Genomic DNA, 115,343 nt, shown 5'->3' with positions numbered 1-115,343 from the left:
TCGTTTATTTCTCTTTCAACTCAATAATAGTAACAAGCTCCACGTGGAACGTGTGTGGGAATAAATCCACCGGTTGCACTTCTTTTAACGTGTAGCCGAATGGTTCCAACTCCTGAAGGTCCTCCGCAAAGGATTCTGGATTACATGATACATAGACGATACGTTGAGGTTGCGCTCGGCCGATTCGTCTCATTACTTTCCCACCAGCACCTGACCTTGGCGGATCGATTAACAACAATTCAGGCTTGCCAAAGCTCTCCAACATTTGATCGATTCCTTTTCTTGCGTCTTTAGCCAAAAACCGGGTATTTGATAGTCCATTATCTTCAGCATTGCGCTTGGCTGATTCAATTGAACTTTCCACTAGCTCAATCCCAGCCAGCTCCTTGACTCGATCGGCAAATGGAAGGGAGAATGTGCCCACACCACAGAATAAATCAATCATCTTTTCCGTTTTTTTAGGTTGTCCCATTTCAAGCGCTAATTCCACTAGTTTTGCCGCTTGTAACGGATTTGTTTGAAAAAATGTATCAAACCAAAGTCTAAAGCGGTAGCCAGCCATTTCATCATTAATAAAATCTCGTCCCGCTAACACGTGATCCTTTTCAGACTGAGCCCGGTCTGCCCAATCAGTATTTTCAAGCCATAACAAGCTTTTCACATTCGGACAACGTTCTGTAATCCGCGCCACCAAATCATCCGCCGCTTGCTGAAGGGGTCCTTCTGGTGCCTTTGTTGCAAAAAGAGCGAGCATGATTTCTCCCGTTGCAAAAGACTGTCTCACCATCAAGTGCCGCAACAATCCCTCATGGAGATCTTTGTCGTACCCTTCCAATTGATGATCTTTCACCCACTCAGAAACCACCATCGTGGCATCAACCATCGTTTCTCCTGCGATCAAGCAAGTCTCGAGGGGGATAATTTTCCTGAAATTCCCCTGTTCATGTAGACCAAGGTCCCCTTCTGGCGAAAAAGTAAACTCCATTTTATTCCGGTAGTGCCAAGGATCTTCCATTCCAATCGTTTCGCGGACAAGTCCCTTGTCATACCCTTTATGTTCCAGGATCTGTTTCACATGTGCCGTTTTATAGTTCAACTGTCCTGAGTAATTCCAGTGTTGCCAAATACAGCCGCCACACTTTTCAAAATGAGGACAGGGTGGTTCGACTCGTTCCGGGCTAGTAGTGAGAATCTCCTGAGGATTCGTTCGCCATTTCTTCCGGTCCGGGCGATCAACCGTCACTTTCACTGTCTCGCCTGGAAGGGTCTGCGGGACAATCAACCTTAACTTTTTCGGGTTCCCCTCGTCATTCTCACGCCAAGTCGACCCTCGCCCTGACCCTTTATGATCTAAATGCTTTATATCAACAGTCATCGTTTCCCCTTTGATATTTTTCACTAAATGGTCCTCCTTCGTGCTTTGAAATCTTTTAGTCACAAAAATAAATCCTATCCTATTATAAAGGAGGACAGGGAAATAAGAAACCTTTCTTCTATACTTGACAATCGGATAATATAGGCCTCAGGAAAAACTTAAGTTTAAGATGCTACGCACAAAAACAGGAACCTCAAATTTGAGATCCCTGCCTTATCATCTTATTAAAAAAATCTACAGCGATTAGTAATCTATCGCAAGTAGCTTTTCGCCATCTACTTCTACTTCTTCTAACTTGTTGTGGAATTGCTTCAACTGGTCATCGCCCAAACCAATGGTCTTTGTCCCATCCGTACCGGTTACTACCACTTCGCCATAGATCGAGTCGTTCATTTCACCTTCGTGTTTTAACACAAGTGTTTTCTCTTGATTTAACACTGCTGCTTTTGGATTCTTCCAAATAACTATATTATTCGGGAGATAAAGAGCTTCTGGTGAACCCTTCACTAACCCTTGGATAGATTCAATATTGAATGTATCCAAGTTCTTTTCTTCAAATCCTTTTTCCTTGTTGCTTAAATGTAAAATACTCATCGGCTCATCTCCTTATAGCTTGTTATTTGCTTTCCACTCTCTCTTTAACCATTTTAATGGAACTTAAAACATAAGCTGGGAACAAACTATTTAGTCAGCACTTGAGCGCACGACGCGTCATGCTAACTAGGTGCTACGGATACAGCACCTACGCAACATGACCCAACGGATCAGGACGAAAACGGTAGAAAATGTAATAATACAAGTAAAGAAAGACTGTCACCAAAATCATCCTTTTGGCCACAGCCCTACATCTAATTTTATGAACTTTGTTCCTTTCGCACTTGAAGTTCTGCTACTGCCTCATTAAACTCTTTCTCAGTATACTTATAGAAATACATCAATACTAGGCGAATCAAAGAACCTAAGGCTGGTAATAAAGCAATCACAAAAAACAATCCTGTCATCGTTCCTTCTGTTTGAGCTTGATTCGGAACGTAGTTGATCACAGTCAAAATGACCCCAGTTGCACCACCTGCTAACGCAACGGAGAGTTTGCCGGTGAAAGTTTGACCAGAAAAAGTGACGGCTTCGGATCGCTGCCCTGTACGCACTTCTGTGAGTTCGATTGTTTCAGAGAGCATGGCGGAAATAAGTGGCCCTGTCGCCGTATACAAGATCATTGTCACAGTCAAAAAGGCTAAAACTAACATCGTATTGCTGTATCCCGTCATGAAGAAAACTATACGGACCAGGATGTCTGCAATAAGAATCGTCATCAAGATATGTTTCTTGTAAAAATACTTTGTCAGCATCGGGATAAAAAAGAAACCGACGCAGGCTAAAAGACTAATAACACCAAAGGCAGCCATTAAGGAAGCGTTGCCAAGATTGTATGTGAAAAAATAGATATTCAATGTTAACGTAATATTCACAAATACATTGCAGAAAAACGTCGCTAAAATGATAAACATCGGCTTGTTGCCTTTGACTACTTTGATGGCATCTCGTATCCGCACACGTTGTTTGGGAGGTTCTACACGCTCCTTCGTGTTACGAAAACCTACAAACATCAATGGAAGCATGAGTAACGATAGAATGACCACTGCATAGAAAAATCCATCATCCAGACTACCGCCACCTAGAAATTCGGCTAATGGCGTAAAAAGGAGCGTCGGAATTCCGATCCCAACGAAGACCCCTAAATTGGCATACGTGACAAGTTTGGTTCGTTCCTGAGGTTCTTGACTCATCACAGCAGACATCGACCAGAAGGGAACATCCGATACTGTGTAAAATACACCCCACAAAATATAAGTAGCTCCTGCGAAAATCACGCTCGCTGTCGGGCTAAGATTGAGTGGCAGAAAAGCGATAATTGTAATCATAAAGATGAAGAATGGCATGTAAAGCAAATATTGCCGGAACTTACCGTGTTTTGATCGCTTCGTATCCATAATCGATGCCATGAGCGGGTCATTAGCCGCATCAAACGTGCGGGCAATGACGAAAATCATACTCGCTGCAAGAGCTGAGATGCCAAGAATATCCGTGTAGAAATACATTATATAGGTTCCGATGAGCCCGAAACTGATACACTGGCCCATCCCATAACTGAAGTAAGACAGCACCTCCTTATTGCTTATTTTCTTCCTTTCCGGTGCGTCTGTGTTGATCATCGTTGCTCGTTCCTCCATTTTCCCTCTCTCCTTTCCTATCATTCGAAAATAAATCCTCGTGTATGCTTCTGATTCAATAGTTTTTTCACTTCTTCAGGATCAAATTTATATTCGTGATCATGCGTCAGTAACCCATTGACCTCTTGTTGAACATCTGACAGTTGCGTGTAGCAAAAACCGCAAAAATGCTCGTTATCCATCACAGCAGAAATTAACGCAGATATTCGCTCCCAAGCCTCTTCTTTCGATTCAGGACGATCACCATAACCCCAATCTTTCTCTTGATTCAAAGTCTGTTCGGAATAAGCCACTCCTCCAAACTCACTTAAAATGATAGGTTGCCCTTCATATTCATAGCCTTGAGCATAGGTAAATTTATTGCTCGTCACAGAAGGTGCCCCTTCAACAAATTCCTCTTTTAAGTGATAGGCGCTGTGTATTTTTTCCGGCTTCTGGGCATAGTCGTGAATCGTTAAAATGTCCGTTTTCGTCTGTTCCCAACCGTCGTTTCCGATCACAAGTCTTGTAGGATCAAGCGCTTTCGTCATGGAATAGAGAGAATCGACGAAATGCTGTTGCTGCTTGTTCGCATAGATCTCATTCACACCCCAAGACTCATTCATGATCGTGTAAATGATCGTACTAGGATGGTTGTAGTGTTTCTGAATAATCTCTTGCCACTCAGAATATGCTCGGGCCGCAGATCCTCGATGAAACTTATAAAAGCTTGGCATTTCAGCCCAAGTAACCAGCCCTAATTTGTCGCACAAGTATAAAAATCTGTGAGTTCCCACTGTCTGATGTTTTCTTAAGCCATTGAATCCCATTGCCTTGATTTTTTCGATATCATCCAGTTCAGCCGACGGTGACGGAGCAGTCATCAAAGTCTCTTTGTAATAGCCTTGATCCAGTATCAGCTTCTGATAAAATTTTTCGTAATTTAGCAGGATCTCGTTCCCTTTTACTGAAACGGCTCTCATACCAAAATAACTTTCCACTTCATCCTTCACCTTGTCATCTTCCTCTATAGTCAAAACGATGTCATACAGCTCTGGAGACTCAGGCGACCAATAGGCGAGACGAAAATCCGGAGTATCTGAATCAATCGTCAGAATTGTTTTTGTGTAATGAGAGATGTTTTTCACTGTCACCTCTGTAATCAGCGTCCCTTTTAAGTAAACGCTCATAGTTAATGCTAACCGCTTCTGAGTCGTTTCTGGGATATGACAAAACGTCTCCACAACTAACTGGCCCTTATCAATATCCGGAGTCATCTGAATACTCTCAATATAGAGATCGCTTACAAATTCCATCCATAATGACTGCCAAATCCCTGTTGTGCGTGAATACCAACATAAAAAGTTATCCTCTTTCCAAGACTGCTTGCCAATTGGTTGATCCGTCCGGTTAAAATCTTCTACACGAATGGTTATATTCAAGGTTTCTTCGTCGTTCCCTGGCTTATATGAGAGTGAGAACGGAGTGTGGCCCCCTTCATGTTCACCCACTTGAAATCCATTGATCCAAACGACGGTCTTGTAATCTACCGCTTCAAAATGAAGAAGAATCGTTTTATTCTTTTGTCTTTCATCTAAACGAACAACTCGTTCATACCAAACAATGGGAGAGTTCTTGGAGTGGCTAGAATGCATATCACTCTCCTGAACAAACGGGAGATGAATCACGTCTCCTTTTGGAAGGTTTTCATACCAGCGATCGTTCACCCCTTGGTCCTCAGGATCTGTGGCAAACCACCACTCCCCTTGTAGTTCAAGCCAATCGCTTCGCTTGAACTGAGGATTAGGTGCAAGACTTTGTCCAACTTCTTGAAAACTATCAAGCTCTATCATTCAAATCAACCTTTCATTACTTAAATAGTAGTTTAATTACCTCAAAAACGGTAATAATAAATAAAAAAATAAAGCGCATTCATTTGCGTGGTTTTATTGTAACCGTTTTTATAGTAATAAACAAGAGCCTCCACCAAAAATAATTTGATGAAGGCTCTTTTCGTTCGATAGTTCTATATTTAAACATCTAATGTTAAGTGAATCCCCTGCTCGTAATTACCGAATTTATGGCCAAATAAGTTAAATCCGCCTTTATTATCTGCATCCTCTTTTATTCCTATTTTTATTGATATAAAAGGGTGTTTCTCTAGCTCTAACTGGTCAATATTCACTGTGTCAATGATATTATTCCCATCAATAAAGCATCCTTCATGGGTGATCTTCCATCGCTTTAGCATGCCATACTGTGTATAATTCGTATGCCACCATGAAGGTGTTAAAAATCCACGTTCGCCACCAAAATCACTAGGAGAAGTCCATGTTCCCACCTCTATACCATTGATCCAAACCGTGATATCCGATGGCCAATCCAGTTTATGATTTGGTGCCTCTGAACATAACTCAGCAGCAACTTCGATCTCTTTCACTTTTGCTCCATAGGGGATCTTGTTCTGAAACCGATACTCCACAAATCCGTGACGCATGAAAAGAAGTTGAGCCTCTTTCCTTCCTGGTTCATAAAAAGCACGAGGATCATCTTGCATACCTATATAACTTTTTTCTCCAACTAAGCCACAGTTTGGCTGAACATAACAATCGAAATAGTCCCCTATCGGCATATCTATAAAGAACTGTTTATCGTTTATTTCTTTTTCTTTTTCAAAAAGATCAAGAATAATTCGGTCATAATTTTTGGCATTCACTTTTTGTGTGCCACGTCCCGGAACCAATTCCGTTGAGATTAATTGCACATCTTCTAACTTTTTTACATTTGTAGCCGTTGTAGAAAAAGGAAGGTTCAATTTTTCTGCCAATTCATTGACGTTATGGGGCCGGACGCTTAAAATACGCAATATTTCAAGTCGATGCTTGTTGGCGATCGCTTTTAATACTTTTAATGATTCTTCGTCGTATGATACATGCTTAGACTTCAATGTTATCCCTCATCTCCTCATTACTGGGGACGATTTTCATACGTCAACAAAGATAAATTTTGCCTTACATATGAGAACCTGTAGTGTGAATATGTACCCCGAACATTTCTTTCTTGTCCTTGAAGTATACCAATTAACGATTCAATATTCACTTTTTACGAGAAAGCATTTGCCTAGCACCCTTTGATTATCGCTTTACGGACTATTTAAAAAAGTTGAAATCACCGGTCCACATTGTTTAATTTTTAAATAAAAATGCAGGTACACGCTCACTATGTATGATCACGTTTATCATCTATCATCCGATCGATAAAATCCATTGCGCAATTAGAAATGCGGCTATTAGACAAGCTACTCCCAAGCCCCTATAAATATAGAGCGTTTTCTCGCCAATCTCCTCATCATCCTGACCCTTCCGATAAGGCAAGATGAATCCAATAACCCAAGCGGCAATGATTCCAATTGCCAGAATTAGGCCTGTAATAAAGTCCATCTATTTTCCTCCTTTGCCGCGAGTTACCTTCTTTTTTTATGTGTGAGAGATGGTTGTACTCACCCGTACCCCCTATCGACTATAATGAAAACTTGCTCAACATGGATATCAATTAAAGAAGGCTTTCAATTAAAGTAGGGACAAACTTAATCTCGTCTCGGCAAAGTTTGTCCCTCTTCTTATCGTTTCGAGACTAACTTGCTTCGTTAAACAACAAAAAAGCACCTCGTCAGGTGCTTTCCATTTACATCAACTGCATTGTCGTTATACAAGTGTCATCGCCTTCAAATGTAGAAATATCTGATTCTACTGTTTTTCCATCGTGCTCAATTATGACCTGATACGTGTGATCACGAGGCAACCACAAATCGATAAATCCGTTTGGAAGAGATTCCATCGTTTCGTCTACTATAACATTTCCATTATCATCTTCAATGTATACGTCAAACTGTTCACCTGTCAATTCTCCCTGACAACCTGTCAGGTTATGAATGCTTCAAGGGTGAGTTTCATTTTCATAAGGCGCGATTGATACAAAGAAGTCATCTTCAGGAAGGTCATACGTTTGTTCGCTTTCATCTGTGTCTGTGACAATCAGCTGGTGAGATGTGATGGAAGCGACTTGATTCTCGATGTTTCCAACACTATAATCATGAACCAATTCTTTAATATCATTCGTTTCAACTTCTTCAGACGCCGAATTGTCGTCATTCGAAACGAAATTATACGCCACCACAGCCACAATGAGCAGCCCTAAAAACGATAAGATTTTTATTTTCATAAACTGTTCACCACCTTTTACTTTATATTTATTCTTTCGTTTTATAGCGTGTATTTCTTTGGGTCAGAACGAATGTTCACAAATTCTACGAAACATTACTCGTAGAACCACCTGTCTCGTGAAAATGATCTCTACGTGATCTATAGGTACATCCCCTGTCCCTACCCATTATATTAAACTAATATTGTGAAGAAAACATGGAGTGATATTGTCATATCTGTGAACAATATTTCCCAAATTATCATATGGTCTTCATGGGGATCTCGTAAGCCTACCAGCATGGATTTCTACCTCATTTAGTTTTGCGACGACTGTTATAAATATCAGTAAAAATCGGTGCAGCTAATTTTAAGAAGAAAAAGAGAAAAACAAACGCTGCTAAGCCAAACACGGCTACTTGTCCTAAACTTATATCTAAAAAATTCCTTAGAATAAGATTAATAACTAAAATTCCAGTTGCATACAAACCTGCGTTTATGAAAATGACTTTATTAGTAATCGCTCTCATCCTCCCCGCCAATAAAAAGCCAACTACCCTAGTGCTTGGCCGTTTCAATGAAGATAAATGAAAGAAGCGAACTCTATTTTCAGTCCGCTCCTGTCCTCGAGAACTTTGTTTTATTCCTGCGGACCATCTACTTTCCCCGTCTCAACCAATTGCTTTAAGTTATCGAACATAAGACCCCAGCCGTGTTCGGTTTGATCGTGATATTCCTGCACTGATTTATCTATGTCTTCCTTCGTCCATCCCTCTTCGTGTGGAACAAAAATGACATGAGTGAAAACCATTTCACAGCCCTGTTCTAAAGGAATAAAATCTACGGTCATTCGGTCTTCGGAATCACTGAATTGTGGCATTTTCACTGTTAATACAATTTTATTTAATGGCTCCACTTCTATATATTCACCTATAGCTCTGTAATCTGTGCCATCGCGATGATCGACAATTTCCCACGTGCCCCCAACATGAGGTTCATTGTTTGCTACTTGATTTGTCTGCTCCATCGTAAAAAACCATTTCTTCATCTTTTCAGGATTCATCCATGCATCAAATAAGCTATCTGCTGAAGCACTAAATTGGCGAGTCATTGTTAACGTAGTCGTTGAAGTATTCATTCTCATCATTCCTTTACTGCCTAATGCCCTAATTATACCATATTGGAGCTCTAAAAAAGTGCCCGCCCCCAGCACGCTGGAGTCAGGCACCTATTTTTTCTAATAATGGTCTTCCTCAGCAGCTATGGCATCTGCCTTCATTTCATGCACGGTGCCGAATGGGTGCTCTGGCGGTGCGTAAGACAGCTGGTTTTTATAATTAATTACCCTTAAAAACCTACCTTATCATTCCCTAATCAGCAGCCCTCACGTACAAAAACGAGAGACTCAACACTAACAACCATTATTTAACTCTTTTTCTACGCATCCATTTCGTAGCAGCCCACTTATCACCCTTAATAATCGGAGCACCGCCATGCAGAGTTAACTCGTTCAAGTCTTGATTGTTATAGAAATACTCAAAATACACCGCCATCCCTTTTTGAGGGGATACAGAAAAGCCAAGTTCCGGGAAGAAGGTCTCTCCACCTTCTTCAACATCATTTAAATACATCACTAAGGTGCTAATCCTCGGATTATCCACTGAGTGGTTTTTGGATGAAAAAAAATCAAAGTGAGCTTTGTACTCTTGACCTATTTTATAATTTAAAATTAGCAAGTCTTCTCCGTGTTCAAAAGGGATATTCATGATTTGCGAGAGTCTTTTTTCAATTCTCATAACAACCTCATTTTCACTTTCTTCTAAAAACATACTAGTACTTGTTCTGAGGTCATTTTCATTACGTGAACTTCCTACTTTCGAACGCTTCATTCTGTCTTTTGATAAGCTGATCAATTCATCACATTCTTCATCACTTAAGACATTCCCTAACACGACAATCAATGGTTCTTCAACTCGCGCAACGATGTTGATTTCCCTATCTTCCGTTACAATTTTATTTCCAACATGGTGAAAAATCGTTTGTTCTTTACTAGTCATATCTTTAGAATCAACGTTCATCCTCATCAACCTCTTTTTAAATTTTCAGAAAATTTAACCTACAAGCATTTCATCTAATAATTTTTTCGATCACCTTCATTTATATTTCCAGCAAACGTTTGAATAACTCTCTACTCTCTATTCTCTACTCTCTATTCTCTATTCTCTTTCATTTTACACTCGGCCTGTTTATTTTACTACCATTTTATTACTATATTTCTATAAAAAGAAAATTTATCGACGTTGAGTTTCCTACTCTCATCTCTTAACATAGTCAAAACTTTGTTCATATGAGACTGGCGCATCCTCCCTTTATCATGTGACGAATAATGGAAGGAAGGCACGCCAATCACGATTTAACCTTCATATCTAGCTTTCTAGTTCCTTCTATATTAAATAGAGAAAGTATCTAGTGACGAGAGATAAGCCCCAAGTTAAACCTGATTTCCCTAAAGAAACTTCTTCTTCTTGAACATAAGCATGCTCTTTATACGTCCCGTCTTGAGCAACCTTCAGGCTGTGGTGTTTCATATAATCTTCCATATTGTTTGTTAAAGCCTCAGCGAACTCTTCGCTATCCACGACGACCATGACCTCTGTGCTTAAGAACGTACTTCTAGGGTCTACATTAAATGATCCAACAGCACTCACCCTATCATCAAAAACAAACGTTTTTCCGTGAAGTGATTCGGACGGACCTTGAAACTCGTAAATCTCCAACCCTGAATCCACGATGTCTTCCCTGACCCTTGAATACCCTGAATAGGCGAGCACATTTGAAGTGGCAGAAAGAGAATTAGTCAAAATGCTTACTTCTTTAGAGGTCACCTCATCCAAATGTATGTGCTCCATCATATTCTCAGTAGGGATGACATAAGGACTTTGAATAAGCACAGATTTTGAAGCCCCTTCTGCCATACTGGCAAGACCTTTCCATACCAAAGGTTCTTTATTCAGACGATCGATTGGGTTATGAATGAAGCTGACTTTGTTAGCTGGAAATGACTTATCTAACCAATCAACGTCTTGGTTAAACATGTCACTATGTAACTCTTGCAGTTCTTGATGGCGCTCTCGCAGAGTCGCGAGACCTTCTCTTGCCTCCCTATCATTAGGTCCAAAGCGTTCATTCGTCGGATGTTCTGAAAAATCGTGGACCCAAATGTAATCAAAGTAATCTTCCATCTCTTTCAATACGCTGTCATGATTATTTCTCATGTCCGTATCAAGTACCACAAGATCCCTATCATTAGAGGCTCCCTTATATCCTTCTGGCGCAAAATATTTATCGCCAATGTTTCGACCTCCAACCATTGCTCGTTCATTATCCACAATCATTAATTTATCGTGAAGCCTGTTATTCCAAGTCCAAGGACGCAAAGCATCAAATGGTTCATAAAATTTTATCTCGATGTTCGGATGATACGAGAAGGCATACATAATTTCTTTTAAATCACCTCTTAAATGATGGAATATCCCATCCATAAGAAGTCGAACGTCCACTCCTCGGTCAGCTGCATCCACGATTGTCGAGAAAAATATATCACTGGATAGTCCATCGTGCCATGTATAAAAAGACACATCTATAGAGTCACTAGCATTTTCCATAAGGTGAATACGTGCTAAGCCCGATTCATATCGATCTTCAAGTAAGACGATTCTGTCCTTGGAAAGCTCGTCGCTATAAAACTGTTGAGAATCTTCAACTGTATGACTCCCCTTGTTTGGTTCGGCAAACTGAAACAGGAGCACTCCTGAGATGAACGCATAAATAACGTACATGCTAACCAATCCAAACAGAACAAAAGCGATTTTTTTACTTATTTTAACGGCCATCTTCCATCTCCTCTCCGGATATTATCGTGCTGAGTTAATATAAGTGGCCAGGAATTCTTCAGGAAGATGAAGTTTCTCATGATTCATGATGAAATGGGTGTCATTTTCGGTCTCTTTAGCCTTATTTATTTCTTTATGGAGCCTTTCCATCTTCTCATCCAGTCGGCCTGCCGTTTCTGCTGCCTCCTTTAATTCCTGAAGAATCGCAGGGGGCGCTTCGTGGTTATATTTATAATAAATTTTATGTTCAAGACTAGCCCAGAAATCCATAGCAATCGTGCGTATTTGAACTTCAACATACACGTCAAGAACTCTATCAGACATAAAGACAGGAATCTCAAGAATTAAATGAAGACTTTGGTACCCATTAGGCTTTGGGTTCATGATATAATCTTTTCGTTCCACCACTTGAATATCTTTTTGATTCTCTAGCATATAACTTAACTCGTATATATCTGATATAAAAGAGCACGTGATCCGAATACCCGCAATATCGTGAATGGTGTCTCTAATCGCCGGGAGGGTCAGATCAATGCCTTTCCTGTGAACCTTTTTCAAAATGCTTTCCGGTGTCTTTATACGAGACTTCACATGTTCAATCGGATTATAATCATGAATGTAATGAAACTCCTGCTGTAAAATATCTATCTTCGTACTTAATTCATCCAACGCAAACTGGTACGTCATCATAAACCGCGTGAGTTCCTTTTTCACTGCTTTCAGTTTTTTCACGTTTGATGGGGTAAATAAAGTTTCCATTTACTTTTCCTCCTGTTTTTTCTAGGGTTATTCGCGCTTATACTACGATCTGCAAGAACTAGTCGACTTCTTAGGACGCGGGCAAAGATCCGCTTGAACTTCCTGACTTCTAAGCCATTTAACGATCTTCTCGACAGATGTTTTCTCAGAAGAGAAGTTACTCTCCGTGTTATAGAAACGATTCGAAAGTTCTCTATCTTGATCATATGATTGATTGAATCTATTCATCTTGAATGCCACCTCTTCCACTTAGCTTCTCTTCTTCATTTTATAAAAGGTTTATGAACTCATTATGAACTGGAGAAAGGTTTTTTTAATCATCAAAAAAACCATGTTCTTCTCGTGAAGAACATGGTTCACATGTTAATTGAATACTCATCTTTATAGTTGATGAACTCAGCATGCCCCTGCAAGGAGACGCTTAGTTTTCATCTAACGGGATCACTACCGTGAAGGTCGACCCTTTATGATGTTCGCTTGTCACTTGGATATCAAAGTTATGAATGGAAAGAATCTTCTTGACGATCGATAACCCCAGGCCATTTCCTTCGATGGAACTGCTTCTCGCTTTGTCGACCTTGTAAAACCTGTTAAATAAATGAGGAATCTCCTCTTCTGGGATGCCTTTCCCGTTATCTTCGATGCTTACTTCGATGTTTTTACCAATTTCTTTGAGTGTGCATGTCAACGTTTCACCTTGAGGGGAATATTTAATAGCGTTGGCTAACAAATTTACCCACACTTGGTTTAGTAAATCTTCATCTGCCTTCACTTCAACCGAATCCAAGTTCAGCTCTAAACCAAGCTGCTTCTTTTTCCAGAGAGGCTCCGTGGCAAGGACCGCTCGTCTAAATTGTTCATCGAGTCGGTATTTAACGTGCTTAAGGGGATAATGATCCGATTCAAGAGAAGCAAGTTGCAGAAGATTTTCGCTTAACCTTGAAAGCCTTTGTGTTTCTTCATATATGATATCAAGGTATTCTTTTTGGTTTTTTTTAGGAACAACATCGTCCCGAATGGCTTTTGTAAACCCTCTGATAGAGGTAAGAGGTGATTGAAATTCATGAGACACGCTGCTCACAAAATCATCTCTCATTTTATCTATTTGCTCCACTTCCGAAGCCATATGATTAAAACTGCGGATCAATTCGCCCACTTCATCTTGATTATTTTTGTTTTTTAGCCTGATGGAAAAATTCCCCTTTGCCATCTCCTTAGCGGCCGTCGTTAATTTCTTGATCGGGTCAACGACGTAACGTGAGGCCAGAAAAATCAGCAAGCTCCCGCAAATCAGCACAATCAAAAGAGCCATCGAAATGACGTAACGGATCGCTTCTCCTTCTTCTTCATAATCCATATGAACAAATAGTGCATACTGCTCCTGCCCTATTTCAAGGGGGACCCCTCCCACTCTAGCAGCATCCTCATGGAAAACGACTGGCACGTCTGCCTCCGAAGAGATCACCTCTTGAAAAGCACTTCCGTCAACATCAAAAGGACGATCATTTGTGAAAGTCTCCCCTTCTTCATTCACAATCAGAACATCGAAATGAAAATCTTTCAGCGTGTCTATCATCTCATCGACATTTTCCACGTCCGTCATTTCCAAAACGTTTGCCGCTCCTTTAGTAACATTGGTAATTTCCTCTTCAAACAACACTCCGGGCTGAAAGACATTAGAGGTAATCGTATAGGAAACGAATAAGCTAATTAACACGACACCAATAAAAGTCGCAACAATACGTAAATACAGGCTTTTCTTAAGCATCAGGTTTCCTCCAGCCGATATCCTAGGCCTCTAACAGTGGAAATGGTCAGTTCAGGAAACCGAACGAGTTGTTCCCTTAATCGCTTAATATGAACATCTACTGTTCTTTCATCCCCTTCATAGTCGTACCCCCAAATTCTCTCAATCAGCTGAGCACGAGTGAAAATTTTACCAGTAGAGCCCGCAAGCATAAATAATAGTTCACATTCCTTCCGTTTCAATTGTACTGTTTCGGAGGGGGATTCTACCACAAGACGACCTAGATCGATCGAGACATCTCCTACTCTCACAAGGTTTTCCAAGTGATTATGATAGCGTTTTAACAGAGCTTTCACCCTTAAATTTAATTCTACCGGGTCAAACGGCTTGACGAGATAGTCATCGGTGCCCGCATTAAATCCTCTAACTTTGTCCTGTGATTCTCCTTTAGCCGTCACCATAAGAATCGGAATATTTAAAAACGAGCGAATATCTTCCGTTAGCTCAATGCCATCTACACGGGGCATCATCACATCAACAATGGCCAAGTGAATGGTTTCCTTGGTCAAAAGATCCAATGCCTCTTGACCATCTCCAGCTTCGACCACTTTGAACTGGCTATTTTCAAGGTACAGCCTCATCAATTTCCGAATATGTGCGTCATCATCAGCGACTAAAATCGTATTCATTGCGTCCCAGCCTTTCTACTAATTGTAGTAACCTTTGTCTTTTCTAATAGTAGCACCTCTCAACAAAAACGGGAATGATCTCCCTATCTCAGCGTTATTCTACCAGACGACTTGATTTTGATTTCTCATACGTTTTTTCAATTCTTGGCGCGAGCAAAGGTTTTAACAGAAGTCCAGCAACGAGTGTTAACACCCAGAAACCTGTCAAGATGATCATGTTCTGCCAAACAAGCGCAGGAATGACACCACCTATAGCTTCCCTGAGTAAATTAATCGCGTACGTAAAAGGAAGAAACGGATTAATTTGTTGGAAAAACGGCGGTGCCACTTCAATAGGAAATGTACCTCCCCCACCGGAAAGTTGAAGAACAAGCAGAATAATCGCCAGCGCTTTCCCAATATTTCCAAGGATAGAAGCCAGTGTGTAGACCATGGTCATAAATACTATGCCTATGAAGATTGAAAACAAAACAAACAAGAATGGATTATTTGCGTAAACACCTAGAAGTGTCAAATTTCCAATACTTACAATCAGTCCTTGTAGCACGCCTACGATTAGAAAGAGGATCATTCTTCCTAGATAAATAGAACGGAGGGTGAATTCTGGACGGCGATCGACTGAATGGAGATTGGTGCTGATCAAGTTTGACAACAGTAAAGCACCGACCCAAAGGCTTAATGCAGTGTAGAAGGCTGCATTGGCTGATCCGTAGTTCGGGATTGGGAAAAGTTGTTCTTCGACTAAATTGACTGGGTTTGAAAAGAACTCACTTTCCTCATCAAGGTCATTCCGAAGGACAGAAATCAACTCATTCAGACGATCCCTCTCTTCAATGTCACGGATTTGATCTGCCACCTCACCTAGGTTTCCTTCCATGTCTGGCAGTTCATTTCTAGAAAACTTAGCAAGTTCGTCTACTGATTCTTCCACTTGTGGCATGTTTTCTTCTAATAGTTCGGCAAGCATTCGATAGTCTTCTTCCACTTCAGGGAGATCGTCTCGAATGAAATCCCCTGCCTGATAAATCTTCCCTTCAATGACAGGCAGGTCGTTACGAACAAAGCCTCCCGCTGACTCAACGGCATCGATTAGAACAGGAAGACTTTCTTCTATTGTTTCCGTCAGTTCATTGATTCGTTCTTGAATTTCAGGGAGCCTGTTCCTCTGTTCTTCAATACTTTCTTCACCTTGAACCGCTAGCTTTTCAGCATGCTCTAAAGTTTCTTCGATCGACTGTAAAGCTAGATAACTTTCATCGAACGATTCTCCAGCAGCAGTTAATTCGGATCGTAAGTGATCAACGGCTCTTTCAGTTCGTTCAGTCCCTTCATTCGTTAAAAACGAGTAAAGGTCCTCGGCCTTTTGTTCAGCGCTATCAGCACTCATCCTGAGATCTTCAATTTGGCTTTCTCCCGGCATCTCCCCAGCTTCAAGCTTAGTTAACGTCTCGTGAACTTCTATCTGAAAATCTTGAAGTTGCTCGATCATCATGGTTATCTGATCCATGACTTCTAGTAGTTCCTCATTTTCAGAATAGTCATAAATAGAGCTATACAAATCAACCGCATTTTCTAGCACTTCTATATGAGTCGTAAGCTGCTTGTCTAAATCATGAAGAATTTCTTCTGACTTTTCTCCAGCTTCTTCGTCTACCATTGCCAGTGCTTGTTCTGCCGATGCGGCTGTCTGTCCTGCAAAAAGCGCTTGCTGGGCGACTGTATCAATAACCGGTTCAACGGCACCTTCCGCTTCATCTATGAATACAGACAAGGCCTCTGCATATTCTTCCATAGAGTCTGCTCTTTTTTCTACTTCTGGCAATACTTCTTGGGCTTGATTAATCGTTACCTGTGCCTGCTGGGCACCGCTCAACGCTTCATCAAGAAGTTCAGAAATTTCGAAAAACCTATCGTTTATTTGATGCACATCTGCCATAGCATCATCCATGTCTGTGATTTCCTCTTCTAGCTGAAGAACGCCTTGTCCTAGTTGGTTGATTTCTGGGAGGCGCCTCTCAAGCTCAAGGATTTGTTCCGTTCCTTCATCAATCTGCGGACTAAGGTCTCGTAGTTCCAGAAACTGATTCACATGATCGTCAATCGTTCCCCAGTCCTCATCGAGCGCAATCACTTTCTCTGCAAACTCATTGATTTCAGGAAAACGAGATTCAAGGTCATACACGGTTTGTTTTATTTTACGGAAAGTAGGAAGTTCTTCCTCCAGCTGTATTCCGAGCCTGTCGAACTCTTGAAACATCGTTCTGGATGTTTCTTCAATAAATTCATCATTCATTTCTTTAACGATCGCAGATGCGCCCGTAGACGTCATCTTAGGTGCAATAGCATTGATCTTTTCATTAACCTGAAAATGGACTTCGGCAGAAATGGGATCACCAGAAACCACACTTGACAGGTCTTCAGAGAAAGAGTCATCAATATAAACGCTGGCATAATAGTCTCCGTATTTTACCCCTCTTTCCGCTTCCTCCTTTTCAACAAAGGTCCAGCCGAAATTTTCGTTATCTTGGAGATTCTCTGCCAATTCTTTGCCGACGTTGACGAATTCTCCCTCGATATAGGCGCCTTCATCTTCGTTCACTACCGCGACCTGGATTCCTTCCGTATTATCATAAGGGTCCCACGAGGCACTTAGATTGAACCACGCATACAAGGAAGGAAGAATGGCCAGTCCAATAAGAAGTATACCTACGAGAGGCACCCGTTTAATATTCATTACATCCTGCTTAAATATATTCCAAGCTTGTTTCATTCGTTAAATTCCTCCATACAGTACATCTTTTTACCACGCTAGTAGAAGCCTACAGCTACTTCACTTCAACCAACACTGGGACATCCTATCACGGGAATATGAACTGAACATGAACTGGATATCGGTTACTTCTACACAGTTATAAAAAAAGCTCTGACCTCGTATGATAGATGAGATCAGAACTTTCTATGGTTATTGACAGATTTTCAGTTAGTTAGATAAGGTCCTCAAAAACTTGATATAACTTCTTATTTAATGCTTTCTTCGTTTCTCTCCCTGCAAAGATATCTTCAAATGAATGATAGGTTATTTCATTTTTTTCCATGCCTAGCGCCACACCATAAATGTCCTTTTCCATTAGTTCAACGACTTTGTGACCCATTCGACTCGTAAAAATGCGGTCAAATGCTGAAGGGGTTCCTCCTCGTTGGATATGCCCTAGTACAGTCGATCTTGTATCCAGTCCGCTATATTCTTTAATCAGATGAGCAATATTTTCGGCTTTCCCTACACCTTCAGCAACCATCACAATACTGTGTGTTTTCCCACGACTGAAACCACTTCTTAGTTTTTCAGAAGTTTCTTTAATATCCCACGGCAATTCAGGGACTAAGATCGCATCCACGCCACTGGCGATCCCAGCGTGAAGCGCAATATCACCAGAATCTCTTCCCATCACTTCAATAACACTTACACGTTCGTGGCTGCTCATCGTATCTCTCAGGTTTCCAATAGCTTCCATCACTACATTCAACGTCGTATCAAACCCAATTGTATACTCAGTTAGCGGGATATCATTATCGATTGTCCCTGGCAGACCATATGTTTTAATGCCTTGTTCACTAAGCTTAGCTGCTCCACGATAACTCCCGTCGCCGCCAATGACTACGAGGTATTCGATCCCCGCTTCTTTCAAATTATTTACAGCTTTCATTTGTCCTTCTTCAGTTCGAAATTCTTCGGAACGGGCGGATTGCAGAAACGTACCGCCACGATAAAGGATGTCTCCAACATCTTTTGATCCTAGTGTAGTAAAATCTTTTTCTATGAGACCGTTATAGCCTCTTCTAATTCCGACAACCTCAAAGCCACGAGCAAGTCCTGTCCTAACTACAGCACGGATCGCACTATTCATGCCTTGGGAGTCCCCGCCAGACGTTAACACACCAATTTTCTTCATAAAAAACACTCCTCTCTCGCACAATTGAAATTCGATGTATTTCTTCACACTTCATGAAAAGTCATTTCATTCGTTCTTATTATGCAATTCAATTAAGCGAGCTAATCCTTCTTCTATTCCCTTTAATTTTACTTTAACACTATTGAAAAAATACCTATGACCCGTTCCAGAGGTTTTTACTTCATCTCCTATTAACTTCTTACCCTAAAATAGTAAGCCCATGCTCGCAGAATACTTATTAAAAACACGGACATGGCAAGAGGAAAGATCGTTGTATTGAATCGTTCAATTCCTGAAAGGGAAAAATATCCTTGCTCCAAAGCATTTGGAAGCATAAATGAAAAGAAGTTAAAACCGAATAAAACAATGATTGGCGAGAACATCAACGTATAAATTTTTGCTACACTCATGGCTGCTCGTTGCTTGCTCTCAAGATCGTCATTGATCTCAGGTTTTTCCATTTCTTCTGAGTAGGCTTGTCGCCAGATCGACCATTGCTGCCAAGAAGAACCTGAGACATACACTCGCTCCCACCCCGCTTCACTGTGAAATGCGTGAGCGTTTCTGTCCGCTCTCCCTTCAAAAAGGACGCTGTACGCATAGAGATTTTTGTCTGATCTTTCAAACTGAAACTTAACACCTCCTTTATTCACATGGATAAGATGCCATCCGGATTGTTCTTTCTCTTCCAGCCACGTTTCAATTTTGTCCGGAGCATACATCCAGCCAACTTTAAACTTGGTTCGCCTTTCCCCTGATAGAGTTACTGGTTTATCTGTAGAATCCTCCAAAAGTTGCGATTGAGTAACCTCCTCTGATAAACGCCTCGATTCTTTCTTGAGCGCAATGAGAGAATAAATCCCTATGATCGTCACACCCATCTGGACGGCAGCCATGAAATACGTGAGGATCCACATCGGGCTCTCAACGCGGGTCACCGTAAACGAGTCGTTGCTTAAATAGAGAGGAATAAGTAACGAGGCTTGCAGAGAAATAGAGAAAATCATGTACAGGAAATATGCCCACCAGAACATGGAGATTTTGCTGTTTCTTGATTCTAAATTGTCTCGCACAATGGACGTCTTTACTTCATCCTTTTGCTTAGTATTCCCATAAACGGCCCATTTTCTTTTTTTATTCACCACTTCCCACCCGTCTGCCTCAAGCGCTTTAGGTAGAGGATGCTGCTTACTCCGATCAAAGGAGATCGCAAATGTTTCGTGAGGTGACGCTTCCTCACTAAAGGTAAAGCGACTTAATTTAGGTTGAAAATGCGTCAGTGTGTATCCCTTTTTGGACATCTCTCCTACCCAATGCTCCGTGCTTTGAATGTGATAGCTCCAAAACGGTTTCCAAAAATGTGTATAACTCATTTCTTCTCCCCCCGGTGTGCCATAGCATTTGTATACAACTCTTCAAGCCGAGTCATCTCCCGTTGAATAATCTCGTTCCCCAGCTCGGTAATCTCGTAGGTTTTTTTTCGTTCTTCATTAGCATAAACGACGATTAAATGATCTTTTAGCATTTTCGTAATCGTCCCGTACACGGTGCCTGAACCAAGCTTCAACCGGCCTGATGTAATATCCTCAACGTATTTCACGATGCCATAACCGTGCTGCGGTTGTTTAAACAAACTTAATAAAATGTAAAAAGCTGTTTCGGACATGGGCACGTATTTTTTGATCACTTTATCAGTAGGTGCGGTCATATCCTTCCTCCTTTTATATGTCACGCCGTGATATATATCATGGTGTGAGTATATCACGGCGTGACATACTATACAATATTTTTAAATTCTGTAATTTGACACTGTTATAATGAAGATGGATGCTACCCTACATTCTTGTGCATGAAATATCGGATGACTCTAGTCAATACCTGATATTCTATTAGCTACGGGAGGTCATAGAATGAATTTGCTAAAACATATGAATGAGGCGCTAAATTATATAGAGAAAAATCTAACAAATGAGATTGACTATAAAGAAGTTGCTAAACGTGCTTACTGCTCCGAGTATCACTTTAAAAGAATGTTTTCATTTCTCTCTGGGATTGCTCTGTCAGAATACATTCGTCGTAGACGCCTGACCCTTGCTGCTTTCGCATTGGAAAACTCCAATAGGAGAATCATTGATATTGCGGTGACTTATGGATTTCATTCTGCTGATTCTTTTGCACGGGCCTTTCAAAAAGTCCACGGCATTACTCCGTCAGCAGCAAGGAATCATGGCCATCCTCTTAAAGCTTATCCGCCAATGACCTTCCAATTAACGATTGAAGGAGGAAATGAAATGAATTATCGAATAGTTGAAAAAAAATCCTTTCGTATTGCTGGAATGATGAAGAGAGTGCCAATCATTTTTAGTGGAGTCAATCCAGAGATCGAAAAGATGTGGAAAGAATTAGATAGTCAGTCTATAAAGGAACTTAAATCCTTATCTAATGTGGAGCCGAAAGGAATAATAAGTGCCTCCACAAACTTCTCTGAAGAAAGAATGGAAGAAAAAGGAGGGCTAGATCATTTTATTGGAGTAGCAACATCTAGTATGCGTCCGGATCATTTCAACATCCTTGAAGTCCCCGCTACCACTTGGGCTGTCTTTGAAGCAATCGGACCTTTTCCTGAAACCTTGCAAGACGTCTGGGGACGGATTTATTCCGAATGGTTTCCATCCTCTAACTTCGAACAAACAGAGGGACCTGAAATTCTATGGAACGAAGATAAGGACTTTGAATCACCTACATTTAAAAGTGAAATCTGGATCCCTGTAAAACAAAACTCTTACAACACATAAAATGATAAACACCCTATGGATTGTAGTCTCATAGGGTGTTTATCACTTCTTTATCATGAAGGATTAGGATATCTCTCCTGTAAAAATGCGACACTTTGAATAATTAATTTTTTCAAAACATCGATGTTGATATCTTCAACTTTATTAATGTAAACGCAGGCTTTACCTGTGGTATATTTACCAAATTGCTTTAACAGTTCACCTCGGTCCTCATCCCCCGTGGCAAAATACAAACTGATTTTCGCTTTTCTCGGTGAGAAACCAACCAGTGGCGCATCCCCTTCATGTCCCGTTTTATATTTGTAATGATAAGATCCAACACCGATAATACTTGCTCCCCACATCTTAGCCTGATAACCGGTCGTTTCCGTGAAGATATCCAATAATTTATAGGCGTCTTCTCGCTTCTTTGCATGTTCAACTTGTTCAATAAATTCAATCACATCGCCGTCGTTTTCTTTTGTTTTCAGTTCATAAGCCAAGGTGTAACCTCCTTAGAATGTAAGCGTTTGTTCTTTCATTATACTACTTTTGATGCTTATCCACTTAGAATCACTTCCTCTACCCTCTTTACCATCAAATTAAGAACCTCCCTCCTGTAACTCGTAAATCTTAATAGTTCTTAATATTTATCAACCCTTTTTCTTTATTTTTGCAGGTTAAAGTGAATAGATAGGTTGAATTGGAATCCTAAAATTCGCTACCTAATAATAATTAGAATGAGGTTGATCAAGCATGGACATTGTTTTTATAGATCGAAAGACAAACGAAAAGAAAACGGAAGTTGTCGCAGGACACAAGATGATTCAATGGAGCTACGAGACGAGACTAGGTGAGACTTTATTGGAGACAATTATAAAGAAAAAATGGATGAGTCAACTGTATGGAAAACTTCAATCGTTACCTTTCAGCAGGGGTAAAATTGACAATTTTACCAAAGATCTTTCTATTGATATGTCAGAAGCAGGAGAAGAAAAAGTGAAGAACTATCCCCATTTTCAAACCATGGGGACGGTTCTTGCGGTTAGTAGCCTGCCAACCAAACGGACGGCCCTTTGCCTTCATGAGAAGGTAGAATGTTGCGTTTTTTTCAACATAAACACGACAAAGAGTCCTGCCATAAAGGTGCTTGCGGAAGCTAAGATTATTCCTGAACTGAAAACAACATCCATCCCGTTGAAAATCGCAAACAAGGAACCTACGACCAAAGGTGATAAGGTTGTACCCTAGAAACAGTTTAGTTGTCCGAGGTCTCCAAAAACCTTACAATATAGCTAGTCTTGGTTCATGGTTTATGATTCCAAAGCGTTAGATTTTTTGAGAGGCGGAAGAAGTGATGTCGGATCAATTTGAAGATACTATGAAGGTAGACGGAGAGCCCTCATGGTTACATAAATACATAGATTCTCCAGAAGAACAAAAAAAGTTATATAAGAAGACGATGATCATCGTCGTTCTTTCACAAATATTTGGAGGCGCGGGACTAGCCGCAGGTATTACGGTGGGCGCGCTCCTTGCCCGAGATGTGTTAGGAACAGATAGTTTTGCGGGACTTCCTGTGGCGCTCTTCACATTGGGCTCTGCCGGGGCAGCGCTCCTTGTAGGTCGACTCTCCCAGCGTCTCGGTCGACGAGCAGGCCTCGCTACTGGCTTTCTTGCAGGAGGAATTGGCGCAATCGGCGTTGTCTTAGCAGCCATCACGACTAATATCGTCCTTCTATTCGTTGCCCTGTTCGTTTACGGCGCAGGAACGGCGACGAATTTACAAGCTCGGTATGCCGGAACCGATCTGGCAAGTCCTTCTCAGCGAGCAACCTCCATTAGTATCGCCTTGATGGCGACCACGTTTGGAGCAGTAGCCGGACCAAACTTAGTCGGTGTGATGGGCGAATGGGCGGAAGCCATTGGTTTTCCAGCATTATCCGGTCCTTTTATGCTAGCAGCGGCTGCGTACATCCTCGCTGGCTTGGTGATTCTGTTGTTCTTACGACCGGACCCTTTTATCATTGCGAAAGCACTCGCCGCGGTAAAAACTGAGGATACCACCTCTTCAAATCTGGAAGCCTCTCCTCTATCTACAGACAATCGAGGAATTTTCCTAGGTGCTTCAATCATGGTTTTAACGCAAATTGTCATGGTGGCCATTATGACCATGACTCCCGTACACATGGGGCACCACGGGCATGCTTTAAATGCCGTAGGACTAGTGATTAGCATTCACGTTGCAGCCATGTACCTCCCCTCTCTTGTGACGGGAATTCTTGTCGATAAAGTCGGGCGTCTTCCCATGGCCGCCGCGGCAGGCTTCACTTTACTTGCTTCAGGAATTCTTTCAGCAGTGGCACCAACTGATTCGATGCTGATCCTTACGATCGCCCTTGCTTTATTAGGGCTCGGTTGGAACTTTGGTTTGATCAGTGGAACAGCGATCCTTGTCGATTCAACAAATCCAACCAACCGTGCGAAAAAACAAGGATCAGTCGACGTTTTCATAGCATTAGCAGGTGCATCAGGAGGAGCTCTTTCTGGCGTCATCGTCGCTTCTACGAGTTACCCGATGCTCTCCCTTTTAGGTGGCCTCCTAGCACTATCAGTCATTCCACTCATCCTCTGGTTTCGAGCCAGAGGGCGCAATCAAGGGGACGGTTCTCGCGGTTGAAAACACAGGGAAAACACAGGAAAGGTTCTTTCGGTTAAATCGGAAGTTTTATGGAAACTATAAATTTCAAACTAGGTACAGAGACTATCAAACCGATTACTGATCAATGTACGGACTAAGGCTGCCCAAACCGACTACAGATCTGTTCAAACTGGATACAAGCACCTCCAAACTGGATACAGAACAGCTTACGGACTACAAGTCTGCTCAAACCGACTACAGATCTGTTCAAACTGGATACAAACACCTCCAAGCCGGATACAGATCAGCTTAAGGACTACAAGGCTGCTCAAACCGACTACAGATCTGTTCAAACTGGATACAAGCACCTCCAAAACGATTACAGATTAGTTTACGGACTACAAAACTTCTCAAACCGACTACAGAACTGTTCAAATTGGATACTAGCACCTCCAAACTGGATACAGAACGGCTTACGGACTACAAAACTTCTCCAACTAGATTTTTAAAACAGTTTAATCATCCACAGTTCAAAAATCTATAGTAAGCTTAACACCAAAAAAGACCGGAACGTGATGATTGATCACGTTCCGGTCTTTTCGTTTAGCTATTCTTATTTACAGATGCGTCATAAATCGATTCAACCGCTTCTTTTAACGCTGCATTAAATTCTTCATCAGTTTGACTGACACTTAAGTTTTCACTTAAAGCTCTAGAGAAACTTGCGATGAGCCCATCGTTACTTTTTAGTTTTCCGTTTGCTTCGTCTCTGGAATACCCACCAGATAAAGCTACTACTCGAACGACTTGAGGGTGATCGATAAGCTCTTTATAGAGGTTCCCTACCGAAGGAATGGTGAGTTTCAACATCACAAGTTCATTTTCTTTTAATAGATCAAGATGTTTAATGATTTCCTGCTTTAATATTTCTTCCGATTTCTCTTTATCGGTACTATGAATATCCACTTCCGGTTCAATGATTGGTACAAGTCCTGCATTGATAATCTGTTTAGCGACCTCAAACTGCTGATCCACCACTTCTTTAATGCCATCTTTGTTTGCTTCTTGAATCACAGAACGCATTTTTGTTCCAAACATCCCACGCTCGTTCGCTCTATCTAATGTTTCACTGAGATCATCGATCGGTTTCATCTTCTGAACACCATTAGATAGCTCAGCAAGACCTTTATCTACTTTAAGGAACGGCACAATCCCCTTTTCCTCAGATAAATACTCTCCTGTGTATTTGCCATCGATTTCACGATCCATGGTTTGCTCAAATAAAATGGCGCCGAGGATATGCTCTGAATCAAATGCGGGTGCCGAAATGATTCGAGTTCTCATCTTATGGACAAGATCAAACATTTCGACTTCGGTCGTATACTCGTTTTCAGATACACCATACGCAGCAAGTGCCTTTGGGGTACTTCCCCCACTTTGGTCAAGCGCTGCGATAAAACCTTTGTCGTTCCTCATTCTTTCTAAATGTTTTTCCTGCATTCATCTCACTCCTTCAAAGTAGTTAGACTTCATTGCATTCCCTAGAAACAATACAAGACTATTGTAACATTTTGGATGAAAAATGGGTTGTAATTGGGGAAACAAGAAGATTAAACAATGCGTGGAGCGGATAGCACCGGGTGAACTTTGGCTTCATCGGCGGTTCTACTTTTGGGCCAAACACTTTATTTAACTGCAAGAACCGTCCCTCTGGTTAGGTTTGATCTCTTTGATTTCTACTTTACAACATGACGAACTCTTGTCTGCCTTCTTATTCCTCGCTAATAATCGAAAGAATTTCTTCAACATCCTCTCACCTCCCATTAAATAATGTAAAATATGAACCCTGAGATCGTTGACATTGTTAATACTGACAGCACAAAGGTGACGATTAAACTTTTTCTAAAAATAGATTTCAATAGCACCAACTCAGGTAAACTTGCTCCAGCGGAACTGATCATCATCGCCATGACAGGCCCTAACGTCATGCCATTCATTATTAATATTTGTGAAATGGGAATCATGCTCGATAATCGAATATAAAGGGGGATCCCGACGACCGCGGCAATAGGAATTAACCACCAAGCATCCTGACCAAAATGCGCACTGATAAATTCTGCAGGAACAAGACCATGAATGATTGCCCCAATTGCTGCTCCGAGAATTAAGTACGGATAAACCGTCTTCATCAACGTCATCGTTTCTACCCATGCGCCTTTCCATGAAAATCCTTTATCAGATGGGGCGTATCCGCTCATCACTACTCTTTTCACCGATTTTTGAAAACCAAATTTCTCTAGCAACAACCCGATCGTTAACGATAGCGTTGCCGTAATCAAAATATAGAGAATCGTGACTTCCCACCCCATAATCACGGACATAATCGTCAAGATGGTCGGATCGAGAACAGGCGAAGCGAACAAAAAGACCATGACCACCCCGAATCTCACTTGATTTTTCAACAAATTAACTATAATCGGGATGGTCGAACAAGAACAAAATGGTGTGATAAAGGCAAATAACAAGGCAATGAGCCCTCCGAAAACAGGGTGGGATTCCTTAAGTTTCTTCTCCACTTTTTCATAAGGAATGTAATTTCTAAATAAATTGAGGACAAAAGATACACCAATAAACAGAACTGTTAATTGCAAGGCAATCATTATAAAACTTTGGATTGTTTCTACCATGGAATTCACCTCTTATGAAATTTTCACTACAATACATCAAAAAAAGTTGATGTATAAGTTATTCATTTACCCAGCGCAATTACTTCGCTGGGCGAAAAAGACAACATAGCTCTTCCGACAGTAAATGATCGATCACTTCGTTGTTGATACGATAATAATTCCATGTACCTTTCTTCTCTTTCAAGATCGTGTCGGCATCTAATAATATTTTAAGATGATACGACAGTTTAGACTGAGAAAGTTCCAAAGCCTCCGTTAAGTCACACACGCATCTGGGACCTTGCTTACACAAAATGGACAGAAGGTGCAATCTTTTTTGATCTGCTAAAGCCTTAAACCGCTTTTCATAAAACGAAAAATCTGGAGTTTCTTCTACTAAAGGGATCTTCAGTTCCACATCACCATCTCCTATAAATCAATTTTTTTTGATGTATTATCATCATAATACCAAATTTATCTAAATGCAAGTGTAAATCAATTTTTTTTGATTTAGCCGGAGGGACGGTTCTCGCGGTCGACTCAGACTTTTTTGCAAAACAAAACGACCTGAACGTGATTGTAGCTCACGTTCAGGTCGTTTTGTTTTTATATCTTATACTCATGCAAAATTTAAAACTGGACTTAAATCCCACAAGCCACCATTTTATTTTTTTGGAAGTACTTTTGATGATACTCTTCCGCTGGGTAAAACTGTTGCATAGGACGGATTTCAGTCACAATTTTTTTACTTCCCTTACGATTTAACTCAGCCTTTTTATTCATGGCAATCTCAAACTGATAACGATTTTGAAAGAAAATAGTTGATCGATATTGACTTCCAATATCAATCCCTTGACGATTTCGAGTTGTTGGATTGTGACATTCAAAGAACTTGTTAACCAATTCTTCATAAGATATTTTCCATGGGTTATACCAAATTTCGATTACCTCTGCATGACCTGTTAAACCTGTCTTTACTTCTTCATAAGATGGATTCTCAACATGTCCGCCAGAGTAGCCTACCCTTGTCTCTTCAACTCCGCGAATGCTTTCAAAAAATGCTTCCACTCCCCAAAAACAACCTGCTCCAAAAACTACTTTTTCCATGCTAATCGCTCCTTTTTTTGAGCAATAAATCTTCTTCCCATAAGAAAAACCTCTCTAAGTTTCGTTAAGAGAGGTTCTCGTATATGTTATACGATTACTCTCATCTCCCAAGGACTATAGGATCCTTGCAGGAATTGGCACCGTTTAAATCATTAAATGATTTAATGGTTGCTGGGTATCAAAGGGCCTGTCCCTCCACCGCTCTGGATAAGAAGTTTATCACTATTTAATTTAAGTTGTAATTGTCAGTGTAAATGAAATCATTCTAATAATCAAGTTTAAATATTCGAAGTTTACTAATTTCTTTTACTTATTTATCTTAGCCCGCCACATACCACATCTAATGATATGTTATCAAACCACAATCTTAGCTGCTATTTATGTTGAATAAGCCCAATTCCATTTCCCGTAGGATCAACTAAATATGCTAGGAAGAAACCTTCAAACTCCATTTTTTCTCTAACGACCATCGCACCTTCACTGGTAGCTTTAGAAATCGTTTGATCAATGGACTCCACCTCTATTTGTATTCGGGTGCCATGAGGGAAATCTCTTGGTCCTTTACTTATGCCCCCTTTGACCCCTGAAGCCCCGCTATCCTTTAATGAAGTCACAGCCCAATAATCCCATTTCGGTTCAGAAATCTCCCAATCGAAAACTTTCGAGTAAAACGTTGCTGCTTTTTCCGGTTCTTGACTACTTAATTCAAATCCAACGACTTTTCCCAATGTCTATCCCCCCGTTTTTGTAAAAATACTTTTCATAAGTGACCCAATTCAAAATGGTCCTCAACAAGCTGAATCGTTCTAATATCACGATTTTTTTCTTGTACTCTCTTTACTAGACTTTCAACACCATAGATTTCAGTGAACGTATGACTGCCAACCAATAGGTTCACCCCTGCAAATTGAGCGTATTGGATGGTGTATAACGTAGCTTCTCCAGTGATATATGTATCGCAGCCCTCTTCCAGTGCATACTTGATATGGTCTGATGAATGACCTGCTCCAGTTAATACTCCAACCTTTTCAACATCTTTATGACTGTTTCTCCAGGCTCTTATTGGTTCACTTAATTCTTTTTTTATCCGATGAACTAACTCATGAAAAGGTAAACGCGAATCAAATTTCCCAATTCCAGGGGATTCACGACCATTCTTGAACATGGAATAGGTCTCAATATGATCTACTCCTAACACATTCATGAGTGAGGTAGAGGTTCCGAATTCGATATAATCTAATGGACTATGAATCCAAAAATGCCTAATACCGTATCGTTCTAATTTCTCCAAACATTTTTCTTTTAAGCCATAAATGAAATCCCAAGCATCATGATGCGTAATGATTAAATCGACGTCGCTCTCTGCAGCCATCTCAATGACCTCAATGGATAGGTTCGTCGCATATCCAATGGTCGTGATCTTATGGTTCGTCTTGTTGTTAAAGCCATACTCGTCATCAAATTCGGATAACAATTGTTTACCAAATAATTGTGTAATCGTCTGTTCGAATTGTTTAAACTCCATGTTTTCTCCACCTCTGAATCCTATTTGCCTATGTATCTGGGCTATTCCTGTTCATAGTTATTCACGGTGTAATCCCGCTCCTATAATCATATGTTTCATGAGGGAGGTTCAATTGAATTTTATTAATCATCACCGTACGATCATCTAACCACTCTATGTGTGCATGTTCTTCTCTATATTGCCAATATATTTTCTTAGATGATTTATTCTCATGATTATAAACAAGTTCGCCTAAGACAGTATTGGCAACTGTAGCATTTCCATAAGAAACATAGGCATTGACTGTATATGTCCCATCTGGAGAAACGGACTGGGTGATGAGTTCATCTTTAAATCGGCTCCAATCAAAGAACACATAATAAACTCCGTACCCTACCACCCCAACGACCATAATAAAAATAATTAGCTTCTTCTTCATCCTTCACAGCCTTTCTCAGTCAAAAAAAGCACGTGAATATTCAACACCCATTACGTCTGTTTCTTGCCCCTCCAGTATAAAAAAATGGATTAAACGAACCGCACCATGAGTTCATCATCGAAGTATTGACCCTCTATTTTCAACGCTCGTTTATCAACGCCATATGTGGTAAATCCTAAAGAATTGTAAAGTCTTTTTGCTGGCACATTGGTTGATGTGACAGTTAAATTGATTTGTTCAATCCTCTCCAATTCTTTTGCCAGTTGAATAGCTTCTGACATTAGATTTTTTCCAACCCCCGCTTTCTGATGCTCCGAATACACATACATCGCCACTATAGTCGCCCTATGTTTCGTTTTGTTTCTAGTTTCCAAAATCAACGTCACCACACCGATAAGTCTAGTATCTTCAAATGCCCCGAATGTATAAACATGGTCAAAATTCAATCTGGACTCAAATTTTTCTAAAGAATACTCCAGTTCTTCTTCATAACTTGAACTGAACGCTTCAGGATTTGCTTTCAACGCCGCTAGTCGAATTTCTTGGTACATGCTGGCATCTTTTGGATCTAGTAATCTAATTTCCCCCATTTAACCCCCACTTTTCCCGTTTTCTTTTACAGAAAAATCATTTGCTTCTACTTAACCATTTCGGATACATCTATGCGGACGATCACTTCCACACCTCATCCAATTTGTCTGAATAAAAATCGATCGCTTTCTTGTAACTCTTGATTTCACGATTATCGGTCGTATCAGTTAAGCAATTGAGCAAGATCTCCATAGCCGCTTGGTGCTCACTCAAGTTATACAAAGTCATTGAATAAAACACTTGAATGGCTTTGTTACCTGGGAACACCTCCACCGCCTTTTTCAATATATCCTTTGACTTTTCATATTCTCCTAAGGTTCTATATGTACTTCCTAACCCCAACATCGCACCTTCTAAATCTTTTCCCGCCAACCCTAACTTGATTGAACGTTCATAAAACGGGACTGCTTGAGCTTCCTCGCCTAACGTATCAAAACTCCAGGCACACTGGTAATTCATGTAGGGATCGTTTGGAGACTCCTTCACCAAACTAACAAATATTTCGTTAGATGCTTTAAGATTACCTCTTTTCCTTAAATCCATTGCTCTATTAAAAACATCACCCATCGTCTGTCAACTCCAAACCTTACTAAAGAAATAATATTTTCCAATGATGACATTATAATACTTCAACAAAAAGAGCCTTACCTCCTGCTTGAGGTAAAGCAATTCATATCAAGCATAATCATTTAGGTTACCTCCCCCCCCCTTTTTCTCCACTTCTAGTTTAATTTGTTTCGTCAAACGATTTTTCTGTTTACAAACGGGGCAGATCACATAATTATAGATTAATATCTCTTTTTCTTGATTTAGCGGTACCTTTAAAGGACTACTGCATACGGTACAAATCATCACTATCGCGGTATGTTTAGCCCTGGCCATAGGCCTCTTCGCCCTCCTTTCGTTCCTACAGTGTCATAGGCTAGCCGGTCGTTTTATATAGCATAGTCAAGACATTCACCTTTCAAAACTACATTTAAAGACGTTTCATAAAAAAAGCGTGGTATGAATGTCCATACCACGCTTTTTTAAAATTCAATATCGTCCACTCGTTACTTCGCTTCGTACAAGACCCAAATCGAATTCAACTGAAAAGGATGATGTTCAGGAAGCATCGTGGCTTCCTCCTTCGGCACATCAAACCAAACGTATGTCTCTTCCCCTAGACGGTCCTCCAGATCCTCCCTCGCCATCGAAACCGTTTCCCAAAGACCTTCTTGCTCAGCAAAATCACTCCATGGGTAAGCCATATGTAGATAATGTGTTCGCTTTTGGTCATGCTTCACGATGACAACACGATTTTGCGTATGGTTTTCATAGAAAGTCCAACGATCGATCTGCTCATTCTCGAACAACGCTTCTGAAGCCGGAAACGTGTAGTAGCACTGATAAGGAAATACGTTTTTATCCCTTAAATAAACTTTTTCAAGCCATACCTTCTTTCTCTCAAATGAATCCACTTCCTGCCAAACCTTCCTCCTATGTTCAAGTGCTGTGACGTCTTTTGCGATCGCTGCATGTTGAATGACTGTAGAAGTAAGCCCTATTTTTTCAAGAACTCGCCTGGCAGGTTGATTGTGCTCTTCTGTATTAGCCCCAACCCACTGGATCCCCTCAACCTCTGAGGCCTCCTGTCGCACATGAGTCATGAGTTCTGTTGCAAGGGATTTCCCTTGAAAACGTCGGTCGCTTCGCAAACGCCCCAGCATAGCATACCGACCGGCAAAGATCGAATAGCCACCCATGGAAGCGAGCTTGCCATCTACAAATAATCCGTACAACTTGTTGGCTCCTGAAGCAAACCGGTTAAAATAAAGTTTAATATAATCCCCATCTATCCCTGTATCCATCGCTTCAAACAATGGATAATCGTCTGTTGTTAATGGTCTTATCGTTTTGTTCATGATGACATTCCCCTTTTATTTCATCAATTATCTGGTTACGTTCATTATAACGACGATGGATGGAGAATTCACAGGATAGAGCTTTTTGTAACCTTTATTAGAATCGGTATTCACTTGTACCGATTGGACTTTAGGAACGTGTAAACTCCTCGACTGCCACGTTCGTCACTAATCTCCCATGTTGGCGACGTTCAGCCCTCGTTCTCTTCGCGTTCGTCGCTAAACTCGCATGTTGGCGACGTTCAGATCTCATTCTTTCCACATTCGTCGCTAACATCCCATGTTAACGACGTTCAGCCCTCATTCTCTCCACGTGCGTCGCTAACTTCCCATGTTAACGACGTTCAGTTCTCGGCCTCTCCACGTTCGTCGCCAAACTCCCATGTTGGCGACGTTCAGTTCTCGACCTCTCCGCGTTCGTCGCTAATCTCCCATGTTGGCGACTTTCAACTCTCATTCTCTCCACGTCCGTCGCTAACTTCCCCACTTCCTGTCTAACAAAAAAAACTGCAGGCAATAAGCCCGCAGCATTTCCACTCAATCTATTGATCATCCTTACGTATTTCGCATCCATCCTCATCACAAACAACACCACCTGCTTGTTGGCCCTCAGTCATTGGACCTTCCTCATCGATGATTTTTTCAAGCGATTGCACAAATACATCCGTTGGTTGAGCGCCGGTGATGGCGTATTTTCTGTTCACCAGAAAGAATGGCACACTTCGGATGCCAAGTTGCGAGGCTTCCTGTTCATCCGCTCGAACCACATCATTTAAAAGATCGCTATTGAGAAATTCTTCAACCTCTTTACGGTCTAGCCCCACTTCTCCGGCAAGACCGGCCAACGTTTCATGGTCACCAATATGTTTTGATTCTGTGAAAAAAGCTTTTAATAATCGTTCTTCCATTTCGTGCATCAAGCCTTTGTCCTTAGCAAACATTCGTAAACGATGGGCATCAAACGTATTCGTCAAGACCATCGAATCCATCTGAAAATCCAGTCCATCTTGTTTTGCCATCTGAACCATGTTATCCGTCGTAGCTTTAGCCTTCTCTAGACTCATGCCATATTTCTTTGCCAATTTTTCGTGAATACCGTAATTTACATCTCGCTCCACTGTCGGATCTAATTCAAAACTACGATAGACGACTTCAACCGGCTGCTCTATCTTTTGAAGGGCGTCCTCCAGACGCCTTTTGCCAATATAGCAAAATGGTCAAGCAAAATCTGTCCACATTTCAATTACCATACGTATAACCTCCATAGTCAGTATTTACAACTAGTATACCTACGTAAGAGGCGATCAGTCCAACTCATTGCTCACGCTTTCCACGTAAATGTACTGCCAGACTCCATACAGATATTGGGATGCTCTTTAAGCTGTTCCACCAATTTGAACAGGGCGTCGTCCTTTTGTTTCGCTTCGATCATACAATCGATATGCTCAGCGGAACCCTGTGCCTTTTTTACAAAATCCAAAAATAGATCCAAATCCACATAGTCAGCATGACTTTTGAACTCTTCCTTACTTTTAGGGCTTGAAATATGCATTTTCACAGGTAAGAGAGAGTGCGACCACGTTCGAACCACTCGCTCCCAATGATCTTCCCACCTTTCGTCATCATGGTTCGCCAAATGGTGATGCAGATCAAAAACTTGAGGGATATTCAACTTCTCACATATGTATAAGCAATTCTCCAATGTATAAGAGGTATCATCGTTTTCAAGAATCACCATTTGTTGAATTGGCGTTGGGACAAGAGCCCAGTTATCGATGAATCGTTCCAACGATTTTTCTTTATCTTCGTAACGACCACCTAAGTGAAGAACGCAGCGATGCTTTGGAGAAATGTTCATTCGTTGAAGCAGTTGGTAGTGATACTTCAACACATTCAACGACGCTTTTAAGATCTCTATCTTTGATGAATTTAATACGACAAAATGGTCCGGATGAAAATCTAAACGCATGTGTTGGGATTTGGCCAATTCCCCTAACTCAAGAAGATCTTCCTGAAGCGCGTGCAAATAATCCCATCCTATTAAATCCATGTGGGTCGCTAACGGCACTAACCTAGAACTCAATCGAAAAAATTCAATCTCATATGCTTTATTATGCTTCAACAGCCTCAAACAATTTTGAAGATTAGATTTGGCGATTCGTTCAAGCTTTCTAATCGCAGCTTCTTCATCTCCAATTTGTTTAAAACGTTTGTACGTCATCGTCTGAGATGGGGATGCGTTTTGCAAGTGGACACTCATAGCCACATACCCAAGGCGAAACAATGTCATTTGGCATCACCTATTTCACGTTTTCCTTAGTATCCACCGTCCGACTGTAGTTATGTATCCAGTGCCGTTCTAGGAAAAATAGCGAATACCCCATCACCTAAGAAATCATCAACCTATTTTTATTAAAACAACCTCTTAAAAACTCCACGAATAACAGGCTCATCATCTGAAATCCAAACGTCCATCAAGCCTGGCGCAGGAGAAAAATGGATATACTCCTTCTCAGTTTTAATCACAAGATCCGTCATGTACTCATCTTCTTCATTAGATTCACCATAGCCTCGCACGTCCAAAATAGTTCTAGATAATGGTGAGTAGGACGAGGTCAACGTATTGTATTTCTTTCTTTGGTTTTCATAAGGATTTAAGTCAGTCATGTAATTTAAAGGGTCCGGAGTCGTTTGGTGATGGACGAGAAGAGTATCGTTCCCATCCTCCCGCTCGTACCACTCTAGTCGAACATATCCCTCACTGATGATTTTAAAGTTATCTTCTTCACCGGCCACGTCGATCCAGCAAAGAATGGGTTGGTCAATCAGGAGATAAAACTGCTCTTTCTTTCGATCGACGATGATCATTCGTTGGCTATCGATGCTGTTTAAGCTCAACCCTTCAAGTTTTTTGAGTTCTATCCATTCTTGTTTCACCAAATCCTTCCCACTCTAGGAGTTTGTCATTCCCCCAAATTAACTTCCGTCTCCTAATTAATCTTTCTGGACCCATCCGCTTCCGCAGCACCCTCTTTCAAAACACTAGACTTAAACAGATACATATTGATAATCATTGCAACACCCAATGGCAACAAAGTAAAAGAAGATAAAGAGATTTCACCTTGTATAAGGTGGGTTATTACCCGTGTCAACACAAATCCAAAGATAAATATGCAAAAGATGAGATTGATTTTTCCGAATGTCGTCAATTTCTTCATTTCATTCTCCTCACTAACGAGTCATTATAACTTCCTTTATATTACCATTTATCCCTTCTAAAAGGACCATCACTACAAAAAGTTTTTTTGACTAGCTCAACGGTTATATAAAACAGCAAAACGCAAGAACTCTCCAAAGAGGTTCTTGCGTTTCCACTTCTATATATATGATTTTTTCAAAAAAAGCATCACGTCCCACAAAAGGTTCTATAAGGTCCTTCAGACTCTGGTGGCGGTGAGCAGAACTCAGTCTGTTCTGCTGAGTGGGCGTAAGGGTGTGAAAGGACATCCATTAGCTGTTTCATCACTCTGTAATCGCCCCGCTCCACTGCTGCTTCCAATGCTTCTTCCACTCGATGATTACGAGGAATAACCGCCGGATTACTCTCTTTCATTAACTGGTTAGAGCTCTCCGTTGACTTCTCCTGTCTGGCACGTCTCGTCTGCCAACGGGTTTGCCAATGCTCAAATTCGGCAGTTCCAAACAGTACGGTCTCCTCTGCTTTATCAAACGTTAACGCTCGAAACGTATTCGTATAGTCCGCTTCATGTTTTTTCATCAAGCTTAGCAGGTCTTCTATAAGAGACTCATCTTCAGTCTCTTTATCGAATAGACCCAGCTTTGCTCTCATGGCGTCTGCCCAGTAGCTTTGATATAACTGACTAAACTGAGACATTTCCTCCTGAGCCAGTTTGATCGCTTCCTCTTGATCTTCATGAAGCAACGGTAGCAATGTTTCAGCAAATCGTGCTAAATTCCATCCCGCAATATACGGTTGATTCCCATAGGCATAGCGACCTTGGACATCGATAGAACTGAACACCGTTGCCGGATCATACTTGTTCATGAAGGCACAGGGTCCATAGTCAATTGTCTCTCCACTAATTGCCATATTATCGGTGTTCATCACTCCATGAATGAAGCCTACCGACTGCCATTTGGCTATGAGCTTCGCCTGTCGTTTGACGACTTCTTGGAGGAAGTGTTGATACTTGTTTTCCTCTTCAGCGATATTAGAAAAATGTCTGTTTAGGGCATAATCAGCTAAAGTTTTCAGATCCTCAAAACCTGTCCCTCTAGCGGCAAATTCAAATGTCCCCACGCGTAAGTGACTGCTTGCTACTCTTGTGAGAACCGCTCCGGGTTGCTCCGTTTCACGAAATACAGGCTCTCCGGTAGTGACCACTGCCAGGCTTCGGTTTGTAGGAATGCCCAGGGCATGCATCGCTTCACTGATGATGTACTCGCGAAGCATCGGGCCTAGTCCCGCTCGACCATCACCGCCACGAGAATATGGAGTTCTGCCAGATCCTTTGAGTTGAATATCCACTCTCTTATTTTGAGGAGTTATCTGCTCGCCAAACAGCATAGCTCGTCCGTCTCCTAGCATAGTAAAGTTCCCGAATTGGTGACCGGCGTATGCCTGAGCTAGAGGCAAAGCCCCTTCTGGAATCTGGTTTCCTGCAAGGATAGCTACCCCTTCTTCCTTTTGCAGTGCACCCGAGTTTAACCCTAAATCAGTTGCCAGTGAATCATTAAACATGATCAACGTAGGCGAAACCACAGGATTTAAATTCACTTGGGTAAAAAAAGGTTCCGGTAGTTCTGAATAACTGTTATCTAAGTTCCACCCGGTTTCTGTAAGTTCTTTATTATATGACATCGTATCCCCTTTTCTTCTTGTGTCTTCACTTTTGTATATAAGCCAAAAAACGTAAGGAATTCTATAATTAAATCAGTTAACTATTTCCATGTTAACAGAATCCAGCCCTTTTTAGGGTATACTTTCGCCAATTAATTATTCTCTAAGAGACAATAGCACGTTCATAAACCACTTGTTAAAAATAGGTCTAGGTTCACGGATCTCCATTTGAATATAAAGAACTTAATAATCCCCTTTTGAAGGCGTTTACCTTCAAAAGGGGATCCATGTTATTCATTCGCAAAAATCAATCACTTAAAGTTTTAGACTTTCTTAAATTTCTTATCGTTTCTTTATCTTTACTGCCGTTCCGTATGCCAACAGCTCTGAACTTCCTTGCATCACTTCAGAAGTTGTATACCTTACATTAACTATACCATCTGCATTTAATGTTTCTGCATCTTGAACCATTCGCTCAAAGGCTATCTTTCTAGCCTCTGTCAACATTTCCGTATATCCTTTAATTTCCCCTCCGACGATCGTTTTCAACCCTGCCATGATATCTCGACCAACGTGTTTCGATTGTACAACACTTCCTTGAGCGATGCCCAGTACTTGCCATATTTCATATCCTGAAATGTAGTCTGTATTCACGACTATCATCATTTTGTCCCTCATTTCTTCCCTTGTTGTTTTTATTTTATTAAGGGGATTACCAAATTAGACCCACGTATGAGGATGTGTATAAAACTTCTTTGGAGGTTCTTGATTGGGGAACAGTCGTTGTTGTCGGAGGATTTAATTTAATTTAATTCTGCTAAAGCCCTCGCATGCAGTAGCGTGAGGGCTCTAGGTTATTCTTATTTAGCTTCACTCATAATATTTTTAATCAACGATTCAACCGTTTGAATCTTAGCCAACCTTGGACTCTGTCCTCCCCAAAGTGACATAAAGTCCTTGTTATTTTTCGTAGATGAAGTTTTTCTAATAGATTTTGTTAAGTGATTTTGAACTGGAAAATCAGGAAATGACCTTTCATGTTCCTGCATGTCCACAATAAATCTATTTTTTATCCCCCTTGCCCATTTTCCAGAAAAAGCACGAGTGAAAACAATATGATCCTCTTCAGCATGAAGAATCGCCTTTTTATGGATTTTATGGGCTCCACTTTCAATACAAGTTAAGAATGCCGTCCCCATTTGCACACCCTTGGCTCCTAAGCATAAAGAAGCCATTAACCCTCTCCCATCCATAATTCCCCCAGCCGCAATCACGGGAATGCTGACTTCGTCAACAACTTGAGGAATCAGCGACATTAACCCCACTAAACTCTCTTCATGACCATCGATGAAATTCCCACGATGTCCACCAGCCTCACTCCCTTGAACGACCACAAGATCCATTCCGCTGTTTTCGTTTGCTACGGCTTCTCTTACCGTTGTAGCTGTTCCCATGAGAATAATAGAATGTTGTTTTAATTTCATCATCACTTCCTTAGAAGGAATACCAAATGTAAAGGAACAAATAGGAACCTTTTCTTCGATCACAACCTCGATTTGTGCTTGAAAGGTTTCAAAGAATTGTTTAGCTTCAGGAAGTTCCGAGCCATCTTGTTGAATATTCAATTCCTTACGTAAAGGTTCTAGTACCGCATGAGCTGTTTCCATTGCATTTTGTGAGACGCTAAATTCATTCGGAACAAATAGATTGACTCCAAAGTTTGATGTAACTTCCTTTACTTCTCTAATTTGTTCACGCATTTGAATCGGAGTCATGTAACCTGCCCCAATCATTCCTAAGCCGCCATTATTGGAAACAGAAGTCACTAATTCCGTCGTTGTCACTCCCCCCGCCATTGGGGCTTGAATAATAGGATGCTCCATTTGCAGAAGATCTGTTACTTCATTAATGATCAATTAGAACACCTCATTTGCTCGTTTGCTAACTATTGTCGTTTTGTTGAAATGCTTTATAAAAACTGAAAAGTGCCCTCACTCACGTTTCGAAACAATTTTCCACGTCTTTTCCTATCGAAAACCCTTCAAAAAGTCGGCCTCCGTATGGCTCTAAGACCTCTTCACTCAACTGAATCACTTCTGTGAAATGCCACTTCAAATGTCTTTTTCTTAGAAGTTTTTTTCATTTAATCCCCTCTACTTCTTTATCTAAATGATAAAGAAAAGTACTTTAACTACTCTTATTTTAACATATATATCCAATCTAATTATACGATAGTCAGTATTTTTACAATGATTATATATAAATCCCATTGATCCTAGCCTACATTACTAAATGGAAAATCTAAGAGTCTACTTTCTCCATATGCTTATAAAAAATTTTAATCCACCGCCTTGACATACCCCAATAGGTATTTTATAATTCATTTATACCCATTGGGGTATATAAAAACTATTGTTGGAGGTTTAACAATGAATGAAATAGTACACGAAAGAACGTTGGCTTTTGAAAGAGAAGCGAATCAAGAAACAACCGATGATCGAACCTATGCATACGGGTCAGTGGTACCTAAGCTCTTTGTTGTCTTTACTATAGTTGCTGCGATTGGCTGGGCAGTGAGTGTTTTCTTAAGTGGTGTCCATTTCTGGGTCCTACCCTTACCAGCAGCGTTCGATGTCACGGGAACACCTTGGGCAGTCATGACTAGTGATTGGGCGTACGTATTTGGTATCCCATTAGCTTTATTGGGAGCTTTCTATTATCTTACAGTGTTAATATTCGCAGGTATGTGGTATCACTCACGCCATCCTTTAGTGCTCAAAGTTTTAACACCTATGACAGCGATTGGTGTCATGTCTTCAGCTTTCTTTGTTTATCTGCAATTGTTTGTCATTGGAGCGATTTGTCCATTTTGTATGGTCTCAGCTGTAGCTACGACCATTCTCTTTTCTCTAGAACTCATTATGCTTCGCAAGAGTGATTTACCGCCACTTCGAGAACTCCTACGTAATACTCGTACTGCATTAGATAGGAAAGGCTTAACATGGATGTTCCTTATGTTTACGATAGCAGCTCTTGCTGTGCTCAGCTTTTGGATTGTAACGATCATTCCAGCACCTGGGGTATAAAAAAAGCCATATAAAAAGAGTAGCAAATTCAAACGAACTTGCTACTCTTTAAAAACTTATTCTGCTGAAAACTCTTCGACGAGCTCTTTAAATAGATTTAAGGCATTCTCAATGGGCTCAGGACTTGTTAAATCGACACCCGCTTTTTTCAACAATTCAATCGGGTAATCTGAACTTCCACTCTTTAAAAATTCAAGGTAGTTAGCGAGCACCTCTTCGTCCCCACTCATGATCTTGTTGGCAATATCAATGGCCGCTGCAAAGCCCGTGGCATATTGATACACATAAAACGGACGGTAAAAATGGGGAATTCTCGCCCAGCCATACTTCGTTTCTTCCTCTAACAGAAGGGCTTCTCCGTTATATTCTTGAAATAACGCTTCATACAATTCGCTGAACGATTCGGCATTCAGCGGCTCTCCTTGTTCTGCGCGCTCATGAGTCTTCTTCTCGAACTCGGCGAACATCACTTGCGTAAAAAAGGTGCCTTTGAACTGATCGATAAAGTGATTCAATAAATACTTTCTGTAATCTTTATTTTTGGCATTTTTCAATAAATAATTGATTAATAACACTTCATTTACTGTGGAAGCGACCTCAGCGACAAAGATCGTGTACCCGGCCGTGATTTGTGGCTGATGTTTATTTGAGTAATAGCTATGCATGGCATGACCCATTTCATGAGCCAAGGTGAATAAGCTATCCAAATCATCCTGGTGATTCAATAAAACAAAGGGATGCGTTCCATATAGACCTAAATTGTATGCGCCAGAACGTTTCCCTGGGGTTTCGCGAACATCAATATAGCGTGAATCTTTCATTTCTTTCAACACTTGAAGATAATCATTCCCTAAAGGAGATAACGCCTTCATCATTGTTTCATACGCCTCATCATAGGGTATATCTTCTTTCACGCCTGAAACTAAAGGAACAGCGAGATCATATTGTCTTAACTGATCCACAGCTAAGGTTTCTTTTCGTAATTCAGTATACTTGTACATAGAATCAAGATTCGCCCTCGTCGTTTGGATGAGATTTTCATAGACTTCTTTCGGTATTTTCTTCCCGAACAGCGATTTTTCAAGGGCCGATGGGTAATGTCTAAGTTTAGATAGTGTCACGTTCGTTTTAATAGCAGAAGAAAGGGTTGAAGCAATTGAATTCTTAAGCTGCACGTAAGGTTCATAATAGGCTTTGTAAGCTTCTTCTCGCTTCGTGCGATCCTCATCCTCAATTAATTTTGAATACTGTCCACGGGTTAATTCCACTTTCTCTCCATCATCATTGGTAACCTCACCAAACTTAATATCTGCGTTATTGATCATCCCGAAGGTCCGGCTTGGAGAAGATAGAGATTCGCCCAACTGAGACAACAGTTCCTCGTTCTCTTTCGTTAAAACATGGTCTTTGTATCGAAAGGCATCATACAGATCCTTTTTAAAATAGTCTAACCCCGTCTCATCCTGAATAAATCGCTCTAACGTATCCTTTTCCAACCCCAGAAGGAAAGGCGTGAAAAAGGATGTAGCTGAATTTACTTTCACACCAAGCTGATCAGCTTTTTCCAGTAAGGATTGAGCTAGTGTTTCCCTAGTATCCAAATCCCCTTTCAACTTGGCGTAGACATATACATTTTTGAATAGTAATTCAACCTCTTCTTCTTTATGCAAAAAATTGTACAGTGCTTTTCCATCTTTAATATTCCCATTAAAGCTATGGAGTTCTTTCGTCAATTCTTCAACTTTGCGGTAATCCTCTTCCCATTCTTCTATAGAATCGTAAATATCACTTAAATTCCATTTTTCCTTCTCAGGAACGTCGTTTCTCGAGTTATACGTGTTCATCTAATACCCCCCTCAATAATCGTTGTAGTTACACCATACCAAAAAACGGTAATTATGTAGAGCACTTCTCCTTCTATCCTCTATTCCGTAAAAAAGATCAAAAGCCAAGGACTCACACTCAGCTTTCGAACCAAAAACGAGACTATGCAATTTTCTGCTTTCCTTTCGTGAGTCTCTTTCTGTGTAAAATCGCGTTAATCTCTGCCCCGACAACGAGAATGATCCCGATAAGAAAGAACCAAATCATCAAGATGACCACCCCTCCAAGACTTCCATATGTCTCAGAGTAATTCCCAAAATTGTTAATGTAAATCGAGAAACCAAACGAAGTAACAAGCCATGCGACCGTGGCAAACAAAGCACCTGGGATCGCCGTTTTAAACGGAAGCTTGATATTCGGCGCAAAATGATAAAGGGCAGATAAGACTCCAGCAATCACTACTATACTCACTGTCCAACGGAGGACTTGGATTAACATCTCTGTACCCGCCGGAATGTTCACAACAGACTGAACATAATCAATCAGAACGTCGCCGAATATTGGAAGAACTAATGCAATAATTAAAGCAATGATCATTCCAAACGTTAAGGCGATGGAGAGAAGTCGAGCTTTAATAAAAGGCCGTTTATTTCTCACATTATAAGCCAAATCCGAGGCTTGCATAAAAGCATTCATTCCGCTGGAGGCTGACCAAATCGTACCGAGAATCCCAACTGTTAATAATCCGCCTCGTTGCTCTGTCAAAATATCGACAATTTGATCTTCAAAAATCCCCGCAATTTCCTCAGGCATGATGTCACTCATAAACGCCATCGCCTGATCCGGATCGAGATTCAAATATGGTAAAACGGACAGGATCAAGATGAGCATGGGTATTAAAGATAACAAATAATAATAGCCCTGTGCCGCCGCTAGCAAAGGAACATTGTCGTTAGAAAACTCCTTTCCTAACGATTTCACGAAAGAAATCATTTTTTTCATTAAATAAGCCTCCTTTATAGATATTGGTTCGGCGGTCCGGAGTTTGTTTCGTTTTACGCTGTTATGGGACTAACTTGCTTCACTCAGCCAAAGTTTGTCTCGAATCTCGACGTTACGGGACGAACTACCCTCGTTAGTCCAAGGTTTGTCCCGAATCACCCAGATAATGTTATATCCCCTTTTTCTGTCTTAGTTAAGCTTATTACTTTTTCCAGTTAATAATTCTTTTAGTAAAATTTTCTAATTAGGTCAGAAGATTAGCACCTAACTTCTTATTAAGATACCTAGTGCATATCCTTTTACTTGAGATGCTCAAGGCGTTTTTAACTTAATAAATCATTTCCAAGCGCACCACTCTAAGTATCATCCAAAGGAGGCATAAAGGTATGGTTACGTTCAATTTTTTCACAGGGACGGTTACAAATATTAGTGAATTTATGACCGGTCAAAATGGTGAAAATCAAGGTTGTTACTCAATTGTCACCTTGGAGGACGGGCTCGGGGCAGTTGTAAATTTCGTGGTATCACCTACCACTTATTTTGTGGATCAGCAAATAGTTACCGTTGGTGATCGAGTAACTGGCTACCATGACGCCAGTGCCCCTGTACCCTTGATCTATCCGCCGCAATACCGGGCTCTCATCATGGTTAAAGAGATTGCGGCTCAAAATGTAAAAGTAGACTTCTTTAATTCCGAACTGGTGAGCAGTGATGGGGTGTTAAGACTGAATCTAAGCCCAAACACTTCCATCGTATTAACAAATAGTCAACCTTTTTCAAGCTACCCAGGCAATCGCAATCTGATTGTTATTTATGGACCTAGCACCTTTAGTATCCCAGCCCAAACAACTCCTTACGAAATCATCGTCTGGTGTTAAGTCGGTCCATATAAGACACTTAAAATCAGTTACCCCTGTTTAAATGAAAAAAAGCTTAGGACCAAATTCAGTGCCTAAGCTTTTATTTTGAACCGAACCACCAGCCCACTTTTAAAAATCGAACACGTTCTCCAACCTCTTACTCCAATCTATCTAAAACGAAGTCCGGCGCATCCTCTTGATCAAAACCTAAGAAGTAGTAAATGTCTCCTCCTCCGTTAAGAAGGATCACATAATCACCATGATAATAATCTTGACCGATATCTAATAATTGTTCTATTTCACGAGCATCAGAGGTTTCAAAATTATCTTCAAACACCTCTTCCACAGGTTGAGAGGAATACATCATCTCATCCAGTTGCATATAAAAATCTTCTCCGGTAGATTTGACAATCGTCATCGATTCGATATTTTCAGAAGTTAATAGCGCACCAGCATAGTTGTTTTCTGTCAGCCAGGCAAGAGTATTCTCGTAGTCTCTTCTTAGCATAATATACTGATCACTCCTGTTGGATGGGGTATGGAAATAAAGTTCCCCAATCGAACTTTGACTCTGTTCTGCCAGAACCGATGATGGGGCCTTAGCCAAATCTTCTTCAAGAAGGGAAATGATCGTGTCTAGATCATCCTGTCCGGAAATTCTGTTTTCTTCTCCTTGAAATTGACTGTAGATAGACGCGTACGTGATGTCTAACTCATTCAGCTGAAAAACAGGGTCATACGCTCGTTTAAACTCTTCGTTGCTTCTCAAATCCTCTGTAGCTTCAGCTAATACTTTATCATCCACACTATACTCTCTTCTTAACGAACCCCCTTCTTTCAATTCGTAATCAATCGTGACCGTATTCCATTGATAGATGTCACTTCCAGATTCGTCTTTCATTTCCCGATGAACATTGATGACTTGTTCAATAGACTTATCACCTGTAAGCCTTGGTGCTTCTCCTACCTCATCATATCCATAGGAATAAGATTGATAGATTGCCACTGAAGCGATTTCTTCATGATTTGGAATATTGTTTGCATACAGAGTCCCCCCGATGTTCACCGGAATGAGAAGAACAGCAATGACCGCCGTAAAACCTGCAAATCCCTTCCACGGCCACGAGAGCCGAATCGCCTTTTGCAAGATCATCTGCAAGATCGTATAAGCAATAAATGCGCCGAACACATAGCCAAACATTGTCCAAGCTAATCCGCCTTGTAAGCCTTCCGTAAAATAGAGACCGCCTAAAAGCATGGCGAAAAACGTTAAACCATACAGAAAAATAGATCGGACGATTGGATAAACAATGGCTTGATCTGAGGCCTCAGAAGGACGGTTCACGTAAGCTACAAATGAAAGGATGACGAGCCCCGCTGACACCAATGTATAGATGACATACTCTACAACGGTAAATGGCTCCGAATACAATTCTATTAAGCGTATGAAGAAGATCCCTTTCGTTGCTAGCGTCTCTGTGTAAGACGTTAAAGCTAATCCCGTGATAAAATATTGAAGGTTTACAAGTGTTAAGATGATCAGTAAAGCAGGAACAATAATGACTGTATACGTAAGGCCCCCGTGAAGAAGTCCATTCCCTACAAATACCCCGATCGCCATCGTGACGACATAGAGAAACAAAACGATCAAGGTTGAAATTCCAATCCAAGCTAAGACGTCGACAAATGAATAGAAGGGCTGCTCCAAGAAAAATCTCAATATACCTAACGTGACACCTGTTAACAGAAGGGGAGTTATTAGAGCCACTACTCCAGCCCCATACGTATTAGCAAGAATTGTTTCCCTTTTGAACGGAAGGCTATGCATAAAATAGGTGGCCTCTTTTTTTGTTGAAAAATTCAGCAAGACGATCCCTAAAAGAACTGGAAAGATAGCAAAAACCAACAATTGAAACGGAAACGAAAATTCGCTTAACACATTCAGCGAGCTCTCTCCTAAGTAAAACAAATGATCTGGATTGGCACCAAATCGAATCTCTCGAACGAGAATACTCACAGGCAACATGACCATCAGAAGGAGCGTAAGAAGAATGCCGAGCCAAGTGACCGTGCGTAATTGGAGTTTGAATAAGGCCTTATTCCACAATGAGGTTGTTGATTTCATAGCCGGCACCTCCTAATTCGTAAATAAAAATCTCTTCTAATGTCAATGGCAACATGTCAACGACCGCCGGATTGAACCGATTAACATGACTTAAAACCTCATCTTTTTGTCCTTTTACGATTAAAAACACGATGCTACCTTTCACCTCATAATGAAGTGCGTCCATGTCTTTGATTAGTTGACCTTCCTCAGGCGGTTCTTTGAAAGCAATTTGCAATTTATGAACATCCGTCCGAAGTTCATCTAAATCTCTTTCAAACAGTAAAGACCCTTCATGAAGAACACCGACATAATCACAGAAGTCCTCCATTTCGCGAAGGTTATGCGACGAGACGATGAGTGTCAATTCACGATCTGCCACATCTTGCATGATTAAATTTTTCATTTGCTGGCGAATGACAGGGTCGAGACCGTCAAAAGGTTCATCAAGAATCATCACATCGGGCATCACCGATAATCCTAAGATAAACGCTGCCTGACGCTGCATTCCCTTTGACATACGAGTTAATCGCTTGTTCGTATCCATCCGGAAGTGCTTAGCCAGCTGTTCATATCTCTTCTCATTCCAACGTTCGTAAACTCCACGATAGAAGCCGGCCATATCAGAAAGGCTCGCTTGACTAAAGAAATAAGGATGATCTGAGATGAAGAGAATGGTCTGCTTCGTATCAGGAATTTCATAGACAGGCTTGTTATTAATAGTTACTTCACCCTTGTCTGGCTTGTAAACTCCAGCTAAAATCTTTAAAAAAGTTGACTTCCCAGCGCCATTGGAACCAAGCAATCCATAAATAGATCCTTTCCGTACTTGAAGAGACAGATCTTGCACTGCTTGAAGATCTTCAAATCGTTTCGTCACGGCCTCTGTATGAATCATCGTCTCTCCCCCCCTTCGTTATTTTCAAGATTACTTAACCAATCGATGAGTTCTTGTTTTGATCCCCCTAAAAAGATGAACTCTTTGAATTTCTTTTCGATCTCTTCTTGGAGCTCATCCAGTTTATCTTTATTGGCATCTCTTTTCAGAGGAGCAACAAAGCTTCCTTTTCCAGGCAATGTGTAAATAAACCCTTCTCTTTCCAATTCCCGGTAAGACTTTTGAATCGTGTTCGGATTGATCGTTAGTTCCTGGGCAAGACTTCTTACAGAAGGCAGTTGTTCATCTTTTTGAAGCACTTCTCGAATCATCAGTGTCTTTAATTGTTCCATTAACTGCTCGTAAATGGCGACACGGCTCCTAGTATCCAGCTTGAACATCCTCCTACCTCCTCTCTTTCGTCCGTACTAACTGTACTATTCATTATAATACGGATTAACAAAAAATAAAACTAATTTTTTCCAATATAAAAAATTTTTTTTACCTGATGAATGATGTATAGGCTTTTTCTAAGACGTACTATCCAACTAAATCAATTTTTTAAAAATATACGTTCGTTCCTTTCGTATAAAGGGAAGAGTAATCTATAAATTTCTACAAAAGGTGGATGGTAGCATGGTTGAAGCGCAAACGAGAAAAGTAGACAGGGTCGGACGCATCGTCATTCCGAAAGAGATTCGTGAGGCTTTGGACTTTTGTGATCATAAGTTAGAAATGGAAATGCTGCCAAACAACAAAGGCATCAAGTTATTCAAAGGGAAGCAAGGAGCGAAAGGTGGAAAATCTCTGGACGACTTTGGACGGATCGTGGTTCCATCTGAATACCGCGAAGAGTTAAAATGGGACGAAAACAAGGATATCAGCTTTAAACAAGCTGATAGCTTCGTCGTGTTGAACGACAACCTTCGCGTATGTCAATTCTGCGGTAATGATCAACATCTGATTGAGATTGAAACGAATTACCTCTGTGAACTATGTCTAGACTCCGGAAATAAGAAACGAAGTGAACGGTTGATCGCTCCTATTGACAAGCTCATTGACGACTATGTTCATAGATGTAATCAATCCGTATCGAGTCATTCTTTGCATCAAGCGAAGGATTTAGGCGAGAACTTGAAAACTGTTATAGAGTCTATTTATGTCCCGCCTTCTGACAATGGTTTCATTGAGTCCGTAAAAAAAGCGAATAAACAGCTTGAAAAAATGGCTACTCAAAAGATGTTCAAAGATGCTTTTCACACCATGATAAATCAAACTGAAAACACCCAACAAGCTGAAATTTATCACCAAATGACACAATTCGCTGATAAAAAAATCAAGAAACAACATGATAAACTCATAGAAAAAATCCCTAAACTGATTAATGACGATTTTTTAAAGGATTGGAAAGAGTCTAAAGAGGATGCATTAGCCTCTACTATCTCTTCAATAGATCTCACGAAGGAACTAAAAGATGAAGAAACGGTCATTCAAAAGGCAGCGGAAAACTTGGAACAAATCATTTCAGATAAGGATAAGAACTCATTAGCTACAATTGATGCGCAAAAACAGCTTTTAAACGCGGAAAAAAGCTTCGTCTTTACGTATAACTATTTATCTGAAGTAAACATCGATCTAAAAAGCTATGAAAGTCAATTTAACAAATATGAAAAAGAGATCGAAGACTTGAAAAAAGAGATAAACGAAAAATTCCTTGTCAACGAATTCAAAAAGAGGCAGAAAGATTTAAATGGCAAGAAGAAGCACATCAAAGCTGCTAAAAAGCAGTTAAGCAAATAAAACAAAGCACCTGAGAAAGAGCCTAGGCTCTTCACAGGTGCTTCATTTTTATACGCTTTTTTAAATAAGCACTGACTTTCTCACGTCCTCCTAAGTCCTTACAATCAAGCAATCCTAATTCAACTTGTCTTAAATACTCTTCGTCACTCTTATCCTTGATGTAATCTTGGAAAGGGATCGGATAATCTCCTTGTTGATGACTGTTCTCCGCATGATGAGACCATGCTTTCAGCTCTATTTTCGTTCGAACTTGGCATTGATCATATGTACTTTCGATCGTTTTCCTAACTTCCTCTATGGTTGTCCAACGCTTGTCGCTCTCGATGAATATCACTCCTACATTTTGAATCATTGCGCCCTACACACCTATACGATTGAAAAACTTCAACGTTTCATAAATAGGAAAAAACGCAGTGTTCCCGTCGAGGGAATGCTGCGTATTGATGCTATATAAACTTTCACTATTCTTGTTCAATGGAAGCAGGATAAAGATAACTCAAAATATCCCGTCTAGAAATGATGCCAACAACTTTCCCTTCAGAATCTACTACAGGCAGTCTTTTGAATTTCTTTGCCAACAATGTTGTTGCTGCTTGTTCAATCGTATCGTCTTCGTTAATCGTGACCACTTTCGTACTCATAAGATCTTTCACCTTTTCAGCCATGGCACGCTTTAATTCATCTATATACTTATTCGGATTATCTAAATAAATCAAACCTCCAAGTAATTCCAATACGGCAGGTGATCTCACATTGGAGGCCCGCTTGATCAAATCGCTCTCGGTGACAATCCCCACCAGTTGCCCCTTCTCATCGATCACAGGAAGCCCGCTAAATTGATGTTCCATCAGAAGTTTCGCACATGTCTTCACTGAATCATCCAGCGTCACCGACACAACAGAAGTGGTCATGATATCTTTTGCATACATTGAACATAACCTCCCTATGATTTTTTTAAAACTGGAGCCTTCCCCTTTATTATAATCTATTTTCATGAAAAATGCGGTCTTTATAAACCCTTTCATAGAATCCACTAATAAACCCTAATAAAAAGGACAAGTTTTCTCTATTTCTACGTATAGTTAACTAACAAAACAAGAATGGAGGAAAACCATGAAGATCATCACTGCACGAAAAAAACCGTTTCTGTTCCTTTTCATAGGGCTTTTAACCGCTTTAGGACTCTACCTGTTTAACCCTTTAGCTCAAGAAACAATGACAGCAGATGAAAGTGAAAGATTTGTCCTTAACATGGTCACTGGAGAATTTAAATCTGAAACGGAGTCAGGGGAAGAACTTGAATCGTATCGGTGGGATCCCGGGACACTTGTGATTCCTAAAGGAGAGCCAGTCACGCTAAGTATATTCGGTGTGAATGGTAAAGAACATCCATTTATTATTGAAGGAACAGACGTCACCGGTACAGTCAAAAAAGGGGAAGAAACGGTATTACATTTGCAATTCAACGAACCAGGCACGTATCGACTCATCTGTACGACTCACGCAACGATCGAAAATAACGGTCCAATGATTGCTTATTTGGTCGTAAAGTAATTTCCAATAAGGGTCAGAAATTAAGTTACAGACGCATCTGAATTGGTGCTAAGTAGGTGCTACTAGCGTAGCACCTACTTAGCATGACCTTTAAGACGTTAATTCTCTAACAACTCCCGGGTTTTATCTAATATCTCTTCATCTTTCAACCGGAATTTGAACTCCACTCGCCTTGATTTCTCTGCGCTGTAGTTCCCAGATTCATCCTCTCGTCCATCAGTGAACGACTTACCGTTGACAGTTAGTTTATCTTGCAAGGCTGATTGGATATGCTTATAGGGAAAGTCGTCGCTAAGAATATACTCAGCGACGCTGAATGCTCGTTCTTGAGATAAGTTCAAGTTATATAAATAGCCGCCATTTTGATCAGCATGACCTTCGATAATAATTTCTGAAATGTAGTCTTCATAACCTTTTTCGAGAAGAATGTCTAAATAGGCTGGAACGAATTCATCTAAAAATTGAAAAGCTTCGGGTTTCAAGACGGTGTCATCAAAGGCAAACAAAATATCGGTGTTAAAAATAATCGCACCCGTTCGATCATCGACCTCAATCCCAAGGTCTGAGTCACTAAACTCCTCATTTAAATCCTCAACAATATTCACCCTTACACCCATGATTTGATCGAGCGTTCTTTTCATTTCTTCAATCTGGAAAGATTTGATCACCATCATAATAATGAAGATTAACACAAAACAAAGCAAGACGACCGTTAACAAATCTGTAAATGACGGCCAGAAATGTCCTTCTTCTTGCTCTCCTTTGAACAGTCTTTGGTATTTGCTAATCATTGCTAGCAACCTTTACCCGACTTGGTTCCTTAATCATCTCATGTGAAAAAGACTGTAACTGTCGGTTTAGATGTTGAAATTCTTGACTGAGATCTTGCATCGCCTGTTGAGTTAATCGAATATTTTTCTGCTGGTTTTCATCAGTGATGTCGCTAATTTGCTTGAATTCCTTTTTAATGGCACCATTCATATCAACCACGTATTCACCAAGGTTTCTGCTGACTTTATCCAGTTTATCACCTAACGTCCCTTCTAGATTGGAGACATATCTAGCGAGCGTATCTTTAAGTACATCGACACTGCCTTCAACTTGACTTTCTCGTTGTGTAAAGGAATCCGTCATTTGATGAACCGTACGATTAATTTCCCTGATCAACTGATTATTTTTCATGCCCATTTGTTCATAGGACGAGGACGCTTCGTGTACTTGTTTTTCAAAAGCAGCCGAATCCCTCGCATGTGATTTCAAGTGCTGGTTGAATTCTTGATTAAATTGCTTTAACTCTTCAAAACGATCCGAGAGAAGGTGTCTGTATTCATTTTGCGTTCGATTGATTGTCTCCAATGCCTCTGGTAATTGGACAATAGAGCTCCCTAGTTTTTCAAAATCACTAGTTAAGTCCCTTAACGAAGAGTGAATTCCAGCTAGTTTGGAGCTTACATCATCACCAAAGATTCCCTTGAATTGTTTATTGTTCTCCTTCATTAGTTTGACTAATTGATCACTTTGTGCCGTTAATTTTTCAAACTGTCCTTGAGTTGACGCCTGACTTTCGGCTACAGAAGAAATATACTCCTTCCAGTCTTCTACTGACTCTTCAAAATGATTCATTGCTTTCATTTGAGATGTAGCCAGATCTTCTATTTTTTTGTAGGTGTATTGGAACGCTTGCGACATGCGTTCATTTCGTTTGTCCATCTTCTCGAAATAAGAGAACAATTGATCGAAATTGTTATTCAGCTTTGTGACGGAGCCACTGAAACTTTCAGTAACACCTTTGATACTTTTGAAAAGGGAGGTGAAATCTTTTAAATTTTTTGCCAGTCCATCATTAAACTTGCCTAGATCTTCCGCCGACTTTTGTAAGCCTACGGTATATTCCTGAAATCCTTTAAATGCGTTTTCGATGTTTTGAAGCGATTGTTGATTCGTTTCACGAAGTCGATCAATGGATGAGTGGATATTTCGCGATACTTCAATAAGCCGAGCCATGGCATCTGGTTCCGTTTCCTCTAAATGAGCCTCCATTTTTAACATAATATCCGTCAACAAATATTCCGTGTTGGCCAAGCGCAGCAGGATGGTCATGATCAGCGATAAGCCCATACCAGCTATACTAGTGTAGAAAGCTACATCAATTCCCGCAAGGACAGCGGCCACATTCTCGACCAATTGATCGCCACTTGCATTAATACTGCCAAGGGACATGGTCAACCCGATAAATGTTCCTAGCACACCGACTAAGATGAACATAGAAACGGTCATCTGAATCATTTTAATCAGGCTGACGACTGGGACGTTGAAAACGCGCCAACTGGAGAATTTTTGTTGCACAAACGTATCCACTTTCACCGATTCCTCTTGTTGTTTCTGGTCGAAATCCGCTTTAAACGAGCGGAGCGGATCGATATCCAATGAGTCTGATGCATGCAAAAAATGTCTAATTCTTTTTAGTCTTGTAAACAAGAGCATATGAACGACGAAAGCGATGGCAAATGATATGAAAAGTACCATGAAAATGAATTCGATAACCTGATTCGCTAAAATGGATTGTGCCTGCTGCTCACTCATCACTAGTTTCAGAATCCCTTCAATCATGACTCTCCCCCCTATACATAAACGTGATCTCTATTGTTTCTTGAGTCCGGTTTATAGTTATGATTATTCAAATGTGGGACAAATCATGTTTATAAACTTATAACGGTAGTATTCAGATTAGCAGCTTGAAAAAAGGTTCATGTATAAAAATAGCCCTGCTCAGCATGAGCAAGGCTTGAATTTCAAAGGATATTCTCACTTGTTATTCTTCATTTGGAAGATCTTCGTCTTTTTCTTCTTGTTTTTTCGCATCACTTTTTCTTCTTCGTTGGCGATAGCCATACGTTGTTTTCAAGACAGTTTCTTCACTTTCCAACCCTGCGCCAAGAGCGCCAACAATGGTTGCTACTGAAGCAGCCAACCAGGCGAGCAGAACATAATTACCTGCATTTACAGCAGCTACGATCTCCTCTTCCATTAAAGAAGAAGGAACAAGGAGGGTGACTGTCCCTAAAAACAGTACGAACAATATGGTGTAGTAAAACAAGACGCCGGTTAATAAAGTAATCACCGTGGCAATGTTATAACGCCTGACGATAAATCTGGAACCATTCTGAACAGGTTTTTCCCATAAATTATGCGCAACGATAATCCACGTAACCATTGCCGCAATAGAGGTTATCATGAGTGCAACAAATCTCCCAATTTCATATGCATCACTTAGCAACCATAAGCTAGGAAAGATGAGGGCATACGCCCCTGATGCGAACGCTACGGCCAGCACACTTTTAAATGTAGGGAAAATTGTCCAAGGACGGTTAGCAAAAACCATGCCAGAAATTAACCGAATCCCCCCGCTAAATTTAGAGTTAATAAGATATCGAACATCAATATCTTCTGTTTCTTCAGAAAGTGTTTTCCGTGTAATCGGTGAAAGGCGCTCTGTCAGACGGCGGCTTGTCAATTGTCTCGAGCCTTTCTTCTTCACCTCATCGTCCTCACTACTGGCTTTTTTTGTCTTACCTTGCTGTTCTTGTCGGGCTTCGTCAGAACTGCCATGATACATCTCATTGGTGATTTGAACAATGGCTTCCCGAACTCGCTGTTTCATAGGATTAGCCCCTAGTGATGGAAGGGAAATGACGGCTAGGTTCCTCTCTACACTGACATCAGCAACGACTAGAAGTCTTTCTTCAAATATAGGAAGATCGGTCACACAAATGGCATAATCCCATTCTTCCTTCGACATGCTTTTTTCCGTTTTCTCTAATATTTCTTTTGAATCTCCTGCAGCCCCAGTTAATGGATCTGTCACAGATTCAACTTTCCAATAAATTTGATCATCAACAAAATCTGAAAGTAAATCAGGCAGCTCATCAGCGACTTTTGTTACGATCTCTTCAGGAAGTTCAGGTGCAGGAACCAGGCCTAGTGTTCGGGTCTCTTTTTCATCGTCCTTTTGGTGGTCTTCTTCATATTCTTGTCGGGAGTCTACATCGTTTGAACTCATAAGGACCTCCTGTTCCATTTATTTATAAGTTGTAAGGTTTTGTACTAAAAAAAGCCTTCTGACAGTATTATGTACCCAATTTCATGAGCTTCAACCCTGATATTTTTTCAAAATCATTTGAAAGAGGTGTCGTTAATACAGTTATCACGTCCCACTAAGATGTGCCCTTCGTATAAGCCATCCTTTATCAGAATTGTATGGTAAAGTAGGTCTAGTATCGCTTTATCGATAAAAAGATCATTTTAAGAGGTGGTTATATGGATGCTAAAAGGAAGTGGGATGACAAACATACAGATCGCTTGAACCAAGACGAGGGTATGGAAGTAAATGAACGCTTAGCGAACCTGTCGCCATATTTACAAGGAGGTCTAGCAGTGGATCTTGCCTGCGGGCTCGGCGCAAACAGTTTATTTCTTGCTGATCATCATTACGCTGTTAAAGCTTTTGATATTTCCGAGGTTGCAGTGAACCATGTAAACCGACTGGCGTTAAAAGAACATGCGACTGTTCATGCAAATGTATGCGATCTTTCTCAGTGGGGCAATCTCGATCTAAAAGAAAACTCCATAGACTTCTTGGTCACAACCTATTACTTAGACAGAACCATTTTCCCATATGTTAAATCCATTATTAAAGAGGGTGGCTATTTTTTCATGGAGACGTTCTACCTCTCTCGGTCGCATACAAATGAAAACGTGTCTAATCAATACAAGCTCCAGCCTAATGAGTTGCTAACTGAATTTAAGGATTGGCACGTTTTATTTTATGAGGAAAATGAACAGGAAGGTCGCCAAACGATTTTCGCGAAGAAGAATGTGGAGTCAAGATAAATGTCTGCAGAGACTCATTTCAGTGGCAATGAAAACAGATAAATAGATAACCTTATCAACTAGTTTAAATGTAACACGGACACCCCCTGCTACTCCAAGCAAGGGGTGTCCGTGTTTATCTCATCTTGCTATAGATGAGCCATTAAATTTCATAATATACAGGTTATTACTTTAAAGCGAACTCTCTTGACCGAATTGAATCAGCAAGGGATGGTTTGATCGTGACATGGTCTAAATTCAATCCTAATTTCACAGTGGAGTGTGCCAACTCAGGTCTTAACCCGGATAGCGTTGTCGACACACCTATCAGCTTTAATGCATCAATCAAATGCATCAGTTGAGCGGCTACAATTTGATCAATCTTCACTACTCCAGATAAGTCTAACAGCAAATAATTCACACCTAGTTGGGAGCACTGTTCCATTGTATTTTCTAATATAATTTTCGATCTTGAGGAATCAATTTCTCCTACTAATGGAAGTAAGGCAACGTGTTGGCTAAGGGTAATTACGGGAGAGCTTAATTCCATAATCACTTCTTGTTGCGCTTCGATCCTCTTTTTAGAGAAGTTCGTGTGTTCTTCCACAAACCAAACGGTAATTTCTCTGAAAGTTTTATCTACCGTTCGGTACCACTGGATAATTTCCTTTAAAGGATACTCTTCTTTGACCGTTTCCACGTATTCATCGATTAATTTCACATACTGTTGTTGTGTTCTATTGAATTCACGGAGAATAAGGTGCAAAGGCGTGTTTAAATGTTCATCATCCATAGCGATTTCAAGAATCCATTTTTCTAACCCTTGAAAAAATATCGACTCTTCTTGATTAAAGACTTCAAAAAATCTTTTGTGAAACTCGTTATTTTGCCTTTTTAAATTGTTCACAACAGAAGGATCCTGAGAAGAATATATTCCTTTAGGGCCTTTTTTATCTATTGTTTCATACCATTCTTCGGTAATTTGATTCACGTTGCTTATTAAATAATCGTACAATTCTTTGCTTTTATACATGAGTTCCTCCTATGGTCTTGGAAAGAATTCTTCAACATCGTATGAGACTATTTACTTTACTTAACCGTTCGAGCATTCTGCTATATTTGAGTTATATTCATTTCGTTGAAGTCCTATATGAGAAAAGTGTCTTTCCCCTTTACAAACGATTCATTTACTTTTTCTAGTAAAATCACATATACAGTTTACCATAAGCTACCATTCATCGGGAAGTTTTTTGCATTGGTGTATGGCTGCCGCTCTTTCAACCCTCTCTTTAAACAACAACGTTTGAAAGAACAAACATAAAAAAACTCTGAATCTAGATCTCCCTAGATTTAGAGTTTTTTTCATCGATAGTTTTATAAATAAAGTTTTTCCATCACATAGCTTTTTTTTCTTCTCTCTACTTCTATCCAATTCATAAATTCTTCAGTGTTGATTTTTTTTAGATTTTTAATTGCTTTTCCTTTTAAGTTCCTTGTCATTTGTTTATGGAATTGATGCGGGAAGATGGTATCAGCTAAATACAATGGCTTAAATTTTTTGTCCTCTGGAGAATGGCTAAAATACTCATCAAAAAGAAAATCCAATTTCTGAACATGGTCACTTCGACTTGCAAGAGAATGAACGAGAAACCGAAAATCATCTATCGGTAGACCGAAGTAAGCTCGGTCAAAATCGATGACCATCGTCTCCCCTTCACTATTTAAGTAACTATTCCGTGCATTATAGTCACCATGACAAATACTATTTCTTGCTGTCATTGCCTTAATATACTCCTCTACATTACATGTTTTTAGTATCCCTAAACTTGTTTCAGCTTGATTAATCATTTCTCCAAGGTATGCTTTCCGTTCGTCTTTCTTTACTGAAGAATGCCACTTCTTGAGGTCTATGAGCTTGTTATTGTAAACCCTATTAAATTGCTGAAAATTAGGAAACTGTATTTTTTCTTTTATCACTTTTAGTTCCCTAAAGCGGGCTATCCGATGAAAATCAGCTAACGCTTTTGTTCTCTGTTTTGTCGATAACTTTTCATTTGGCTCGACATATTCAGATAAGAAATAATACCCCTTTTTAGATGAGATATACAGCTCACCTTTTTCGGTTCGATAAACAGATGGAGTTCCAAACCCATTATGATGCAAAAGGTGTTGAAGTTCTATTGGAAACTGTTTATGTTTTAGTTTAACCATTTTTAAAACGAAGATTTTACTTGTGTCTTTTTGTTTAATAAACCAAATTTTAATTGCTGTATTCCCAACTTTATCAGCTGGCTTTATTGATAAGATGTTATCCTGAAAGATTCCATACTGTTTTAACACATCTTTGTCAATCATTTCTGCCACCATGTCATGCTCCTTTCTTATGTCTCAGTTACTATTTAAAGGTCCATTTCGCTAAGCTAAAGATCATAAACGTTTGGAGCCGATTAGTTTACGATAGTGATTTAAAATTAAATCCACCACTTCTCTTGAATTCTCTTTCTCTTTTATTAAAAATTCAATGAGTGCTTCTTTCTCATCTGTTGTTATCGTCCACTCTGCAGGTATTCCGTCTACTATATTAAGGATTTTTTCATGAGGCACAGCTTTCATTCTTTCTGCAAATAAATATAATGCTTCTTCACTTTCTAACATGGAGAGAATCCACTTATATACCGGCATCTTCAATCTATATTGAGGAGAGTTCTTTAGTGTCTTACAATTCCAACCATAGCCCCCAGGAAAACATCTACCATGATCGATCATGTAAACATAATCTCCATGTTGCCTATTCTCAAATAAGATATTATTCCGACCTCTATCCGTGTTGTTCACCCATTGGTCAAAAATCATGATTCCCGCAAGTTCTTCTTCTTTATTTAATATTTGTTCAAAAAGCGGTCCCTCTCCCTCAGGGGGGAAACCTATTGAATCTTCAATATATAACGTAGCAAATTGAAGACCTGCATGAAGTGTCTTCCGGGTAGAATTCTTCTCAATAAAATCAGATGATATAAAAACAAGCTTTGAAGGTGGAACTGGTAAACTCAAATGACTAGCTAGTTGCCCTACAACATATTCATTCACCAATTCTTTTTCTCTCTTTTTCTTCTTATTCCCAAATTTCACCACATATTTCTTTCCATCACTACATTCAATGATATGGGCATTATCTCCTCTTAAAGCCGCGATATGCTTTATTGGATAAATATCTTGTTCTTGCATCTATTGTCACCTCTTTCCTTATCCTCCTTTATGTTCACGATCTCCTAAATGACTATCTTTATTACGGTATGTTAATTCTTCTGAACGGCCACGTTATTTGCCCCCTTAACAAACCCATTTCAAATAGATACCTAAATCTACTATGAGTGGTTAAATACCGTTTCTAATAGAATCTTTTAGAATAGATTAACCTTGAGCCACACAATTTGTTTTATTACGGGCTAATCACTGATTTTATAAGAAAGGAGAATACATTTTGAAGAAAACCGTTGCTCATTTTCTTGATGAAGGAATAAAACCTAATCAGGAATTTGTTTACAATCAAATCTCTCAATTAAAAAAATATCGTTCCATCGTTATTGGCCCCTTTCCAAAGAAAGAGAATTTCTATTCTTTTTCCGAATTTTATGACCTGAACAAGATAAAACATTTTCAAGATTTCATCAAAGAACAAAATGTCGTAGCTATTCATGCTCACCACGGTGGGCAAGCACTGAAAATATTACCCCAAATAAAAGCTTTCAAGATTCCATTTATAGTTAGTTTCCGTGGAAGAGATGGCTCGGCACAGGGAAGCGCATATACTCGTAATTTCAACAGATATGAGGAATTGAAACAACTTGGGACAATGTACTTTCCAGTTTGTGATTACATTGCAAATGATATGAAGAAGTTAGGTTTTCCAAAATCCAGGATTCACGTATTATATGGAGGAATAAACTTAGAAAAGTTTCCTTATATTCAACATAAGCTCTCAAAAGATGGAGAAATTCGTATACTTTCTGTAGGGAGATTAGAGATGAAAAAGGGATTTGACACATTAATTAAGGCATTCGCCAAACTTCATAAAAACAATCCAACCACCACCTTACACATTATTGGTGATGGATCGAACAAGAAAAAACTGGAATCCCTTATAAAAAAACAAAAACTAAATCATGTTGTTAAACTTCGTGGTCAAATGAGTGCAGAACAAATTGTCACTGAAATGACCCATGCTCATCTCTTTTGTTTAGCCAGTCAAACAGCCAAAGATGGAGATGTAGAAGGTATTCCAAATGCTTTAAAAGAAGCGATGGCTTGCGGAATTCCTGTGGTTTCAACACAGAATGGCGGGATTCCAGAATTAATAAAACATAAAGAAACGGGATATTTAGCTGAAGAGAAGAACGCTAGTAGTTTAGCAGCAGGATTTCAATTCTACCTCGACAACCCGGATATTTGGCAAGATTACACTAGAAAAGCTCGTCAAACCATCGAGGAAAATTTCGATATAAATAAACAAATTGGTGTGCAAGAACGCCTTTATGACAAACTTTGGAGACACTAGCCTTCTCTTGATCTTCTTTAAAATGTTTCAGAAAATATATAAGGAAGACGATTGGTCATCGTCTTCTTTATCTCTACATAATTTCTACCGAATGATGGAACGATAAAATGAGAAGGAGGATGATTCAATTGAGCAAAAAATCAAAGTCAAAGCGCAACATGCAAAAAAGTCGTGATGCCGTTCAGCCTAGCGGGAATATGGATCGAACAACCATTTCAAAACTTGATCGGGAAAGCTCCGATCAACGTAGGGGATGAAATAAATGAAGGATAATAAGCCTGTTGAAAATTCAGACGAAGCCCGCCAAAAATACTTTATGGATGTAGATCGCATGATTAATGAAGGTTTAGGTGGAGGGACAGTCAGTCCAAGAGAAAATTCAGGAGAAATTGAACAAACTAGGGACTTAGATCGTGAGGAAGCACCTCATGAAGCTGAAAATGATTGAAATGGCATTTTTAAGATCGTAAAAGTGGGTTGTAACTTTCACATTAGTGAGTCTATCGGCAAATTCCGGTGGTCTATCAGCGAGATTTGACCTCCTATCAGCGAAAATCGCGAGTCTATAGGTGAATTTGGACCTACTATTGGCGGAACCTAAGTCGTCAGCCACCCACAAATAAAAGGCCTCAGAATCTTGTTTATCCTGAGGCCTTTCTTCCTATTTAATTCTTGTACATTTAATCAAGTACTCTTATTTCTACAGATCGTCGTCCAAATGCTAACGCATCAGAACGATTTGGCATAAAGATGTCAATCTTGCGTCCCTTGATCGCTCCGCCAGTGTCTCCTGCTAAGAATATTCCATAGCCTTTTACTTCTACACGAGATCCCAATGGAATCACGCTTGGGTCAACGGCAATGACTTTGGAGTTCGGATTTGCTTTCAAGTCTATACCCGTTCTAGTCACTCCAGAACAACCATTACATGAGGCTGTATAAGCTGTTGCCGAGAAAGTTTGCCAGTTACTTTCTTGTGAACTTGAAGACCCTCTGCTTGTTGTTGTATTTCCAGAACTACCTGATGAACTGTTGTTACTCGAGCTGTTTGCGCTTGAGTTAGAACTGTTATTCTGACTTGACTGCTTGGCTTCTTCTTTTGCTTTTTCTTCAGCTTTGCGTGCGGCTTCTTCCTCTGCCTTACGAGCGGCTTCTCTTTCTGCCTTCGCTTGAGCTTCTTCCTCGGCCTGACGAGCAGCTGCTCTTTCTGCCTTCGCTTGCGCTTCTTTTTCTGCTTCACGAGCTGCCTTCTCTTCCGCTTTCTGTTGCTTTTCTAAGTCGGATGCTCTAGCTGCTTCCTCCGCTTCCGCTTCAGCCTGTTCTTTAGCTTCACGAGCTGCTTCTTCGTCAGCTTCTGCTTGGGCATCTTGTTCAGCTTGACGAGCAGACTCTTGTTCTGCTTCAAGGGCCGCTTCTTCCTCGGCCTTTGCTTGAGCTTCTTCCTCGGCCTTTGCTTGAGCTTCTTCCTCGGCTTGACGAGCTGCTTCTTCCTCGGCTTGACGAGCTGCTTCTTCCTCGGCTTGACGAGCTGCTTCTTCCTCGGCTTTTCGCTCTGCTGCAATTCTAGCCTCTTCTTGACGACGAATTTCATCAGCAATTCGTTCACGAATATCTGCCTCTTGGGAAGCTAAATCTTTGTCTTCATCAATCAATTCTGCGATTAACGATTGTTGATCAGCTTCATTATCCTTCACTTCATCTTTTACTTTATTTGTTTCTTCCCGCTGTTGATCTAAATCAGCATTTAATTCCTCAAGTTCTACGACTTGTTCGTCAAGTTCTTGAAGAACCAATTCATGCCTTTCTTGGGCTTTCTCTAACTGTTCTTGATTCAATTGTAACTGTTCAATGAAATCATTATCTGCTTGAGCGATTCTTGAAATCGTCACAACCCTACTGATAAAATCACCAAAATTTTCAGAACCTAAAATGACTTCTATGTAAGAAGCACTTCCGCTACCATTTTTTTGGTAGGAACTAGCACGATCCTTAAGCAATTCGAATCGCTGGTCAATATCTTCTTGTAGTCTCTCTATATCGGACTCCAACTCTACGACCTCTGCTTCATTCTCTGCTATTTCTTCTTCAATGTCAGTGATTAATTTTTCATTTACTGCAATCTTTTCGTTAAGATCTTCTAGTTGATCGTTTAAATCCTCAAGTTCCTGAACCAATTCAACTAACTCCATCTCTGCTTCCGAAAGATTGGATTGAATGAATTCACGTTCTTGCTCTATCTGCTCTTGCTCATCCTCAAGCTCACCTGTAGCAACAACTCCACTCACTGCAAACAAATGTCCTAAGCCAATGATCATTGTTAAGAATATGAATTTTTTAAGCAAATCGTTTCCCCCTAAGAGTTTTTCTGTCTACTTATCTGGCTACAATTTAGCTAAAAATACTTTTTAATCTACTTGTAACACTAGCAGACAATTATAACAGTCATGTAATAGAAATGTTATAGTTGTGTATCAAAACAAATACTTTCTCACATTAGACATATTTTTCAAAAATAGATAAACCCCATGACCAAAGGCTCTCTAAGGATTTCCTACAAAAAAAACCGGCGATACTCTTGTGTATATTTTCCAATTAATGAGGCACACTACCCTTTAAAAGATAAGGGAGTGTAACAGAATGGATATGTTATTTAGGTTCGCTTATAATTTCATCTGGTGCATTGATCATAGAGGCTTCCTATTTGACAAGTTCGTGAAGTGGTACCTTCTCTTCCAAAATAATTATTCATTCTCTCCCTCCTATCATTGTTTCGGAGCAGTCTTTTATCTAGTTTGAAATTGGGTACGGATTATAAATGAACCAACAGGAAATCCCATTTAAAAAAGACCACCTGATCGATCACATTCAGGTGGTCTTCACTATTTATTTAGTGGTCAAAACCATCGTTAGCCCACATTTTTTTACCCGTTTATCTTCTTTTAAAGTAGGGAACTTCTTACAGGTAGTAAGTTTCATATGAATATCATTAAATGAGGTGGCAAGATGAACAGTCAAGCAAACGTCAAGACATTGTATTCTTTTGTAACAGGAATTTTATCAATTATCTTATTTTTTCTCCCTTTAGTGGGCATTTTACTAGCGCTAGCAGGTATAGTCATTGGAGTGATGGGACTAAAAGAAATAAATAAAACAGGCGAGCCAGGTCGCGGCTATGCTTTGACGGGAATGATCTGCGGGACTGTCGGTCTCCTCATTCCGATCAGCTTAGGCATCTTAGCTTACTTCTTTTTCTCAGGAAGCATTTAGAAATTAACGATAAATATAACAAACAGGCTGTCACCAAAAGTATACCTTTTGGTGACAGCCTTAATCTTGTATATATATCTTTTATTTCCTCTTGATTTCTCACCTTTTCTCCCTAGTCCAATGGGTTATGCTACTCCGGTAGACCCAGTCGATAATGAACTGCTTTTCTCCACGAACAAATATCAGATCAGAAATACATACGCCAAAAACGCAGCGAGAGCATTAGGTATTCCTACAAAAGTAAAAAAAGTAGCTGTACCCCATCGTTGGTTCCTCTGTTTCTTAGATTCAGTATGGAAGTTTGCTCTATTTCGGTCACCGCTGTTCAATGCTCCAGAGAAAATACCGGCAAGGATCAAACTGATGACTGCCACTAGCCCTGCAAAAACAAGTAAAATCTCAGGATCTTGCATAATGAGAGCAGCGAAACCTATTGAAGCTAAGATTCCTAACCCAATATATAATGCTTTCATCCTAAAATCATCCTTTCTTTTTTTGTTCCTCCGTTTGACTACCTTTTATTGATTACCATGTAGGATCCATCGTGTCTTAATATGCTGTACCTTTGTATACGAATGATATGGTATTTAGTTTCCTATTTATATCAAATAAAGTCTGTAAGGAAATATAAAAGAATCTATCATATTAAAAAGATCCCTTCAAATCAACTTTTGTGATTTGAAGGGATCTGTCATTACATCGAACTACTATGTTTCAAAGAACATACTTGCAAATGTGAATACTTACCTTTTAACCTTTAATCCCTGACAGCTTAATTCCTTCAATAAAGTATTTCTGGAACATGAAGAAGATAAGTAGGACAGGAAGCAATGCGACAATCGAAGCTGCCATCAATAATGACCACTCTGTTTGGAACATCCCTTGGAACATCGCCAACCCTAACTGAACAGTATATTTTTCCATTGAGTTCAAGTAAATTAATGGTCCTAAGAAGTCATTCCACTTTCCATGGAAAGAGAAGATCGCAACAACAGCCAGAGCAGGCTTCGATAATGGTAACGCAATCTTATAGAAAATCTGAAATGTATTACAACCGTCAATCCGTGCAGCGTCTTCCAGCTCATTCGGAATTCCTAAGAAGAATTGTCGCAGCATGAAGATGAAGAATGCGCTGCCCCCGAAATAAGATGGTACGATTAGTGGAAGAAATGTATCTATCCACCCAATCGAACTGAACATAATAAATACCGGAATCATCGTGACTTCCCCAGGAAGCATCATAGTCGCAAGGACAATAATAAATAACACATTCTTTCCTTTAAACTCAAGTTTTGCGAAGCCATAAGCGACAAGCGCTCCGGTAAAAACTTCGCCAATCATCGATAAACTAGCTATAATTAACGAGTTAGCAAAGAACAAGTGGAAGGGTGCAAAGGTCATCGCTTCCACGTAGTTCCCCCACACAATTGGGTCCGGAATCCACTGTGGTGGAAATTGAAAAATAACCGCTGAATCTTTCAAAGACGTGGACACCATCCAAAAGAAAGGAACTAAAAAGATAAATCCTCCGGCAAAAAGAGCCATGTAGACGAAGACTTTGTTCAAAAAAGTCTTGAGCGCTTTCCTTGATCCTGCTTTATTTTGAGAGGTTGCTTGTTTTTGTGCCATTTATTTCTTCTTCCCTTCGTAATACACCCAAAGAGGTGAAGATTTGATAATAAGTAACGTTATGGCAAGAATAATTATAAAGAACACCCATGCCATGGCCGAAGCATATCCCATTCTCATAAATTGGAAAGCATTTTGCCATAAATAAAGCATATAGAATAAACCAGCGTCCCCTGCACCACCGATAATGTAGGCTTCGGTGAATATTTTCATCGCAGCGATGATCCCCATAATTAAGTTAAAGAGAACAATCGGGGACAATTGTGGCAGTGTGATGTGCCAGAACTTCCTCAGAATACTCGCACCATCAATATCTGCTGATTCGTAAAGTTGTTTCGGTAAATCTTGAAGCGCCGCTAAAAAGATCAGCATCGCATTTCCAAATCCCCAAAGACTCATAATAATATAAGACGGTAAAACGAAATTAGGGTCTCCCAACCAGTTCGGACCATCAATTCCGATTTTAGCCAACGTGCTGTTAATTAAACCAACATCTGTATTAAAAATCCATCTCCATAGCAAGGCTGTAGCAACCCCTGAGACGACCGCCGGTAAGTAAAAAATCGTTCTAAATATCTTCATTCCGCGAACTTTTTGATTTAAAAGCATTGCAGCAAGTAACCCGCCGACCAAATTCAGGGGTACACTAAATAATGCATAAGTAAAGGTCACTTTTAACGATTGCCAAAACTTAGAGTCTTGACTTAACTCAACAAAATTATCGAATCCTACAAAGTTCGGCGATTGGAAGGTATTCCAATCTGTGAAACTAATGTAAAAAGACGCAAATACCGGTCCTACTGTAAATAACAACATGCCTAAAATCCAAGGAGAGATAAAGAGATACCCCTCTAAATTCTTCTTAAGGACTTTTTTTCTGTCACTCATGGCGTACACTCCTTGTCAACTCTGCCTTAACAAGATAATCAAAAGGATCAAAGTCATGGACTTTGATCCTTCTACCATCCATTATTCTTGCTCTAATAAATTTCTTAGTTGTTCTGCTGTATCTTCAGCTAACTCTTGAGGAGAGCCAGTACCTTCGATTAATGGACTTGTTAAATGATCCCATACAATTGTATCAATTTGCTGTTGTTGAGGATGTCCTGAGAATCCTCGGGCAAATTCCATCGATTCTGTCATAGCTTGAGCTGCTGATTCTGTCTTTCTTGGCTCAATGTCTAATACCGTATCCGCAAGTCGGCTGTCTGGAGGTACGATTTTCCAAGTATGAATCGCTTCAGTCATGTCCTTTAGAGCTTGGTAAGTTACATCTGGATCTTCTGTGTCCGCGCTAGCTACCATCGATGCTAACCAGTTAAACGTAACTCTTTCTTCTCCTTTAGGAACAACGGTTGCTTCTACATTCATTCCTTCAACGCGGTCTAAATCATCAGCTGCTCCGCCCATGAACATCCCAATTCGGCCAGCCTTAAACATTTCCGCAAGACCTTGTTGTTCAATTGTATTGGAAGCAGGAATACTTTCATCTTCATTCAAAATACTATTTAGAATTTCAAGGCCTTCAATAGATTCTGGTGAATCAACGAGAACTTCTCCATCTTGCGATACTACATCTCCGCCCATTGACCAGATCCACTGGTGTGTCGGAGGCCATCCGTGAGTCGTAAAGCCCCATTGGTCTGTACGTCCATCGTCATTTAAATCTTTCGTAAGCTCTTTGGCAACATCGCGGAATTGATCCCAATCCCAGCTTTCATCCGGATAGTCAATTCCCGCTTCGTCAAATATATCAACGTTATAATACAAAATGACTGGATTTGAAATCCAAGGTAATCCATATAATTTGTCATCATATGAAGAAACTCGGATCGTATCTTCGTAGTAGTGTTCCAATTCCAAATCTTCATCATTCTCTACATACTCTGTTAAATCTAGTAATACATCCGAATTTGCATATGTGGATACCCACTCTTGCGAGAGATAAAAAATATCTGGCGCATTGTTTCCAGCCACTCGTGTTTGAAGTGCTGTTGGATAGTCATCCGCAATCGTAATTAAGTTGATCTCATATTCATCTGATTTTTCATTAACTCCATCAACTAATTCTTGAAGTTCATTGATTTCTTCCGGTCCGCCCCAAGCTGCAAAATCAATATTTGCTTTCTCGGCGCTTCCCTCATCATTATTTCCACCATTGTTGTTTCCACCGTTGTTGTTCTCAGCGTTATTTCCTGAAGATTCATCGTTACATGCGACCATAACAGCAAGTAATGAAACCATACCTAGCGAACTTACTAATTTTCCTGCTTTCATTGCAGTACCCCCTTGTTTATAATGAAAAGAATGACTTACAGTCCTATGAATTCGAGAGTGCCAATCATGCACTGTCAAACCGCTTCATGACTTTTTAAAAACTTTTTAAAGATAAGTTCCACAAAGTCAGTAACCGCTTTCAAATGCTTGAAGTATATTAACTTCTTCTTTTGTATTAAAAGAAGATAACTTCTCTAGATTTGTAACTCTCTGTAACGTTACGTTCAGTTTAATAAACAATTAACAATTAGTCAACCTAATTTTAAATTATTTTTATAATCTGTAACGTTACTGTATTTTTAATTGCGTTACAATGGTACGATAGAATCGAGCCAATCGAAAGGAGACCTATACCCATGCGTATTTTAGCTCGTTCATTTAAACAATATTTCTATCACCTGTTTAAAATCTTAATAGCCGGTGTCTTATGGCTGATTCTCTCTTTACCGATCGTCACGATCGGACCTGCTACTGCCGGTTACTCTCATTATGTTTTTCAAATCATAAACCGGGAGGACAGTCGTTTGATCCATTTCTTTTCTGGGGTTAAACAATACTTAAAACAAGGTTTTCTTTTAGCGATAATCATCACACTACCTTCATTAATTTTGCTCGCAAACTTCATTTATTTTTTTCAACAGCCGGGGTTCTTAGGAAAAGCTTACGGGATGCTGTGTTTTTATTGCTTTATCGCCTTGATCCTCGTTTCGCAGTATGTTTTTACCGCCTTGGTTCAAACGTCATCAGGGTCATTGAAAGAAACCTTTCAAACTTGCTTGTATATGCTTAAACATAACTTTTGGCAAGGATTGTTCTTATTGTTTCCTTTAACAATGATCACACTGATCTCAATCCCTACACTCATTGCATTTATATTTGTTATGCTCCCAGTACATTTTTTGATTATGCATTATTACCTATTTGGTAAGAAAGTTCTCACTCCATAAAATGTAATTTGTAACATTTTCTTCTTCTTGTAATCATAAAGTAACGTGATTTGTTAACTATTTAAAAAGCTGTCGGTAAGAACCAGTCGACCGACAGCCTTTGCTTATATTGTTTTCATTGTAAAAAGAGAATCGAGAATCCCTTGTAAACTTAACTCCACGCAGGCCATGGATGTATCGGCAACACCATAATACATCTTGACCACATCGCCCTCTACAATCGCCCCACAAGAAAATACAACATTACCGAAAAATCCGTTCACTTCATAGTCCGCTTCTGGCTCTAATAATGGGAATTCTGAACGAGCTATCACTTTGGAAGGATCTTCTAAATCGACTAGGACCGCACCCATGCAATAGCGATGATCTGTTGAAGCGCCATGATATAATTCCAACCAACCTTTATCGGTTTTAATTGGTACAGCTCCACCGCCAATCCGCCCGTCATCCCATTTCCCAGGTCTTAAACCGATTAAATGTTTATGATTGCCCCAATACAGCAAGTTATCTGATTCCGCCAGCCATATTTCCGGAGATCCAACACTTTTAGGAACTGGTCGGTGAAGGGCATAGTATTTCCCGTTGATTTTTTCCGGGAAAATTAGAACATCTTTATTCTCAGGGGCAAAAATCATTCCATGATAGGTAACATTTTGCCAATTTTTTGTTGAGACAAGTGACTCCCCTACTCCTACAGAGGATGCGGCACTGTAATAGATGTAGTACGTGTCACCAATTTGAGTGATCCGTGGGTCCTCAATGCCGTAGGTTTCAAGATCCCGAGATGGATAAATAAACGGATCAGGCTCAATATGGAAATGCCGGCCATCTTTACTGCGAGCTAACCTCAAATAGGAAAGAGAAGTTAAATAAGCAAAGCTGTCCGGTTCTCCGGCATAACGGATTGTCCGGGGATCTGTAAAGTCATATCTCTCATCATCTGCAGATAAACGAATGATTTCCAGCTTGTTTGTTTTTGCATTAAAAATAGGTGCTTTGACAATCGAGGGATCGTCGCTAATTGGACGTTCCGCCACTCTAAGCAGCATGAGAATTTCTCCATTGTATTCAGCTACTCCGGCATTAAACGCACCTATAACTTCAAAATCTTCTCTATGCGGCACCACATCTTCAGGTGTAATAATTGGGTTTTCCTCATATCGGTATGTCTTCATTAATCAAACTCCTCACTGTTCATATTGACTAAACGGATCTTCAATGACGATGTTTTGCGCTTCCGCGTCACTTATGCCTGAATATAATTCTGCCTTTCCATTGCTTTTTCTTACGAGTCCTCCGCTAAATACCACACTAGCTAAGTCCGGTCGCTTCGATTCTCCAGGAAGAAAATCCGCGCGGGTCGCGATAATTTGTAAGTCTGAGAATTGGTGGTTCTCCGGGTTAACCGCAAACACCATAGGATAATAATGACGGTCTCCTGCCTCATCAAAGCAGGCGATATGTCCGAGCACACCCAGCAATCCATTACTCAGCACATGAATTTCATTTGCTCCGCCCCACTCCTCTTTAATAAACTGTCCTTCGAGTAAAGGGGCGTCATTTATGACTTCGACAGTTAACTCACTTAACGAAGCGACTTTTGCAAAACCTATCTCTCCTCTGCCACCTTTTTCTCCTTGCGGGCGAGTGAAGATACCAATTTCTCCGTTAGGAAGCTCAACAATACGCACATCTTTCATGCCATCGGGACCTTTAAAAAACGGAGTTAAAGTAGCAAGTCGATCACCTTTATAAAAAACCGTTCTCCAACCAAGTCCGTCTTTTATCGTTGGATGAGGAAAAATCTCTACTCCTCCTAAGATTCGTTCACCTGCAACCTTTGTTACAAAAGGATCTTGCAGAGAAAAGACTGGTGCCCCTTGACGTGGCTTCCATTCCCCGTTCACTTCAACAAAGAAATGCACTTCAGAATGTTCACTATCTCGGTCTTCCACTCTACCTGCTATTACTTGCTCTCCTTCATCTTCAAAGGGAGCAGTAATGTTATAGACGTCTTTATTTCCGACACCGGAAAACGTGATTTTTTCAGGGTTCTCAGGATTTTTCTTGAATTCCTCCACGAGTACTGAACACGTTTTCACTTCCCCTTTAGTCAGTTTGATCATTGTCTTCATCCATCCTCTCTGAATAAATTAGCACTTCATAAGGTAACACGGTTTCAAGGTTCAATATCTCCCTTATTGGCCGACAGCTGGAAAACACAGGACGGTACCCCTTCATATCAATAGTTGGAAAAGAGTTGCTTCGCCGACTGAAGTTTAATACAACTAACACTGTTTCCGTGCTGCATTCTCGTTCATAAACAAGAAGACTTCCTGATTTTTTTAACGTTTTGTATGTTCCAGTTCTTAACGCCAGGTGTTGATCTCTTAAATTTATAAGTATTTTGTAAAAAGAGAGCAGTGACTTTTCATCCTGCATTTCAGCCGCAACATTCGGTTGACAATCGCGAGAAGACAACGGTAACCAAGGATCTTTCTTTGAGAAACCACCATTTAGGGAATCATCCCACTGCATTGGCGAACGAGATTTATCCCGCCCTTTGTCGTTTGCGTACTTCATTGCTTCTTCCTCTGTTTTACCTGCTTCAAGGGCCATTTCATAGGCTGTTAATCCTTGAACATCGTTCAAATCGGTTAAATGGTCAGCCTCGAAATCAGGCATTCCAATTTCGTCCCCGTAATATATGAATGGAATTCCTTTTGCTGTCAGGATAAGTGAAGCAGCCACTCTCGTTCTTTTTTGACGGTCTTCTTTTGTTTCTCCCGCACTAAACCGGCTGTTGTGCCGGGACATATCATGACTACTGAAAAACAAAGTCGGCAAGTCCTTGATGACGTACCCTTCTTCCATTGCCTGCATTTGTGAGAATATTTTATCTACATCAAACGTTTCCAAACTTCCTAAATTAAAGTTAAATATAGCATCTAATTTTTCAGGTCCAATGTATTTTTTCAGTACATTCAAATCCTCTGATCCTACTTCACCGAGTAAAAACTTCCCCTCATATTGATGAACAAATGTAGAAATTTCTTTGATAATCTGAAAAATCCCTTTTTGATCTTTATCATATTGATGGAGTTGCTCTTCTTTCGCGTCGTCATAAGGATTATCCGGAAATGCAGACTGCACAGTGAGAAAATTAATCACGTCTAAGCGAAATCCGTCTACACCCTTCTTGAGCCAAAATTCCATGACGTCAAACATTGCCCTTTTCACTTTAGGATTGGCCCAGTTCAAGTCTGCCTGTTCTTTCGCAAACGCATGGTAATAATATTGACCTGAGTTCTCATCAAGCTCCCAAGCTGTTCCACCGAAAAATGACTGCCAGTTATTCGGCGGCCCGTCATCTACAGGGTCTTTCCATATATACCAGTCTCTTTTGTCACTCGTGACGTCAGAAGCAGCTTCCTTAAACCATGCGTGTTCCGTCGATGTATGATTCAAAACAAGATCGACGATTACTTTTATTCCCATGTGGTGGGCATCTTCTATAAAACGATCGAAATCTCCCATTGATCCGTAAATTGGATCAATGTTCTCGTAATCCGCAACGTCGTAACCGTTATCAATTTTCGGTGACACATAAAAAGGAGTCAGCCAAATTGCTTTTACTCCTAGCTCCTGCAAATAGCTTAGTTTCGACCGAATGCCGTTGAAATCACCAATTCCATCGTTGTTTCCGTCACAGAAGCTCGGCATATATATTTCGTAAAACAACGCCGTCTGCCACCATTTAGGGGTTCCCATTGACTATCCCTCCCTCTATGCGTATCGTAAAGCACAACTTTATATAAGCCTTATTATCAATCATTACAAAATTTATTTTTACATGATATTAAATGACAATATACCTATAAGTAACTTTACTTGTAATGGTAACGTCATTTTTTTAGTTAGTCAATATGTTTTGAAATCTTTATTTGCCAATGTTTAATCTAAATTGATTTACTTTTTGGAAGGAATATACTATATTATAAATGTAACGTTACAAAAAATAATAACCGTACAGAACTCAAGCAACTCTTTGAGAATCTAGCTATAAAAGGTGTGAAAGTCATGGCTAAAAAAATTACGATGCAAGATATTGCTCGAGAATTAAATATTTCTAAAAATTCCGTGTCTCAGGCGCTTTCCGGAAAACCAGGTGTCAGTGAAGAAACAAGACAACTGATTAAAACCAAAGCAGAAGAATTAGGATATCAGTATTCGATTGCAAAAAAACAAAATCAGGCTAATCACTCAGGAAATATTGCCCTTATCGCTTCAGACCTTGCTTTTTCACTAAATTTCTTTGGGGATATTTATTTAACGATAGAAAAAGAGGTAAACCAAAGAGGCATGAATTTACTGATTCAATCTATTGATGATCATACTAGGGATCATTTGTCATTGCCTTCGTTTGTTCAAGACCGGTCCGTGTCAGGCATCATCATCCTGTCACACATCAGCACCGATTATATCAACCGTATCATTGATACTGGTATTCCTACCGTGTTAATCGACCATCACCATCCACTTAATCCAGCGGATGCCATCTTGATAAATAATCGGTTTGCGGCTTTTAAAGCCGTACATCACTTGATCAATCTAGGACATAAACAGATTGGATTTCTAGGGGATGTTAATCGTTCTCCAAGTTACCAAGAACGATATGAGGGTTTTTTATTAGCGTTAAAGGATAATAACGTAAAATTGAACAATAAGTTTGTTATCACTGAGGTAAAAGAATCTGGTGAAGGGGTTGGACAATCGATTGATAAACTCGATGCCCTACCCACAGCATGGTTTTGCACGAATGACGGTCTAGGTTTTTTTCTTTTAACGAATCTACAATCAAAAGGAATTAATGTACCAGCTGATGTTTCTGTGTGCAGTTTTGATAACGGCCAGTTATCACGGATATCCAACCCAAAGACAACGACAATGAACGTAGACTTGCAATTGTATGGAAAAAAAGCGATAGAGCAGCTGTTCTGGAGAATGGATCATCCAAACGACCCGATCCAAGAGATTCTTATCGACTCCAACTTAATCGTCAGAGAATCTACTACTACAGTTAAGAATGAATAGCTTTAAACTCTAAAAAATGATGTGCTATCTACTGTCCATTTATGAATAATTTAATTAAATATCTTATTTAGAAGTGACTGATCTGAAGATCATAAATAGGGAATATCATAGTCTAGAATTTGATAATAACATCCCTTCGTTCCTTGATGAATTAAACATACGTTTACTAACCAGTGCGGACTTTCCGTGCTGGTTTTTAGTGATTTAAGCTTAATAACTTCTAACTAATGTTATAAGAATTAACCTTTTAGAACCTGTTGATCGAATAAACTAACATCGGTTTTCTCCACTTATTTCTCCTTTTACCATAGTTATACCTATTCTAGGAGCATCTTTAACATTTGCTATGTTGTTAATATCGGGTCAAGAAAGCACTCGCCGAAATTTTAATGTAATAAATCTATACTCATTACATGCTAAGACCGTATTCTATGTAATTGTTTAATATCCAATTAATCACTAAATCGAATCCATCTTGTCTTTCTTTGAAGAATAGTATTCCATCTAACAAATTGAATTCCATTACGTAGCACAAAAACGATAATAGTTCGTCCCCCTTCTTCATAAACATGTAAAGAACCATTCATTCAATAGAAAGGAGGCGTTCATCTTGGAAATTCCTGCAATAATTCTTATGATTGCTTGGCTGATCATTATCGCACGATGTGGATACAAAGCTATACAATTAATCAACAGCGGAAGTAAACTATGGTTGGAAATACTCTTTTATATCTCTGTGGTTATCATTGGGTTATCCTATTTACTTTGACAATTTAAACAAAAGCACCCGAACCAGGGTGCTTTCCTTTAGTTTATCTTATAATTAGAAGGACCGCTTCTACGGTCCACCTCTAACTCTGCTATTCACTTACTCCTCCGTGAGTGATTTTAGTTGTAACGTTAACATCGACAGGAACGTCAGGATATTGCCTTGTCCACTCTTTTTCATCCCAGCCTCTCGTCCTCGTTTTCACCTGAAATCCTAGACCAATTGGATCTACGTTTAATTCTTGGAAGGTTTCGATCATCGTTGATATTTTTTTAGTTAATTCCTCTTCCAGAATTTCATTTATCGCATCGAGTTTCTTTTGATCCAACGTCTCCCCTGAATATTCATTAACATAGCCTTTGGTAAAGAGGTTGATCGTAATCTTCGGAGAGTCAGAATCTTTTTGCAATGAATATTTCGCACGAGTACTTAAGTTCATGATCGTTGCATACTCTTCGTCTTTAAGAGAAATTTCAAACGTCCCTTCCTGGAAGCTTTCAACTAACATCTTAAATATAAACGAATCTTCCCGAGATAAAATGGTACACATTTTATCTTTTTTAAATATGGCTAGACCATCTACTTGCACTTGACCGTCTGACTTTTTTAAGTAAGGAAGGAAAGGGTCCATTCCTTTTTGAAAATAGCGGTATAAAAAAACATGCATATTGCTTTTTGGAAGCTCATGATTCTTAATATTTTGTTCGATCAGTTCGGTTAAATAACGGGAGATCTCTGGTTGGAGGGACAAATTTTGCTCCAAGAGTTCTCTCGTTTGTCCTTCATAAACCGTTAAATATACACGTTGACCTACCGTTGGATCCCGGTAAAACGTGTCAACGGTGTCTATGATTCCATTATTTGCGGTCTCGTGATCAAATAACACCACAGCTAATTTACTGTTCTCAATTAAACGGGGTGATTTACTATCCATTTCGCTTCTAATATCCTTGGCCGTGTGTCCAACGCCTGTGATCGTTTCACTTGTAACGGACTGTTCTCCTGCACTGTGTCCCGAGCCCTGATGATAAACGGGAACACTGATCGTGGCCCTCATATTCTTCTCGTCTATGTAATCAAATCCAGTCGCGTGGATAAGCATGAGTTCGTCAACGATTTTCGTAGGTACGCATGCGGTAGTTAGGAGTAAGAAGATGATCATTAATTTTTTCATGTGGAACGTCCTTTCAACCGGATCGTTTGGATCAACCAAAGGATGGGAAGGTAAACGTATGTTAAATAAAATCCCGTCTCTGAAACAACCGTGTTCAACAAATCTATAGAGGCGCGCGTTTGAAGCATACTGCTCAAGCAAAATACAATGATCAGTAAGACAATTAACGTTTGATGCTGATTGAAAGAGAACAATAATCGAAAGCCCCGACTTGTAGACCATAAACCTAAACAGATATTAGGTAAAACGACGATACTCCAAACAGGAATGGCGATAAATTCAAACCTTTCTAAAAAGGGCATCTCAATAATCTGCCACATGCTAAGTAACGGCCAAATTGTTCGTTGCAATTGATCAGGGCTGAAATAAATAAAGGCTACTAAAGAAACACTTAAATACATGATCATCGTTAAGACGTTTCCACCGACGGCCCATTTCAAAGCTTTTTCTGGTTGTTTAATAAATGGATAATAAATCAAAAGCATTTTCACACCTAAATAACTGAGAACCATTGTTTTAGTTGCCTTTAAAAATTCTATAGGGGTGTGGTCGACAATAGGTAAAAGGTTTCTCATTTCCATGAATTCCAAAGGTCCAAATAAACTTACGTACGTAAGGAATGATAAAATCACACTAATGAAACAAATACCCGTTACTACCCGAAACCCTTTGACAATCGTGTAATACGCCAATGCACAAAACACTAAAGAAAGTGCCCATGTTTCCAATTGAGCAAAAACCCATATTTGAACCACTTCTATATAGGTACGTAACACAACGAGAGAAAGGGATAGAAGGTAAAGTAAGATCAGAAAAGATAAAAATCCACCTAACCATTTTCCATAAACTTTCTTATGTACTTCAATAATATCTCCGTTTCCACGCCTTAAAATGATAAAAATAAGCCAAATAGCTACTGAAGTTAAGAATCCACCAAGAATAACAGCAATCCATCCATCATAATCAACATCGATAGCAACATAACGAGGAAATCCTAACACCCCGACGCCTACTTGCATCGCATTGATAAGGAATAATACTAAAAAAGGGGATATAAGATTACGTTCGGGTATTGGGTTCGTCATCTGTAAATCCCCCTTTTCTAGCTATTCATCAATATCCTTTTTTTTCTCGGCTTCTTCCTTCTTAAATCGTTTTGAACGAGGTGTGCGCATAAGGCTTGGTCTCGTTGATTGCATACTAAAGGGTAGTCGAATGATCGAATCTTTAAAGTCCGCTACTCTTGGAGGAAAGATAGGTTCCAAATAAGGTCTACCAAGAGAAGTTAAACCTATTAAGTGAACAAGTAATACTCCTATACCTATGAAAATACCGATAAGCCCCCACAATTGTGCAACGATTAAAAATGGAAAACGAAGAACACGAATGGTATTACCTATTCTGTATATTGGTGTCGTAAATGATGCTAGGGCTGAAAGAGCGACAATAATTAACAATACATTACTTGTTAAGCCTGCTTCCACAGCCGCCGTCCCGATCACGATTCCCCCTACGATCCCGATCGTTTGACCGACTTTCGTAGGAAGACGAGCGCCTGCTTCACGAAGCAACTCGATCGTTAATTCTAAGAACAATGCCTCGATGATGGGTGGAAAAGGAATAGCTTGCCGTGATTGAATCAGTGTTGACAGAAGATCTTTTGGTATTAACTGCGAGTGATAAGTGAGGACAGCGACATAAATGGCTGTAGCAAAAATTGAAAACGCAACACTTAATAATCTAATTACTCTGACAACAGAAGAAATGTGCCAACTGGAAAAGTAATCATCAAAGGCTGAAAAAAATTCAATAAATGTTGTAGGACCAGTGATTGCAGTAGGAGAACCGTCCACTAATACGGCTACTTTCCCCTCTGATAAAGAGGCTGCCACACGATCAGGACGTTCTGTATCAATCAACTGTGGGAATGGAGACATGGAATTATCCTCAATCATTTGATTAATGTAGGAGCTGTCATCTATGTGATCAAAGTCAATATCAGAAATCCTCTGTTTCATCGTATTTACATTTTCTTCATTAGCAATGTCTTTCAAATAAATAATGGCTACTTTTGCCTTCGATAATGACCCTACCTCCAGTTCAATCATTTTCAACTCTTTTACTGGAAGACGTCTTCGTATTAACTGTATGTTCGTTTGTATATCTTCAATAAAAGCTTGTTTAGGTCCAATAACACTAAATTCAACTTCCGGTACTGTTATATCTCTTATCTTCTCTTCCTTCGCTGGTATCATCAAACACTCATCTGCACCGCTATGGTTTAGTCCTAAATATCCTCTTAAAATATTCTCCTCAATGACCGATCCATCAGTGGTTATCACTGTGTTTATAAACGGAAGTTCCCGTTGAATATCTTCTAAATCTGGTGTAAGTACCTGTCTTAAAGAAGGCAGAATATCTTTTGTAATGACAGATTGATCTGCCAAAGTCGTCATATAAAACAATTGAAAAGGCTGGCCACCAATTTTGACGGGTTGCAAGTGAAAATCATTGGATTCTTGAAATTCTTCCATTAGAGCCGGGAGTGTGATTTTATCTTTATCGCTCATCTTTCTCCCCCACCTTCTTAAAGCTTGTTAAACTATTATCTGATATAAGCCAAGAGTTTATTCGTTTAGCGTGGTGTGAAAAATATTCGCATAGGTTTCTAACTTGTATTGTATTTCCAGTTATTATTCGTTACGATTGTTATAGTCGAATATTAGGAGGTTTTACCGGCGATAAAACTCATAGGCTGGGCTGCGGTTAATCATGGTAACTAAATCCTTTTGGCGTTCAACCCACCTATAAAATCCAATGACTAGGAGTGCTAATCGATGAAAGAAAAAGTCGTTCATGCTGTTCAAGATTTTTACCCCGATGATTTTTCATGGTGTTATGGATGTGGCAGACTAAACAAAGACGGACTTCAGCTTCGAACAGGATGGGATGGCGAACGCACCATAACCATCTACCAACCTCGACCAGAACACACAGCATTACCAGGTTTCGTTTATGGCGGACTACTAGGGTCTTTGATTGATTGTCACGGCACAGGTTCCGCCTCTCTTGCCCTCCACCGTGACAACGCACACGAACTTGGGGATGGCGAAGATCCACCACGATTTGTGACAGCATCTTTACACGTAGATTTTAAGAAGCCCACCCCTCATGGAATCCCTTTAAAAGCCATTGGACACGTTGAATCGATTCACCCAAAGAAATGGAAGATTTATACTGAAGTTTTCGCAGAAGGAGAAATTTGTGCCACAGGAGAAGTAGTCGCAGTGGTCATGCCTAAGAATTTTACGAAGAGATAATAGGTATTCATATGTTTTATCTTCCTCACTACCTAATAAAAGAATGCCCGTTCAACATTTTATTTCCAAGATAGCTATAAATAAAAGCTACCTTTGCTTCGGATAAAAACCGAATCAAAGATAGCTTTTTTACGTCTCACTTTGTGAAAAACAAACTTTTAATTTTCGTCTTGTAAGGTTTTAACGATACCGAAGCACATAAAGATAATGATAAATGAGAGAGGGAATGCGCTAACTACGATCGCCGTTTGAAATGCCTGAAGTCCCCCTGACAGGAGTAAAACGGCCGTAATTGCAACAAAAATGAATCCCCACAATACTTTAATCTGTACGGGCGGATTTAGTTTCCCCCCCGTTGTTTGCATACCTAACACAAATGTGGCAGAATCGGCCGTTGTTACGAAGAAAATCGTAATAATGATGACCGTTAAAGCTGAAACAAGAGCAGTAAAGGGCAACTCTTGAAGAACAAAGAACAGAGCCGTTTCAAGTGATTCCCCTGATACTAGTAACCCTTCATATAATTCTAAATGGATCCCCGTGCCACCTAATATGGCGAACCATAAGAATGTCACAAGACTTGGAGCAAGGATGACCCCTGCAATAAATTCTCGAATCGTTCGTCCTTTTGATACTCGGGCGATAAACATCCCAACAAATGGGGTCCACGATATCCACCACGCCCAGTAGAAAACTGTCCAACCTTGTGTCCAGCCTGCTTCATCTGGATCTACTGGGCTCATACGAAGCCCCATAGGAATAAATGTTTCTACGTAATGAGCGAGACTTGATGTAAACGTGTTAAGTAAAAACAAAGTAGGCCCAGTGATAAATATAAAGATCAAAAATATTGCTGAAATAGAAATGTTAATTGAACTTAAATATTTAATCCCCCGTTGTATACCCGTCGTTGCTGAAGTGACGAAAATAATGGTAATCACGACCATAATTATCAACTGGACAGTAAAGCTGTAAGGAACATCAAATAAATAAACCAACCCCGAATTAATTTGTTGAGAGCCAAGACCAAGAGAAGCTGCTACACCAAATACCGTAGCAAAAACGGCAATCACATCCACTACATGGCCAAGTGGCCCTCTCATCCGATCTCCAAAAACAGGAGAAAGGGTAGTACTTATGAGTCCTGGCGATTTGTAACGGAACTGTTGCAAAGCTAGTGCCAGTGCCACAAGTGCATAAATCGCCCAAGCATGGAAACCCCAATGGAGCCAGGTGTAAGTTACCCCACCTACAGCTGATTCTGCAACGCCCCCCGGTCCAGATGGAGGTACGGAAAAGTGGGCTACCGGCTCAGATACACCATAGAAAAACAGGCCTATTCCAATTCCGGCTGAGAATAGCATAGCAAACCACACCGGTCGACTAAACTCTGGTTTTGAGTCCGGAGTCCCTAATTTGATATTTCCATACTTCCCTAAAGCGAGATAAATCGCGAAGAAAAGCAATAATGATACAAGAATTTGAAAATACCATCCAAAAGTTTCAAACATAAATGATTGCGTTAACTCAAGTCCTGCCTCCATTTGTTCCGGGATTATCACGCCAACCATTACAAACAGTAAGGCTAGAGCCACTGATACCTTTAGAACAATCGTCAAATTTTTCATGGTATTCCACCCTCTCTTTATTTCTAGGTTGCTAAGCATCATCCCAATTCATACTATTGGTTTATTTCGTGATGATTCATGATGGAACCCAAGACAACTTTTCATAAATTGTGCCAATTTTGACCCACACCTATAAACTCTATGATTAGCTAATAGACCCTAGTTTATTTATCTAAGCTTTCATAGGAGTGAGTTATGTAGAGACTATTTGTTTCTTTTGTACTCATGTGATTCGAACCTTCTATCGCTGCAACTCTACACTCTTTTCTCTCCTTCCACCAACCCCATTTTCGACGAAATTTGGCACACTTTCAGTTTGACAATCTCGCTTCTGTCACCATCACGATGGCAATAGAATTTTTAGCTCTTCTCCCAATTTAGCCATTGCTTAGGAGTTAATTATAGATTTGCTCACCTCTGTTGAAAAAACTACTTGTAGTTCTTTTGAATTAACTAATAGTTCGACATTTTTCGATATTATTCCTTCTTTATAGCAATTAAGTTACAAATTGTTTTAAAAATCGACGTTTATCTACTTCTGCTTACTAAACGGTGCACTATGAAAACCACCAACTTTGATTACAAAGTTAACCGTCTGTATCCATCGCTTTTAAATAGTTTATATCAAAACAATAGATTGCTATTATATAAACTAATATATATAATGTTTTTATATTGATAAACATATTGGAGGTTTGTTTATAAAATGAGTAATGAAGAGCGATTTTGGAAAGCATCCATTGATCAAATAACTGACGGCTATTTTTATGACGAAGAGACAGCCGCGTATGAATGTTTAATCTGTCATGAACGATTTGAGAACGGCGAGGTTTTTCAACAAGAAGGTCGATTCTACGAAGCGAAAAAGGCAATAGTTCATCATATTACCGACCAGCATGATTCAATGTTTGAATACCTCTTAAGCATGGACAAAAAGTACACCGGCTTATCCGAACATCAAAAGGAACTACTTGTTTTCTTTAAACAAGGTCTAAACGACAAGGAAATCGTAAAGGAATTTAACGGGGGCAGCCCCTCAACGATCAGAAGTCATCGGTTTAAATTCAAAGAAAAAGAAAAACAGGCTAAAGTTTTTCTCTCAATGATGAACTTATTGAGAGCAGATAAACAAAAGAGTTCGAATGACTTCGTACCGTTTCATAAGGGGGCTAAAATGGTTGATGAACGTTATGCTACTACAGTGAAGGAAAAAGATAAGGTATTAACCACCTATTTCAAACAAGGTCTTGATGGTCCGCTTGACTCGTTCCCTAGTAAAGAAAAACGAAAGATTATTGTGTTACAACACTTAATGAATCGCTTTGAAGGGAACAAGATTTATTCTGAAAAAGAAGTAAATGTCATTCTCAAGTCTGTTCATCCTGATTTTGCCACGATTCGTCGTTATTTAATTGAATATGGGTTTATGGAGCGAAGCAAGGATTGCAATGAGTATTGGGTAAAAAATTGAGGAGGAATGTATTGATAGAAGCGATAAACCGGTAGAAATCGTACTTGAATCATTATGATTCCTAACAAAATTAAAAAGGCTATGGTCTAAATCCGTAAAAAAACCTTTGTTTAGATAAAAGATCCTAAACAAAGGTTTTTTGAGACAACTATTTCAACGAACTTTCCCCAATTGATTCTTATTAAATTTCTTTACATACTCCAAAGTCAATTAATGCTTGTTTTAGGCTACTAACGATTTTAAACGAAGTTAAATCAATTCCTAAAGAGACGATGGTTTGGGCCATTTCCGGACGAAGTCCACTTAAAATTGGGGTAACCCCTAATATTTTCAAGGTCTTCATTAAGTCTGATAACCTGCTCGCAACGTAAGTATCTATGACAGAAACTCCTGAAAGATCTATAAAGATGTGGTCTAATTTGTGATCAATAATTTCATTCACTGTCGTTTCCATTAGTATCATTGACCGTTCTTCATCCAAATGTCCAATTAACGGCAACACGGCAATGCCTTTGGAAATGGGAACAACTGGAGCAGACATCTCTTTAATAAAATCATTTGTTTCCTTGATCTTTTTTTCATGATGTTCAATAAACGCTGCTGAAAAGGCGGTCGTTGCATCATCAATAACATTATTTAATACTAATGAGGCTTTAAAGATCGTCTCATTTAACATCTCGTTTTTGTTTCCCCACTCTTCAATTACTTCCCACATGATCTTCCGGTATTGCTTCACCACTGGCAGAATCTCAGGAAGGTTTCCCCCATGGGAAATGGCGTACAGACCTAACTTATTGGCCCACTCTTCAATCGAGTGCGTCCTAGGAGTGTCCATGAAAACACTTGCAACAAAATCTATAAATTCTGTTCTAATCTGAAACAACTCATCATCCGTTAATTCATGGTGCGAATTCTCCTGTGAACTTTCATTCATCACTGAAGTGATTGAACGAACCATCCATTCTTTATTTCTAAGTAATTCTTCTCCGACTAGGTAAAGCTCTTCCACTATCCTAGGGTTACTTTTATGAAGATATTCCATTTACACTCCATCTCCTACGTGAACAGACTTAATTAATTCTGCAAGTACTTACTTTTAAGGAGTTCACTTACATCAAACTAATTCTCTCTAATATAACACACTTTTAACGAGATATTTTTTACTATTTCTTATTTATCCCATTTATTGTTAATAGACTGAAAAATTAGACAAATAAGTGAAATAACCTTCTTCTCATACCAATGAAAGAAGAAGGTTAAGTCATCTTTTAGACTTATTTTATTTCGCTCAGTATACTTACTAATAATTTGCATCAATCACCAATTTCTTATGCTACATCATTTACTATTACCGATTGACTTCCGTCAGATAAATATCGAAATCTGTTTCCAACTCTAACTCTTCCGGAATACGTAAATAAATAATGGGTTGACTCATGGAAGAGGACGAACTTCTTCCCATAAAACTCTCTCCGTAAAACTGTGAAATAGGAAATTCTCTCTCAAATCCAGCAAAACTTAATTCCGTCTCTAAAGGTTCTTTTATATTGAGACGTCCATCAGAAATCTCTATGTCCATAGGATTTGTTTCATTGGATAAATTCATTTCATCTACTACTACTCTCGGGTAAAAATAGATTGCTTCGATTTCATTATCCAATTCTGGATCTCTTTCAACATAAACTTCAACCGACATATAATCAGACTGAAAACTTATGAATAACTCCTCCCTGTCATAATTGAACGTCCATTTATCTGATCGCTGCTCTGATAACATTTGTTCCACTTCACCATTGCTTAAAGCCTCTTCAAGAGAGCCCTCGATCTTTTCTAGCTCACTATAAGTAAGCCTCTCAATCCCATACGATTCTGTTTGAGACGAAAGAAAGACAGCCAAGGGAACGGACACGATTAATACACCTATATAAACTGCTAACACTAGTTTTGTTCCTTTTACGCCAACAATGATCCCTCTTTTTTTCCATGTTTTATTCAAGAAGAAGATGGCTGCGGTAATCAACAGCAAGATGATCATCATAGGTAACCAAATATACCCCATTAGCGAATCACCTCCATGTTTTTGGTGCTCATCACTGTAATAACATAAACAATGGAAATTGATAAAAGGATCTTCATACTATACAACAGAAATGACGATTCAAAAAAATAGAACTGAACCACCTGAGTAATGGCACCTCCGTCACCGCCATTAACAAACAACAGACCTATAATTGCGACTGGTAGGACAACTTTAAGAGATTTATGAAATTGCCCTATCATGCCTAAGAAGTAACCAATCACGCATAAAAATAAAACATTAAATGTTGTGGCAATAAACCCTATCACCCATTCTATTGGAGCTTGGGCTATGCCGTCAGCTAAAATAAAGCCTGAACCATGATATAGATAAACGATCACTCTCAATAAAAAACTGGACAGGATGGCGGTCAACCCTCCGACCACACTCATCGTCAATAAAAACAAGCCGTTGGCTAAATGACTGCTAAGGCGGTTGGTAACGAAAGAAAAATCATCGTACCTGTATGCTTTCGTAGAAATTAAAATAGCTGAAATAAATCCCCAGATCATCGTAAACATCACGACGATCGTCGCTGAATAATAATTGATGTTCACACTTAAACTTCCCATACCCGTTCCCATACTGCCTACTCCATTTAACGAGAACAGGATCGCTAAACCATGAAGAACAATCATCGTGGTGAACACACCCATATACGACTTTAATTTAAATGAATACTGTTTTTTCACTATATCAGCTAGTTTCACGGTCGCTGAAGACATCATCGATCCCTCCTTTAGAAGTGCTTGTTAAATAGACACAGACGTCACTGGATGAAACCGAAGAAAGCTCTATTCCGCTGCGCTTCATCTCTTCTAATGATTCTGCAGAAAAATCGTTTTCCAACACTACATATAATTGAGAAGGTCCTAGATTTTTGCTAGAAAGGTTGATTCGTCCTCGTGACCATTTCTTTACGAGATCAGCAGGTCCTTTCAACCCTACCGCGTAACTCTTTAGTTCTGACACTGGCATGTGTAAATAAGTCGCACCATCATTAATAAGCAATACATCTTCTAACAAATCTTCAATCTCATTTAAATGATGACTAGAAAGCAAGATCGTTCGCGGATGGGCCAAATAATCTTTCAACAACGCCCGGTAAAAGTCTTTTCGAACCGCTTCATCCATCCCTATTGTCGGTTCGTCAAAGATCGTTAACGGACATCTCGAGGCTAAACCTAGGATCGTATTAAATGTGCTTTTCTTCCCTTTCGATAGCTTATCGTGATGTTGATTAGGGTCAAAAGAGAAATAGTCAAATAATCGTTGAGCTAACGTTTCATCCCATTGCTCATAAAAGCGCGAGGCTTCCTTCAATAATTCAGATAGCGATAAGCTTGTGGGTAACATCATCGTATCGTCTACTAGAATGGACTGGGAGGATACGAATAAATTATCAAATGGATTCTCTGAAAATACACTTACTTCTCCAGAGGTCGGCTTAATAAATCCCGCTAGAATATTTAACATGGTCGTCTTCCCTGCTCCGTTACGTCCAATGATCCCCGTGATTTTATTTTCTTCTATTGAAAAAGACAGCTGTTTCAAGGCGTTCGTTTTACCATAAGATTTCGTAAGGTTATTTACTTCGATTATATTCATGTTCCTTCTTCATCCCCTTTCTGGTTTGCCTGTTCAATCATCTGGATCAGTTCTCGTTCACTTACGTCTAAGTATCTCGCCTCGAGGACTACTTCTTGTACTAGTCTTTTTAGCGTTTGTTCTTTTCGTTTTTTCACAATTTGTTGTTTCGCTTCAGGTGATACGAACATCCCCAACCCCCGTTTTTTAAACAAAATGTCTTCATCAGCTAATATATTCAACCCTTTAGCTGCCGTAGCAGGATTAATGTTAAACATTTCAGCCAGCTGGTACTGAGAATTCACTTTTTCTTCAACGGCAAAATTTCCATTTAGAATTTCCGTTTCAATCCACTCAGCAATTTGTATATAAATAGGTTTTGACCCTTCCGTATTTAAAAACAAGCCCACCCCTCCCTTCACAAGCATAGTGCATTAGTGATGTAATGTACTATTAATTATATGATAAATATGGAAATTTGACAACAAATTTTTGAGGGATTTGAAAATTAAATATTCAAAAGAAAAAACACCGTTCCTATTGGACGGTGTCTCTACATAAAAGGAATTAATTCTTAGAAGCTGATTAAGTCGCTTTCATCTGGTTTCTTAGCAAGTTCCCGAACACACTGGTTTTCTCTTTTGCTAACTGTCCGAATTCTCCTCTTTGAATCACTTCTCCTTCTTCCAATACAATCACCTGATCCGCATGGCGAATCGTTGATAATCTGTGGGCGATGACAATGATCGTCATTTTTCCTTTTAATCTCTCTAATGCTTGCTGAATCTTCTCCTCGTTCTCGGTGTCTAAAGAGCTCGTCGCTTCATCCAAAACAAGGATGGACGGGTTTCTCAAGATGACTCTCGCTAATACGAGTCGTTGGCGTTCTCCACCTGACAATCTAATGCCTCGGTCACCAATGAGTGTATCCAGTCCTTCAGGAAGTTTCCCGACAAACTCTGCTGCTGAAGAAAACACCAAAGCATCCCATATTTGTTGTTCTGTCGCATTCGGCTCTATTAATTGCATGTTCTCACGAATGGTCGCATTAAAAAGAAATGGATCTTGAGGAACATAACTGATCGCTTTCCTTAAAGAAAGGAGATTTCCCCTCGTTAGAGGCGCTCCATCAATAAGAATCTTGCCTTGCTCCGGTTGATTAAGCCCCATGAGTAAATCAATGAGTGTGCTTTTCCCCGCTCCTGATCGCCCGACAATCGCGGTCATTTGATTTGTAGGAATAAAGATGTCGATATCTTTCAAGGCGTAAGTAGGTGTGTCACGATTGTATCGGAAACTGATATTCTCACAAGTAATTCCTTGTCTAACTTGGAGAGCCTCTCGTTTCAATTCATCTCCCCCAGCAAGAATTTCTCTAGAATCTAAACACTCCCCTTGCATCTGCTTCACAGCTTTAAAAGAAGGAATAGTCGACGCAATCATTTCCATAGAACTTTGAATACCCGTTACTTTCGGCCAGAGACGTGAAAAGATAATGATAATTAACATGAGTTGCCCAGCTTGCGCGTTGTATATATTAACAGCAATAAATATAAAGGTGGCAATTAAAACAGCGGAGGCCATTTTATAATATAACTGAGACGTCGTTTTCATCTTCGTGTACTCGATTTGCTCATTCTCCATACTCTGAGTCACTTTCCGATACCATTCCATCCTTGATTGCTCTAACGTATTGCTTTTAATATCTTTAATGCCATTGATTTGATCTGTAATTCCCGCTAAGTAGGATCTTCCTAACGTGAAATTCCGATCGCCAAGGGCCAGTGATCGCTTAAGGAAGCTTCTAGAAAAGAAAATGAGAATGAGCCCGGAAAGTAACACGAACGTCGTAATGCTAGGTGACAGCCAAAAAGCTATCCCAATTTGAATCAATGTAAAAACCAACGACGAAACAAATTGCAAGAAAGAATGCGTTCCTGCACTAGCTCTCGCTATTTCAGAGGTCATAATGTTAATCAGATCAGACTTTCTATTTTTTATAAAAAAATTCCAATCGGCATGTAGAATGGCCGAATACGTTTCCACTCTCATATGACGGAAAAAACCATGCTGAATCTTTGCGTTTTTGATTGCGATAAACTTTTGTAACAAATTTTGACCAATCACGATGACCACATAAATCGCTAACACCACCGGTAAACCAATGGAAGCCGGGATTTCTTGCAGAAATTCAAACAATCCCGCAACTGGAGTACCTCCTGCGTCCAGCTGAACGATTCCTGTCATTGTGATCATCGGAATCAGTAAAAGGATCCCTATGCCTTCAAGCATACTTATACACGCCATGGCGAATAAGTTAACATAAAGCGATTTTCCAGCATAAGCATGAATTTGTTTAAGAAAATAAAAGATATGAGTCATAGTGAACCTCCCTAGGGTAACGCTCTCGTTTTCCTCCAAGCCCACAGAAAAGGACGAAAAGGGAAATATAATAGGTGTAACTGTTTTGGTAGTGGTAAAAGTTCTGCATCTTCAGGATAAGGATACAAAAAACTTAGCGTAAAAAGTGTCTTCTGGTGAAGGGACATTAATGAAAACAGGTGACGTTTATGGTACTTAGCTACGTCTTGAGGTAACGTCTCATCATGCAAGTTGATCATGTTCTCTAAGTAATAAATGGCATGACGAGCAAGCTTCATTGAGCGATTATTCATTAGCTTTCTTTGCTCATGAGCAGTTATATTGGAACCAAAAATTACCTTACTTAATACGAGAGCTTGTCCCCCTATTTGAGCACTATGATATTTCTTTAGTAATGTTCTCGTTTTGCTCCAATTGACTTCTTGTTTAGTCAGTTGATGAATATCATAGAGCCAACGAAGTCGTGACCAACCATGCCGTGCCCCATGTGCTGTTAGAAAGTAAAATAAGTCCTCATTGCCTAAAAGATAAATGGGCTGCTTTGTTAATGTACTTTGACTTCTTCTATTCCACAATTCATTGAAATCAGGCTCTGAACCAGGTCCAGGATGAAGACGCCAATGAATCTCTACTTTAATTCCTGACTTTTGGTGGTGAAAAACTGAATGGTGATGACGCCACTTCCAATCATTTAACACGGACTTGATGTAATCTTTTTCAGCAAACCCCATTTGAATCATTTGATCCTTTGCCCTTGAATAATCGTGAATATCCACCAATAAATCTATGTCATGAGATGTCCTTAAAGAGACATTCCCATACAATGCCTGAGCCACAACGGGTCCTTTTAGAAACAGTAAACGAAGATGATTTGCTGTAAACACTTTGCTGATTTTCTCCATTTCACTCGTCAAAAACAGCATCTGAAATGTATTCTTTTTATGTTCCTTGTCTAAGACGTCCAGTACAAATGAAGGAACATTTGCCCCTGTATCTACAAATTTCAATTTTGTCTTCATTATAGGAAAGACACGATGATGAAAAGATAAGTCCAAAAAATGATTCCAATCGATTCCTTCAGTCAATTTTTCAGACTGACTTATGAGTTCTTTGTCTGTTTCTTTTAATAAGGCAATGATCAATTTCATTTCTTTCGATAAATGATTGATGTTTAAAGAATGAATTTTATCCATAGGATTCTCCTTGACGATTTTCTGGATGAAATGATTTTGCATAACTAGCAATCACCGTGAACTTTTCCATTCCTTCAGATCCTGATACATAATAAGGTCCACTCCTTAACCATGCATGAGCGATCAATTTCCCATTCTCATCTTTACCTGTGCCTAAATAAAGTGTGCTTTCGATCTGACGTTTTTCCAGCATCTTCATGGCAGCAATGGCTTTGACAAGACACTGACTTTCCCATAACGTGTAGCAGCTCATTAAATGAATCGCTGAAGATATTTGTTTAATCGTCTTCACATTCGCTTCCTTCATATCTAACGAAGTTTCTTCCATGGCAGTCCCCAATGATGGAGCCACTTTAGCGAATGGAAATTTCTTCAGCACACGTGCCCATCCTAAATACAAGTAAGCTTCTAGAGCCATCCCTTTCATCTTCCGTGGCATACTCCAAAAAGTGACTATCTTTCGCATGGGCCATCATCCTTTGTCTTCATTTATTCGGTGTGATTTCTATCAAACTTTCATCTCTTAACTTGTCCAAGAAGGTAAGAACTTGGTGTTTACATTGCTCATAGTCAACGTCATATCGATTCAGTAATTCCTCTACAATTAGCTCAATAGAAATGGGCTGATGCAACATATCCCATATTTCTCCGCCCATCACACCTAAGTTATAATACTTACCATTATTAACGCTAAGCATGACCTTTTCCCCGTCCATGTCGCTGACGATATTTCCTTCTTTCTGCGAGATATAGTGGGTTAAATCAACCGCGCTTTGATTTAACATGTCTTCTCCCCCTTTGAAATCGTTGATAGAATCAGTGAGGTTAACTCATTCGCTGTAAAGCGATTAACTGGCCGTTTTAGTTGGTAAACTTTCAATTTGTTAAGTAACTTTACTGATGTTTGGAAATGCCATTTCATTAATCCCGCCTGTTCAAGAAAGAATTGACGGTACGTATGTTGATATAAGGTCGGAAATCTTTGAAGACCCTCTACTATTGTGATCTGAATCTCGTTTTCTTTCGTTGTCGTCAACTCAAATACACCAGCTAAAGGTAGGATTTCATTTGAAAACATAGATTTTACCGGTACAGCATATTTAGTCTCACGATCAATAATAGGTTTAAGGTCACTAGAATCTATTCCAAAAGAATCTAAACTTTCTTGCCAAAGCTTCTGTTGAGGGTAAGCAGGGATAACAAGAGGAATTCCATCTTCAGAAAAGATGACAGGGATGACGTCATCGCTCACCAATTTAAATCCTTTTTGTAAAAAAGCGGAGGCAAGTGTTGACTTTCCAGCACCGGATTCTCCTACTAATACATAAACTTTGCCCTCGATAACGATTGCACTTCCGTGTAATGGAAGAATCTTTCGTTGCATAAGAATTGCTCCCATGCATGTTCCAAGCAGATAGAGGCGAATTTGGTCCTCCTTTGCTCCTGTAAATGGAGAAACCCGAATGTCTTTACCATTTTCAATTAAGAAAATGGCCACATTTGGAATCATCACCATGATTGAATGTTCTTTAATAACAGCCATTTGAGTGGAAAGTGCTTGTTCTTGCCACACTTCATCTAGCTCAGATTTGTGTATTTTTACGTCTATATTTATATTTTCAGTGTTACATTGAACTAGCTCCGGTAATGAATACACACTGGATAGATTTAATCCGAAAGCTTTATAAACTGTTGTCTTTACCGTTTCAATCATCGGCTATGTTCCTTTCTAATAAAGTAACCCTTACACTCACTAAAAGCATAAGGGTTTAAAAATATCAGCTACCTAAGCAACTAGCATTTGACCGACCTTCATGTGTTTCTTGGCCTTGTCCATTTCCATCTCCAACATCAAAACAATCAGCGTTTGCATTTCCAGGACCGTTCATTGTCATACTAATATTTAAAATTTCTAAATCAGGTGTTTCCCACTTTTTTTTCATTTTCTCACCCCCTCTCAGCAGATTTTTCTAGAAAGCGATAAATAATCAAACTACGTGTTAACATTTTAAATTCATCTTCAAAGATTAAATCTGGACGAGGTTGATCATCCATCTTAGAGAGGGCTGTTTTCACTAAATCAATGTTTAACAAATCAGCCATTCTCACGTCATTGGACATCTTGCATAATTCATCTTTAAATCCTCTCCATTGTTTACTCATGCGATGGATGACGTCAGCACCTTGAATACCTCGACTTCGTTGGTTAAGTCTAACTTGATCTGGCAGAATATTTATCGTTGCTCTTCTTATAATGGAGCGCCCTAAACCTTCAGTGACATATTGTTCTTCAGGTAACGATAAGCAAAATTTAATCACCCTTAAATCATTGGATGGATCACGGTCCCACAATGAATATCGTAAAGACATTTTCGTTCCAACGACTCCACTCTTATTCCAAGCAGATAGATCTTTGAAATACTTCTTTCTATATTGTGATAAGTTACCTGAAAAATTACCTGAAATATCAATCCCATAATCGTTTAGTTTGGCAAATACATCAGTTCTTCTCGCCAATGATGTATTAACAAACTTGGGGAAGTGATAATCACTATTCGTTTGCCAGCTAAAGGACTTCATTACTCTTTTGGCGATAAATGGAACAACATCGGACTTTCCGGCCCGAAAATTTATGCAATAAGAATCTAACTCTCGAAATAATTGAACCCACATTAATTTTTTCATTAAAGATTCATAGTAACTGTAGGTTAAATTTAGTGATCCCCAAGAAATAGAATGATTGCCCCTTGCTCCATTTAACAGCATTTTTATTCCTTTTCGATTTGCTTCTTCATTAATTCCTTTTAACCAAAACGTGTTCTCAAAAAATTTATAAGGCATTTCCATGATCCCCAACATGTCGTCAACTTCAGCCAAAGGAGTTTTGCCTTCAAACCTCATATATTCAGGATCAATATTACCTACGTGCGCGATTGTCTTTTTAATTAAAGGACTTTCATCGGGCTGATAGTAACTCGGTGTCCAATCTTTAAAGTCTTCTTCCGGAACATAACTAAATGTGTGCAATGTCTTGCCTTCTTTTAATAGCTCTTTAGCAGCAAAACTAACCACTGTGCCAGAGTCCAATCCCCCGCTCAAATGGGATCCTACCTCCCCATATGTTCTGGTCCTATCAACTACAGCACGTTGAAAAACTTCTCGGAATGCTTCTTCATACTCTTCGTTTGACTTTAATTTCAATTTATCCCGAACGTCAATCGTGATATATCTCGTTAATTTCACTTTTCCATCTAAAACGGTGATCGTATGTGATGGTGGAACTTGTTCAACAGTTTTATAAACGGTCGCTTGCATATCCGCCGCTTCTACCATACTGGGAATGGCTATAAATTGGGCTAGCCAGTCTTCATTTAATTCCTTCTTTATATAAGGCAACGTAAACATAGGAGCAATCGTTGTTGAGAAAACAAATCGGTTGAAGTCATTGAAGTAATACAGTGTACGCGCCCCTGAAAAATCTCTTGCTCCGAATAGTTTCTGTTTACGCTCGTCCCAAATCATGAAGGCAAAATCACCAATAAGATGTTTAACGGATTCTTCTCCCCATTTTTCATAAGCCAGTAATATAAGTCTGGCATCGGTCATCTCTTGTTGATCTATCCGCTTAACCTGCAACATGCTAAACAGTTCTGGACGATTATCAATAATCGCATCCGCTGTAATCACATATTGTTTTTCGTAATCATAATAAGGTAACTGTTCACCAATCTGTTCCGGGGTGATCCATTGATTCAAGCAACCCATAAAAATCGACTCTTTATGCCAAGCATGAACAACATCAGAAGGATAGTGATGCAATGACAACATCATATTTTTGCTCTGAACCGTTGGAACGGGTATTTTGTTAGTATTTAGTATCCCAACGATGGCACTCATGCAATAACCCCCCACAAATTTACATAAAATCAAATATTGTACGTTATATAGAACAAATAAGGTAAAAAAATATGTGTCTAAAAAAATTAATAGCTTTAAAGGCATGAGTCTGTAAAATTCCCTTTAGCTTATTCTTAATAACGAACAACTTCTATAAAATTAATTTACCACTCTTTGAATATAGTGTCAATTAGGTAAGAAAAATATTTTTGACTAGCGTTACTCTGCCTATTTTAATCGTATGTCGAGTTCTCTCTCTAATAAAGACGCGTCACACACGAATAAAAAAATCACAAGATTGTCACCAAATATTAGTACCTGGTGATGATCTTAGTTTTTTTTCTTGGTAAAATAGATTTAATTCAACGAATTGATTGAAAGTTTTAACAGCTTCTTCCTATTCGTGAAAACTTAAAAAGGGTGAGTTAATTGAAGTTACCAGAACTTAAGATTGCACACATGAAATCGAAGTTGCCAATCATTCAAGGAGGAATGGGCGTCCGCATTTCATTAAGTAATTTAGCATCGGCCGTCTCAAATGCAGGGGGAATCGGAATTATTTCCGGTACTGGCATTCCGATTGATGAACTGAAATACCATATTCGTGAAGCAAAAGAAAAAACAAAAGGACTCGGTTATATAGGTGTCAATGTCCTTTATGCCATGACAGATTTCGCTGAAACCATGAAAGCTGCCATGGAAGAAAAGGTAGACTTTATTATTTCAGGAGCGGGAATCTCCAGGGACATGTACAATTGGGGGAAATCGTACAATGTCCCGGTCATTTCCATCGTTTCATCAGCGAAATTAGCAAAAATGTCTCAACGGTTAGGTGCATCAGCTGTTGTTGTTGAAGGAACGGAAGCTGGTGGACACCTAGGAACCGATCGACCATTGTTTGATATCCTTCCGGAAGTAGTCGAAGCTGTGGATATTCCAGTTATTGCTGCAGGGGGGATTATAGATGGTAGAGATGTTCGTAAAGCATTAGAAGCTGGTGCATCAGGTGTTCAGATGGGCACCCGGTTTGTAGCAAGTCAAGAATGCGATGCCCCTCTCTCATTTAAAGAAAAGTACCTAAGCAGTACAGAAACAGTTTTGATTAAATCTGTTGTAGGCCTAGATGGCCGAGCTGTACCCAATCGTTTTACTGATAAAATTAGTAACGACCAAAAATTAAAGATTGACCGTTGTGTTTCATGCTTGAAAAAATGTTCACATCGTTATTGTATTTTAGATTCTTTACTTAAATCTGTAGGGGGTGACGCTGAAGAGGGATTGGTTTTCAGTGGTTCTCGAGTAGGGGAAATCACTGAAATTCTCTCAGTCAAAGAAATTTTTGATCGTATAAAAAAAGAATTTAATGACCTTCCTTCTATCTCTAAAGCTTGATATGAAGGGAAAAAAAACCACTTACCACCTTTACCATCTATCTTTTTAATAATTTTTTTTGGAAAAGGGGTATCTTTCTCAAGAAAATCGTACTATACTAAAGAAAGCTTATTGACGTTCGGATATGACTGAAAGATAAAAGACTTTAGCGAGTGATTTTTCTCTGGAACGATTAAATGAAGAGCTCAACTAGTAATAAATCGTGGGCAAACCCCACAATGGAGGAATTTTTCATGACACAAGGTACAGTAAAATGGTTTAACGCAGAAAAAGGTTTCGGTTTCATCGAAGTTGAAGGACAAGACGACGTATTTGTTCACTTCTCCGCTATCCAAGGCGAAGGTTTCAAATCACTTGAAGAAGGTCAAACAGTAAACTTCGACATCGAAGAAGGACAACGCGGACCTCAAGCTGCTAACGTTCAAAAGTAATAACATTTAAAAGGCCTTTTCATTAGGGCCTTTTTTATATGTCTTTTTTAGGCATCCCTCCCTCCTACACCCTCAGTGAAATAACAACTTCATTTACCTTCCAATTGTTTTATATCCAAAGAATACCTTGAAAATAAAAGTTATCCATATCAACAAAAGCGTTTTATTCCACAATTTTTATATCGGAATACATAATGTTGATTTTTTTATTAATAATATAAATGCAGGTTAAAACTAGAGTGTTTATATACTCTTTTGTAGCCTGATGAATTCAAATATACTTCAGCGGAGGTGAAAATTTTGAATAATCATGAAAAACGCAACGAACGATACAATCAACAGCAACGTAACAGTCAAAATAACGAGTTAGATTTAGAAAACTTGAATACAGAATTCGCTCAAGAAAATGATGCTCAGAACAACAATCAAAAACAAAATAAAAAAAACAACCGTCAAAAAAGAAACAATAAATAATTTGAATCGGTCGTCTCCCCCTACAAGGAGATGACCCATTTTTTCTGTAATGACCACCTCCTTTTCCGTTCAGCGCACCTTACATATTTAGATCCTTTTAGCTATATCGTTGAGAAACCCCTTCATTTAAGCTACGATGAAGTTACTGATTAGGGAGGATGAGGAAAACTATGCTAAGTCCACGTTTGCAATTATTCCATGACACGAAATTAGAAGAGTTAACGTTGCAACAAGCAAGAGAGTACATGGATCGAGGCCTAATATCCGCTAAAGATCTTGTACTTTTGTACATGCACCGCATCGCCACGTTTGATAAAGGGCCCAATGGACTGCATTCCATATTGGAAATCAATCCAGATGCTCTGCAGACTGCAGAAGCGCTCGATCAGGAAAGAAAAGAAACCGGTTATCGCAGTGCCTTACATGGAGTGCCCGTTCTAGTTAAAGATAATTTGGCAACTGCAGATAAAATGCACACCAGTGCAGGTTCAATAGCATTGAAAGATTCTTATGCCACAAAAGATTCCTTCGTAGTTAAACAATTGCGTGAAGCTGGTGCCATAATTCTTGGAAAAACGAACATGACTGAGTGGGCAAACTTCATGTCTGATGAAATGCCAAGTGGGTATAGTTCAAGGGGCGGACAGGTCATGAACCCATACGGCTCCTCATTTGACTGCGGAGGATCTAGCAGTGGTTCCGGTGCAAGTGTAGCAGCGAATTTTGCTATGCTTGCGATCGGAACTGAAACTTCGGGGTCAATCTTAAGCCCCGCCAGTCAAAATTCGCTCGTGGGAGTAAAGCCGACAGTCGGTCTCATTAGCCGCTCAGGGATTGTTCCTATTTCAACGACTCAAGATACTGCTGGCCCTATGGCACGAACTGTCGTCGATGCTGCATTAACGATGAATTCATTGACTGCGTTTGACCCTCTTGATCCAATTACCAATACAAACATACTTAGAGATACTGATTTCACTTCCAATTTAGATACGAATGGATTAGAAGGTGCAAAGGTGGGAATCGTTCGAGAAGGCATTTTCAAGTATATGACCGACGAACAACTTCCTATTGTAGAACAAGCCATCGCTCAACTACGTGATATGGGGGCTCATATCGTTGATGAGGTGACTATTCCATCCATGCAAGCTTCTTGGACGATGGATGTGATGACTTATGAATTCAAAGTCGCATTGAATGCTCACTTGAAAGACTATCATTCAATATCCGCTCCTAAAATGTTGGCTGAAATTATTGAATTTAATCGAAGAAACCCTGACGAAAGGTTGAAATACGGTCAATCCATCTTGGAACAATCGGAACAAACAAGTGGTACTTTAACGGACGCGGCTTACTTAAATGCCTTGACCTTTGACCAGTATAAAGCGAAGGAAGAAGGAATAGATGCTGTATTACAGGAGCATCAATTAGATGCCCTTGTATTCCCGAATAACTTTGGTGCCTCTATTCCTGCAAAAGCAGGCTATCCTTCAGTTACTGTACCAGCAGGCTATACGTCCGCTGGAGAGCCTGTAGGAATAACGTTTACAGGCTCGGCGTTCTCAGAATCCACCTTATTAAAATATGCCTATGCTTTTGAACAAGCTACAAAACAACGTAAAAAGCCTCAACTGTAAAAAGTATTATGATATAGAACCTAACCAAAGGGAATTTCTCTTCGGTTAGGTTCTTCATTTTATTTCTAGTCCCGAAATAATGTGTTACAATTGTAGTGAATTTTCAAACTAGGAGGAATCAACTTATGTCAGAACATCTTATTATATTAAATAAAGACGAAGATACCATTTCCATCGTGAATCTAGAAACGAATAAAGTGGAAAAAACGATTGATACAGACCATAATCCTCATGAAGTGGTCGTCACTAAAGATGGTAAAAAGTCTTATGTAGCTTGCTCTTTAGGAAACAAGTTGAATGTCATCGATAACGATACGTTTGAAATAGTAAAGCGCATCGAACACCCTGATTTCAGTTTCCCTCACGGTGTAGGCTTAACAAAAGACGGAAAAAAACTGTATTTGGCCTCTACATATAGTGAGAAAGTATTTATTATTAACACAGAAACGGATGAGATTGAGAAAGTCATTCCTACTTACCAAAAATACTCTCATATGATCTCTTTTTCTCCTGATGGACAGACCGTCTATATCCCTAATATCGGTAGCAATAATATCACAGTCATGGATGTAAAAACTGAAAAAATTACTAACCACTTCCCTGTTGGTCCCGGACCTGAAGGCGTAGCTGTTCATCCAAACGGACAACATCTTTATGTCGCCAACCAAGATGATGATACTCTCTTTGTCATAGATACTACATCGTATGAAGTTTTATATAAGCGACGTGTTGGAAACGTGCCCGTTCGGCTTGTTTTTTCTCCAGACGGTAAATACGCTCTTATTGCTAACCGACAATCCGGTGATGTCTCAGTCATCGAAACAGAGCAACAAATCAATGGAACCGTTCGACCTTGGGAAATAAAACGACTGCCCGTAGGGGTTTGGGCTGGCGGAATCGTATTTAATCAAGATGGCTCACATGCGTATGTTGCGAATAACAAAACCAATGACCTTTCCGTCATAAAAATGAGTACCCTTAAAGAAGAAAGACGTATTGACGTAGGGATCCATCCAGATGGTATAGCTTACGTTAAACGATAATCTAATCATCTTCCTCATAGAAAAAACGTCCAAACCTGGACGTTTTTTAGGGTATCAGCTTAAATGGGCTAAGCCCAAAGCTTATTTCATTGAAGCGATCATTTATTCAACCTAAACGCTTAGCATAGACAGTGTGTTTTGTTAGATTAATCTAAAAGTGGTCCCATCCCGGTATGATAATATAAATGAAAAAAATGGGCAAAGGAGTTCTGCTACGATGAAGATTTTTATTTCTGCAGATATTGAAGGAGCAACTGGAGTAGCTACTAACCACCAACTAAGAAAAAATGATGAGTACCAACGTTTTCGAAAATTCATGACTGAAGATGTAAATGCTGCCATAGAGGGTGCTTGTGAAGCTGGTGCAACAGATATTCTTGTTGCAGATGGACACGGAAATATGTCTAATATATTTATTGAAGACTTAGACCCAAGAGCAAGATTAATTACTGGAAATAATCGAGTGATGTGTCAGATGGAAGGACTCGATGAAAGTTTTGATGGGGTCTTTTTCATTGGTTACCATGGTCGAGAAGGTGGATCTGAAAGGGCCGTTATTAACCATACCTTAGCAGGAATTTGCGTGTGGGAAATCAAGATTAATGGAAGACCTGTAGGAGAAGCAGAAATGAACGCAGGTGTCGCCGGCCACTTCAATGTCCCCATCCTCATGCTATCTGGAGATGATGCCGTTTCAGAAGAAGTGAAAAAAACACTCCCCGACATGGAAACAGCTATTGTAAAGCGTGGCATAGACCGAATAGCTGCCGATTTATTGCCTCCTGTACGATCTCATGCTCTTATTAAAGAAAAAGCTAAAAAGGCCGTTCATAACCTTGAACGTGTGGTAGTCTATAAAGCGGAGCTCCCCGCCACTTTCGATATTACATTCAAGCGGACCAGCCAAGCGTTCATGACAACCACCATCCCCGGAGTAGAACTGATAGGCCCAAAGACTATTCGCTTTACTAGTGAAGACTATCTTACTGCATATAAACAAATGTGGGCTTGTGTCATCATCGCCATGGCAGCGACCGACGGAGTGCTTGGACAGATCAATGCTTAGACCAATACTACTACCTTTTTACCCCTTTCCAAATCGTCCAACGATCCTGATCATAAATTTCTATGTTATCAGGTACTTCCTTGTCCATAAATAATATCAATTGATCCAGTTCTTTATTCGTTAATTCATGAAGAATCGATCGTCCTTTTCGTGATCGCAAATCTGCCAAAAATGCTTTTTTTGAAAAATAATGATTTTTCGTTTCCCATACTTTTGTTTCTTCAATATGACTAAATACCGCGGCAGCTAATGAAAGTTTTATCGCTTCACTTGAGTACCTTCTCTTTAACTCTATTTCTTTTAGGTGAGGAAAAAGAGTAAAGAAATAGCCTCTCAAGTGAGTGTGGCTTCCTTCTATGAAGCAGTCATCCGGTGTTCGATCTTGCACTATTAATATTCCATCTTTACGCAAAATTCTATAAGTTTCTAGAAAAGCCATGTTTAAATCATCCAAATGATGAATCAACGCCCGTTGAAGCACAAGATCAAATCGATTGTCAGCTAATCCAGTCTTATAAGCACTCCCTAACTGGAAATTCACTGACTCCTCTTCTTTGCAAAATTCTTTTGCTTCACTAAGCATCGACACGGAGTTATCGATCCCTGTAACATGACCGATGCCTATTTTTTTCAATGCCTTAGTATAAATTCCACCGCCGCAACCTATATCTACAGCATCATTAACAAATTTATTTCCCACTAATCGTTGCAACGTGTCAAGCCAACGACCGTCAACTTCTCGATTAGTATATGATTTCCGATTATTCGGGTCATGAAAATCGATCATGATCAACCCCTCACATTCGTGGTCAAAGGCAAGCTGTTCAATCGTTTAACGTCACCTTATCCCTTGTTAGTTTATCCACTCAAGCATTTCCAGTCTATTTCCAAAAGGATCATGGACATATATGCGTTTTGCACCCGGCAAATCTACATCCACTATATAAGGAATCGTGGATTTATTTAAGGTGTGCTTCAGAATCTCTAGATCCTCCACCTCAAAGGCTGGATGAGCCTTTTTTGCCGGTGAAAATGGATCTTCAATCCCTACATGAATTTGTACGATTCCATATTTAAACCAAGCCCCACCTCTTTGTTTCAACGATTCAGGCTTATCCAATTCTTCAAATCCTAACACATTCATGAAAAATTCTCGAGCCTCTTCTTCAGAGTCTTTCGGTGCAGCAAGTTGAACATGATCAATTGCTTTAAACATACGCATACCTCCCTTATTCGTCTCTTCCCCTAAAGTATAAAACGTTTAGTATAATAAGGATAATACATATATATTTCAATTCTTGATAAGTTTTACTTATACACAGGAGGGACATCGATGAAGGTAGAAGATTATAAGCTACTTGCGACAATTCGAAGAGAAGGAACCATTCGAGCTGCAGCGAATACATTACATATTTCTCAGCCTGCTATTAGTCTACGATTGAAACAAATTGAACATCTTTGGGATCAAAAGTTATTTATTCGTAGTTATAAGCGAATGATTCCCACACTAGCTGGTGAAAAAGTCATTGCCTTTGCCGAGAAAACATTGGAAGGAGAAGAGAAGTTAAGAGACGATTTGTCAAGAATCGCAGAGACTATTGGTGGACGCCTATCTCTTGGAGTGTCATCCGTTGTTGGTCAATATTCCATTCCTTCATTATTAGGTAAATATATTGAGAAGTACCCTGATGTGAAGGTGGAATTGGTCACTGGATTGAGCGAAGAGATCGTCCAATCTAAATCGGATTTCCATGTCATAATTGTGCGTGGTGACAAAGCGGGAGCACTGAATCACCAGTTGCTTTTTTCCGATCGATTGTATTTGATCGGCCGGAAATATCTATCTAATTCAAAAGATAGACCACTCATCGAATTCCAAAGCGACCTTAGTCTTCATACCAAGATAGATGAATGGTTTAGTGCCAATCGTGAATGGAGTACAGATCAGAAAATAAAAGTGGACCAAATAGAGACGTGTAAACAGTTAATGATCCATGGCGTTGGCATGGCTGTTTTACCTGAGGTAGCTACTCGTGATTTGAATGAAGCCACCTATACATTTCAATCACTAGAGCTTGATGGGAAACCTCTAACGCGAGATACATGGCTATGCTTTGACGATCCCGCCAAAGAATTACCTCAAGTTCAAGCTTTTTTAGAAATGTTCGATTGAAAAATTAGGGCTTAGAGGAAAAAGCTAAAAAAACACAATTCCCGTCACAGAATTGTGTATCTAGTAAAGGCTCAAATATTAGCGGTTCTTTTCTTCATTACCAGGTAAACCTACTTTACCTCTAATGACATAGTCTTTTTTCACAGACAGGCCTGACTTTGTTTGACTCTCTTCACTTCGAGCCACCGTTGATCGATCTTGTGTTTTCAAATCTTTAAGTAATCGCTTTACATCTTTGAATAAGTCTTTTTTGTTCATTCACTCACCTGACTTTCTAATGTTCTGATGGATGGACGAACGGACAATTATCCTTTCGATTGACTCGGCTCACCTAGATGCTTTTCTAATTGTTTAATTCGATCATGAAGCTGTTCATTTTCTTCTTGGATCTCTTGAATTCTCAATCCTTTTGAAGAATAATGAGGGTCAGTTTCCCACCAATCCATCCCTATTTCTTTCGCTTTATCAACTGAAGCGACTAGTAGGCGGATTTTAATCGTCAACAATTCTACATCAGCGATATTCACTTGAATGTCTCCTGCAATGACTACACCTTTATCAAGTACGGTTTCCAACACATCAACAAGGCTGTTGGAAGCCGTCGATTGTTTGATTGGATCTCTGTTATTCATACTATTCCTCCTTCACAGTTGTGGTACAACACAATAACATTCCTATAACAAATTACCTAAAGGTCCAAGATCAATATTCAGATCTTCATCATCTAGATCGAACACTTCCTTTAGTTCTTCCATTTTTTCTTCCAAGTTCATTAAAGCAACCCCTAATTGTTCTTCCTGTTCATCAGAAAGAGTGCCACCTTCTACACGGCGCATTGCTTGGCGCTCAACAAGCTGTCGAAGCAGCTCCATAACGGTCATAACAAGCTGTGCCAATCCTTCTTCTGCTTTTTCAGGGTCTAAAGCAATTTTTCCTGTGGGTCTGTGAGCTGGCTCCCCACCACCGACTATCATTCCATGTTTAGCATCCATTGTATCTACACTCCCCTCTCTGATTGATTCATTTTCTCTTCTAATTCCATGACGCTAGGCTTTTGCCTTGATTCCATTAATGTTTCCACGGACGTCAACAGAATGCGCAAATCAAGATAAACGAGGTCTATGTCAGCGATCGATATGGTAATATCTCCTCGGAGAACAACTCCTTTATCAAGAACTGCGTCCAGAATATCGAGAAGGGAGACATCTCTATTTTTCATTGTTTCCGTTTGCATGTATGTCACTCCCATCTAGTTTTATTGTTCTGAAGTACCACTGACTGGACTCTTGAAATTGGCAAAGTGATAGGCAGGCCAAGGACCTGTGGATTCAAAACGCAAACCTTCTTTTTCTTCATCTGAGCGGTCTTGGTAGCCTTGAATAATCTGATTGAAAGTTTCTACGTTTTCACCTGATTGAAGAAGGTACACGCAATTCCACGCCATGGCGTCTTCTCTACCTGTTACTTTCTGATCCCAGTTTTTCTTGACTTCCGCATTCTGACTTAACTTTACTAATTGGTCATGAATGCCACTGCATTTCTTTTCGATCTCAACTTGAATTTGATCCTCAATAAACTGATCCAATTTCTTTCGGGCAAAGAATTGTTTTCCTTTTGACATTTCCGAAATCTCTTGTTTTTTTGCTTCAATGTCAGCATTATCTGTTATTACTTTCTCAGAGAATACTTTATGATCTGCGAAGATCTTGAGGTTCCATTCTTCTTTACCCTTTACTTGAGATAAAATTTCCTTCATCTCTTCGTTATATTGCGTGACCATCTCAATCAGTCGATCTTCGTTCTCAAAAATCGTCCCGAATTTCAAAGGAATGATAGTGAACGTATCGTGTAAAGTGTTCATTAGTTCATGATGATGAAAGGCTCGCTGTTGCAACCATTTCATATCCTCGACGTTCCGTTTGAAGTTTTCTTCTGCAAAGTCCTCAGGGCTTACTCTGCATATTACAGCTGTCAATTCATTAGAAGTGAACAATTCTACATGTTTTTCTGGATCGATTCCTTGTATATCACCTAGGTTCTTGGTGGTTGCTTCTTTTTCTGGCAAAAAAGCATAGACATAAATGAGATCATTGTTTTCAAGTTCAGCCACTTCATATTCACTCCTTCAGTTGCAATAGGGCGATGGAGAGCCAGGAATTATCTGTCTTCTTCCAATGACTCTCTTAACTGTTGCTGTTCAATTTCTTTTGCCACTCGGTACCGTATCATTAATTCTTCATATTGATTTTCATAAGCTTCTTCAGAGATTTCTTCCATTTCCATCATCATTTCCAAATGAACCATTTTTTGTTGTATATGATCCACATCATACAATTCTTTATCCACTTCTTCTTTTACTTTTTCACCTACAAAGACAATCGTATCGATGGGCCAAGTAAACAATTTATGGATCATGAGGCGTCATCTGCCTTGATTTTCACATCGATAAAGTTGTAGGCTGGCCATGGACCAGAATATTTAAAGTCAGCCCGATCTTTCCACTCTTCGTGAATCTCATTGACCTTTTTATCAAACTCTTCTTCTTCAGAACGATCTACGAGAAAAGAGGCATTTAAAAGCATTCGTTCACCGATGACTTCGTTGCTTTTAGCTGCGTCAGCTATTTTAGCCAACGGTTGAAACGCTTCGTTTTCAAATTCAAAGTGAATCCCTTTGACAAACTTTTGGGCAGCTTCTCCTACTCGAATTTTATCATAGTAGGTGATATCCTTTTTGCTTCCTTGAATCGACTCTTTCATCTTAGCTAAGTCTTTTTGTTTGCCAGCTTGATTTGTCATCCATTCCTTTTTACCAATAATCTTTAGACCAACTTCAATTTTGTTTTCTATACGTGGAAAAATGTCGTCGAACTTACTATATAAACGCTTCAACAATACTTGAATGTCATCTTTAGATTGTAATACATTCCCGAAGCTCATTGGAATAACCGTGGTCTTGTTCATGAGTCCTGCCACCATATTTTGGTGTGCTTTTAAGTTCTCTCTACTCGGCTCATATATTTGCACTGGAGCGTCCGCCACGACCATCGCTTGATCTTCATACGTAATGGTGTATGGTTTTCGATGTTCGCCCGCTAACTTCACTTTATCTAGTTGTAATTCAGCGTCAGCTTTAACTACAGCAAATAAATACACCCCTAAATCTCCACTCACTATAACCCTCCCCTTTCTTATAAAACTTTTCATTCATTAACTTATTTCTTCTACCCATTCTTCTGCGTCTTTGATTGTTTTGCCATCCAAACATTTCACTACGTGGGAAGCAAGGATATCTTTACAGACGGTTGTAAACTGTTGATTATCTGTGGAAATAGGTATTTCAGACTTTTTACATATTGTGGCGATCATTAATGATGCGCGGAGACTAGGTCCGTTTTTATTTTCTTTCTCACATGCTTTTCTCACTTTGCCTGTGATTTTTAAAATAATGTCGGCTTCTTTCGCTAGAATGTTACAACGATTACGTAGAATTTCACGTTCTGTCTGCGTCTCATTGTTCATTTCTATCGTAATCATTCTATCTATTAAAGCATCTTGCGTGTCAAACACGCCTGCATATTCTTCTGGGTTGGATGTGAAAATGACTCGGAAATCTTTATGAACTTTTAAAAATGATTGCTTTTGCTTCGTTCCGTATAATGGAAGAACCCCTTCTTCTAGCACGGACAAAAATAAATTATTTGTTTCCGGTGATGAACGTGAAAATTCATCATAAATAAGAGTATACCCTTTTTGAATCGCTTCTACTAAACGACCCGGATGCCATTTCTCCTTGACTTCCTCTTGTTTTTTATACACTTGACGAACAAAGTTATCAATTACTTTCTCGCTGGTAAATCCTGCTATACTACCAATCAAATCCTCATTATTCATTTCATGATTGCCATGTAACAGCATCACAGGACGGTCAAACTTACTTGCTAAATGAAGGGCCAAAGCTGTTTTCCCTACGCCTGTTGGTCCAGTTAAGTGAAGAGGATAGCCTGCTTGTAAATAAGGTGTGGTTCTTGAGACAAGCTCTTTAATTCTATCCGTTTCAACGAAATCAGACCGATCCATCGGTTGACGTTTCGTTTGTTTTCTTTGATTAGGAATTTGCTTTTGTTCCGTTTTTTTATTTTCCGAAGTAGAACCTTTTTCAGATCTTTTTCGCATTCTTTCTGCTCTTGTATCCAATGTTTTCTGCGGCCTAGTTCCAGGCGCTTTTTTTCGGGAAGTACGTGCTGGTTTGTTTTTCAACTCTGTCTTTGAACTTCTTTTTTCTTTCGTTTGCTGCTGTAACTTACCTTCTGTACTAGCCAACCACTTTACCTCCCCTCTTCATCTTCACGCTTGACAGATGTTCGTTTTCTTAAACCAATGCGTTCAAAAGAAGTGACTTCAAGGTCATCATTTAATTTAGCAATATATTCACCTATGAGTTGATCACGACCATATCTTTTCATATATTCCTTTTCTTCGATCACTTCAAGCCGTACTTCCCAATATTCATCTTTTTCGTTAACTGAAGTAATTCGGTGAACTGGTCTCACGTGGTTCTCAAAAAAAGAACTAACTGTATCCATAATTTCCTCTAGTTTCATCACATTTCCCGCCTTTTCTTGAAAATAGAAGCGGGCATATGCTCATCACATATGCCGCTTTGAAATTTATTACTAGTTATTATGCGAAATTAAGCTGTTCTTGACCTCTTCCATCATCTGAGGTTTCTAAATCAATTTCCCCTTGTACTTCGTCTCTAAGAAGTCCCACTGCTTCAGCATAACGCAACCATGTGTCCACACTTGCGATAACAACTCGGGCTTCTATTGTAATTAATTCAATACCGACTAAAGATATACGAGCGTATAAATCGATCACAACACCCTTATCTAGAATTCGGTCTACTACTTCCGCTAAACTTGAGGAATCTGTACTTTTTTGAATAGCCATTTCTCATCTCTCCTTTAAGGTTTTTTTATTTGGTCAACACCTTTAATGCTGCTCGCACCTTTGATATCTCCATATCCTTTGACATCAGAATACCCTTTTAAATCACTAGCCTTTTTAATGCCATCATTCTTTGAGTCATTGGAATCATCAGGGTTCGTCAGTTCATTATCTTTTACTTCTTCTTTGGCATTTTCCGCTTGTTCCTTTATCTTACCCTTCGCTTCTTGCGCTCGCTCTTTTCCTTCTTCAGCCTTTTCTTTCAGCTGTTCACCGGCACCTTCAAGATTTTCTTTTATATCATCTTTAGCTTCTCTGACTTTTTCAAAAGTATCATAGAATTTCTTTCCAATCGCCGTGGCTGCGGCTGCGTTTTTTGTTTTAGGCATATCATCCGCAACATCTTCAGCCTCATCTTTCGCTTCGTCCTTCACTTCTTCTTTCACCGCTTTAAAAGACCTTTTCGTTTTTTGACGAATATCTTTATTGGCCATTAAAGCCGCTCCACTAGAAAGAACAGCACCACCGGCTAGCAGAGCTTTCTTAGCAGCATCACCAGTAATCAAGGAATCTTGATCGTTCTCTTCTGACATGGTTCGTTGACACCACCTCTCTTTTCAGAAAATTGAATCTATGGCGTTATTTTACAAGATGGTCTCACCATGGGCATTTCCTTTATTTCATAGATATTAAACAAGCAATCAGAAATTAGAAAACATTACATCATGGTGGCCAACTTTCAATTTAGGAAAAACTCTAATCGGCCGTTACCTTACCTAGAAAAAATCCATCTACGTCGTTTAATTTACCTCGCCACAACACTGATCCTTCTGAGGGAAGAGATTTCCCTGATTCACTAAATAATTTAGCTTCTTCTAAATGTACATAGTTAGCTGAAGGTTCTTCTTCTTCCTCTAAGGCATCCACTGCAGATTGCAATTTATCATTTATTTCTTTTTCTACTTCATCCTCTTGTGAAAATTCTTTAGATAATTTTTCCAAGTAGTCTTTCGCAGCGATGACGGTACCTGTAACAACCGTGCCTTTTACGTTAAGCGTAATGTCAAAACTATAGTTTTTTGTATTAGCTGTTTCAATCAGCAGTTGTAAGACGGTATCTACATCGGTATTCATTGGTTTATCACTCATTTCATCACCTCTTTATAAAAAGCTACACTAATAAATAATCGTAAATAAATTAGGAAGAATTCCCCTCAATGTGTCAAAACGTGAGCTCCCCCCGTTTAAATCGAAGGGGTCTCACGTCGGTCACACTTCCACATAGTTCTCAAAGAATACGCAATAAATTTCAAAAATTAAATCCTAAAGACCTACACTGTTAAAATGAACGTTTATTTAGAACTTTTTGAAGTTGAGCTTCCAGAACTCTTTGTAGTAGTTCCGCGTTTAGTTCCAGTCGTCTTTTTTGTTGTGTTTGATTTAGAAGGGCTCTTTCTACTAGTAGACTTCTGCTTGTCATCTTCAGAAGAATCTTCTTTTTCAGATGAAGACGATTTTGTTTGAACCTTCGTCTTTTTATCGTCTTCCTCCTCCGGTTCTTCACTTTCTGCTGCATCTTCTTCTTCATCTTCAGAAGAATCGTCTTTATCCTTGTCTTCTTCTTTTTCTTCTTTTTCTTCTTTTTGTTCTTCTTGTTCTTCCTTCTTATCATCTTGTTCTTCTTGTTCTTCTTGTTCTTCCTTCTTATCATCTTGTTCTTCTTCTTTGTCTTCATCATCCTCTTTGTCTTCTTCATTTGACTTAGAAGAACCTTCGACAAGTTTGCTAATGCTTTCCTCTATTTTAGTAAGTCTGTCTCCAAGTGCTTTATTTTCTTCTTTTAAATTGTTGTAATTCTCCGATGAACTCTCACCATCTTCATCATCTTCTTCAGTATCATTCTCTTCTTGAGAGTCATTGTTTGAACCTAACCATTTTTCTCTCTTCTCATTCAAAGATTCTGCAGCTAGTTTCGCTTTGTCTTTAGCTGCTTTACCCATTTCTAGTCCTTTACTTTTCCATTGTTCGCCATCAATTCTCTTTACGCTTTCTTTTATCTTATCTCGATTTTCTTGAGATACTGCATAGCCAACAGCCGCTCCAACGATTGATCCTACAACGGCTCGCTGAATAGGTTTAGCCCCTTTATCTTCATTTGTATTTTGTTCGTTACTCTCTTCCAAAGTTGAATCTTTTTCTTCTTTTGCCATGTTACATACCTCCATATATTGTTAATCTTTGTTTTAAAAAGTAATTATTTTGAGTCAGCTAATTTTGTCAGCATTTCCTCAATTTTATCTAAACGTTCATTTAGATTTTTATTTTCTTCTTTTAATTCATCATAATCTTCAGAAGATGATTCTTCATACTCTTCTTCTGTTGGTGCTGCTTCTTCTTCAGCCTCAGACGTAGTTTCTTCATCCTCGTCGTTCTCGTTCAGTCCAATTTTCTCTTCCAATTTTTCGGTTACTTTGTTAGGAATAGGAAGTGGAATTTTGTTCTCTGCTTTTTGAATGTAACTAGATATAGACTTTTTCACACTACCTACTGCTTGTTCTGTCACCATGTCTTGAACTGATTTGGTCAGTTCTGACCCGACCATTTTCATTACTTGTGAAGTAGCCACCGTTCTGAGGACTTTTTTTCCTTTATCAGAACTTGATAGTAATCCTGCCCCTGCACCAAGTGCACTTCCAATGAGGACATAATTTAATGATGATTGTTCATTTTGTTGTTCTTCTTTATTCGCCATGTATAAACATCTCCTTTAGTAATAATCTCAATTACACCATTGTGTATAATTAGCTATACCACAACATGTTTTCTTCAAACCATTACAAAAATGTTACATGGCCTATAAGGCTTTCATTTGTCCTGAATTTCTTATTATCCAGAGTTTTGAAATCGGCAAACGCGAATAAAATCCTATCCTAAAAGACCTTCAAAACAGCGTTCCGATTCCGAGAGCCTTTCATTCTATGGGCATTCTAACCCCTTTATATAGATGAATTAATTACCTTTTTTTTTCACATTTCCATTATCCTTGTTTTAAATACCTTGGGCATTAAAGAAAGCACGTTCGATCGTTTAAATCGCCTCATCTCTCTCCGCAAATGGCAGAATCCCCAAATCATATAAGTATCCCAGTCTTGAACTGTAATCGTTCGTTTTGTAACGAGACCCTTTTCAGACATATAAATCATTTCAATAGGTTGACTCCTCAACTTACACCTTTCAAACATCTTTTCCATAGTAGATCCTCCTAAAAATATGTTAAATTAAAATTATTATACGAACAAATGTTCTTTTTAGCAACTATTGATATTTCCAATGAAACTTTTAAGAGTTTATTTTGCTAACTTTTAAAGGATTTTTGTTTATGAAAGAGAATGAGTTATTTAGAAGAGGAGTGATCTATAATGGGTAATATTGTTCGTTGGGGAATTTTAAGCAGTGCTAATATTGCGAAGAAATCGATGGTCCCGGCCATTCACGAAGCGGATAATGCTGAACTAGTCGCTGTAGCCAGCGAGAGCGGAAAAGGGCAAGCTACAGCAACAGAATGGAATGCTAAAACCTACTATGATTCGTATGAAGAGCTTCTTAAAGACCCACAAGTAGATGCTGTTTATATTCCTTTGCCAAATAGTCTTCATAAGAAATGGGTGATTGAAGCTGCTAAACATCAGAAACACATTTTAGTTGAAAAGCCAGCTGGAATAACTTCTGATGAAATCCTTGAAATGGGCGGTGCTGCAAGGCAAAATTCAGTTTTATTTATGGAAGCGTTTATGTATCAGTTTCATCCACAACATCAATTTGTGAAACAACTGTTACTTGATGGCGCTATTGGAAAGGTGAGAAGAATCCGTTCTTCATTTTCTTTCCCTCTTGATTTAACAAGCGACAATATTAGGTTGAAGCAAAATTTAGGAGGCGGATGTCTCTATGATGTTGGCTGCTATAACGTCCATGTTAGTCGGTTTATTCTTGAAGAAGAACCCTTAAAAGTTTTTTCTTCCGCACGGAAATTAAATAATTCAGGAGTGGACATTTCGGCTACAAGTATTCTCACGTTTGAACATGCAGATGCAGTGATCGATTGCAGCTTTGATGAAGCAAAGGTCAACCGTTATGAAGTGATAGGTTCGAAAGGGACAATAGAAGTACCTTTCGCATTTCGGCCAGACCAGAACCCGAATGAAGGAAAAGGTGAAGTGATTCTAAAAAATATGGACGGAGAAGTGCTTGATCATCAATTTTTTGAAGCAAACCAGTTTACATTACAAGTGCAACATTTTTCCCAATGTATCCTATCCGGGGATGATCCGAAGTATACCCCTGAAAGTACGTATAACAATATGAAAGTCATCGAAGCTCTGTATAAATCTCAAGGGTAAAAAATGGGCAGGCTCTTAAATCGATAAACAATCGGTTTATAAGCTGCCCTTTTAGTTATGGATAGGTTAAAGAAAAGGTTTGTCCATATGGGTTCGTTTGGTTCTGTTTCTATTAGAAGCTTCTATATAGTATTCTAAATACAAAAACAGCTCTGAAGCAAGAGCGCTTCAGAGCCATTGAGATACAAGTATATAGGCGCCTACCAGGAGCCATAGCCATACACCAGGTCATAAACCAGGCAGTTTGAATTTCCTAGAATTTGGTCTAGTGTCGGCTTCTTTAGGGATTCCTCATTCTCCATGGGAACGACAATTTTCTCGAGAATTTTTCATAAGTACCCCTCCTCAACTATCATTATACCCACTAAGGTATAAAACGATCAACTATTGAAGTTATTTGCTAAATGACTTATTCTTTAATTAGTAAATATTTACTGTTTTTAAAGGGGGGATTATATATGGGCAACACCTATTTTTTCACAGGGTATCCTGGTTTTTTGGCGCAAGCACTCATAACTGAAACGTGTTCATCTCACCATCCGATTGATCACATTTATTTGTTAATTCTTCCTGAGATGAAAGAAAAAGCACAAAGACATGTAGCTTCACTGATTGACGAAAAAAAATTACTTCGGCCTGATCAACTAACATTGCTAGAAGGAGATATTACTAAAGCAGACTTAGGTTTGAATCCATCTACCCTACAAACTCTTTATTCGGTGGTCACTCATGTGTTTCATTTAGCAGCTATTTACGATTTATCTGTTCCTCAATCTCTTGCCGAAAAAGTCAATGTGGAAGGGACAAAGCATGTAACAGATTGGGCAAAAAACCTTAAGAGACTTGAGAGGTATGTGTATTTCAGTACCGCTTATGTATCTGGTAAGCGCGAAGGAAAAATCTACGAAGCTGAACTGGAAATGAACCAATCTTTTAAAAACCATTACGAAAAAACAAAGTATGACGCAGAAGTATATGTAAGAAATCATCGAGGGGATCTCCCGACCACCATCATTCGCCCGGGGATCGTCAGAGGTCATTCCCTTACAGGAGCAACGATTAAATTCGACGGCCCTTATTTTATCCTGCGCATCTTTGACCAATTCAAAAAAAGTCCTTGGATTCCCTATTTAGGTCAAGGGAAAGCAGAAGGGAATTTCGTACCTGTAGATTATGTTATTCGTGCCTCTATTTATTTAGCTCACCTTTCAAAGGGACAAGGGAAAACGTATCATTTAACAGATCCAGCTCCCTTTCGAATGTTCGAGGTGTATGAAATGCTCATGAAAGAATATTTGGGACGTCGTCCGAAAGGAAGAATCCCGATGAATTTGGCCGAAAAAAGCATGGCCGTTCCACAATTCCGAAAGTTCACGTCCGTTCAAAGAGAAGCCATGAGCTATTTCACATACATGTCTTCTTACGATTGTCGGCAAGCCTATCGTGATTTAGAAGGGAGCGGTATATCTTGCCCTTCATTTGACCGTACGTTAAAAACGATGGTGGAATATTATAAGGAGCATAAAGATGATTTGGACAAAAGGGTTGAGATTAGATAAATATAGGAAAAAACATATGAGGAAAAACAACTTACAAGTGAACAGTCGTTATGACTGTTCACTTGTTCGCCGAAAAAATTGATGTTCAACCACCTGGTTTCGACCATTTTCTTTAGCTTGGTACAAAGCTATATCTGCTTCATTAATAAAGGTATCAACAGTTTTCGGGCGAGAAAACTCACTCACTCCACAGCTGATTGTCACTCTTTTTACTTTCGGAAATGAAGTGGTCGCTATCGTTTCCCTCATTTTTTCCGCAATTAGTCTTGCCTCGCTTTGACGAGTATTTTCTAATACAATGATGAATTCTTCTCCACCCCACCTACCGATCGTCTGTCCCTTACGAAGTGTAGTTGATAGCTTGATACTTACTTGTTTTAATACATCATCACCCGTAGCATGACCGAATTGATCATTGACCTTTTTGAAATGATCAATGTCGCATAAAATGAGAGATAACGAATGAGTTGAAGGAGTATAGGAATCGATTTGTTTCGTCAACTTATCCATGATATGACGACGATTAAACAGACCCGTTAGGAAATCAGTGTGCGCTAACTGCTCCATTACTTTTGAGTGGACGGCTTTCTCTAAATGGGATTCTCTAACTTGATTTAACACATAATATACCACGATGCATACAAAGTTTGCTCCGAAAATGTGAATAAATAATTGAATAGCTACTGAGGCTTGATCTGTTGTGATGGCATACATCTGTTCCATATAAATTAAGTATGATACTGAGATTGCTAGGACCAGAATGTATTGCGTTGCTGCATACAAAAGTGCCCTTTTCGCTGGTAGAAATAAAAATGGCAAAACAAACAGTAATCGAAGTCAATAAATAAAGTTACCGATGCCCCCATCAAATATGCGGTGTTCAAAGAAAAATGCGTGAAATGTTTTCGCTATAAAATAGATGCAGACTAGCAAAAAGAACTAAACCAGATGTTGATTAGGTCTTTAGAATGATGTTTTCTTTTTATATTACATGGAAATCCCCTGTCTGAACAGGGTTTAATGACAAATACACTCTTATTTCAACAACAGGAGTAAAAAGTACTATCTACAGAAAGAAAACGCTCAGCTTTTAAGCTAAGCGTTTCTATCTACTTATATCTTTTACGAGGTTTTTCAATTTCATTGTTGTGAGAAATACTATGCTCTTGTTGACCATCTTCAGGTAAACTCTCTTTTGGAGTCTTATTGTTATTCATAGACGCATTTCTTTGTGGGTTTCTCTTCTTCATCCCAGGTTCCTCCTTTAAACAAAGTTACCTATAGTTTGAAGAAGAAGTTCCTTAATTATTCTTTACGTTTGACCTGCTTTTCCTCCAAAGCTGCAATTTTCTGCTCCATCTTCTTCAATTTTGTTTCCGTTTGGCCTACTAAAAGTAAGGCGAAGCTTGCGACTAATAAGGCGATCCAGACCATGAATTCCACCTCAGTTTCTCATTTGACTATTATAATTTAAACGGCTGACGTTTGCCGTAGGTTAATGTACGCCAAGCCCACTCCGCAGGACCGAATCGATATTTCTTTACCCAAAGGTTACTCAGCCAAATTTGCAACCCGAAAAGAATAGCTGCGATGATTAACCAATAGACAGGTCCTACCTCAGCAAATAACCCTAATCCGTAATTATAGAAAATCATCGTAGAAACAACTGTCTGAAACAAATAATTACTTAGAGCAAGTCGTCCAACTGCTCGTAACGGATTGAACAATTTTCTCCAGGTCTCGTGACGGGTAAGCAATATAATTGATGTCATGTAGAAAAAGCACAGGGCAGGTCCTCCAATAACCGAACCAACAAAATATGTCATCATGTAGACGGAAACCTCCGCTCCCTGTTCAAAATAGCTGAATACATACAAGCTGTTAAATGGCAGTCCGATCACCAAACTCCAAACACAAACTTTTCGAAAAAAAGGCAGGTGACTGTCTATATTTTTATACAACCCTTTTTTTGCAACATAAACGCCGAATAAAAACATGCCTAAAATGACTGGCATCATAAATAAATAATTCGTGAACATAAATGAATAATCAGCTGCTCTTTGTGTAAAGATCTCAGCGACCGTCCCGGATCCATAGACTGCAATGGACTGTTCCAACATTTGCATACCAAGGGCAGTGGATGCCGGGTCTGCCGGAATCATATCACCCGCAAGAAAGACAAGCAAAGCCATGAAAGAGATAAATGCGGCAGGAATGATAATGAGCAGGAACGCCCAAATGAGAACAGTTTTAGGTTTTCTTTTATAAAATAAAAGAAGAAATAATCCTGTAATGGCGTAAATAATTAAAATATCCCCATACCAAAGCCCAAAGGCATGAATCAAGCCAATGATTAAAAGGAAAAATAACCTTTTAAGAAATAGCTTCCGTGGAGAAGTAACTTTCTCTGTTGCTCGCTCTAAAAAAATGATGAATCCTAGACCAAATAAAAATGAAAACATGGTAAAGAATTTAGATGAAGTGAAGAAATTTATGAGAAATTCCGCAAATACGTGATAACTCTCTGACCACATCATCACGTCAGTCATCATTAAATATACAGCAGGGGAAGCAAAAAACGGCATATTAGCCACTAGAATACCTAGTAACGCAAACCCGCGAATCATATCTAATTCGTGAACACGGTTTTCGGAAGATATTGGCGTTGAATAGATAGTGTTTTTCATCACTCCGACTCCTCTTTTCCATTCATTGTTAAAACAATCATTAATCGTTTGTACTTTTTGTTAGGAACGTTAAATCTTCCTATCTTTGAAAAACACTTTCCTGTCGCACCAACTTCTCATGTAATTCTTCTAGCGTCCCTTCGTCATCAATATGAAATTCAGGTTCCTTTCGATCAATGACACACCCTTTCACGAGAAATGTCTTCATCCCAATTTGTGACGCCGCCATGTCCTCTTGCTTATCGTTACCGACCATGATGCACTCTTTTGGAGTCACGTTCAGTTTGGCACATATGTGTTCATAGTAATGGGTGTGAGGCTTCGTATAGGTACTTTCTTCGTAAACAGTGACCAATTCAAATGGAAGATCCTCAATCTCAGCCCATTTAAGACGATGATAAATCGCTGCTTTAGGAAAAACTGGATTCGTTGCCACCGCTACGCGGAAACCTTGGTTGATCGCTTCTTTAACTACTTTTCTTCCCATAGGTGTCGGTCGGCATAAATAAGAAAAAGTCGGAAAAACCTTTTCATAGAATTCATCCAACGTAGGCCATATATCTTGTCTTTCCAAACCGGACATGGATAAAAATGTCTCCTCGAAGACGTGCTCATTCGTTCGTTCGTGATCAATATTACTCATCATCGCTTTCGTTCCACCCCATAAAGCTTTAATGAATATCTCAGGTTCTATAATATGCGATACTCTTCCTGCTAATTCTTTCATGTAGGTTTCTACAAACGCTTCTGTATCCATCGGTAATAGTGTGCCATCTAAATCAAACAAAATTACTTTCATCATCGTCAACCTATCTCCGTTTCATTGTTTAATAGTTTCGCTAAGTAGTATTCATCGAGTGCTTCTCCGTTCATCATTAGGGATTGTCGTTTCAACCCCTCTACTTCGTATCCCTTCTTCTTATATAAGGCTAAAGCTGCTTCATTATGAACCATGGTCGTTAATTCGAGGCGGGTCACAC

Annotated in this window: 125 protein-coding genes and 1 riboswitch (1 of these 126 only partly in view); of the genes, 26 read left to right on the top strand and 99 right to left on the bottom strand. The window is 39.4% G+C overall.

Features of this window, described 5'->3' with window-relative positions; all coding sequences use genetic code 11:
* Window positions 1-4: 4 nt before the first annotated feature.
* The 19 genes from rlmD to CR194_RS04065 form a co-directional block, all read right to left on the bottom strand.
* The gene (rlmD, locus tag CR194_RS04165; RefSeq protein WP_408640734.1) at window positions 5-1,375 is read right to left on the bottom strand and encodes a 23S rRNA (uracil(1939)-C(5))-methyltransferase RlmD; all 1,371 of its coding nucleotides are present in this window, start codon (window positions 1,373-1,375) and stop codon (window positions 5-7) included.
* A gap of 243 nt (window positions 1,376-1,618) precedes the next feature.
* Window positions 1,619-1,969, bottom strand: coding sequence for a DUF3846 domain-containing protein (locus tag CR194_RS04160; protein ID WP_110608365.1), 351 nt, complete (start codon window positions 1,967-1,969; stop codon window positions 1,619-1,621).
* 260 nt (window positions 1,970-2,229) lie between these two features.
* The gene (locus tag CR194_RS04155; protein WP_110608364.1) at window positions 2,230-3,606 is read right to left on the bottom strand and encodes an MFS transporter; all 1,377 of its coding nucleotides are present in this window, start codon (window positions 3,604-3,606) and stop codon (window positions 2,230-2,232) included.
* Window positions 3,607-3,626: 20 nt separating this feature from the next.
* Window positions 3,627-5,438 (bottom strand): sugar-binding domain-containing protein, encoded by a 1,812-nt coding sequence (locus CR194_RS04150; RefSeq protein WP_110608363.1) that lies wholly within the window; start codon window positions 5,436-5,438, stop codon window positions 3,627-3,629.
* A gap of 179 nt (window positions 5,439-5,617) precedes the next feature.
* The gene (locus CR194_RS04145; RefSeq protein WP_110608362.1) at window positions 5,618-6,532 is read right to left on the bottom strand and encodes an ArsR/SmtB family transcription factor; all 915 of its coding nucleotides are present in this window, start codon (window positions 6,530-6,532) and stop codon (window positions 5,618-5,620) included.
* Between the two features lie 298 nt (window positions 6,533-6,830).
* Window positions 6,831-7,025: a hypothetical protein gene (locus CR194_RS04140; RefSeq protein WP_110608361.1), complete on the bottom strand. Its 195-nt coding sequence runs from the start codon at window positions 7,023-7,025 to the stop codon at window positions 6,831-6,833.
* A 244-nt stretch (window positions 7,026-7,269) separates the two neighbouring features.
* A complete protein-coding gene (locus CR194_RS20385) occupies window positions 7,270-7,806 on the bottom strand; it encodes a CueP family metal-binding protein (protein WP_199228117.1) in 537 nt (178 codons plus the stop codon).
* Between the two features lie 292 nt (window positions 7,807-8,098).
* The gene (locus CR194_RS04125; protein WP_110608358.1) at window positions 8,099-8,314 is read right to left on the bottom strand and encodes a hypothetical protein; all 216 of its coding nucleotides are present in this window, start codon (window positions 8,312-8,314) and stop codon (window positions 8,099-8,101) included.
* Between the two features lie 110 nt (window positions 8,315-8,424).
* Window positions 8,425-8,922, bottom strand: coding sequence for an SRPBCC family protein (locus CR194_RS04120; RefSeq protein WP_233254217.1), 498 nt, complete (start codon window positions 8,920-8,922; stop codon window positions 8,425-8,427).
* A 283-nt stretch (window positions 8,923-9,205) separates the two neighbouring features.
* Window positions 9,206-9,841: a 2OG-Fe(II) oxygenase gene (locus CR194_RS04110; RefSeq protein WP_408640724.1), complete on the bottom strand. Its 636-nt coding sequence runs from the start codon at window positions 9,839-9,841 to the stop codon at window positions 9,206-9,208.
* Window positions 9,842-10,228: 387 nt separating this feature from the next.
* The gene (locus CR194_RS04105; protein ID WP_110608356.1) at window positions 10,229-11,677 is read right to left on the bottom strand and encodes a phospholipase D-like domain-containing protein; all 1,449 of its coding nucleotides are present in this window, start codon (window positions 11,675-11,677) and stop codon (window positions 10,229-10,231) included.
* Window positions 11,678-11,698: 21 nt separating this feature from the next.
* Entirely contained in the window at window positions 11,699-12,436 is a 738-nt protein-coding gene (locus CR194_RS04100) for a GTP pyrophosphokinase (protein WP_110608355.1), read from the bottom strand.
* Window positions 12,437-12,478: 42 nt separating this feature from the next.
* Complete coding sequence (locus tag CR194_RS04095) at window positions 12,479-12,664, bottom strand: hypothetical protein (protein ID WP_110608354.1); 186 nt, start codon at window positions 12,662-12,664, stop codon at window positions 12,479-12,481.
* 193 nt (window positions 12,665-12,857) lie between these two features.
* Window positions 12,858-14,204 carry a sensor histidine kinase gene (locus tag CR194_RS04090; protein WP_110608353.1) on the bottom strand — a complete coding sequence of 449 codons (1,347 nt, stop codon included), beginning with the start codon at window positions 14,202-14,204 and terminating at the stop codon, window positions 12,858-12,860.
* Window positions 14,204-14,872, bottom strand: a complete 669-nt coding sequence (locus CR194_RS04085; protein ID WP_110608352.1) for a response regulator transcription factor — start codon at window positions 14,870-14,872, stop codon at window positions 14,204-14,206. Before CR194_RS04085 ends, CR194_RS04090 begins: the two co-directional genes overlap by 1 nt.
* Before the next feature lie 94 nt (window positions 14,873-14,966).
* The gene (locus CR194_RS04080) at window positions 14,967-17,642 is read right to left on the bottom strand and encodes a YhgE/Pip domain-containing protein (protein ID WP_110608351.1); all 2,676 of its coding nucleotides are present in this window, start codon (window positions 17,640-17,642) and stop codon (window positions 14,967-14,969) included.
* 214 nt (window positions 17,643-17,856) lie between these two features.
* Entirely contained in the window at window positions 17,857-18,831 is a 975-nt protein-coding gene (gene pfkA, locus CR194_RS04075) for a 6-phosphofructokinase (RefSeq protein ID WP_110608350.1), read from the bottom strand.
* 182 nt (window positions 18,832-19,013) lie between these two features.
* Window positions 19,014-20,195: a DUF2812 domain-containing protein gene (locus tag CR194_RS04070; RefSeq protein ID WP_110608349.1), complete on the bottom strand. Its 1,182-nt coding sequence runs from the start codon at window positions 20,193-20,195 to the stop codon at window positions 19,014-19,016.
* Window positions 20,192-20,530 (bottom strand): PadR family transcriptional regulator, encoded by a 339-nt coding sequence (locus CR194_RS04065; protein ID WP_110608348.1) that lies wholly within the window; start codon window positions 20,528-20,530, stop codon window positions 20,192-20,194. The genes CR194_RS04070 and CR194_RS04065 overlap by 4 nt, the downstream gene beginning before the upstream one ends.
* Before the next feature lie 202 nt (window positions 20,531-20,732).
* Here CR194_RS04065 and CR194_RS04060 point away from each other — a divergent pair, with 202 nt between their 5' ends.
* On the top strand, window positions 20,733-21,617 hold the full coding sequence (locus CR194_RS04060) for an AraC family transcriptional regulator (protein WP_110608347.1): 885 nt from the start codon (window positions 20,733-20,735) through the stop codon (window positions 21,615-21,617).
* A gap of 53 nt (window positions 21,618-21,670) precedes the next feature.
* Here CR194_RS04060 and CR194_RS04055 read toward each other — a convergent pair whose 3' ends face one another.
* A complete protein-coding gene (locus CR194_RS04055) occupies window positions 21,671-22,099 on the bottom strand; it encodes a DUF1801 domain-containing protein (protein ID WP_110608346.1) in 429 nt (142 codons plus the stop codon).
* Window positions 22,100-22,352: 253 nt separating this feature from the next.
* Here CR194_RS04055 and CR194_RS04050 point away from each other — a divergent pair, with 253 nt between their 5' ends.
* Together CR194_RS04050 and CR194_RS04045 are read left to right on the top strand one after the other, a co-directional pair.
* A complete protein-coding gene (locus tag CR194_RS04050) occupies window positions 22,353-22,847 on the top strand; it encodes a phosphatidylserine decarboxylase (RefSeq protein ID WP_110608345.1) in 495 nt (164 codons plus the stop codon).
* Between the two features lie 106 nt (window positions 22,848-22,953).
* Window positions 22,954-24,276 carry an MFS transporter gene (locus CR194_RS04045; protein WP_110608344.1) on the top strand — a complete coding sequence of 441 codons (1,323 nt, stop codon included), beginning with the start codon at window positions 22,954-22,956 and terminating at the stop codon, window positions 24,274-24,276.
* A 564-nt stretch (window positions 24,277-24,840) separates the two neighbouring features.
* Here the strand turns inward: CR194_RS04045 and CR194_RS04040 are convergent.
* From CR194_RS04040 to CR194_RS03950, 19 genes are all read right to left on the bottom strand, one after another.
* The gene (locus CR194_RS04040) at window positions 24,841-25,737 is read right to left on the bottom strand and encodes a fructose bisphosphate aldolase (protein ID WP_110608343.1); all 897 of its coding nucleotides are present in this window, start codon (window positions 25,735-25,737) and stop codon (window positions 24,841-24,843) included.
* A gap of 323 nt (window positions 25,738-26,060) precedes the next feature.
* Window positions 26,061-26,924: a permease gene (locus tag CR194_RS04035; protein WP_110608342.1), complete on the bottom strand. Its 864-nt coding sequence runs from the start codon at window positions 26,922-26,924 to the stop codon at window positions 26,061-26,063.
* A gap of 79 nt (window positions 26,925-27,003) precedes the next feature.
* Window positions 27,004-27,321 (bottom strand): ArsR/SmtB family transcription factor, encoded by a 318-nt coding sequence (locus CR194_RS04030; RefSeq protein WP_110608341.1) that lies wholly within the window; start codon window positions 27,319-27,321, stop codon window positions 27,004-27,006.
* Window positions 27,322-27,545: 224 nt separating this feature from the next.
* The gene (gene msrA / locus CR194_RS04025; protein WP_110608340.1) at window positions 27,546-28,010 is read right to left on the bottom strand and encodes a peptide-methionine (S)-S-oxide reductase MsrA; all 465 of its coding nucleotides are present in this window, start codon (window positions 28,008-28,010) and stop codon (window positions 27,546-27,548) included.
* A 97-nt stretch (window positions 28,011-28,107) separates the two neighbouring features.
* Window positions 28,108-28,224: riboswitch (SAM riboswitch) on the bottom strand.
* A gap of 160 nt (window positions 28,225-28,384) precedes the next feature.
* Window positions 28,385-28,738: a VOC family protein gene (locus tag CR194_RS04020; protein ID WP_110608339.1), complete on the bottom strand. Its 354-nt coding sequence runs from the start codon at window positions 28,736-28,738 to the stop codon at window positions 28,385-28,387.
* A 32-nt stretch (window positions 28,739-28,770) separates the two neighbouring features.
* The gene (locus CR194_RS04015) at window positions 28,771-29,535 is read right to left on the bottom strand and encodes a Nif3-like dinuclear metal center hexameric protein (protein WP_110608338.1); all 765 of its coding nucleotides are present in this window, start codon (window positions 29,533-29,535) and stop codon (window positions 28,771-28,773) included.
* Between the two features lie 61 nt (window positions 29,536-29,596).
* Window positions 29,597-29,953, bottom strand: coding sequence for a DUF5412 family protein (locus CR194_RS04010; protein ID WP_110608337.1), 357 nt, complete (start codon window positions 29,951-29,953; stop codon window positions 29,597-29,599).
* 89 nt (window positions 29,954-30,042) lie between these two features.
* Window positions 30,043-30,543 carry a GNAT family N-acetyltransferase gene (locus CR194_RS04005; protein WP_110608336.1) on the bottom strand — a complete coding sequence of 167 codons (501 nt, stop codon included), beginning with the start codon at window positions 30,541-30,543 and terminating at the stop codon, window positions 30,043-30,045.
* An 82-nt stretch (window positions 30,544-30,625) separates the two neighbouring features.
* Complete coding sequence (locus tag CR194_RS04000) at window positions 30,626-31,111, bottom strand: tetratricopeptide repeat protein (protein ID WP_110608335.1); 486 nt, start codon at window positions 31,109-31,111, stop codon at window positions 30,626-30,628.
* A 485-nt stretch (window positions 31,112-31,596) separates the two neighbouring features.
* Window positions 31,597-32,448, bottom strand: a complete 852-nt coding sequence (locus CR194_RS03990; RefSeq protein WP_110608333.1) for a GNAT family N-acetyltransferase — start codon at window positions 32,446-32,448, stop codon at window positions 31,597-31,599.
* A 130-nt stretch (window positions 32,449-32,578) separates the two neighbouring features.
* Complete coding sequence (locus CR194_RS20175) at window positions 32,579-32,725, bottom strand: hypothetical protein (protein WP_158282163.1); 147 nt, start codon at window positions 32,723-32,725, stop codon at window positions 32,579-32,581.
* A gap of 57 nt (window positions 32,726-32,782) precedes the next feature.
* Window positions 32,783-32,989, bottom strand: a complete 207-nt coding sequence (locus CR194_RS03985) for a hypothetical protein (protein WP_110608332.1) — start codon at window positions 32,987-32,989, stop codon at window positions 32,783-32,785.
* Between the two features lies 1 nt (window position 32,990).
* Window positions 32,991-33,653, bottom strand: a complete 663-nt coding sequence (locus tag CR194_RS03980; RefSeq protein WP_269845702.1) for a DsbA family oxidoreductase — start codon at window positions 33,651-33,653, stop codon at window positions 32,991-32,993.
* A 116-nt stretch (window positions 33,654-33,769) separates the two neighbouring features.
* A complete protein-coding gene (gene uvsE, locus CR194_RS03975) occupies window positions 33,770-34,738 on the bottom strand; it encodes a UV DNA damage repair endonuclease UvsE (RefSeq protein ID WP_110608330.1) in 969 nt (322 codons plus the stop codon).
* Between the two features lie 122 nt (window positions 34,739-34,860).
* On the bottom strand, window positions 34,861-35,385 hold the full coding sequence (locus tag CR194_RS03970) for a hypothetical protein (RefSeq protein ID WP_110608329.1): 525 nt from the start codon (window positions 35,383-35,385) through the stop codon (window positions 34,861-34,863).
* A 53-nt stretch (window positions 35,386-35,438) separates the two neighbouring features.
* Window positions 35,439-35,666 carry a hypothetical protein gene (locus CR194_RS03965; protein WP_110608328.1) on the bottom strand — a complete coding sequence of 76 codons (228 nt, stop codon included), beginning with the start codon at window positions 35,664-35,666 and terminating at the stop codon, window positions 35,439-35,441.
* A gap of 188 nt (window positions 35,667-35,854) precedes the next feature.
* On the bottom strand, window positions 35,855-37,330 hold the full coding sequence (locus CR194_RS03960; protein ID WP_110608327.1) for a protein adenylyltransferase SelO: 1,476 nt from the start codon (window positions 37,328-37,330) through the stop codon (window positions 35,855-35,857).
* 321 nt (window positions 37,331-37,651) lie between these two features.
* Window positions 37,652-37,975 (bottom strand): YbjQ family protein, encoded by a 324-nt coding sequence (locus CR194_RS03955; RefSeq protein ID WP_408640722.1) that lies wholly within the window; start codon window positions 37,973-37,975, stop codon window positions 37,652-37,654.
* Window positions 37,976-38,169: 194 nt separating this feature from the next.
* Entirely contained in the window at window positions 38,170-39,225 is a 1,056-nt protein-coding gene (locus tag CR194_RS03950) for an NAD(P)H-dependent flavin oxidoreductase (protein ID WP_110608326.1), read from the bottom strand.
* Window positions 39,226-39,738: 513 nt separating this feature from the next.
* On the opposite strand from CR194_RS03950, the gene CR194_RS03945 reads away from it, so the two are divergent.
* Window positions 39,739-40,395: a vitamin K epoxide reductase family protein gene (locus CR194_RS03945; RefSeq protein WP_110608325.1), complete on the top strand. Its 657-nt coding sequence runs from the start codon at window positions 39,739-39,741 to the stop codon at window positions 40,393-40,395.
* Window positions 40,396-40,451: 56 nt separating this feature from the next.
* Here CR194_RS03945 and pepF read toward each other — a convergent pair whose 3' ends face one another.
* Both pepF and CR194_RS03935 read right to left on the bottom strand, forming a co-directional pair.
* On the bottom strand, window positions 40,452-42,239 hold the full coding sequence (pepF, locus tag CR194_RS03940) for an oligoendopeptidase F (protein WP_110608324.1): 1,788 nt from the start codon (window positions 42,237-42,239) through the stop codon (window positions 40,452-40,454).
* A gap of 142 nt (window positions 42,240-42,381) precedes the next feature.
* Window positions 42,382-43,221 carry a YihY/virulence factor BrkB family protein gene (locus CR194_RS03935; RefSeq protein WP_110608323.1) on the bottom strand — a complete coding sequence of 280 codons (840 nt, stop codon included), beginning with the start codon at window positions 43,219-43,221 and terminating at the stop codon, window positions 42,382-42,384.
* A gap of 386 nt (window positions 43,222-43,607) precedes the next feature.
* On the opposite strand from CR194_RS03935, the gene CR194_RS03930 reads away from it, so the two are divergent.
* Window positions 43,608-44,099 (top strand): hypothetical protein, encoded by a 492-nt coding sequence (locus CR194_RS03930; RefSeq protein ID WP_110608322.1) that lies wholly within the window; start codon window positions 43,608-43,610, stop codon window positions 44,097-44,099.
* Window positions 44,100-44,238: 139 nt separating this feature from the next.
* Here CR194_RS03930 and CR194_RS03925 read toward each other — a convergent pair whose 3' ends face one another.
* From CR194_RS03925 to CR194_RS03915, 3 genes are read right to left on the bottom strand one after another with little or no spacing between them, the layout of a single operon-like run.
* Window positions 44,239-46,206: a DUF6449 domain-containing protein gene (locus CR194_RS03925; protein ID WP_110608321.1), complete on the bottom strand. Its 1,968-nt coding sequence runs from the start codon at window positions 46,204-46,206 to the stop codon at window positions 44,239-44,241.
* Entirely contained in the window at window positions 46,178-47,083 is a 906-nt protein-coding gene (locus CR194_RS03920; protein ID WP_110608320.1) for an ABC transporter ATP-binding protein, read from the bottom strand. Before CR194_RS03920 ends, CR194_RS03925 begins: the two co-directional genes overlap by 29 nt.
* Entirely contained in the window at window positions 47,080-47,463 is a 384-nt protein-coding gene (locus CR194_RS03915) for a GntR family transcriptional regulator (RefSeq protein ID WP_110608319.1), read from the bottom strand. The genes CR194_RS03920 and CR194_RS03915 overlap by 4 nt, the downstream gene beginning before the upstream one ends.
* 235 nt (window positions 47,464-47,698) lie before the next feature.
* Here CR194_RS03915 and CR194_RS03910 point away from each other — a divergent pair, with 235 nt between their 5' ends.
* A complete protein-coding gene (locus CR194_RS03910) occupies window positions 47,699-48,862 on the top strand; it encodes an AbrB/MazE/SpoVT family DNA-binding domain-containing protein (protein WP_110608318.1) in 1,164 nt (387 codons plus the stop codon).
* A 31-nt stretch (window positions 48,863-48,893) separates the two neighbouring features.
* Here CR194_RS03910 and CR194_RS03905 read toward each other — a convergent pair whose 3' ends face one another.
* Window positions 48,894-49,214 (bottom strand): hypothetical protein, encoded by a 321-nt coding sequence (locus CR194_RS03905; protein WP_110608317.1) that lies wholly within the window; start codon window positions 49,212-49,214, stop codon window positions 48,894-48,896.
* A gap of 109 nt (window positions 49,215-49,323) precedes the next feature.
* Window positions 49,324-49,791, bottom strand: coding sequence for a CBS domain-containing protein (locus CR194_RS03900; RefSeq protein WP_110608316.1), 468 nt, complete (start codon window positions 49,789-49,791; stop codon window positions 49,324-49,326).
* A 184-nt stretch (window positions 49,792-49,975) separates the two neighbouring features.
* Here CR194_RS03900 and CR194_RS03895 point away from each other — a divergent pair, with 184 nt between their 5' ends.
* Window positions 49,976-50,416 (top strand): cupredoxin domain-containing protein, encoded by a 441-nt coding sequence (locus CR194_RS03895; RefSeq protein ID WP_110608315.1) that lies wholly within the window; start codon window positions 49,976-49,978, stop codon window positions 50,414-50,416.
* Between the two features lie 98 nt (window positions 50,417-50,514).
* Here the strand turns inward: CR194_RS03895 and CR194_RS03890 are convergent, their stop codons facing one another.
* The 3 genes from CR194_RS03890 to CR194_RS03880 form a co-directional block, all read right to left on the bottom strand.
* Window positions 50,515-51,207, bottom strand: a complete 693-nt coding sequence (locus tag CR194_RS03890; protein WP_110608314.1) for an OmpA family protein — start codon at window positions 51,205-51,207, stop codon at window positions 50,515-50,517.
* Window positions 51,200-53,026 carry a MotA/TolQ/ExbB proton channel family protein gene (locus CR194_RS03885; protein ID WP_110608313.1) on the bottom strand — a complete coding sequence of 609 codons (1,827 nt, stop codon included), beginning with the start codon at window positions 53,024-53,026 and terminating at the stop codon, window positions 51,200-51,202. Before CR194_RS03885 ends, CR194_RS03890 begins: the two co-directional genes overlap by 8 nt.
* Before the next feature lie 202 nt (window positions 53,027-53,228).
* Window positions 53,229-54,476, bottom strand: a complete 1,248-nt coding sequence (locus tag CR194_RS03880) for a hypothetical protein (protein ID WP_110608312.1) — start codon at window positions 54,474-54,476, stop codon at window positions 53,229-53,231.
* Between the two features lie 257 nt (window positions 54,477-54,733).
* Between CR194_RS03880 and CR194_RS03875 the strand changes: the two genes are divergently transcribed.
* Window positions 54,734-55,306, top strand: a complete 573-nt coding sequence (locus tag CR194_RS03875) for a methyltransferase domain-containing protein (protein ID WP_110608311.1) — start codon at window positions 54,734-54,736, stop codon at window positions 55,304-55,306.
* A gap of 166 nt (window positions 55,307-55,472) precedes the next feature.
* Here CR194_RS03875 and CR194_RS03870 read toward each other — a convergent pair whose 3' ends face one another.
* From CR194_RS03870 to CR194_RS03860, 3 genes are all read right to left on the bottom strand, one after another.
* Window positions 55,473-56,318 (bottom strand): STAS domain-containing protein, encoded by an 846-nt coding sequence (locus tag CR194_RS03870; RefSeq protein WP_110608310.1) that lies wholly within the window; start codon window positions 56,316-56,318, stop codon window positions 55,473-55,475.
* 341 nt (window positions 56,319-56,659) lie between these two features.
* The gene (locus CR194_RS03865; RefSeq protein WP_233254262.1) at window positions 56,660-57,640 is read right to left on the bottom strand and encodes a phosphotransferase; all 981 of its coding nucleotides are present in this window, start codon (window positions 57,638-57,640) and stop codon (window positions 56,660-56,662) included.
* A gap of 72 nt (window positions 57,641-57,712) precedes the next feature.
* Window positions 57,713-58,510, bottom strand: coding sequence for a HipA family kinase (locus CR194_RS03860; protein WP_110608308.1), 798 nt, complete (start codon window positions 58,508-58,510; stop codon window positions 57,713-57,715).
* 256 nt (window positions 58,511-58,766) lie between these two features.
* Here CR194_RS03860 and CR194_RS03855 point away from each other — a divergent pair, with 256 nt between their 5' ends.
* The 3 genes from CR194_RS03855 to CR194_RS03850 all read left to right on the top strand — a co-directional run bounded on the left by CR194_RS03855 (window position 58,767) and on the right by CR194_RS03850 (window position 60,288).
* Window positions 58,767-59,840: a glycosyltransferase gene (locus CR194_RS03855; protein ID WP_110608307.1), complete on the top strand. Its 1,074-nt coding sequence runs from the start codon at window positions 58,767-58,769 to the stop codon at window positions 59,838-59,840.
* A gap of 128 nt (window positions 59,841-59,968) precedes the next feature.
* Window positions 59,969-60,097, top strand: a complete 129-nt coding sequence (locus tag CR194_RS20655; protein WP_269845693.1) for a hypothetical protein — start codon at window positions 59,969-59,971, stop codon at window positions 60,095-60,097.
* Between the two features lie 5 nt (window positions 60,098-60,102).
* Window positions 60,103-60,288, top strand: a complete 186-nt coding sequence (locus CR194_RS03850; RefSeq protein WP_110608306.1) for a hypothetical protein — start codon at window positions 60,103-60,105, stop codon at window positions 60,286-60,288.
* 232 nt (window positions 60,289-60,520) lie between these two features.
* Here the strand turns inward: CR194_RS03850 and CR194_RS03845 are convergent, their stop codons facing one another.
* Window positions 60,521-62,182, bottom strand: a complete 1,662-nt coding sequence (locus CR194_RS03845) for a PcsB-like coiled-coil domain-containing protein (RefSeq protein WP_110608305.1) — start codon at window positions 62,180-62,182, stop codon at window positions 60,521-60,523.
* A 661-nt stretch (window positions 62,183-62,843) separates the two neighbouring features.
* On the opposite strand from CR194_RS03845, the gene CR194_RS03840 reads away from it, so the two are divergent.
* Window positions 62,844-63,107, top strand: coding sequence for a DUF4190 domain-containing protein (locus CR194_RS03840; RefSeq protein WP_110608304.1), 264 nt, complete (start codon window positions 62,844-62,846; stop codon window positions 63,105-63,107).
* A gap of 182 nt (window positions 63,108-63,289) precedes the next feature.
* On the opposite strand, the gene CR194_RS03835 is transcribed toward CR194_RS03840, so the two are convergent.
* The 4 genes from CR194_RS03835 to CR194_RS03820 form a co-directional block, all read right to left on the bottom strand.
* Window positions 63,290-63,580 carry a DUF5316 domain-containing protein gene (locus tag CR194_RS03835; RefSeq protein ID WP_110608303.1) on the bottom strand — a complete coding sequence of 97 codons (291 nt, stop codon included), beginning with the start codon at window positions 63,578-63,580 and terminating at the stop codon, window positions 63,290-63,292.
* Window positions 63,581-63,857: 277 nt separating this feature from the next.
* Window positions 63,858-64,736, bottom strand: coding sequence for a carbohydrate ABC transporter permease (locus CR194_RS03830; protein WP_110608302.1), 879 nt, complete (start codon window positions 64,734-64,736; stop codon window positions 63,858-63,860).
* Window positions 64,737-65,624, bottom strand: coding sequence for a carbohydrate ABC transporter permease (locus CR194_RS03825; protein WP_110608301.1), 888 nt, complete (start codon window positions 65,622-65,624; stop codon window positions 64,737-64,739).
* Between the two features lie 81 nt (window positions 65,625-65,705).
* Window positions 65,706-67,013 (bottom strand): ABC transporter substrate-binding protein, encoded by a 1,308-nt coding sequence (locus tag CR194_RS03820; RefSeq protein WP_110608300.1) that lies wholly within the window; start codon window positions 67,011-67,013, stop codon window positions 65,706-65,708.
* A 356-nt stretch (window positions 67,014-67,369) separates the two neighbouring features.
* Between CR194_RS03820 and CR194_RS03815 the strand changes: the two genes are divergently transcribed.
* Window positions 67,370-67,960: a DUF624 domain-containing protein gene (locus CR194_RS03815; RefSeq protein ID WP_110608299.1), complete on the top strand. Its 591-nt coding sequence runs from the start codon at window positions 67,370-67,372 to the stop codon at window positions 67,958-67,960.
* A gap of 104 nt (window positions 67,961-68,064) precedes the next feature.
* On the opposite strand, the gene CR194_RS03810 is transcribed toward CR194_RS03815, so the two are convergent.
* The 3 genes from CR194_RS03810 to CR194_RS03800 are packed head-to-tail and all read right to left on the bottom strand — an operon-like array spanning window position 68,065 to window position 71,731.
* Window positions 68,065-69,135, bottom strand: a complete 1,071-nt coding sequence (locus tag CR194_RS03810) for a BtaManbiosPhlase (RefSeq protein WP_110608298.1) — start codon at window positions 69,133-69,135, stop codon at window positions 68,065-68,067.
* Window positions 69,136-69,147: 12 nt separating this feature from the next.
* The gene (locus CR194_RS03805; RefSeq protein ID WP_110608297.1) at window positions 69,148-70,086 is read right to left on the bottom strand and encodes an MTP-1 family protein; all 939 of its coding nucleotides are present in this window, start codon (window positions 70,084-70,086) and stop codon (window positions 69,148-69,150) included.
* Window positions 70,070-71,731, bottom strand: coding sequence for a glycoside hydrolase family 13 protein (locus CR194_RS03800; RefSeq protein WP_110608296.1), 1,662 nt, complete (start codon window positions 71,729-71,731; stop codon window positions 70,070-70,072). The genes CR194_RS03805 and CR194_RS03800 overlap by 17 nt, the downstream gene beginning before the upstream one ends.
* A gap of 309 nt (window positions 71,732-72,040) precedes the next feature.
* Here CR194_RS03800 and CR194_RS03795 point away from each other — a divergent pair, with 309 nt between their 5' ends.
* Window positions 72,041-73,054, top strand: a complete 1,014-nt coding sequence (locus CR194_RS03795) for a substrate-binding domain-containing protein (RefSeq protein ID WP_110608295.1) — start codon at window positions 72,041-72,043, stop codon at window positions 73,052-73,054.
* A 610-nt stretch (window positions 73,055-73,664) separates the two neighbouring features.
* The gene (locus CR194_RS20465) at window positions 73,665-73,823 is read left to right on the top strand and encodes a hypothetical protein (protein ID WP_233254216.1); all 159 of its coding nucleotides are present in this window, start codon (window positions 73,665-73,667) and stop codon (window positions 73,821-73,823) included.
* Window positions 73,824-73,914: 91 nt separating this feature from the next.
* Here the strand turns inward: CR194_RS20465 and CR194_RS03790 are convergent, their stop codons facing one another.
* The 3 genes from CR194_RS03790 to CR194_RS03780 are packed head-to-tail and all read right to left on the bottom strand — an operon-like array spanning window position 73,915 to window position 77,567.
* Window positions 73,915-74,997, bottom strand: coding sequence for a Ger(x)C family spore germination protein (locus CR194_RS03790; RefSeq protein ID WP_110608294.1), 1,083 nt, complete (start codon window positions 74,995-74,997; stop codon window positions 73,915-73,917).
* Window positions 74,994-76,082 carry a GerAB/ArcD/ProY family transporter gene (locus CR194_RS03785; RefSeq protein ID WP_110608293.1) on the bottom strand — a complete coding sequence of 363 codons (1,089 nt, stop codon included), beginning with the start codon at window positions 76,080-76,082 and terminating at the stop codon, window positions 74,994-74,996. The genes CR194_RS03790 and CR194_RS03785 overlap by 4 nt, the downstream gene beginning before the upstream one ends.
* A 21-nt stretch (window positions 76,083-76,103) precedes the next feature.
* On the bottom strand, window positions 76,104-77,567 hold the full coding sequence (locus CR194_RS03780; RefSeq protein WP_110608292.1) for a spore germination protein: 1,464 nt from the start codon (window positions 77,565-77,567) through the stop codon (window positions 76,104-76,106).
* A 267-nt stretch (window positions 77,568-77,834) separates the two neighbouring features.
* Between CR194_RS03780 and CR194_RS03775 the strand changes: the two genes are divergently transcribed.
* Complete coding sequence (locus tag CR194_RS03775; protein ID WP_110608291.1) at window positions 77,835-78,317, top strand: PaaI family thioesterase; 483 nt, start codon at window positions 77,835-77,837, stop codon at window positions 78,315-78,317.
* A gap of 158 nt (window positions 78,318-78,475) precedes the next feature.
* Here CR194_RS03775 and CR194_RS03770 read toward each other — a convergent pair whose 3' ends face one another.
* Window positions 78,476-79,945 (bottom strand): BCCT family transporter, encoded by a 1,470-nt coding sequence (locus tag CR194_RS03770; protein ID WP_110608290.1) that lies wholly within the window; start codon window positions 79,943-79,945, stop codon window positions 78,476-78,478.
* Window positions 79,946-80,651: 706 nt separating this feature from the next.
* On the opposite strand from CR194_RS03770, the gene CR194_RS03765 reads away from it, so the two are divergent.
* The gene (locus CR194_RS03765) at window positions 80,652-81,416 is read left to right on the top strand and encodes a DUF2087 domain-containing protein (protein ID WP_110608289.1); all 765 of its coding nucleotides are present in this window, start codon (window positions 80,652-80,654) and stop codon (window positions 81,414-81,416) included.
* Between the two features lie 181 nt (window positions 81,417-81,597).
* Here CR194_RS03765 and CR194_RS03760 read toward each other — a convergent pair whose 3' ends face one another.
* The 12 genes from CR194_RS03760 to CR194_RS03705 form a co-directional block, all read right to left on the bottom strand.
* A complete protein-coding gene (locus tag CR194_RS03760) occupies window positions 81,598-82,458 on the bottom strand; it encodes an STAS domain-containing protein (protein WP_110608288.1) in 861 nt (286 codons plus the stop codon).
* Window positions 82,459-82,764: 306 nt separating this feature from the next.
* Complete coding sequence (locus tag CR194_RS03755) at window positions 82,765-83,475, bottom strand: hypothetical protein (protein ID WP_110608287.1); 711 nt, start codon at window positions 83,473-83,475, stop codon at window positions 82,765-82,767.
* Window positions 83,475-84,218, bottom strand: coding sequence for a hypothetical protein (locus CR194_RS03750; RefSeq protein ID WP_110608286.1), 744 nt, complete (start codon window positions 84,216-84,218; stop codon window positions 83,475-83,477). Before CR194_RS03750 ends, CR194_RS03755 begins: the two co-directional genes overlap by 1 nt.
* Window positions 84,190-85,101 carry an ABC transporter ATP-binding protein gene (locus tag CR194_RS03745; protein ID WP_110608285.1) on the bottom strand — a complete coding sequence of 304 codons (912 nt, stop codon included), beginning with the start codon at window positions 85,099-85,101 and terminating at the stop codon, window positions 84,190-84,192. The genes CR194_RS03750 and CR194_RS03745 overlap by 29 nt, the downstream gene beginning before the upstream one ends.
* Window positions 85,098-85,484, bottom strand: coding sequence for a GntR family transcriptional regulator (locus CR194_RS03740; protein ID WP_110608284.1), 387 nt, complete (start codon window positions 85,482-85,484; stop codon window positions 85,098-85,100). Before CR194_RS03740 ends, CR194_RS03745 begins: the two co-directional genes overlap by 4 nt.
* Before the next feature lie 181 nt (window positions 85,485-85,665).
* Window positions 85,666-87,462, bottom strand: coding sequence for an ABC transporter ATP-binding protein (locus tag CR194_RS03735; RefSeq protein WP_110608283.1), 1,797 nt, complete (start codon window positions 87,460-87,462; stop codon window positions 85,666-85,668).
* A gap of 11 nt (window positions 87,463-87,473) precedes the next feature.
* A complete protein-coding gene (locus CR194_RS03730) occupies window positions 87,474-88,655 on the bottom strand; it encodes a nucleotidyltransferase domain-containing protein (RefSeq protein WP_110608282.1) in 1,182 nt (393 codons plus the stop codon).
* On the bottom strand, window positions 88,648-89,121 hold the full coding sequence (locus CR194_RS03725) for a lasso peptide biosynthesis B2 protein (protein ID WP_110608281.1): 474 nt from the start codon (window positions 89,119-89,121) through the stop codon (window positions 88,648-88,650). The genes CR194_RS03730 and CR194_RS03725 overlap by 8 nt, the downstream gene beginning before the upstream one ends.
* A gap of 19 nt (window positions 89,122-89,140) precedes the next feature.
* Window positions 89,141-89,440 (bottom strand): lasso peptide biosynthesis PqqD family chaperone, encoded by a 300-nt coding sequence (locus tag CR194_RS03720; protein ID WP_110608280.1) that lies wholly within the window; start codon window positions 89,438-89,440, stop codon window positions 89,141-89,143.
* A complete protein-coding gene (locus CR194_RS03715) occupies window positions 89,434-90,369 on the bottom strand; it encodes a phosphoenolpyruvate carboxykinase (ATP) (RefSeq protein ID WP_110608279.1) in 936 nt (311 codons plus the stop codon). The genes CR194_RS03720 and CR194_RS03715 overlap by 7 nt, the downstream gene beginning before the upstream one ends.
* Window positions 90,370-90,433: 64 nt before the next feature.
* Window positions 90,434-90,598, bottom strand: a complete 165-nt coding sequence (locus CR194_RS20650) for a paeninodin family lasso peptide (RefSeq protein ID WP_110608278.1) — start codon at window positions 90,596-90,598, stop codon at window positions 90,434-90,436.
* A gap of 4 nt (window positions 90,599-90,602) precedes the next feature.
* Window positions 90,603-92,552 (bottom strand): asparagine synthase-related protein, encoded by a 1,950-nt coding sequence (locus CR194_RS03705; RefSeq protein ID WP_110608277.1) that lies wholly within the window; start codon window positions 92,550-92,552, stop codon window positions 90,603-90,605.
* A 459-nt stretch (window positions 92,553-93,011) separates the two neighbouring features.
* On the opposite strand from CR194_RS03705, the gene CR194_RS03700 reads away from it, so the two are divergent.
* The 6 genes from CR194_RS03700 (at window position 93,012) to CR194_RS03675 (ending at window position 98,595) form a co-directional block, all read left to right on the top strand.
* Window positions 93,012-93,944: an NAD(P)H-dependent flavin oxidoreductase gene (locus CR194_RS03700; protein WP_199228135.1), complete on the top strand. Its 933-nt coding sequence runs from the start codon at window positions 93,012-93,014 to the stop codon at window positions 93,942-93,944.
* Between the two features lie 233 nt (window positions 93,945-94,177).
* Window positions 94,178-94,375 (top strand): cold-shock protein, encoded by a 198-nt coding sequence (locus CR194_RS03695; protein ID WP_110608275.1) that lies wholly within the window; start codon window positions 94,178-94,180, stop codon window positions 94,373-94,375.
* 300 nt (window positions 94,376-94,675) lie between these two features.
* On the top strand, window positions 94,676-94,849 hold the full coding sequence (locus CR194_RS03690; RefSeq protein WP_199228144.1) for a hypothetical protein: 174 nt from the start codon (window positions 94,676-94,678) through the stop codon (window positions 94,847-94,849).
* 170 nt (window positions 94,850-95,019) lie between these two features.
* The gene (locus CR194_RS03685) at window positions 95,020-96,486 is read left to right on the top strand and encodes an amidase family protein (RefSeq protein ID WP_110608273.1); all 1,467 of its coding nucleotides are present in this window, start codon (window positions 95,020-95,022) and stop codon (window positions 96,484-96,486) included.
* Window positions 96,487-96,611: 125 nt separating this feature from the next.
* Window positions 96,612-97,529: a YncE family protein gene (locus tag CR194_RS03680; RefSeq protein WP_110608272.1), complete on the top strand. Its 918-nt coding sequence runs from the start codon at window positions 96,612-96,614 to the stop codon at window positions 97,527-97,529.
* 217 nt (window positions 97,530-97,746) lie between these two features.
* On the top strand, window positions 97,747-98,595 hold the full coding sequence (locus CR194_RS03675) for a M55 family metallopeptidase (protein WP_110608271.1): 849 nt from the start codon (window positions 97,747-97,749) through the stop codon (window positions 98,593-98,595).
* 10 nt (window positions 98,596-98,605) lie between these two features.
* Here CR194_RS03675 and CR194_RS03670 read toward each other — a convergent pair whose 3' ends face one another.
* Window positions 98,606-99,382, bottom strand: coding sequence for a class I SAM-dependent methyltransferase (locus CR194_RS03670; RefSeq protein ID WP_233254215.1), 777 nt, complete (start codon window positions 99,380-99,382; stop codon window positions 98,606-98,608).
* Window positions 99,383-99,448: 66 nt separating this feature from the next.
* Window positions 99,449-99,817, bottom strand: coding sequence for a VOC family protein (locus CR194_RS03665; protein ID WP_110608270.1), 369 nt, complete (start codon window positions 99,815-99,817; stop codon window positions 99,449-99,451).
* Between the two features lie 111 nt (window positions 99,818-99,928).
* Between CR194_RS03665 and CR194_RS03660 the strand changes: the two genes are divergently transcribed.
* Window positions 99,929-100,768 (top strand): LysR family transcriptional regulator, encoded by an 840-nt coding sequence (locus tag CR194_RS03660; RefSeq protein ID WP_110608269.1) that lies wholly within the window; start codon window positions 99,929-99,931, stop codon window positions 100,766-100,768.
* Window positions 100,769-100,846: 78 nt separating this feature from the next.
* Here CR194_RS03660 and CR194_RS03655 read toward each other — a convergent pair whose 3' ends face one another.
* The 15 genes from CR194_RS03655 to CR194_RS03585 all read right to left on the bottom strand — a co-directional run bounded on the left by CR194_RS03655 (window position 100,847) and on the right by CR194_RS03585 (window position 108,968).
* On the bottom strand, window positions 100,847-101,026 hold the full coding sequence (locus CR194_RS03655) for a hypothetical protein (protein ID WP_110608268.1): 180 nt from the start codon (window positions 101,024-101,026) through the stop codon (window positions 100,847-100,849).
* A gap of 47 nt (window positions 101,027-101,073) precedes the next feature.
* Entirely contained in the window at window positions 101,074-101,400 is a 327-nt protein-coding gene (locus tag CR194_RS03650) for a gas vesicle protein (protein WP_110608267.1), read from the bottom strand.
* Between the two features lie 42 nt (window positions 101,401-101,442).
* The gene (locus tag CR194_RS03645) at window positions 101,443-101,760 is read right to left on the bottom strand and encodes a gas vesicle protein K (RefSeq protein ID WP_233254214.1); all 318 of its coding nucleotides are present in this window, start codon (window positions 101,758-101,760) and stop codon (window positions 101,443-101,445) included.
* Window positions 101,761-101,765: 5 nt separating this feature from the next.
* A complete protein-coding gene (locus CR194_RS03640) occupies window positions 101,766-102,002 on the bottom strand; it encodes a gas vesicle protein (RefSeq protein ID WP_110608266.1) in 237 nt (78 codons plus the stop codon).
* Window positions 102,003-102,023: 21 nt separating this feature from the next.
* Entirely contained in the window at window positions 102,024-102,878 is an 855-nt protein-coding gene (locus CR194_RS03635; protein WP_110608265.1) for a GvpL/GvpF family gas vesicle protein, read from the bottom strand.
* Between the two features lie 47 nt (window positions 102,879-102,925).
* Entirely contained in the window at window positions 102,926-103,183 is a 258-nt protein-coding gene (locus tag CR194_RS03630; protein WP_110608264.1) for a gas vesicle protein GvpG, read from the bottom strand.
* A complete protein-coding gene (locus tag CR194_RS03625; protein WP_158282161.1) occupies window positions 103,180-103,941 on the bottom strand; it encodes a GvpL/GvpF family gas vesicle protein in 762 nt (253 codons plus the stop codon). Before CR194_RS03625 ends, CR194_RS03630 begins: the two co-directional genes overlap by 4 nt.
* Window positions 103,942-103,977: 36 nt before the next feature.
* Window positions 103,978-105,090, bottom strand: a complete 1,113-nt coding sequence (gene gvpN / locus CR194_RS03620; RefSeq protein ID WP_233254213.1) for a gas vesicle protein GvpN — start codon at window positions 105,088-105,090, stop codon at window positions 103,978-103,980.
* Window positions 105,091-105,095: 5 nt separating this feature from the next.
* Entirely contained in the window at window positions 105,096-105,371 is a 276-nt protein-coding gene (locus CR194_RS03615) for a gas vesicle protein GvpO (protein WP_110608262.1), read from the bottom strand.
* 79 nt (window positions 105,372-105,450) lie between these two features.
* Complete coding sequence (gene gvpA / locus CR194_RS03610; protein WP_110608261.1) at window positions 105,451-105,720, bottom strand: gas vesicle structural protein GvpA; 270 nt, start codon at window positions 105,718-105,720, stop codon at window positions 105,451-105,453.
* 14 nt (window positions 105,721-105,734) lie between these two features.
* Entirely contained in the window at window positions 105,735-106,310 is a 576-nt protein-coding gene (locus CR194_RS03605; RefSeq protein ID WP_110608260.1) for a hypothetical protein, read from the bottom strand.
* 163 nt (window positions 106,311-106,473) lie between these two features.
* Window positions 106,474-106,866, bottom strand: a complete 393-nt coding sequence (gene gvpU, locus CR194_RS03600) for a gas vesicle accessory protein GvpU (protein WP_110608259.1) — start codon at window positions 106,864-106,866, stop codon at window positions 106,474-106,476.
* A 203-nt stretch (window positions 106,867-107,069) separates the two neighbouring features.
* Window positions 107,070-107,927 carry a GvpT/GvpP family gas vesicle accessory protein gene (gene gvpT / locus CR194_RS20380; RefSeq protein WP_199228115.1) on the bottom strand — a complete coding sequence of 286 codons (858 nt, stop codon included), beginning with the start codon at window positions 107,925-107,927 and terminating at the stop codon, window positions 107,070-107,072.
* Window positions 107,928-107,971: 44 nt separating this feature from the next.
* Window positions 107,972-108,469, bottom strand: coding sequence for a YtxH domain-containing protein (locus CR194_RS03590; protein ID WP_110608258.1), 498 nt, complete (start codon window positions 108,467-108,469; stop codon window positions 107,972-107,974).
* A 274-nt stretch (window positions 108,470-108,743) separates the two neighbouring features.
* A complete protein-coding gene (locus CR194_RS03585; RefSeq protein ID WP_110608257.1) occupies window positions 108,744-108,968 on the bottom strand; it encodes a hypothetical protein in 225 nt (74 codons plus the stop codon).
* Window positions 108,969-109,136: 168 nt separating this feature from the next.
* On the opposite strand from CR194_RS03585, the gene CR194_RS03580 reads away from it, so the two are divergent.
* Window positions 109,137-110,117, top strand: a complete 981-nt coding sequence (locus CR194_RS03580; protein WP_110608256.1) for a Gfo/Idh/MocA family protein — start codon at window positions 109,137-109,139, stop codon at window positions 110,115-110,117.
* Between the two features lie 458 nt (window positions 110,118-110,575).
* Complete coding sequence (locus CR194_RS03575; RefSeq protein ID WP_110608255.1) at window positions 110,576-111,676, top strand: SDR family oxidoreductase; 1,101 nt, start codon at window positions 110,576-110,578, stop codon at window positions 111,674-111,676.
* Window positions 111,677-111,724: 48 nt separating this feature from the next.
* Here CR194_RS03575 and CR194_RS03570 read toward each other — a convergent pair whose 3' ends face one another.
* The 6 genes from CR194_RS03570 to CR194_RS03555 all read right to left on the bottom strand — a co-directional run.
* Window positions 111,725-112,459 carry a GGDEF domain-containing protein gene (locus CR194_RS03570; RefSeq protein ID WP_110608254.1) on the bottom strand — a complete coding sequence of 245 codons (735 nt, stop codon included), beginning with the start codon at window positions 112,457-112,459 and terminating at the stop codon, window positions 111,725-111,727.
* A gap of 326 nt (window positions 112,460-112,785) precedes the next feature.
* Window positions 112,786-112,926, bottom strand: a complete 141-nt coding sequence (locus CR194_RS20170) for a hypothetical protein (protein WP_158282160.1) — start codon at window positions 112,924-112,926, stop codon at window positions 112,786-112,788.
* Between the two features lie 55 nt (window positions 112,927-112,981).
* Entirely contained in the window at window positions 112,982-113,110 is a 129-nt protein-coding gene (locus tag CR194_RS20645) for a hypothetical protein (protein WP_269845692.1), read from the bottom strand.
* A 29-nt stretch (window positions 113,111-113,139) separates the two neighbouring features.
* Window positions 113,140-114,363, bottom strand: a complete 1,224-nt coding sequence (locus tag CR194_RS03565) for a DUF418 domain-containing protein (protein WP_110608253.1) — start codon at window positions 114,361-114,363, stop codon at window positions 113,140-113,142.
* Window positions 114,364-114,442: 79 nt separating this feature from the next.
* Window positions 114,443-115,165 carry an HAD family hydrolase gene (locus CR194_RS03560; RefSeq protein WP_110608252.1) on the bottom strand — a complete coding sequence of 241 codons (723 nt, stop codon included), beginning with the start codon at window positions 115,163-115,165 and terminating at the stop codon, window positions 114,443-114,445.
* A 2-nt stretch (window positions 115,166-115,167) separates the two neighbouring features.
* Window positions 115,168-115,343, bottom strand: partial view of a GNAT family N-acetyltransferase gene (locus CR194_RS03555; protein WP_110608251.1) — the 3' portion only. Its footprint extends 337 nt past the window's final position; 176 of the gene's 513 nt are visible here — the last part of the coding sequence; the start codon falls outside the window, past its right edge — the gene reads right to left on this strand; the stop codon is at window positions 115,168-115,170.

The organism is Salipaludibacillus keqinensis, assembly GCF_003226325.1.
GTDB lineage: Bacteria > Bacillota > Bacilli > Bacillales > Salisediminibacteriaceae > Salipaludibacillus > Salipaludibacillus keqinensis.
This window is presented reverse-complemented; position numbering and strand designations above follow the sequence as displayed.

Bases quoted from the DNA above. Each gene is read 5' to 3' on its own strand.
- rlmD (WP_408640734.1), bottom strand. From the start codon at position 1,375: ATGACTGTTGATATAAAGCATTTAGATCATAAAGGGTCAGGGCGAGGG.
- CR194_RS04160 (WP_110608365.1), bottom strand. From the start codon at position 1,969: ATGAGTATTTTACATTTAAGCAACAAGGAAAAAGGATTTGAAGAAAAG.
- CR194_RS04155 (WP_110608364.1), bottom strand. From the start codon at position 3,606: ATGGAGGAACGAGCAACGATGATCAACACAGACGCACCGGAAAGGAAG.
- CR194_RS04150 (WP_110608363.1), bottom strand. From the start codon at position 5,438: ATGATAGAGCTTGATAGTTTTCAAGAAGTTGGACAAAGTCTTGCACCT.
- CR194_RS04140 (WP_110608361.1), bottom strand. From the start codon at position 7,025: ATGGACTTTATTACAGGCCTAATTCTGGCAATTGGAATCATTGCCGCT.
- CR194_RS04125 (WP_110608358.1), bottom strand. From the start codon at position 8,314: ATGAGAGCGATTACTAATAAAGTCATTTTCATAAACGCAGGTTTGTAT.
- CR194_RS04120 (WP_233254217.1), bottom strand. From the start codon at position 8,922: ATGAATACTTCAACGACTACGTTAACAATGACTCGCCAATTTAGTGCT.
- CR194_RS04110 (WP_408640724.1), bottom strand. From the start codon at position 9,841: ATGACTAGTAAAGAACAAACGATTTTTCACCATGTTGGAAATAAAATT.
- CR194_RS04105 (WP_110608356.1), bottom strand. From the start codon at position 11,677: ATGGCCGTTAAAATAAGTAAAAAAATCGCTTTTGTTCTGTTTGGATTG.
- CR194_RS04100 (WP_110608355.1), bottom strand. From the start codon at position 12,436: ATGGAAACTTTATTTACCCCATCAAACGTGAAAAAACTGAAAGCAGTG.
- CR194_RS04095 (WP_110608354.1), bottom strand. From the start codon at position 12,664: ATGAATAGATTCAATCAATCATATGATCAAGATAGAGAACTTTCGAAT.
- CR194_RS04090 (WP_110608353.1), bottom strand. From the start codon at position 14,204: ATGCTTAAGAAAAGCCTGTATTTACGTATTGTTGCGACTTTTATTGGT.
- CR194_RS04085 (WP_110608352.1), bottom strand. From the start codon at position 14,872: ATGAATACGATTTTAGTCGCTGATGATGACGCACATATTCGGAAATTG.
- CR194_RS04080 (WP_110608351.1), bottom strand. From the start codon at position 17,642: ATGAAACAAGCTTGGAATATATTTAAGCAGGATGTAATGAATATTAAA.
- CR194_RS04070 (WP_110608349.1), bottom strand. From the start codon at position 20,195: ATGAGTTATACACATTTTTGGAAACCGTTTTGGAGCTATCACATTCAA.
- CR194_RS04065 (WP_110608348.1), bottom strand. From the start codon at position 20,530: ATGACCGCACCTACTGATAAAGTGATCAAAAAATACGTGCCCATGTCC.
- CR194_RS04060 (WP_110608347.1), top strand. From the start codon at position 20,733: ATGAATTTGCTAAAACATATGAATGAGGCGCTAAATTATATAGAGAAA.
- CR194_RS04050 (WP_110608345.1), top strand. From the start codon at position 22,353: ATGGACATTGTTTTTATAGATCGAAAGACAAACGAAAAGAAAACGGAA.
- CR194_RS04045 (WP_110608344.1), top strand. From the start codon at position 22,954: ATGTCGGATCAATTTGAAGATACTATGAAGGTAGACGGAGAGCCCTCA.
- CR194_RS04040 (WP_110608343.1), bottom strand. From the start codon at position 25,737: ATGCAGGAAAAACATTTAGAAAGAATGAGGAACGACAAAGGTTTTATC.
- CR194_RS04035 (WP_110608342.1), bottom strand. From the start codon at position 26,924: ATGGTAGAAACAATCCAAAGTTTTATAATGATTGCCTTGCAATTAACA.
- msrA (WP_110608340.1), bottom strand. From the start codon at position 28,010: ATGGAAAAAGTAGTTTTTGGAGCAGGTTGTTTTTGGGGAGTGGAAGCA.
- CR194_RS04015 (WP_110608338.1), bottom strand. From the start codon at position 29,535: ATGGAGTTTAAACAATTCGAACAGACGATTACACAATTATTTGGTAAA.
- CR194_RS04010 (WP_110608337.1), bottom strand. From the start codon at position 29,953: ATGAAGAAGAAGCTAATTATTTTTATTATGGTCGTTGGGGTGGTAGGG.
- CR194_RS04005 (WP_110608336.1), bottom strand. From the start codon at position 30,543: ATGGGGGAAATTAGATTACTAGATCCAAAAGATGCCAGCATGTACCAA.
- CR194_RS04000 (WP_110608335.1), bottom strand. From the start codon at position 31,111: ATGGGTGATGTTTTTAATAGAGCAATGGATTTAAGGAAAAGAGGTAAT.
- CR194_RS03990 (WP_110608333.1), bottom strand. From the start codon at position 32,448: ATGAACAAAACGATAAGACCATTAACAACAGACGATTATCCATTGTTT.
- CR194_RS20175 (WP_158282163.1), bottom strand. From the start codon at position 32,725: ATGTTAGCGACGAATGTGGAAAGAATGAGATCTGAACGTCGCCAACAT.
- uvsE (WP_110608330.1), bottom strand. From the start codon at position 34,738: ATGACATTGTTTCGCCTTGGGTATGTGGCTATGAGTGTCCACTTGCAA.
- CR194_RS03965 (WP_110608328.1), bottom strand. From the start codon at position 35,666: ATGAAGAAATTGACGACATTCGGAAAAATCAATCTCATCTTTTGCATA.
- CR194_RS03960 (WP_110608327.1), bottom strand. From the start codon at position 37,330: ATGTCATATAATAAAGAACTTACAGAAACCGGGTGGAACTTAGATAAC.
- CR194_RS03955 (WP_408640722.1), bottom strand. From the start codon at position 37,975: ATGATGATAGTCGTGAATACAGACTACATTTCAGGATATGAAATATGG.
- CR194_RS03945 (WP_110608325.1), top strand. From the start codon at position 39,739: ATGAATGAAATAGTACACGAAAGAACGTTGGCTTTTGAAAGAGAAGCG.
- pepF (WP_110608324.1), bottom strand. From the start codon at position 42,239: ATGAACACGTATAACTCGAGAAACGACGTTCCTGAGAAGGAAAAATGG.
- CR194_RS03935 (WP_110608323.1), bottom strand. From the start codon at position 43,221: ATGAAAAAAATGATTTCTTTCGTGAAATCGTTAGGAAAGGAGTTTTCT.
- CR194_RS03930 (WP_110608322.1), top strand. From the start codon at position 43,608: ATGGTTACGTTCAATTTTTTCACAGGGACGGTTACAAATATTAGTGAA.
- CR194_RS03925 (WP_110608321.1), bottom strand. From the start codon at position 46,206: ATGAAATCAACAACCTCATTGTGGAATAAGGCCTTATTCAAACTCCAA.
- CR194_RS03920 (WP_110608320.1), bottom strand. From the start codon at position 47,083: ATGATTCATACAGAGGCCGTGACGAAACGATTTGAAGATCTTCAAGCA.
- CR194_RS03915 (WP_110608319.1), bottom strand. From the start codon at position 47,463: ATGTTCAAGCTGGATACTAGGAGCCGTGTCGCCATTTACGAGCAGTTA.
- CR194_RS03910 (WP_110608318.1), top strand. From the start codon at position 47,699: ATGGTTGAAGCGCAAACGAGAAAAGTAGACAGGGTCGGACGCATCGTC.
- CR194_RS03905 (WP_110608317.1), bottom strand. From the start codon at position 49,214: ATGATTCAAAATGTAGGAGTGATATTCATCGAGAGCGACAAGCGTTGG.
- CR194_RS03900 (WP_110608316.1), bottom strand. From the start codon at position 49,791: ATGTATGCAAAAGATATCATGACCACTTCTGTTGTGTCGGTGACGCTG.
- CR194_RS03895 (WP_110608315.1), top strand. From the start codon at position 49,976: ATGAAGATCATCACTGCACGAAAAAAACCGTTTCTGTTCCTTTTCATA.
- CR194_RS03890 (WP_110608314.1), bottom strand. From the start codon at position 51,207: ATGATTAGCAAATACCAAAGACTGTTCAAAGGAGAGCAAGAAGAAGGA.
- CR194_RS03885 (WP_110608313.1), bottom strand. From the start codon at position 53,026: ATGATTGAAGGGATTCTGAAACTAGTGATGAGTGAGCAGCAGGCACAA.
- CR194_RS03880 (WP_110608312.1), bottom strand. From the start codon at position 54,476: ATGAGTTCAAACGATGTAGACTCCCGACAAGAATATGAAGAAGACCAC.
- CR194_RS03875 (WP_110608311.1), top strand. From the start codon at position 54,734: ATGGATGCTAAAAGGAAGTGGGATGACAAACATACAGATCGCTTGAAC.
- CR194_RS03870 (WP_110608310.1), bottom strand. From the start codon at position 56,318: ATGTATAAAAGCAAAGAATTGTACGATTATTTAATAAGCAACGTGAAT.
- CR194_RS03865 (WP_233254262.1), bottom strand. From the start codon at position 57,640: ATGATTGACAAAGATGTGTTAAAACAGTATGGAATCTTTCAGGATAAC.
- CR194_RS03860 (WP_110608308.1), bottom strand. From the start codon at position 58,510: ATGCAAGAACAAGATATTTATCCAATAAAGCATATCGCGGCTTTAAGA.
- CR194_RS03850 (WP_110608306.1), top strand. From the start codon at position 60,103: ATGAAGGATAATAAGCCTGTTGAAAATTCAGACGAAGCCCGCCAAAAA.
- CR194_RS03840 (WP_110608304.1), top strand. From the start codon at position 62,844: ATGAACAGTCAAGCAAACGTCAAGACATTGTATTCTTTTGTAACAGGA.
- CR194_RS03835 (WP_110608303.1), bottom strand. From the start codon at position 63,580: ATGAAAGCATTATATATTGGGTTAGGAATCTTAGCTTCAATAGGTTTC.
- CR194_RS03830 (WP_110608302.1), bottom strand. From the start codon at position 64,736: ATGGCACAAAAACAAGCAACCTCTCAAAATAAAGCAGGATCAAGGAAA.
- CR194_RS03825 (WP_110608301.1), bottom strand. From the start codon at position 65,624: ATGAGTGACAGAAAAAAAGTCCTTAAGAAGAATTTAGAGGGGTATCTC.
- CR194_RS03820 (WP_110608300.1), bottom strand. From the start codon at position 67,013: ATGAAAGCAGGAAAATTAGTAAGTTCGCTAGGTATGGTTTCATTACTT.
- CR194_RS03815 (WP_110608299.1), top strand. From the start codon at position 67,370: ATGCGTATTTTAGCTCGTTCATTTAAACAATATTTCTATCACCTGTTT.
- CR194_RS03810 (WP_110608298.1), bottom strand. From the start codon at position 69,135: ATGAAGACATACCGATATGAGGAAAACCCAATTATTACACCTGAAGAT.
- CR194_RS03805 (WP_110608297.1), bottom strand. From the start codon at position 70,086: ATGATCAAACTGACTAAAGGGGAAGTGAAAACGTGTTCAGTACTCGTG.
- CR194_RS03800 (WP_110608296.1), bottom strand. From the start codon at position 71,731: ATGGGAACCCCTAAATGGTGGCAGACGGCGTTGTTTTACGAAATATAT.
- CR194_RS03795 (WP_110608295.1), top strand. From the start codon at position 72,041: ATGGCTAAAAAAATTACGATGCAAGATATTGCTCGAGAATTAAATATT.
- CR194_RS03790 (WP_110608294.1), bottom strand. From the start codon at position 74,997: ATGAAAAAATTAATGATCATCTTCTTACTCCTAACTACCGCATGCGTA.
- CR194_RS03785 (WP_110608293.1), bottom strand. From the start codon at position 76,082: ATGACGAACCCAATACCCGAACGTAATCTTATATCCCCTTTTTTAGTA.
- CR194_RS03780 (WP_110608292.1), bottom strand. From the start codon at position 77,567: ATGAGCGATAAAGATAAAATCACACTCCCGGCTCTAATGGAAGAATTT.
- CR194_RS03775 (WP_110608291.1), top strand. From the start codon at position 77,835: ATGAAAGAAAAAGTCGTTCATGCTGTTCAAGATTTTTACCCCGATGAT.
- CR194_RS03770 (WP_110608290.1), bottom strand. From the start codon at position 79,945: ATGAAAAATTTGACGATTGTTCTAAAGGTATCAGTGGCTCTAGCCTTA.
- CR194_RS03765 (WP_110608289.1), top strand. From the start codon at position 80,652: ATGAGTAATGAAGAGCGATTTTGGAAAGCATCCATTGATCAAATAACT.
- CR194_RS03760 (WP_110608288.1), bottom strand. From the start codon at position 82,458: ATGGAATATCTTCATAAAAGTAACCCTAGGATAGTGGAAGAGCTTTAC.
- CR194_RS03755 (WP_110608287.1), bottom strand. From the start codon at position 83,475: ATGGGGTATATTTGGTTACCTATGATGATCATCTTGCTGTTGATTACC.
- CR194_RS03750 (WP_110608286.1), bottom strand. From the start codon at position 84,218: ATGTCTTCAGCGACCGTGAAACTAGCTGATATAGTGAAAAAACAGTAT.
- CR194_RS03745 (WP_110608285.1), bottom strand. From the start codon at position 85,101: ATGAATATAATCGAAGTAAATAACCTTACGAAATCTTATGGTAAAACG.
- CR194_RS03735 (WP_110608283.1), bottom strand. From the start codon at position 87,462: ATGACTCATATCTTTTATTTTCTTAAACAAATTCATGCTTATGCTGGA.
- CR194_RS03730 (WP_110608282.1), bottom strand. From the start codon at position 88,655: ATGGATAAAATTCATTCTTTAAACATCAATCATTTATCGAAAGAAATG.
- CR194_RS03725 (WP_110608281.1), bottom strand. From the start codon at position 89,121: ATGCGAAAGATAGTCACTTTTTGGAGTATGCCACGGAAGATGAAAGGG.
- CR194_RS03720 (WP_110608280.1), bottom strand. From the start codon at position 89,440: ATGTTAAATCAAAGCGCGGTTGATTTAACCCACTATATCTCGCAGAAA.
- CR194_RS03715 (WP_110608279.1), bottom strand. From the start codon at position 90,369: ATGATTGAAACGGTAAAGACAACAGTTTATAAAGCTTTCGGATTAAAT.
- CR194_RS20650 (WP_110608278.1), bottom strand. From the start codon at position 90,598: ATGAAAAAAAAGTGGGAAACACCTGATTTAGAAATTTTAAATATTAGT.
- CR194_RS03705 (WP_110608277.1), bottom strand. From the start codon at position 92,552: ATGAGTGCCATCGTTGGGATACTAAATACTAACAAAATACCCGTTCCA.
- CR194_RS03700 (WP_199228135.1), top strand. From the start codon at position 93,012: ATGAAATCGAAGTTGCCAATCATTCAAGGAGGAATGGGCGTCCGCATT.
- CR194_RS03695 (WP_110608275.1), top strand. From the start codon at position 94,178: ATGACACAAGGTACAGTAAAATGGTTTAACGCAGAAAAAGGTTTCGGT.
- CR194_RS03685 (WP_110608273.1), top strand. From the start codon at position 95,020: ATGCTAAGTCCACGTTTGCAATTATTCCATGACACGAAATTAGAAGAG.
- CR194_RS03680 (WP_110608272.1), top strand. From the start codon at position 96,612: ATGTCAGAACATCTTATTATATTAAATAAAGACGAAGATACCATTTCC.
- CR194_RS03675 (WP_110608271.1), top strand. From the start codon at position 97,747: ATGAAGATTTTTATTTCTGCAGATATTGAAGGAGCAACTGGAGTAGCT.
- CR194_RS03670 (WP_233254215.1), bottom strand. From the start codon at position 99,382: ATGATCGATTTTCATGACCCGAATAATCGGAAATCATATACTAATCGA.
- CR194_RS03665 (WP_110608270.1), bottom strand. From the start codon at position 99,817: ATGCGTATGTTTAAAGCAATTGATCATGTTCAACTTGCTGCACCGAAA.
- CR194_RS03660 (WP_110608269.1), top strand. From the start codon at position 99,929: ATGAAGGTAGAAGATTATAAGCTACTTGCGACAATTCGAAGAGAAGGA.
- CR194_RS03655 (WP_110608268.1), bottom strand. From the start codon at position 101,026: ATGAACAAAAAAGACTTATTCAAAGATGTAAAGCGATTACTTAAAGAT.
- CR194_RS03650 (WP_110608267.1), bottom strand. From the start codon at position 101,400: ATGAATAACAGAGATCCAATCAAACAATCGACGGCTTCCAACAGCCTT.
- CR194_RS03645 (WP_233254214.1), bottom strand. From the start codon at position 101,760: ATGGATGCTAAACATGGAATGATAGTCGGTGGTGGGGAGCCAGCTCAC.
- CR194_RS03640 (WP_110608266.1), bottom strand. From the start codon at position 102,002: ATGCAAACGGAAACAATGAAAAATAGAGATGTCTCCCTTCTCGATATT.
- CR194_RS03630 (WP_110608264.1), bottom strand. From the start codon at position 103,183: ATGATCCATAAATTGTTTACTTGGCCCATCGATACGATTGTCTTTGTA.
- CR194_RS03615 (WP_110608262.1), bottom strand. From the start codon at position 105,371: ATGAAACTAGAGGAAATTATGGATACAGTTAGTTCTTTTTTTGAGAAC.
- gvpA (WP_110608261.1), bottom strand. From the start codon at position 105,720: ATGGCTATTCAAAAAAGTACAGATTCCTCAAGTTTAGCGGAAGTAGTA.
- CR194_RS03605 (WP_110608260.1), bottom strand. From the start codon at position 106,310: ATGTCAGAAGAGAACGATCAAGATTCCTTGATTACTGGTGATGCTGCT.
- gvpU (WP_110608259.1), bottom strand. From the start codon at position 106,866: ATGAGTGATAAACCAATGAATACCGATGTAGATACCGTCTTACAACTG.
- gvpT (WP_199228115.1), bottom strand. From the start codon at position 107,927: ATGGCAAAAGAAGAAAAAGATTCAACTTTGGAAGAGAGTAACGAACAA.
- CR194_RS03590 (WP_110608258.1), bottom strand. From the start codon at position 108,469: ATGGCGAATAAAGAAGAACAACAAAATGAACAATCATCATTAAATTAT.
- CR194_RS03585 (WP_110608257.1), bottom strand. From the start codon at position 108,968: ATGGAAAAGATGTTTGAAAGGTGTAAGTTGAGGAGTCAACCTATTGAA.
- CR194_RS03580 (WP_110608256.1), top strand. From the start codon at position 109,137: ATGGGTAATATTGTTCGTTGGGGAATTTTAAGCAGTGCTAATATTGCG.
- CR194_RS03575 (WP_110608255.1), top strand. From the start codon at position 110,576: ATGGGCAACACCTATTTTTTCACAGGGTATCCTGGTTTTTTGGCGCAA.
- CR194_RS20170 (WP_158282160.1), bottom strand. From the start codon at position 112,926: ATGAAGAAGAGAAACCCACAAAGAAATGCGTCTATGAATAACAATAAG.
- CR194_RS20645 (WP_269845692.1), bottom strand. From the start codon at position 113,110: ATGGTCTGGATCGCCTTATTAGTCGCAAGCTTCGCCTTACTTTTAGTA.
- CR194_RS03565 (WP_110608253.1), bottom strand. From the start codon at position 114,363: ATGAAAAACACTATCTATTCAACGCCAATATCTTCCGAAAACCGTGTT.
- CR194_RS03560 (WP_110608252.1), bottom strand. From the start codon at position 115,165: ATGATGAAAGTAATTTTGTTTGATTTAGATGGCACACTATTACCGATG.